The sequence below is a fragment of the Streptomyces sp. bgisy027 genome (assembly GCF_057710365.1).
In genome coordinates this window covers 169602-265072 of the sequence record NZ_JBYIVZ010000008.1, presented here as the reverse complement: position 1 = coordinate 265072, position 95471 = coordinate 169602, and the positions used below count along the sequence as shown (strand labels likewise).

The 95471-nt window shown below is 72.7% G+C and carries 78 protein-coding genes, 2 tRNA genes and 2 pseudogenes (1 of these 82 only partly in view); 45 read left to right on the top strand and 37 right to left on the bottom strand.

Going from position 1 to position 95471, the window contains the following annotated elements:
• From AC3ETA_RS11530 to AC3ETA_RS11485, 10 genes are all read left to right on the top strand, one after another.
• The coding region (locus AC3ETA_RS11530; protein WP_432192741.1) for an acyl carrier protein at positions 1-325 on the top strand (325 nt) is incomplete at its 5' end.
• Positions 322-2241 (top strand): aminotransferase class I/II-fold pyridoxal phosphate-dependent enzyme, encoded by a 1920-nt coding sequence (locus AC3ETA_RS11525; protein ID WP_432192740.1) that lies wholly within the window; start codon positions 322-324, stop codon positions 2239-2241. The genes AC3ETA_RS11530 and AC3ETA_RS11525, both read left to right, overlap by 4 nt.
• A gap of 22 nt (positions 2242-2263) precedes the next feature.
• Complete coding sequence (locus tag AC3ETA_RS11520) at positions 2264-3895, top strand: D-alanine--poly(phosphoribitol) ligase (RefSeq protein WP_432192739.1); 1632 nt, start codon at positions 2264-2266, stop codon at positions 3893-3895.
• Positions 3896-3906: 11 nt separating this feature from the next.
• Positions 3907-11784, top strand: coding sequence for an aminotransferase class I/II-fold pyridoxal phosphate-dependent enzyme (locus tag AC3ETA_RS11515; RefSeq protein ID WP_432192738.1), 7878 nt, complete (start codon positions 3907-3909; stop codon positions 11782-11784).
• Between the two features lie 72 nt (positions 11785-11856).
• The gene (locus AC3ETA_RS11510; protein ID WP_432192737.1) at positions 11857-12735 is read left to right on the top strand and encodes a thioesterase II family protein; all 879 of its coding nucleotides are present in this window, start codon (positions 11857-11859) and stop codon (positions 12733-12735) included.
• On the top strand, positions 12723-13814 hold the full coding sequence (locus AC3ETA_RS11505) for an SAM-dependent methyltransferase (RefSeq protein ID WP_432192736.1): 1092 nt from the start codon (positions 12723-12725) through the stop codon (positions 13812-13814). The genes AC3ETA_RS11510 and AC3ETA_RS11505 overlap by 13 nt, the downstream gene beginning before the upstream one ends.
• A gap of 19 nt (positions 13815-13833) precedes the next feature.
• Positions 13834-16545, top strand: a complete 2712-nt coding sequence (gene redH, locus AC3ETA_RS11500) for an undecylprodigiosin ligase RedH (protein WP_432192735.1) — start codon at positions 13834-13836, stop codon at positions 16543-16545.
• A gap of 73 nt (positions 16546-16618) precedes the next feature.
• Positions 16619-17788, top strand: a complete 1170-nt coding sequence (locus tag AC3ETA_RS11495; protein WP_432192734.1) for a Rieske 2Fe-2S domain-containing protein — start codon at positions 16619-16621, stop codon at positions 17786-17788.
• A gap of 33 nt (positions 17789-17821) precedes the next feature.
• A complete protein-coding gene (locus tag AC3ETA_RS11490) occupies positions 17822-18502 on the top strand; it encodes a DUF1295 domain-containing protein (RefSeq protein WP_432192733.1) in 681 nt (226 codons plus the stop codon).
• Between the two features lie 210 nt (positions 18503-18712).
• The gene (locus AC3ETA_RS11485; RefSeq protein ID WP_432192746.1) at positions 18713-19546 is read left to right on the top strand and encodes a lysophospholipid acyltransferase family protein; all 834 of its coding nucleotides are present in this window, start codon (positions 18713-18715) and stop codon (positions 19544-19546) included.
• Here AC3ETA_RS11485 and AC3ETA_RS11480 read toward each other — a convergent pair.
• The 5 genes from AC3ETA_RS11480 to AC3ETA_RS11460 all read right to left on the bottom strand — a co-directional run bounded on the left by AC3ETA_RS11480 (position 19538) and on the right by AC3ETA_RS11460 (position 23117).
• Positions 19538-20044 carry a nitroreductase family deazaflavin-dependent oxidoreductase gene (locus AC3ETA_RS11480; RefSeq protein WP_432192732.1) on the bottom strand — a complete coding sequence of 169 codons (507 nt, stop codon included), beginning with the start codon at positions 20042-20044 and terminating at the stop codon, positions 19538-19540. The two genes, AC3ETA_RS11485 and AC3ETA_RS11480, sit on opposite strands and share 9 nt — an antisense overlap.
• 2 nt (positions 20045-20046) lie before the next feature.
• A complete protein-coding gene (locus AC3ETA_RS11475) occupies positions 20047-20910 on the bottom strand; it encodes a hypothetical protein (RefSeq protein ID WP_432192731.1) in 864 nt (287 codons plus the stop codon).
• Positions 20897-21556, bottom strand: a complete 660-nt coding sequence (locus AC3ETA_RS11470) for an ABC transporter ATP-binding protein (RefSeq protein WP_432192730.1) — start codon at positions 21554-21556, stop codon at positions 20897-20899. The genes AC3ETA_RS11475 and AC3ETA_RS11470 overlap by 14 nt, the downstream gene beginning before the upstream one ends.
• Positions 21557-21565: 9 nt before the next feature.
• The gene (locus tag AC3ETA_RS11465) at positions 21566-22210 is read right to left on the bottom strand and encodes a TetR/AcrR family transcriptional regulator (protein WP_432192729.1); all 645 of its coding nucleotides are present in this window, start codon (positions 22208-22210) and stop codon (positions 21566-21568) included.
• Between the two features lie 88 nt (positions 22211-22298).
• Complete coding sequence (locus AC3ETA_RS11460) at positions 22299-23117, bottom strand: rhomboid family intramembrane serine protease (protein WP_432192728.1); 819 nt, start codon at positions 23115-23117, stop codon at positions 22299-22301.
• Between the two features lie 134 nt (positions 23118-23251).
• On the opposite strand from AC3ETA_RS11460, the gene AC3ETA_RS11455 reads away from it, so the two are divergent.
• A complete protein-coding gene (locus tag AC3ETA_RS11455) occupies positions 23252-23596 on the top strand; it encodes a hypothetical protein (protein ID WP_176575121.1) in 345 nt (114 codons plus the stop codon).
• Between the two features lie 119 nt (positions 23597-23715).
• On the opposite strand, the gene AC3ETA_RS11450 is transcribed toward AC3ETA_RS11455, so the two are convergent.
• Positions 23716-25125 carry an FAD-dependent oxidoreductase gene (locus AC3ETA_RS11450; RefSeq protein WP_432192727.1) on the bottom strand — a complete coding sequence of 470 codons (1410 nt, stop codon included), beginning with the start codon at positions 25123-25125 and terminating at the stop codon, positions 23716-23718.
• A 27-nt stretch (positions 25126-25152) separates the two neighbouring features.
• Positions 25153-26160 (bottom strand): DUF4349 domain-containing protein, encoded by a 1008-nt coding sequence (locus AC3ETA_RS11445; RefSeq protein ID WP_432192726.1) that lies wholly within the window; start codon positions 26158-26160, stop codon positions 25153-25155.
• 206 nt (positions 26161-26366) lie between these two features.
• Here AC3ETA_RS11445 and hemG point away from each other — a divergent pair, with 206 nt between their 5' ends.
• Together hemG and hemQ are read left to right on the top strand one after the other, a co-directional pair.
• The gene (gene hemG, locus AC3ETA_RS11440; RefSeq protein ID WP_432192725.1) at positions 26367-27902 is read left to right on the top strand and encodes a protoporphyrinogen oxidase; all 1536 of its coding nucleotides are present in this window, start codon (positions 26367-26369) and stop codon (positions 27900-27902) included.
• 4 nt (positions 27903-27906) lie between these two features.
• Positions 27907-28638 (top strand): hydrogen peroxide-dependent heme synthase, encoded by a 732-nt coding sequence (gene hemQ / locus AC3ETA_RS11435; RefSeq protein ID WP_432192724.1) that lies wholly within the window; start codon positions 27907-27909, stop codon positions 28636-28638.
• A 69-nt stretch (positions 28639-28707) separates the two neighbouring features.
• On the opposite strand, the gene AC3ETA_RS11430 is transcribed toward hemQ, so the two are convergent.
• From AC3ETA_RS11430 to AC3ETA_RS11410, 5 genes are all read right to left on the bottom strand, one after another.
• On the bottom strand, positions 28708-30354 hold the full coding sequence (locus AC3ETA_RS11430) for an alpha/beta hydrolase (RefSeq protein WP_432192723.1): 1647 nt from the start codon (positions 30352-30354) through the stop codon (positions 28708-28710).
• A gap of 123 nt (positions 30355-30477) precedes the next feature.
• A complete protein-coding gene (locus AC3ETA_RS11425; protein ID WP_432192722.1) occupies positions 30478-31275 on the bottom strand; it encodes a TIGR04222 domain-containing membrane protein in 798 nt (265 codons plus the stop codon).
• 101 nt (positions 31276-31376) lie between these two features.
• Positions 31377-32174: a DUF4142 domain-containing protein gene (locus AC3ETA_RS11420; protein WP_432192721.1), complete on the bottom strand. Its 798-nt coding sequence runs from the start codon at positions 32172-32174 to the stop codon at positions 31377-31379.
• Positions 32175-32446: 272 nt separating this feature from the next.
• Entirely contained in the window at positions 32447-33763 is a 1317-nt protein-coding gene (locus tag AC3ETA_RS11415; RefSeq protein WP_432192720.1) for an MbnB/TglH/ChrH family RiPP precursor modification enzyme, read from the bottom strand.
• Positions 33764-33914: 151 nt separating this feature from the next.
• Positions 33915-34646 (bottom strand): aminoacyl-tRNA hydrolase, encoded by a 732-nt coding sequence (locus AC3ETA_RS11410; RefSeq protein ID WP_432192719.1) that lies wholly within the window; start codon positions 34644-34646, stop codon positions 33915-33917.
• A gap of 108 nt (positions 34647-34754) precedes the next feature.
• Here AC3ETA_RS11410 and AC3ETA_RS11405 point away from each other — a divergent pair, with 108 nt between their 5' ends.
• Both AC3ETA_RS11405 and AC3ETA_RS11400 read left to right on the top strand, forming a co-directional pair.
• The gene (locus tag AC3ETA_RS11405) at positions 34755-35627 is read left to right on the top strand and encodes an ABC transporter ATP-binding protein (protein WP_432192718.1); all 873 of its coding nucleotides are present in this window, start codon (positions 34755-34757) and stop codon (positions 35625-35627) included.
• Positions 35624-36295, top strand: a complete 672-nt coding sequence (locus tag AC3ETA_RS11400; protein ID WP_432192717.1) for an ABC transporter — start codon at positions 35624-35626, stop codon at positions 36293-36295. The genes AC3ETA_RS11405 and AC3ETA_RS11400 overlap by 4 nt, the downstream gene beginning before the upstream one ends.
• 131 nt (positions 36296-36426) lie before the next feature.
• Here the strand turns inward: AC3ETA_RS11400 and AC3ETA_RS11395 are convergent, their stop codons facing one another.
• From AC3ETA_RS11395 to zapE, 8 genes are all read right to left on the bottom strand, one after another.
• Positions 36427-37275, bottom strand: coding sequence for a polysaccharide deacetylase family protein (locus tag AC3ETA_RS11395; RefSeq protein ID WP_432192716.1), 849 nt, complete (start codon positions 37273-37275; stop codon positions 36427-36429).
• 88 nt (positions 37276-37363) lie between these two features.
• Positions 37364-38869 carry a serine/threonine-protein kinase gene (locus AC3ETA_RS11390; protein WP_432192715.1) on the bottom strand — a complete coding sequence of 502 codons (1506 nt, stop codon included), beginning with the start codon at positions 38867-38869 and terminating at the stop codon, positions 37364-37366.
• A gap of 63 nt (positions 38870-38932) precedes the next feature.
• Positions 38933-40336, bottom strand: a complete 1404-nt coding sequence (locus AC3ETA_RS11385) for a PhoX family protein (protein WP_432192714.1) — start codon at positions 40334-40336, stop codon at positions 38933-38935.
• 90 nt (positions 40337-40426) lie between these two features.
• Positions 40427-41362 carry a slipin family protein gene (locus AC3ETA_RS11380; RefSeq protein ID WP_432192713.1) on the bottom strand — a complete coding sequence of 312 codons (936 nt, stop codon included), beginning with the start codon at positions 41360-41362 and terminating at the stop codon, positions 40427-40429.
• A gap of 121 nt (positions 41363-41483) precedes the next feature.
• On the bottom strand, positions 41484-42941 hold the full coding sequence (locus AC3ETA_RS11375; protein ID WP_432192712.1) for a SulP family inorganic anion transporter: 1458 nt from the start codon (positions 42939-42941) through the stop codon (positions 41484-41486).
• A 5-nt stretch (positions 42942-42946) separates the two neighbouring features.
• On the bottom strand, positions 42947-43525 hold the full coding sequence (locus AC3ETA_RS11370; protein ID WP_432192711.1) for a carbonic anhydrase: 579 nt from the start codon (positions 43523-43525) through the stop codon (positions 42947-42949).
• 75 nt (positions 43526-43600) lie between these two features.
• The gene (locus AC3ETA_RS11365) at positions 43601-44005 is read right to left on the bottom strand and encodes a hypothetical protein (protein WP_432192710.1); all 405 of its coding nucleotides are present in this window, start codon (positions 44003-44005) and stop codon (positions 43601-43603) included.
• A 193-nt stretch (positions 44006-44198) separates the two neighbouring features.
• Entirely contained in the window at positions 44199-45308 is a 1110-nt protein-coding gene (gene zapE / locus AC3ETA_RS11360; RefSeq protein WP_432192709.1) for a cell division protein ZapE, read from the bottom strand.
• Between the two features lie 37 nt (positions 45309-45345).
• On the opposite strand from zapE, the gene AC3ETA_RS11355 reads away from it, so the two are divergent.
• The 5 genes from AC3ETA_RS11355 to AC3ETA_RS11335 all read left to right on the top strand — a co-directional run bounded on the left by AC3ETA_RS11355 (position 45346) and on the right by AC3ETA_RS11335 (position 49824).
• Positions 45346-46278 (top strand): pyrimidine reductase family protein, encoded by a 933-nt coding sequence (locus AC3ETA_RS11355; protein ID WP_432192708.1) that lies wholly within the window; start codon positions 45346-45348, stop codon positions 46276-46278.
• A 151-nt stretch (positions 46279-46429) separates the two neighbouring features.
• Entirely contained in the window at positions 46430-46903 is a 474-nt protein-coding gene (locus AC3ETA_RS11350; protein WP_185932892.1) for an indole-3-glycerol phosphate synthase, read from the top strand.
• Between the two features lie 183 nt (positions 46904-47086).
• Complete coding sequence (gene murC / locus AC3ETA_RS11345; protein ID WP_432192707.1) at positions 47087-48475, top strand: UDP-N-acetylmuramate--L-alanine ligase; 1389 nt, start codon at positions 47087-47089, stop codon at positions 48473-48475.
• Positions 48476-48488: 13 nt separating this feature from the next.
• On the top strand, positions 48489-48896 hold the full coding sequence (gene msrB, locus AC3ETA_RS11340; RefSeq protein WP_432192706.1) for a peptide-methionine (R)-S-oxide reductase MsrB: 408 nt from the start codon (positions 48489-48491) through the stop codon (positions 48894-48896).
• Between the two features lie 181 nt (positions 48897-49077).
• Positions 49078-49824, top strand: a complete 747-nt coding sequence (locus AC3ETA_RS11335) for a PP2C family protein-serine/threonine phosphatase (protein WP_432192705.1) — start codon at positions 49078-49080, stop codon at positions 49822-49824.
• 24 nt (positions 49825-49848) lie between these two features.
• Here AC3ETA_RS11335 and AC3ETA_RS11330 read toward each other — a convergent pair whose 3' ends face one another.
• The 4 genes and pseudogenes from AC3ETA_RS11330 to AC3ETA_RS11315 all read right to left on the bottom strand — a co-directional run bounded on the left by AC3ETA_RS11330 (position 49849) and on the right by AC3ETA_RS11315 (position 53660).
• Positions 49849-50925, bottom strand: coding sequence for a lysylphosphatidylglycerol synthase transmembrane domain-containing protein (locus AC3ETA_RS11330; RefSeq protein ID WP_432192704.1), 1077 nt, complete (start codon positions 50923-50925; stop codon positions 49849-49851).
• Positions 50926-51199: 274 nt separating this feature from the next.
• Positions 51200-53510 (bottom strand): annotated as a pseudogene (locus AC3ETA_RS11325) (hypothetical protein).
• 3 nt (positions 53511-53513) lie between these two features.
• A tRNA-Pro gene (locus tag AC3ETA_RS11320) sits at positions 53514-53585 on the bottom strand.
• A gap of 3 nt (positions 53586-53588) precedes the next feature.
• Positions 53589-53660, bottom strand: a tRNA-Trp gene (locus AC3ETA_RS11315).
• Between the two features lie 222 nt (positions 53661-53882).
• Here AC3ETA_RS11315 and AC3ETA_RS11310 point away from each other — a divergent pair.
• Entirely contained in the window at positions 53883-55382 is a 1500-nt protein-coding gene (locus tag AC3ETA_RS11310; protein ID WP_432192703.1) for a glycoside hydrolase family 3 N-terminal domain-containing protein, read from the top strand.
• Positions 55383-55599: 217 nt separating this feature from the next.
• On the opposite strand, the gene AC3ETA_RS11305 is transcribed toward AC3ETA_RS11310, so the two are convergent.
• Positions 55600-56481 (bottom strand): MurR/RpiR family transcriptional regulator, encoded by an 882-nt coding sequence (locus AC3ETA_RS11305; RefSeq protein ID WP_432192702.1) that lies wholly within the window; start codon positions 56479-56481, stop codon positions 55600-55602.
• A 258-nt stretch (positions 56482-56739) separates the two neighbouring features.
• Here AC3ETA_RS11305 and AC3ETA_RS11300 point away from each other — a divergent pair.
• Positions 56740-57159 (top strand): annotated as a pseudogene (locus AC3ETA_RS11300) (sugar isomerase domain-containing protein); the annotation flags it as partial.
• A 162-nt stretch (positions 57160-57321) separates the two neighbouring features.
• Positions 57322-57903, top strand: a complete 582-nt coding sequence (locus tag AC3ETA_RS11295; RefSeq protein ID WP_432192701.1) for an Rv1733c family protein — start codon at positions 57322-57324, stop codon at positions 57901-57903.
• An 88-nt stretch (positions 57904-57991) separates the two neighbouring features.
• Here the strand turns inward: AC3ETA_RS11295 and AC3ETA_RS11290 are convergent, their stop codons facing one another.
• The 5 genes from AC3ETA_RS11290 to ligA form a co-directional block, all read right to left on the bottom strand.
• Positions 57992-58741 (bottom strand): DUF4142 domain-containing protein, encoded by a 750-nt coding sequence (locus AC3ETA_RS11290; protein WP_432192700.1) that lies wholly within the window; start codon positions 58739-58741, stop codon positions 57992-57994.
• Positions 58742-58890: 149 nt separating this feature from the next.
• Positions 58891-59715 (bottom strand): alpha/beta fold hydrolase, encoded by an 825-nt coding sequence (locus tag AC3ETA_RS11285; RefSeq protein WP_432192699.1) that lies wholly within the window; start codon positions 59713-59715, stop codon positions 58891-58893.
• Between the two features lie 30 nt (positions 59716-59745).
• Positions 59746-60588, bottom strand: coding sequence for an alpha/beta hydrolase family protein (locus AC3ETA_RS11280; protein ID WP_432192698.1), 843 nt, complete (start codon positions 60586-60588; stop codon positions 59746-59748).
• A gap of 291 nt (positions 60589-60879) precedes the next feature.
• Positions 60880-61005 (bottom strand): hypothetical protein, encoded by a 126-nt coding sequence (locus AC3ETA_RS11275; RefSeq protein WP_432192697.1) that lies wholly within the window; start codon positions 61003-61005, stop codon positions 60880-60882.
• A gap of 156 nt (positions 61006-61161) precedes the next feature.
• Positions 61162-63258, bottom strand: a complete 2097-nt coding sequence (gene ligA, locus AC3ETA_RS11270; protein WP_432192696.1) for an NAD-dependent DNA ligase LigA — start codon at positions 63256-63258, stop codon at positions 61162-61164.
• Between the two features lie 187 nt (positions 63259-63445).
• On the opposite strand from ligA, the gene AC3ETA_RS11265 reads away from it, so the two are divergent.
• From AC3ETA_RS11265 to AC3ETA_RS11215, 11 genes are all read left to right on the top strand, one after another.
• On the top strand, positions 63446-66409 hold the full coding sequence (locus AC3ETA_RS11265; protein WP_432192695.1) for a SpoIIE family protein phosphatase: 2964 nt from the start codon (positions 63446-63448) through the stop codon (positions 66407-66409).
• Between the two features lie 509 nt (positions 66410-66918).
• Entirely contained in the window at positions 66919-68175 is a 1257-nt protein-coding gene (locus AC3ETA_RS11260; protein WP_432192694.1) for an ATP-grasp domain-containing protein, read from the top strand.
• The gene (locus AC3ETA_RS11255; RefSeq protein WP_432192693.1) at positions 68172-69017 is read left to right on the top strand and encodes a Rossmann-like domain-containing protein; all 846 of its coding nucleotides are present in this window, start codon (positions 68172-68174) and stop codon (positions 69015-69017) included. Before AC3ETA_RS11260 ends, AC3ETA_RS11255 begins: the two co-directional genes overlap by 4 nt.
• Entirely contained in the window at positions 69014-70090 is a 1077-nt protein-coding gene (locus AC3ETA_RS11250; protein ID WP_432192692.1) for a PLP-dependent cysteine synthase family protein, read from the top strand. The genes AC3ETA_RS11255 and AC3ETA_RS11250 overlap by 4 nt, the downstream gene beginning before the upstream one ends.
• A complete protein-coding gene (locus tag AC3ETA_RS11245) occupies positions 70087-71124 on the top strand; it encodes a dipeptide epimerase (RefSeq protein ID WP_432192691.1) in 1038 nt (345 codons plus the stop codon). Before AC3ETA_RS11250 ends, AC3ETA_RS11245 begins: the two co-directional genes overlap by 4 nt.
• A complete protein-coding gene (locus AC3ETA_RS11240) occupies positions 71108-72331 on the top strand; it encodes an MFS transporter (protein ID WP_432192690.1) in 1224 nt (407 codons plus the stop codon). Before AC3ETA_RS11245 ends, AC3ETA_RS11240 begins: the two co-directional genes overlap by 17 nt.
• Complete coding sequence (locus tag AC3ETA_RS11235) at positions 72328-73125, top strand: class I SAM-dependent methyltransferase (RefSeq protein ID WP_432192689.1); 798 nt, start codon at positions 72328-72330, stop codon at positions 73123-73125. The genes AC3ETA_RS11240 and AC3ETA_RS11235 overlap by 4 nt, the downstream gene beginning before the upstream one ends.
• 15 nt (positions 73126-73140) lie before the next feature.
• Positions 73141-74703, top strand: a complete 1563-nt coding sequence (locus tag AC3ETA_RS11230) for an ABC transporter substrate-binding protein (protein ID WP_432192688.1) — start codon at positions 73141-73143, stop codon at positions 74701-74703.
• A 38-nt stretch (positions 74704-74741) separates the two neighbouring features.
• Positions 74742-75734, top strand: coding sequence for an ABC transporter permease (locus AC3ETA_RS11225; RefSeq protein ID WP_432192745.1), 993 nt, complete (start codon positions 74742-74744; stop codon positions 75732-75734).
• Positions 75731-76519 carry an ABC transporter permease gene (locus tag AC3ETA_RS11220; protein ID WP_432192687.1) on the top strand — a complete coding sequence of 263 codons (789 nt, stop codon included), beginning with the start codon at positions 75731-75733 and terminating at the stop codon, positions 76517-76519. Before AC3ETA_RS11225 ends, AC3ETA_RS11220 begins: the two co-directional genes overlap by 4 nt.
• Positions 76516-78117, top strand: coding sequence for an ABC transporter ATP-binding protein (locus AC3ETA_RS11215; RefSeq protein WP_432192686.1), 1602 nt, complete (start codon positions 76516-76518; stop codon positions 78115-78117). The genes AC3ETA_RS11220 and AC3ETA_RS11215 overlap by 4 nt, the downstream gene beginning before the upstream one ends.
• 86 nt (positions 78118-78203) lie before the next feature.
• On the opposite strand, the gene AC3ETA_RS11210 is transcribed toward AC3ETA_RS11215, so the two are convergent.
• A complete protein-coding gene (locus AC3ETA_RS11210; RefSeq protein ID WP_432192685.1) occupies positions 78204-78911 on the bottom strand; it encodes a DUF2470 domain-containing protein in 708 nt (235 codons plus the stop codon).
• Positions 78912-78975: 64 nt separating this feature from the next.
• Complete coding sequence (locus AC3ETA_RS11205; RefSeq protein ID WP_432192684.1) at positions 78976-80352, bottom strand: hypothetical protein; 1377 nt, start codon at positions 80350-80352, stop codon at positions 78976-78978.
• A 114-nt stretch (positions 80353-80466) separates the two neighbouring features.
• Between AC3ETA_RS11205 and AC3ETA_RS11200 the strand changes: the two genes are divergently transcribed.
• From AC3ETA_RS11200 to AC3ETA_RS11185, 4 genes are all read left to right on the top strand, one after another.
• Complete coding sequence (locus AC3ETA_RS11200; protein ID WP_432192683.1) at positions 80467-81693, top strand: molybdopterin-dependent oxidoreductase; 1227 nt, start codon at positions 80467-80469, stop codon at positions 81691-81693.
• Entirely contained in the window at positions 81693-82202 is a 510-nt protein-coding gene (locus AC3ETA_RS11195; RefSeq protein ID WP_432192682.1) for a hypothetical protein, read from the top strand. The genes AC3ETA_RS11200 and AC3ETA_RS11195 overlap by 1 nt, the downstream gene beginning before the upstream one ends.
• Before the next feature lie 109 nt (positions 82203-82311).
• A complete protein-coding gene (locus AC3ETA_RS11190) occupies positions 82312-83163 on the top strand; it encodes a hypothetical protein (protein ID WP_432192681.1) in 852 nt (283 codons plus the stop codon).
• Positions 83164-83168: 5 nt separating this feature from the next.
• Positions 83169-83684, top strand: a complete 516-nt coding sequence (locus AC3ETA_RS11185) for a YcxB family protein (protein WP_432192680.1) — start codon at positions 83169-83171, stop codon at positions 83682-83684.
• Position 83685: 1 nt separating this feature from the next.
• On the opposite strand, the gene AC3ETA_RS11180 is transcribed toward AC3ETA_RS11185, so the two are convergent.
• Genes AC3ETA_RS11180 through AC3ETA_RS11170 form a run of 3 tightly spaced genes read right to left on the bottom strand, consistent with a single transcriptional unit; the run spans position 83686 to position 86226 of the window.
• Complete coding sequence (locus AC3ETA_RS11180) at positions 83686-84438, bottom strand: FAD:protein FMN transferase (RefSeq protein ID WP_432192679.1); 753 nt, start codon at positions 84436-84438, stop codon at positions 83686-83688.
• A gap of 1 nt (position 84439) precedes the next feature.
• Positions 84440-84871, bottom strand: a complete 432-nt coding sequence (locus AC3ETA_RS11175; RefSeq protein ID WP_432192678.1) for an FMN-binding protein — start codon at positions 84869-84871, stop codon at positions 84440-84442.
• A 17-nt stretch (positions 84872-84888) separates the two neighbouring features.
• The gene (locus AC3ETA_RS11170; protein ID WP_432192677.1) at positions 84889-86226 is read right to left on the bottom strand and encodes a ferredoxin reductase family protein; all 1338 of its coding nucleotides are present in this window, start codon (positions 86224-86226) and stop codon (positions 84889-84891) included.
• A gap of 152 nt (positions 86227-86378) precedes the next feature.
• Here AC3ETA_RS11170 and AC3ETA_RS11165 point away from each other — a divergent pair, with 152 nt between their 5' ends.
• Genes AC3ETA_RS11165 through AC3ETA_RS11155 form a run of 3 tightly spaced genes read left to right on the top strand, consistent with a single transcriptional unit; the run spans position 86379 to position 89574 of the window.
• Positions 86379-87068, top strand: coding sequence for a response regulator transcription factor (locus AC3ETA_RS11165; RefSeq protein ID WP_432192676.1), 690 nt, complete (start codon positions 86379-86381; stop codon positions 87066-87068).
• On the top strand, positions 87065-88519 hold the full coding sequence (locus tag AC3ETA_RS11160) for a sensor histidine kinase (RefSeq protein WP_432192675.1): 1455 nt from the start codon (positions 87065-87067) through the stop codon (positions 88517-88519). The genes AC3ETA_RS11165 and AC3ETA_RS11160 overlap by 4 nt, the downstream gene beginning before the upstream one ends.
• 53 nt (positions 88520-88572) lie before the next feature.
• The gene (locus tag AC3ETA_RS11155; protein WP_432192674.1) at positions 88573-89574 is read left to right on the top strand and encodes an NAD-dependent epimerase/dehydratase family protein; all 1002 of its coding nucleotides are present in this window, start codon (positions 88573-88575) and stop codon (positions 89572-89574) included.
• Positions 89575-89601: 27 nt separating this feature from the next.
• Here the strand turns inward: AC3ETA_RS11155 and AC3ETA_RS11150 are convergent, their stop codons facing one another.
• Positions 89602-90714, bottom strand: a complete 1113-nt coding sequence (locus tag AC3ETA_RS11150) for a sensor histidine kinase (RefSeq protein WP_432192673.1) — start codon at positions 90712-90714, stop codon at positions 89602-89604.
• A gap of 2 nt (positions 90715-90716) precedes the next feature.
• Entirely contained in the window at positions 90717-91511 is a 795-nt protein-coding gene (locus tag AC3ETA_RS11145; protein ID WP_432192672.1) for a response regulator transcription factor, read from the bottom strand.
• A 104-nt stretch (positions 91512-91615) separates the two neighbouring features.
• On the opposite strand from AC3ETA_RS11145, the gene AC3ETA_RS11140 reads away from it, so the two are divergent.
• The 4 genes from AC3ETA_RS11140 to AC3ETA_RS11125 all read left to right on the top strand — a co-directional run.
• The gene (locus AC3ETA_RS11140; protein ID WP_432192671.1) at positions 91616-92458 is read left to right on the top strand and encodes a glycosyltransferase family 2 protein; all 843 of its coding nucleotides are present in this window, start codon (positions 91616-91618) and stop codon (positions 92456-92458) included.
• Positions 92455-93066, top strand: a complete 612-nt coding sequence (locus AC3ETA_RS11135; RefSeq protein WP_432192670.1) for a TIGR04282 family arsenosugar biosynthesis glycosyltransferase — start codon at positions 92455-92457, stop codon at positions 93064-93066. Before AC3ETA_RS11140 ends, AC3ETA_RS11135 begins: the two co-directional genes overlap by 4 nt.
• A 464-nt stretch (positions 93067-93530) precedes the next feature.
• Positions 93531-94277, top strand: a complete 747-nt coding sequence (locus AC3ETA_RS11130; RefSeq protein WP_432192669.1) for a class I SAM-dependent methyltransferase — start codon at positions 93531-93533, stop codon at positions 94275-94277.
• Positions 94278-94542: 265 nt separating this feature from the next.
• A protein-coding gene (locus AC3ETA_RS11125) for an ABC transporter ATP-binding protein (protein ID WP_432192668.1) crosses the window boundary here: on the top strand, positions 94543-95471 show its 5' portion. It continues 250 nt past the right edge of the window; only the first 929 of its 1179 coding nucleotides appear in the window; it begins with the start codon at positions 94543-94545; its stop codon lies beyond the right edge, outside the window.

Genomic DNA, 95471 nt, shown 5'->3' with positions numbered 1-95471 from the left:
CAGCGCCGCCGTCCACCCGTGGCAACCCGGCCAAGGGCTGCCGGACACACAGCCGAGGACGACCATGAGCACCCAGCAGTCAATCATCGACCACATCGCCGAGGTCTGGCTCGAAGGCGACGCCGACGGACTCGACGCGCAGGTCCCCCTCGCCGAGCTCAACATCGTCGACTCGGCGGAGATCTTCCATCTCGTGCACTACCTGCAGGACCGCTTCCGGATCACCGTTCCGCTGCGGGAGGTCTCCCCGGCGAACTTCCGGACCGTCGACGCGATCGCGTCCCTCGTCGAACGGCTCCGACGTCAGGGGGAGGGTGTCCGATGACGAACACCGCGGGGGAGACCCGGCACGGGGGAGCCGTCCACCGGCAGATCGTGGACATCGTCGCCTCTCGCACGCTGTACGACGAGTCCTACCTCCTGCCCGACAGCCATTTCGAGGCGGATCTCGGGATCGACTCGGTGATCCTCGAATCCATCCTGGCGTCGGTCAACGAGCACTTCACCCTGAGCCCACCGCTGGCCGCGGGGCCCGCCACGATCCGCGAGCTCGTCGACGCCGTCGAGCAGACGCTGGGCGGCGACGCCGCTCCCGCCGGACGCCGGGCCGACGACGCAGCTCCCGCCGGACGCCGGGCCGGCGCGGGCGAGAACGGCGACGCGGTGCTGCAGACGGTCGTCGCCGCGGCACAACGGCACACCCAGTACCAGCGTCACCAACTGCCCGTCGACGCCGACTTCGAGAGCGAGCTCGGCATCGACTCCGTCGTCCTCGCCTCGATCGTCACCGACGCCGCGCGCGAACTCGGACTCGCCGACGGCTCTTTGGACCCGGCAGGCGTCACGTCGCTGCGCGCACTCGCCGCCGGGCTGCGCTCCGCCCGCGAGAGCGCCCGGTCCGCGGACCGGGCGCCGTCCTTCGCCCCCGCCCCGCTCTCCGTGTCTCAGCAGGGCGACGCACGCACCGAGGCCCCACCCGAGTGGGACGGCCGCTCCATGAAGGACTTCGTGGAGGAGCGCAGCCGGGACCTGTTCGCCAAGGCCCGCAGCTTCGGCACGTACCTGCGGCGGCGCGAGACCGAACAGCTCTACTGGTACGGCATGCCGCTGCGGTCCCGGTGCGGCAACCGGGCCGTCATCTTCGACGAACTCGTGGGCAGGGAACGCGAGTTCCTCATGTTCGCCTCCAACAACTACCTCGGCCTCGCCAACCACCCCAAGGTGATCGAGGCGGTCTGCGACGCCACCCGTACCTACGGAGCGACTCACACGGGCTCCCGCTTCATCGGCGGCACCAACGTTCTCCACAAGGAGCTCGAACGCCGGCTCGCGGCCTTCAAGCAGCGCCCGGCCTGCATCGTCTATCCCGGCGGTTACGCCGCGAACCTGGGCGCGATCTCCGCGCTCGTCAAGAGCTACGACACCCTCGTGGTCGACCGGCTCAACCACATGAGCATCGTCGACGGTGCCCGGCTCTCGGGCGGGATCCGCAAGATCTACCAGCACAACGACATGGCGGACCTGGAGCGGATCCTCAAGCGTGCCGACGACCGGTCCGGGGGCCGGCTGATCGTGGCCGACGGTGTGTTCAGCATGCACGGCGACATCTGCGACCTGCCCGAGATCGTCCGCCTGGCCAAGGAGTACGACGCCCGGATCATGATCGACGACGCCCATGCCACCGGCGTCCTGGGCGAACGGGGCTCCGGTACGACCGAGCACTTCGGCCTCAAGGGTGAGGTCGACCTCGAACTCGGCACGATGAGCAAGACACTGGCCGGCATGGGCGGCTTCGTCGTGGGCGAGGAGGAGGTCGTCGAGTACCTCCGCTTCTACTCGAACTCGTACGTGTTCGCCGCCAACATCCCGGCCGGAGTGGCCGCGGGACTGATCGCGTCGATCGACGTCATCGAGTCGGAGCCCGAGCGGATCACTCGTCTGTGGGCCAACATCCGCCTGTTGCACGGCCAGTTGGCGGACGCCGGCTTCGACCTGGAGAACACCCGCAGCGCCATCCTGCCCATCGTCATCGGCGACGAGCGCAAGGCCATGGAGATGGGGCGCGCGGTACGGGCCCGCGGACTCTACTGCCAGACGGTGGTCTTCCCGGGAGTGCCGCTCGGCGACGCCCGGCTGCGCGTCAGCGTCACCTGCGAGCACACACGGGAGGACCTGGAGAACGCCGCGGGGATCTTCGTCGAGTCGGCCCGCGAGGTCGGAGTGCTGCCCTCGGCGGCATGAGGCAAGGGTGACGGGAGCAGACATGACGCACACGACGAGCGAGTCCGACACGGCGTTGATCCGGTTGCCGCGGTCCCTCGCACCGGAGGAGTCGGCCCGCCCCGCCCTGGTGGGGGAGCGGACCGTGACCTACGGGGAGCTGCAGGCGGGCGTCGCCGCCGTGGTCTCGGGGCTCCTCGGCATCGATGCCGTGGTCGGCGACCGCGTGGCGATCTGGATGGACAAGCAGCCGCGCTACGTCGAGGCGATCCTCGGCGCCCTGCAGGCGGGATGCGCCTACGTTCCCCTCGACGGCGGCCAGCCGGCGGGCCGGGTCCGCACCATCCTCGCCGACTGCGAGCCGGTGGCTCTCTTCACCGACCGCCACCACTGGGAGCTGCTGGCCGGCCTCCGACTGCCGGACTCGATCAGGACGGTCGTCGTGTCGCAGGGCCCGGCCGACGGGCCACCGCGCCCCCTGCCCACGGCGGGCGTCGCCCGCGCCCGCGTGGAGACCTGGGAGGGCTTCGCGGCCGGCGCCGCGCGGCACATCGTCTTCCTGCCCACCGTGGACCGCGACGACCTCGCCTCGATCCTCTACACCTCGGGATCGACAGGCACGCCCAAGGGCGTCCGCATCAGCTACCGCAACCTGGCCAACTTCATCCGGTGGGCGCGTGCCGAGCTGCTCGTGGGCCCGGACGACGTCTTCGCCAACCACGCCTCCTTCAACTTCGACCTGTCCACCTTCGACCTGTTCACGGCGCTGTCCGCCGGTGCTCGCGTCTGGATCGTCGCCGACGACCGGACACGCGACACCGGCGCGCTCGCCGCGGGCATCCGTGAGCACGGCGTCACCGTGTGGTACTCGGTGCCGTCGGTGCTGCACCTGCTCACCGCGTCCGGAGCCCTCACACCCGGGACCGCACGCAGCCTGCGGTACGTCCTGTTCGCCGGAGAGGTCTTCCCGATCCGGCAGCTGCGGGCACTGGCCGAGCTGCTGCCGACCGGAACACAGCTGTACAACCTGTACGGCCCCACGGAGACCAACGTATGCACCTATCACCGTGTCAGCCCCGAGGACCTGACACGCGTCGAACCCGTGCCGATCGGCCGACCGGTCACCGGCGCGCGGGTGTCCGTGGTCGACGAGGACGGGCGAGTGCTCGACGGGCAGGACGTCTTCGGCGAGCTGGTCGTGGAAGGCGACTGTGTCACGGCCGGCTACTGGCGCCGGGAGAGCGAGCCCGCGGCGGCGGACCACCGGAAGGGCTGCCATGCCACCGGTGATCTCGTCAGCTACGAACAGGGCGAACTCGTCTACCGGGGGCGCAAGGACCGCATGGTGAAACTCTCCGGCTACCGCGTCGAACTGGGAGAGATCGAAGCCGCCGTGCTGCGGCACCCGGACATCTCCTCCGCCGCCGTGGTCGTCGACACGCAGAGCGACGACCGGCGAATCGCCCTCTACTACACGCTGTCGACCGCCGGTCAGGGACCGGGCCTCATCGCCATCAAGCGGCACTGCGCGCGGTATCTGCCCCGCTACATGCTCCCGCAGACGGCAACCCGCCTCGAGTCGCTGCCGCGCAACGCCAACGGCAAGACGGACTACCGCCGGCTGTGCGAAACCGCCGGCGCGGCCCGGCCTGCGCGGGCCCTGCCCGGAAAGTGACGGAGACGCTCATGAACCAAGGCCCGAGTGGCACTTCCCGCCGGGGCGAGGAACCGAGGACAGTTGCCGGGCTCCTGCTGCATCACCGCGAGCAGCGCCCGGACGCCCTCGCGTACCGCTTCCTCACCGGCGCCGGCGGCGACGGCGAGTCGCTCACCTACCGCGAACTCGATCTGCGCGTCAGGGCGGTGGCCGTCCTCCTGCAGCGCGAGAACCTGGCCGGCAAGCCCGTTCTGCTGCTCCACCCGCCGGGGCTCGACTACATCGCCGCCTTCCTCGGCTGTCTGTACGCGGGAGCCATCGCCGTTCCGGCGTACCCGCCCGACACCCGGCGGTTCGGTCAGACCATGCCCCGGCTCGCCGCGATCGCCAGGGACGCCAGGGCCACGCACGCGCTGACGACCGGGGAGATCTCCCGCTTCGTGGCCGGCCGGCACGACGAGCTCGCCGCGCTCGGTCTGAGCGGCCTGCGCTGGCTGGTGACCGACGGGCTCGACACCACCGACGCCGACGACTGGCGCGCCCCGGGGCCTTCGGGGCAGGCGACGGCCTTCCTGCAGTACACCTCGGGCTCGACGTCGTCCCCCAAAGGCGTCATGGTCGGCGACGACAACCTGATGCACAACCTCCGCGCGATCCACCGGCGACTGGGCCACGACGCCGACTCGGCCATGGTCTCCTGGCTGCCGCCGTACCACGACATGGGCCTCATCGGCGGCATCCTGACCCCGCTGTACGGAGGGTTCCCCGCGCATCTGATGGCGCCCATGTCCTTCGTACGGCAACCGCTGCTGTGGCTGGAGACACTGTCCCGCACGCGGGCCTCCACCAGCGTCGCGCCCAACTTCGGCTTCGAGCACAGCGTCCGGAGGATCACGGACGAGCAGTGCGAGGGCCTGGACCTGAGCCACTGGCGGCTGGCGCTGAACGGCGCCGAGCCGGTGCGCGCCGACACCCTGCGGCGCTTCACCGACCGCTTCGCGTCCTGCGGCTTCCGGGAGAGTGCCCTGCTGCCCTGCTACGGCCTCGCCGAGGCGACGCTGATGGTGACCGGTGTGCCGGCCGACGTGGCGCCCACCGTCGGAAGCTTCGCGTCCCAGGCCCTGGGCGACGGCACGGTCCGGCCCGTGGCCGGGGCGGACGACGGCCGGGTGACCGAGGTCGTCGGATGCGGCCCGGCCGTCGACGGCGTGGACGTCGCGATCGTCGACCCGAGCACCCGGCGACGCATCACGACGCGGGACCGGATCGGGGAGATCTGGATCGCCGGCGGCAACGTCGCCCACGGCTACTGGCGTCGGCCGGAGGCCACCGACGAGGCGTTCCGGGCCCGTATCGAGGGGGAGGACGACACACCCCGTCTGCGCACCGGCGACCTCGGCTTCCTGCGCGACGGCGACCTGTATGTCGTTGGCCGCACCAAGGACGTCGTCATCGTGCAGGGCCGCAATCACTACCCGCACGACATCGAGCTCACCGCGGAGCAGACCGACGCGTGTCTGCGTACGGGCGGTGGCGCCGTGTTCTCGGTGGAGGTGGACGGCGCCGAGGAGATGGTCGTCGCCTACGAGGTCGAGGGCCGGCGCGTGGCGGACGCGCCCGCGCTGCTGGCGCGGCTGCGCACCGCCATCGCCGAGGCGCACGACGTCACACCCCATGCCGTCCTCCTGCTCAAGCGGTCGACGGTGCGCAAGACGACCAGCGGCAAGATCCAACGCCAGGCGTCCAAGCGGGACTTCCTCGATCTCGCGCTCACGGCGATCGCGGCCAGTGTCACGCGGGACACCGGGACGCCGGCTTGCGGCGGGGCGCTCACCGCGCTGCCCGACGGCCGACGCAGGCGACTGGTGATCGACTCGGTGACCACGGCGCTGACCGGTCTCTCCCCGGCGGACGACGCCCCGGACATCACCGACTGGACGTTCGCCGAGCTGGACCTCGACTACCCGGCGCTGCTGACCACCGTGCGCGATCTGGAGCGGCGGCTCGGCACCGCGATCCCGTTCGGTGAACTGCTCGTGCGGCCACGGGTCGACACGTTGATCGCCCTTCTCCTCGGCGAGCGGCCCGGGGCGGACACCGTGCCGCCCGGCCCCGCGTCCGCCGACGACGCGCGGCGGACCGCGCCGCGCGGGGCCGAGGCGATCGAGGGCTGGCTCATCCAGCGCATCGCGGGTCGTCTGGGACTGCCGGCGGAGGCGATCGACGCCACCAAGCCGCTGGCGTCCCTGGGACTGGATTCGCGGCAGGCCGTGGAGATCGTGGCCGAACTCGGCCAGGTGACGGGGCGTGAGGTCACCACCGGCGCGGTCTTCGACCACCCGTCGGTGCGCGCCGTCGCCCGGCACCTCGGCGCCGGCCCTGTGCCCACGGCGGCACGTGACGCGCACTCCGCGCGGCCTCCGGCAGGGGACGCCTCCCTCGACAAGGTCCGGGAGCCGGTCACACGCGCGGCGGTGGACGGCGGCGCCGCCGAGCCCATCGCCATCGTCGGTGTCGGCTGCCGCTTCCCCGGGGCCCCCGACGCCGACAGTTTCTGGCGTCTCCTCGTGGACGGCCGCGACGCGATCGCCGAGGTGCCCCGGGACCGCTGGGACGCCGGTCGGGTGAACGCGCCGGCCCACGGCGGCTTCCTCGACCGCGTCGACGAGTTCGACGCCCCCTTCTTCGGCATGTCGGCGCGGGAGGCCATCCGCACGGACCCGCAGCAACGGCTGCTCCTCGAAGTCGCCTGGCAGACCCTGGACGACGCCTGCCTCGACCCGGGCCGGCTGGCCGGCAGCGCCACCGGCGTCTTCGTCGGCATCAGCAGCCACGACTACTCCGAACTGCAGATGAGCCGGCCTGACGCCATCGACGTCCACGGCGCCACCGGCAACGCCCACTCCATCGCCGCGAACAGGCTGTCGTACACGCTGGACCTGCACGGGCCGAGCCTCGCCGTCGACACGGCCTGCTCCTCGTCCCTGCTGGCCGTGCACCTCGCCTGCGACAGCCTGCGCCGCGGGGAGTGCACGGCGGCGTTCGCCGGTGGTGTGAACCTCATGGTCGCGCCGGGTCTCTCCGTGGCGTTCGCCGCGGGCGGCATGCTCTCGCCGCAGGGCCGTTGCCGTGCCTTCGACGACTCCGCCGACGGCTATGCGCGCGGCGAGGGCGCGGGCCTCGTCCTGCTGAAGCCCCTGGCCGCCGCGCTGGCCGACGGCGACCGGATCCACGCCGTGATCCGGGGCTCGGCGACGGGACACGGCGGCCGGAGCAACGGTATGACGGCTCCGAAGGGTTCGGCGCAACGAGCGGTGTGTGAACGTGCCTTGGACCAGGCGGGCCTGCCCCCCGGTGAGATCCACTACGTGGAGGCCCACGGCACCGGAACCGCGCTCGGTGACCCCGTCGAGTGGGAGGCACTGGCCGCGGTCTACGGCCGAGGCCGCGCGGCGGGCGGGCCCTGCCTCATCGGCTCCGTCAAGACCAACATCGGTCACCTGGAAGCAGCCGCGGGCATCGCCGGCCTGATCAAGGCGGCCCACGTCGTGCGCCACCGCCAGGTACCACCGACCCTGCACCTGAGCACCCCGAACCGCCATCTGGTGCGCGGCGCGGCGCTCGACGTGCCGACGCGGCTCACGAGCCTTCCCGAAGGGACCCCGGCACGGGCCGCCGTCAGCTCCTTCGGGTTCGGCGGCGCCAACGCGCACCTGATTCTCGAAGCGGCCCCCGAGCCGGCCCGGGACGAGACGCCCGCGCCGAAGCACCCGGTGCACGCGCTGTGCCTCTCGGCCCACACACCGACGGCACTCACCGCGCTGGCCCAGAAGTGGCGCACCCACCTGGCTGCCCGCCCGGACGCGGACATCGCCGACCTGTGCCACACGGCGAACACGGGCCGCCCCCGCCTCGGCCACCGGGCCGTCGTCACCGGCGGCTCCGCCGAGGCACTGGATGCCGCACTCGACGCCCTGGTCCGCGGCGAGGCGTCGACCGCCGTGGTCCGCGACCGGCTCCGTTCCGGCCCGGCGCCGAAGGCGGCCTTCCTCTTCAGCGGTCAGGGCACCCAGTACAGCGGCATGGGCAAGGGGCTCTACGACACCCACGGCGGCTTCGCCCGCACCATCGACCGCGCGGACGGCGTGTTGCGTCCCCACCTCGACGTGCCGCTGCCGGAGCTGCTCTTCGCCGACGGCGGCGAGACCCGGCTGCGCTCCACCCGCTACTGCCAACCCGCCCTGGTGGCACTGGAGGTGGCCCTGGCAAAGGTGTGGATGTCGCTGGGCGTGCGGCCGGCCGCGCTGCTCGGCCACAGCATCGGGGCGTACGGCGCCGCGTGCGTGGCCGGTGTGATGTCGCTGGCGGACGCCCTGACACTGGCGGCCGTACGCGGTCGGCACATGGACGAACAGCCGGGCGAAGGTGCCATGATCGCGTGTGTCGGAGCCGCGGACGTGATCCGCTCGGTGGCCGACGCCTTCGCCTCCGTCTCGGTGGCCGCCGTCAACGCTCCCGGCCACCTGGTCCTCTCCGGGGCCCGGGAGGAGATCGACGAAGCCCGGTCCCTGCTGCGGAACCGGACCGTCGTGGTTCGGCCGCTGGCCGTCTCACACGCCTTCCACTCCGCGCTGATGACCGGTGCGGCGGGACCGCTGCGGGAGGCGGCCCGTGCCATGAGGTTCGCGGAGCCGAACATTCCGTGGATCTTCGACGGCACCGGTGAGCAGATCACCGGACGCATAGGCGCCGACGACCTCGCGGAGCACATGCTCGGCACGGTCCGCTTCGCCGACGGATTCGCCACGTTGCGCCGGCTGGGCTGTGACGCGTTCGTCGAGATCGGCCCGCACCCCACCCTGCTCAATCTGGCGCGCACGACGACATCCCCGGACCGCGAGAACCCGATGCTGTGGCTTCCCTCGCTGCGCAGGGGCGGTCCGGCGGGCAGCTCCGACCGGGAGACCCTCCTGCAGTCGCTCGGCCGCCTGCACTGCGCCGGCGGCGAGGTGGACTGGGCGGCGCTCGACGAGGGTCACCGGCGAGCGCGCGTGCCCGTACCGCACACGGTCTTCGAACGGCAGTCGTACTGGTTCACGTCGCCCGCGCAGGAGGAGCCGGAGATGCGGAATCCCGCGACCGACGCGACCGGCTCGGTCGCGCTCCACGAGCGCCGCGACACCGTCGAAGGCGACCACGAGCCCGCCGCCGCGGCCGCGTACACCCCCGCGCCGGTGGTGGCCGCGCCGGACGGCGACCCCGACACGCGCCGGGTGATCCTCGAACACGTCGCACGGGTGTGCGCCTTCCCTGTCGACCAGATCTCCCTCGACGCGCGCCTGGGCAGGGACCTCGGCTTCGACTCGCTGATGCGCACCGAACTGGAGCGGGGGCTGGCCCGCCAGTACCCCGGATGCCTGGAGCTCCGCGAGACGCTGTCCGAGGACCCCAGCGTCCGGGAGCTGGCGGACCTGCTGGGCCCGGCGGCGGCACCGGCCGTCGCGAACGGTGAACCCTCGCCCGAACCCCGCCTTGAGCCCATGACCGGGCCCACTGCGACGGACCGTCCGGCCCGCGCGGTCCGGCAGGAGCGGGAGTTCGAGGAGTGGCCCGAGTTCGCGGAGCTGCAGGGCAGGCTGCGCCAGGCCAGGTCGAGCGGCGCCAACCCGTACGGCCGTGTCCACGAGGGGCACAACGCGGGGCGCGCCACCGTCGACGGCCGTACCGTGCTGAACTTCGCGTCCTTCAACTACCTCGCGCTGTCCCACCACCCGCGCGTGCGCAAGGCGGCGCAGGAGGCCATCGACCAATACGGCACGTCCAGTTCGGCGACGCCGCTGCTGTTCGGTGAGACGCCGCTGCACCACGAACTGGATGCCGAGATCGCCTCCTTCCTCGGCACGGAGGACGCGATCGTCTTCGCCGGGGGCCATGCCACCAACGTGGCGACGGTCGGTCACATCCTCGGCCCCGAGGACCTGGTTCTGCACGACGAGTGGATCCACGACAGTGCCGTACGCGGCTCCATCCTGTCCGGAGCGCGGCGCAGGCCGTTCCCGCACAACGACTGGCGGGCCCTGGACTCGATGCTGGGTTCACTGCGCGCGCAGCACCGCCGGGCACTGGTGCTCATCGAGGGCGCCTACAGCCAGGACGGCGACATCCCCGACCTGCTCCGCTTCATCGAGGTCAAGCGGCGCCACGGCGCGATGCTGATGATCGACGAGGCCCACTCCATCGGTGTACTGGGCCGCACGGGCCGGGGCATCGGCGAGTACTTCGGCATCGACCGCCGCGACGTCGACCTGTGGATGGGCACGCTCAGCAAGGCCCTCGGCAGCCTCGGCGGCTACATCGCCGCCCGCGGCCCGCTCATCGAGTACCTCAGGTTCACCGCGCCCCTGCACATCTTCAGCACGGGAATCTCGCCGGCGAACACGGCCGCGGCCCTGGAGGCGATCCGGGTCGTCAGGGACGATCCGCAGCGGGTGGCCCGGGTACGGCGCCTGGCCGAGCACTTCCGCGACGAGGCCCGGGCCCGCGGCCTCGACATCGGCGTCTCCCGCGCGTCCGCGGTGATCCCCGTCATCGTCGGCGACTGGGAGAAGACGATGGCGCTGTCCAACACCCTGCTTCAGCGGGGTGTGAACGTGATGCCCATCGGCTACCCCGCCGTCGCCCGCGACGAGTGCCGCCTGCGCTTCTTCATCAATGCCGACCACAGCGAAGAAGACCTGGAACATTCCCTCGACATCCTGGGGCGTGCCATGGCAGACCACGCGACCGAGAAGCCACCCACGGCCGCCGGGGCGGCGGAGCGGACCGCACTCGGTGCGGCCGCGTCCGAAGCCCCGCCGCAGGCCGCTCCGCAACACCCGCATGTCCCTGTGCCCGACTCCGGCGCGGACGTGCTGGTCGCGGGCGCGAGCGGCTTCATCGGAGGACACCTGGCCCGGCGGCTGGCCGAACACGGCCATCGCGTACGGGTGCTGGTCCGCGACGGCAGCGACCGCTCCGCCTTCGACGGCGTCGACGTCGAGATCGCCACCGGTGACCTCGGCGACCCCGACAGCCTGCGCCATGCCACGGCCGGTGTACGGCACGTCTACAACTGCACCGGAATGTCCGCGGACTGGGGCCCCTGGGAGGAGTTCCGGAGCATCAACGTCGACGGCAGCCGCCGCCTCGTCGAGGCGGCGCACCACGCGGGAACCGTCGAACGCTTCCTGCATGTCAGTACCACCGACGTCTACGGCTACCCGGCCAGGCCCTGCGACGAGTCCGCGCAGCCGCGGGACATCGGGCTGCCGTACAACCGCAGCAAGGTGCTCGGCGAGCGCGCCGTGCGGGAGACGGCCGAGCGAGCCGGACTGCCCCTGACCGTCGTGCGGCCGGTCTCGGTCTACGGGCCGCGCAGCAAGGACTTCGTGATCGAGATCGCGACCCTCCTGCTGACCAGGCAGATGGTCTACATCCGCCGGGGTGACGTACCGGCCGGACTCGTCTACGTGGGCAACCTCGTCGACGGCATGATCGCCGCCTGCACCTCCGAGACCGCGGCCGGCCGGGCGTACAACCTGCGCGACCCCGATCTGACGACCTGGCGCGAGTACGTGGAGGCACTGGCCCACGGCCTGGGGGTGCGGCCGCCGGCCTTCAGCCTGCCGACGCCGCTGGCGCGCGGCGTGGCCACGGCGTCCGAGCGGATCTACGGCGCCCTGGGCGTCAGGGCCCGCCCGGTCCTCACCCGGCACGCCGTCCATCTCTTCGACCGGGACCAGTCCTACGCCATCGACCGTGCCCGCGACGACTTCGGCTTCAAGAGCGAGGTCGGCTTCCAGGAGGGCATGGACCTCACCCTGGCCTGGCTGAACTCGCCCGAGGGCCGCAAGCACCTCCCTCGCTGAGAACGACCGCGGCGAGCGCCTGCACCTCCGAAGACCCACGAACAGCGACGACCGAGGACTGCGAGGATCCACGTGCCCATCACCGACCGGCCGCCGGGGCCCGTCACGGCTCCGCGGCCACCCGCCGTCGGCTGGTTCCCGGGGCTCACACCCGTCGGCGCGGCTCAGGCCGCGCCCCTGCGACTGATCTGCTTCCCCTACGCGGGCGGCACCCCCTCCGTGTACCGCGGCTGGGACGCCCGGCTGGGAGCGGGCGTGCAGGTCGTCCCCGTCCTGCTGCCCGGGCGCGGACTGCGGATGCGCGAGCGGCCCTACTCGGCCGTGCGGCCGCTGGTCCACGACCTCGCCGATGCGCTGGTCCAGGCCGGACTCACCCATGACTACGCCCTGTTCGGCCACAGCATGGGCGCGCTTCTCGCCTACGAGGCCGCCTGCGAGCTGCGCGAGCGCGGACACAGCGCCCCCCGGCACCTCTTCGTGTCCGGGAGCAGGGCGCCCCACCTCTACGGTGACCGTGACGACCGGACACTGTCCGACGCGGACCTGCGGCAACTGGTCCGCGCCCTCGGCGGCCTCGGCGACGACCACACCATCGGCAGCGCCTACCTGGACCGGCGCCTGCCGGTGCTGCGCGCCGACCTGACCGTGTGCGAGGAGTACCGCTGGCTTCCGCGGGTCCCGCTGGACTGCCCCATGACGGCGTTCTCCGCGACCCGTGACCCCATCGCGCCGCGACCCTCCGTGGAGGCGTGGCGGTCGTACACCAGCGGCTCCCTCCTCCACCACCACCTGGAGGGCGACCACTTCTTCCTCAACGGCCTCTCGCGGCCGTCACTCCTGCGCGGGATACGGAGCGAACTCGACCGGCTCACCGACGAGCCGGGCCGGCCGGCCCCGGACGCGCCCGACCGACTCCCCACTGCGAAGAGGGAACCCTCATGGACCTGCTGAGCCTGGCCAGGAACGTCAAGCACCGCGTGGAGGAACCGCTCACGGACGCGCTGACCGTGGCGAAGATCGTCACGGACCCGCGCAACCCGGTGCTGCTGACACTGTCGACCGCCCTGGTCAACCCGCTGTACCGGGCGGCGTTCCTGGCCTCCGCCGCGGGCTCGGGCGTCCTGCGGTGCCTGGCCGTACGCCCGTGCGACCTGGAGAGCCTCGCCGAGTACCTGGACATTCCCGACGACGACCGTCCCCGGCTGCGGGCCTGGCTCGAAACCGGCGTCCGGCTCGGCGAGCTGGGCCGGCGCGAGGGCTGCTACAGGATCAAGAGCCCCACGGCCAGGCTCCTGGCCCAGCCCGGGAACGACGCCGTCGCCGCAGCCCTCGAGGAGATCCTGCGCTTCCATGTGCCCGTGCTGCTGGACGCGCCCCGCATGCTCTCCGCCGGCCGCCGCTTCTCCCTTCAGGACCAGGACGGAACCGTCATCGCACGCTCCTCCCTGGCGCTGCGCTCCATGGTCCAGGCGGCCATCGACCGTACGCTCGACCGCGACGGCCCGGTCCGACTGCTGGAGATCGGCTGCGGGACGGGCGCCTACGTGCGCTACGCCGCCGAGTCGAACCCCCGGCTGACCGCCGTCGCCGTCGACCTTCAGGAGGAAGTCGCCGCGCGTGCCGCCGGCAACATGGCCGCATGGGGCCTCACCGAGCGTGTGGAGACCCGCCAGGGGGACCTGCGCACGCTGGACCTGCAGCCCCAGTTCGACCTGGTCACCCTCCACAACAACATCTACTACTTCCCCGAGACCGAACGCGTCGAGGCGCTCGAACGAGCTCGGTCCCTCCTCGCCCCCGGTGGCCGGATCCTGCTGACCACCTCGTGTCAGGGCGGCGGCAACCTCGGCCTCGACGTGCTCAACCTGTGGTTCACGTACGCCGACTTCGGCGGCCCCCTGCCCCGAGCGGACGAGCTGGTCTGCCAGATGGAGAAGGCGGGCTTCACCGGCGTGCGGGCCACGCGGATCGTCCCCGGGCAGCCCTTCCGTGCCTTCGTCGGCACCAACTCTCCCGTCCACGGCGCCTGACAGGCCAGGAGAAATATTCATGGAAACCCGAACCGACAGCACCCCGGCCCCGGCCGCGCAGGCGCCGCACGCGGACCTGGTGATCACCCTCGGTCACACCGGTGCCACCGTCGAGACCGCCGGGGGCAAGGCCACCAGGCTCGGCGAGATGATCGAAGCCGGCCTTCCGGTCCCGCCCGCCTTCTGTCTGAGCACCGGCCTGTTCGACCTCTTCCTGCGCGAGACCGGTCTGGCGGCCGAGGTCCGCGCAGCCGAGGCACGCGGCGCGGACAGCCGGACCATCCGTGAACTGATCGTCGAGCGGGAGATACCCGAGTCCGTCGCCCGGACCGTCCTGGCCGCCTACGAGGAGCTGGGGCGGCCGCGGGTCGCCGTCCGGTCGTCCGCCTGCCGGGAGGACTCCGCCGACCGGTCCTTCGCCGGGCAGCACGACACCGTTCTGGACGTCTCGGGTGACCAGGCGCTGCTGAGGGCGGTCAAGACCTGCTGGGCCTCGCTCTGGTCCGACCGCGCCGCGGCCTACCGGGACAGCGGCTCCGCGGGTTCGATCGCCGTGGTCGTACAGGAGATGATCCATGCCGACGTCAGCGGTGTGCTGTTCACCGTCGATCCGGTCGGCGCACAGCCCAACCGGATCGTCGTGGAGGCCTGTTGCGGTCTGGGGGAGGGCCTGGTGTCCGGGCGGGTCTCCAGCGACTTCTTCGCCGTCGACGACCGCACGCTGGAGTTGGTCGAGGAGCGCGTCCGCTACAAGGTGACCAAGTGCGCCTCCGTGACCCCCGGCACCATCGGCATGACCAAGGTCGATGCCGCCGACCGCGACACCCCCTGCCTCACCCGCGAGCAGCTCACGGCGCTCGCCCGGCTCGCCCTCGATGTCCGGGCCCGCTACGGCACCGAGCAGGACATCGAGTGGGCCCTGCGGGACGGCACGCTGTACCTGCTGCAGACCAGGCCGATCACCACCCGGCCCCGGGAGAACGCGACCGAGGAGAAGCGCAGCCCCTACGTCGCACCGCAGCCGGACGCGGCGCGGCAGGGCACGCTCTGGTCCAGGATGGACATCGGTGAGATCTTCGTCGGCCTGATGTCACCGCTGGGCCTGAGCTTCGCCCGCTACTACCAGCGGCACGTGCACCGCGACTGCGCCGCCGCTCTCGGCGTCCGCGACACCGGTGACGTCGACCTGCACATGGGTTACCTCCAGGGCCATGTCTATCTGAACATCTCCTACACCGCCTATCTGCTGGGCCAGTGCCTGCCCACCCGCGACCAGCGCCACTTCACCAGCCGCTTCGTCAGCGAGGAGGCAGACCTCTCCACCTACGAGAACCCCTTCGGCACGTTCCCCGGCGGCATCGACGACCTCCTGTCCACGCTGCACTGGGTGCAGTCGACGGCCACCGAGATGCTGACCATGAGGCACCGCGCCGAGGAGATGGTCGCCACCCGGCTCTACGAGTTCGACCGCGCACGGCGACTGGACCTCGCCCGGATGAGCCGCCGCGAGCTCAACGCCGAGCTCATCCGCTACCTCGACTTCTTCCACGACGCACACGTGGGCTACATGCCCTACTACATCAACGCGTTCGGCTTCTACGGAGTCCTGACGGAGCTGTGCCGGAAGTGGCTCGGGGCCGAAGGCGACAACCTGCAGAACCGCCTCAAGACCGACATGTCCAGCCTGCGGACCGTGGCGTCCGCCCAGGAGATCTGGAAGGTGGCCCGGGCCGCCAGGGCCCGGCCGCGGGTCATGAAGATCATCGACGAGGCGCCGCTGGAACAGATCGGGCAGCGGCTGCGCGACGACGAGGAGGGCCACGCGTTCTGGAATGCCGAGATGGAACCGTTCCTGCGGGCCAACGGCACCCGCGGCCGACAGGAGATGGAACTCACCCATCCGCGCTGGATCGACGACCCCTCGTACATCTTCCAGATGATCCGCCGCTACGCCGCCGACGGTCTCTCCGCCGACGACCTCATGGGGCGCAGCCGGGCCCGGGCGGAGGGCGACGCCCGGGCGGCGCTGGAGAAGCTGCCGATGCCCCAGCGCAAGACGCTGGAGACGGTCATCGCGATGTACTCCCTGTGCAGCGAGCTGCGCGAGACCACGCGCATGTCGATGATCACGTCGATCTGGCTGGTCCGGAACGTGGTGTACGAGGTCGGGCGCAGGCTGCACACGGAGGGCGTCCTGCACTCCCTGGACGAGGTCGCCCACCTCGACTTCGAGGACGTCCGGACCTACCTGGCCGGTACGGGCACGGCCCGCGAGGCGTTCCCCCGCGCGGAGCTGGAGAAGCGTCGGCGCGCGCACGACTACCACAACCGGCTGCCCGAGCCGCCCCTGACGTTCGTCGGAGAGTACGACCCGACCCGGTCGGTGCGGCCCGCGGCCGACGGGACGCGCCTTGCGGGACTGGGCTCCAGTCCGGGGCGGATCGTCGGACGGGCCCGCATCGTGGAGGACCTGGTCTGGCAGGCGGACGAGTTCCAGCCGGGGGAGATCTTGGTCACCCGTTACACGGACGCCTCCTGGACGCCGCTCTTCGCCATCGCCGGCGGTGTGGTCACCGATATCGGATCGATGCTCTCCCACAGCTCGATCGTGTCGCGGGAGTTCAACGTGCCGTCGGTGGTCAACACCAAGTACGCCACGCAGCGCATCAACACGGGCGACATGGTCATGGTCGACGGCGACACCGGTGTCGTCGAGGTCGTCGAAGGCTGAGCCGGTGCCGCCCATCCGCCAGTACACCGCGCCCGGTTCAGCACGGTGCGGGTGACGAGAGGAAGACAGCCGGATGATCCCCAACCAGTGGTACCCGATCCTGCAGACCGGTGACATCAAGCGCGACAAACCGACCGGGGTGCGCCGGATGGGCGAGGAACTCGTCCTGTGGCGCGACCTCGACGGCAACCTCGTGTGCCAGACGGCGCGCTGTCCCCACAAAGGCGCCAACATCGCCGACGGCCGGCTCAAGGGCAACACCGTCGAGTGCCCCTACCACGGCTTCCGCTTCAGCGCCGAGGGCACCTGCAAGGTGGTGCCCGCCCTCGGCGCCGGGGCGCGCATACCCGCCTCGCTCAAGTTGCGGACCTACCCGGTGCGTGAAGAGCACGGCCTGGTCTGGCTGTGGTGGGGAGAGCAGCGGGAGGAACTTCCGGCGATCGAACTGCCGACCGAACTCGTCAGCAATCCCAGGCCGTACGAGACCATTTCGTGGACCCGGCCCATCCACTACACGCGCTACGTCGAGAGCCTGCTCGAGTTCTACCACGTGACCTTCGTGCACCGGGATCACTGGACGAACAACATCGACTACACCTTCATGTACGGCACCGCGCGCAACCTGTGGATGGACGGCCGCGACCGCTACCTCGCCGCCAACACCATCGTGAATCACAAGGTCGAGGTCGACGGGACCACCATCCGCTCCACCTTCGACCAGTGCGAGGAGGCCAACCCGGAGAACAGCTCCCACTTCAACCTCATCTACCAGGCACCGGGACTGACGCACGTGAAGACCGGGCTCCTGGAGATCACCACCTGGCTCACCCCCATCGACGACGAGAACACCCTGGCGATCATGCGGCTGTACGAGTACCCGAGGCTGCGGACCATGGTGCCGGTCAAGCAGCTGCGGCCGTGGGTGCTGCGAGCATCGCTGCTCATGGAAAGGCTCGTCCAGGACCCGCAGGACGTGGGCATCATGCTCCGTCAGGAGCCCAGGGTGAGCGAACGCGGTGTGAACAAGCTCATCGCGGTCGACGAGATGAACGCCAAGTTCCTCCAGCTGCGCGACCGCCTCAAGGCGGAGGCCGCGGCCCACTCGAACGCCCCGGTCAGCGAGCCGGGCGACCCCCAGGCCGCGGCCGGCGGCAACGGTTCCAAGGCAACGAACGGCGCCCGCGGAAGGCGCACCGCCGAACCGGGCAGCCGCAGCGGCAAGCTGGCCAAGGCCCGGTCGTAGGACCCCCACCCCAACAGAAAGCGAGCGTGAGAGATGTACGGCGGGTACGACACGTCGACCGGTCCGAAGACCCTGGTGACCACGTGCAACACCGCGGCCGTGGTGCTGGCCGCCTGGTTCCTCTTCGGTGGCACGGACACCGTGGCCGACTGGTTCGGCGCTGACTTCGACCACGCCGAGCTGCTCCGTCGCGGACTCCTTCTCGCCCTGTCGGCGATCTACCTGCTCCGGTTCATCGCCACGACCTTCGTCATGCTCAAACGCAGCATGGAGTGGTCCGAGGCCGCGACCGTGGGCGTCTGGGTCGTCATCATCCACGGCACCATGGCCTACCTGGGCGGCACCAACGCCGCCTCCGTGGGAGCACTCGCCTGGCTCGGCGTCGTGCTCTACCTCGTCGGGTCGTACCTCAACACCGGCTCGGAGTACCAGCGCAAGCTGTGGAAGCAGGTGCCGGAGCACAAGGGAAAGCTGTACACGGAGGGCTTGTTCAAGTACTCCATGCACATCAACTACTTCGGTGACGTCGTGCTCTTCACCGGCTTCGCGCTGGTGACGGGCAGTCCGTGGGCCTTCGTCATCCCGGCGATCATGGCGTGCATGTTCGCCTTCGTGAACATCCCCATGCTCGACAAGTACCTGGCCGAGCGATACGGCGACGCCTTCCAGGAGTACTCCGAGAAGACCGCCAAGCTGGTGCCGTTCGTCTACTGAGAGCGCCGGCGGCGCGGTTCCCCGGAGACGGGGGACCGCGCCGCGTGCGCAGCCTTCGCGCTCACGGCGGAACACGCCACCGGCTGTCCGTGACACGCACATCGCAAGCGGGAGGAGAGGCGTATGGACGAGGCAGGCCCAAGAGAGGGTCAGTCTCCGCAGGACCGGGTGAGCCCACGGGAGTTGTTCCTGGAGACGGTCGCCCAGGGCATGCTCGCCCTGGCCCGGGGGCGCGACCTCCTCGACCGCTGTCTCACCGACGAGCAGAGCGTGGACGACTTCGGCTACGATCCCGAACTCACCGACGACGTCCTGCTGGCGCCTCTCCGGCAGCTGTACGGCAAGTACTTCCGCGTCGATGTGGAGGGCCTGGACAACGTACCGGACAAGGGCGGCGCCCTCATCGTGGCCAACCACTCCGGAACCCTGCCGCTGGACGCGCTCATGCTGCAGATCGCCCTGCGCGACCATCATCGCGCGCACCGGGCACTGCGGCTGCTCGCCGCCGACCTGGTCTTCCAGCTGCCGGTACTGCGAACGCTGGCCCGCAGGGCCGGTCACACCGTCGCCTGCATGGACGGCGCACTGCGGCTGTTGGAGCGCGGCGAACTGGTCGGCGTCATGCCCGAGGGCTACAAGGGGCTGGGCAAGCCGTTCGCCGAGAGGTACCGGCTGCGCCGCTTCGGCCGGGGCGGCTTCGCGGCCGTCGCGCTGCGCACCGGGAGCCCCCTCGTGCCCTGCTCCATCGTGGGTGCCGAGGAGATCTACCCGATGATCGCGGACGCCCGCCCGCTGGCCCGGCGCCTCGGCCTCCCCTACTTCCCGATCACGCCCGCGTTCCCCCTGCTCGGCCCGTTGGGCGCCCTCCCCCTGCCGACCAAGTGGACGATCCGGTTCGGCGAACCGGTCCGGACCGACCACTACTCCCCGCAGACGCTGGAGGATCCGATGTTCGTCCACAAGCTCTCGGACGAGGTCCGCGACACCATCCAGGAAACGCTGACCGAGATGGTGCGCGAACGAGGTTCGCTCTGGTCAGGGTGAGGAAGGCACAGGCGTGCCCTTGAGCCGTACGAACGGGGTCGCCTCTCCGATGCGCCGGTAGGCGGCCTCGCCGCCGTCCGTGGGAAAACCCATGAGTGAGGACAGGCGGCGGGCGGCGCGTGGGTGCCGACGGGCGTAGTCGGCCATGACGTCGGCGCCTTCCTCCGGCGACAGGAAGTGAGCCGTGACGCGGAAGCGTCGTCTGCCGAACTGGATGACAGCCTCCGGCCGATGGCGCAGGTTCTGGTACCAGTCGGACTTCGGGCCGAAGCCCGAGGCGACAATCCAGGTGTCCGTCTGCCGGTCGTAGGACACCACCTCCAGTACAACCTGGCGTCGGCGGCCGGACTTGCGACCGGTGTGGTGCAGCAGCAGGAAGCGCTTGCCGAGCAGGGGCCCCAGCCCGGCACGGTACAGGCGGATGGGGAGCCGGAACGCCAGACGCCTCCATCCGGTGGGAGGTTGAGGGCGCTGGGGCGTGCTCTGGTGCGGCGTCATGGTCACCTTCCTGGCGGAGAGTTGTGCGTGGGCTTGAGGTCTGGGGCGGTGCCGCGCGCGGAGTACCGCCCGGCGGGGCGGTTGCGGCTGCGGGTCCTGATGCGGAAGATCACCAGACCCACGGCGCTGAACGAGGCGGCCCACACCAGTCCGAGGGCGAGGTGGCCCCACAGCGCGGACCGGCCGAATGAGCCGCCGGCCGCGAACTGCATGGGGCCGAAGGACGGGAACCACTGCAGGACGGGCTTGTTGGCGAGCGGGTTGCCCAGCGGGTTCTGCAGGAAGGTGTCCATCAGCCCGCCCATGATGATGAGGAAGAAGCCCTCCAGATCGCGCTTGACCAGCACGCCGAGGAGCAGGCCGAGGGCTCCGTAGGTGAGGGCGATGACGGTGTACCCGGCGAGCACGGCGAACCAGCCGCCCACCGCCGGCCGCCAGAACAAGAGGATCGCGAGCGCGGTGTAGAGGGCGATCGCGGCGGCGACCACGGCGATGGCCAGGGTCTTGGCGCCCAGCAGGGTGGACTGCCGGTAGCCGGCGAAGACGAGCCGCCGGTCGAAGGCGAGGGCTTTGCGGACGGCGTCGAAGACGACGAACCCGGCGATCATCGTGACGGAGTTGAGGCCCGCCGAGATCAGGGTGAGGTGGCCGCCGTCGACATGCAGGATCCGGCCGGTCGCGTACAGCTTGAACTCCAGTACCTCGCCGGAGGCCAGGGCGTCCATGAGCAGGTACCAGACGGGCACGAACAGGACGAGCAGCAGTCCGGCGAGCCGGTTGCGGGTCTGGTCGAGCACCGAGAAGCGCAGCGCGGTGGGGAACTGCCCGTACAGGGCTCGCAGTCCGGTCGTGTCAGGCGCCGACATGGTGGTCCTCCTCGGCCGTGGTGCGGGGCGTGACGCGGCCGTCGGCGAGATCGGCGAGCAGGTCGAAGCGGTTCTGTTCGAACACGAGATGGGTGATGATCACGACGGCCTTGCCGCGGGTGCGCAGGTCCTCGACCAGGGTCCAGAAGCGCAGGTAGGTCTCCCAGTCGAAGCCCTGGTAGGGCTCGTCCAGGAGCAGGACGTCCGGGTCGTGCAGGAGGGAGAGGGTGAGGTTCAGCTTCTGCCGGGTGCCGCCGGAGAGCTCCTCTACGGCGGTCTGTGCGTAGCGCTCGTAGCCGAGGAGGCTCACGAGTTCGTGGCCGCGGCGCAGGTCGGGCAGCCGGTGGGCGGCGGCGAAGTAGCGCAGATGCTGCTCGACGGTCAGGGCGGCGTTGAGCACGGGGTTCTGCGGACAGTAGCCGAGCGTCCCGGACAGGGACACCTCGCCGCGGTCCACGGGGAGGGTGCCCGCCAGAATCCTGAGCAGGGTGGACTTTCCGGCGCCGTTCTCCCCGACGACGGCGACGAGTTGCCCGGAGCTGACGGTGAGGTCGGCGCCGCGCAGGACGTGGTGTTTTCCGTAGGACTTGTGGACGTCGTTGGCCTGGAGCACCGGTGAGGGTGCGCTTGTGGATCCGGCCGGCATGGAGGTTTCCTAGCCCTTCTCGAATGCGTCTCCTTGCGGTGATGCGTTCAGCCCGCCCGCGTAGATGCTGAGCATCTCGGGCGCCCAGCGGGCGACGCCGTCGGCCGACAGGGGGTCGGTGCCCAGGACTTCGGCGAGCCGGTCGCGCAGGAGGAAGACGGCCAGGTCGTTGGCGAGCAGGAAGGCCGCGCGGACTGCCGGCTCCCGGCCGGGTGCGGCCAGGCCGGCTGCCGCCAGGCGGTTCAGCGCGGCTTGACCGAGGTCGAACAGGCGCTGGAAGAGCTGCCTGCCGACGTCGGTGTCGGACAGCAGCAGCCGGCGCAGGTAGCCGGGCAGCGGGGAACCGGCGGGGAGGTGGCGGGTGAACGCCTCGCTGAGGGAACTCGCTCCGGTACCGGGGTCGAGGAGCTGAGCCCCGCCCTCGTCGGTCAGTTCGCGCAGCATCGCCTCGAACACGGCCAGGACATGCCTGTCGACCTCCTGGCGCAGACCGTCCTTCGAACCGAAGTGATGCACCACGAGTCCCGCCGACACGCCCGCGGCCTCGGCGATCTGGCGAACCGTCACCGATTCCGGTCCACGGGCGGCGAACAGCCGCAGCGCCTCGTCGCGGATCACCGCCCGAGTGGTCCGGTCATCCAGGGTTGAACGCATGTACAACATGCTAAACACTCGTTCAATGCCGTGTCCAGGGGGCACCGAGTTGCGTCGGCCGGGGTCCGGCCGGGTTTCTTCGCGGTTCTCACCAGCCCGGCCGGGCCCGTCTGCCGAACAGCAGACCCCGCGGCTCCGGCGGCGGCGGTGTCCCCGGCTTGAGCGGCCAGGCGAGCAGCATGCCCGCGAGGAAGCCGACGATGTGGGCCGCGTACGCCACCGTGCCCGCCTCGGAGACGGCCTCGCCGGACGAGTACACGGCCTGGAGCACGAACCAGAACCCGAGCACCAGCCAGGCGGGCAGCCGCAGCGGCAGGAAGATCAGGAACGGCACCAGGACCCACACCCTGGCTCTCGGGTACAGCACGAGATAGGCGCCCAGGACACCCGCGACGGCCCCGGAGGCGCCGATCAGCGGATCGGCCGAGTCGGCGTTGAGGTACGCGAAGCCGTAGCCAGCCGCGTAGCCGCAGACGACGTAGAAAAGGAAGTACCGCACGTGACCCATGCGGTCCTCGATGTTGTTGCCGAAGATCAGCAGGAAGAGCATGTTGCCCAGCAGGTGCAGCCAGCTGCCGTGCAGGAACATCGCGGTGAAGACCGACAGGGCGGGGGACTTGTCGTAGCCCGGCGGGCCGATCACACAGCCGGGACCGTTCGGGCCCGCGGCCACCTCGCCGGTGGGGACGACGCCGGGCAGCTGATCGTGGATCAACTCCCGCGGCACGGCCGCGTAGTGGTCCAGGAACGCGTGCAGCCGGCACATCTGGGCCAGGCTGCTCTCACCGGACACGGAGCCGGCTATGCCGGGCGTGGACAGGAAGACGAGGACGTTCGCGGCGATCAGCGCGTATGTCACCCAAGGGGTGCGGCGCACCGGGTTCACGTCATGGACGGGGATGACCACGACTGGTATCTGCCCGGGATCCGTGCGGCGAATCGGTGTACGGGGTGAACGGGGCCGTGGCCGCTTGCGTATGAACCGGCAACCGCCCGCGGCACGGGGAAGGCGGGTCGCGGGGTCTACGTGAGGAACAGGCGATGAACGACCGAGTTACTCCTCCGATTCACGCGCTGCCCGACGGGGAGGCCGAGATCGCGGTGGTGGTGCGGCTGCCGTGGGAAGACGTGGCGCGGCTGGGTCAGGAGGCCGGCCGGCTCGCGTCGCAGATGCAGCGGCCGGTGACGCTGGACGAGGCCGTGAGCCACCGGCTGCGGTCGGCCCGGCCCGCCGCGGCGCATGCGAAGCCGGCCGGGGAGCAGCCCGCTGCCGCCGCCGCTGCCGCGATGCCGCCGAGTGTGAGTGCGTCGGTTTCCTCGTTGCCGTCCCGGCCGCCGGCCGAGCAGGCCCGGCAGGCCATCGAGAGGATCAACGGGTCCGCCTAGTCGCCCGGGGGCGCGGGTCGTTCGGCGGGTGCGGGTCCGTCGTGGCCGGTCGCGCCCACGCGGCGGAGCCGCAAATCGATACAGCCCCGCGCCCCTTGGGGGGTTGGTGGCGCGGTCTGTCATGAAGGTCTGGCGTTCACTGCCTTCGCTGCCTTTCTGGCCGCTACCAGAACCGGGTCCCAGACCGGGGAGAACGGAGGTGCATAGCCGAGGTCCAGGGCCGTCATCTGTTCCACCGTCATGCCGGCCGTCAGGGCGACCGCCGCGATGTCGACCCTCTTGCCCGCGCCCTCGCGGCCCACGATCTGTACGCCCAGCAGGCGTCCCGTGCGGCGTTCGGCGATCATCTTGACCGTCATGAAGGAGGCACCCGGGAAGTATCCGGCGCGGCTCGTGGACTCGATCGTGGCCGTCACGTACTGCAGGCCCGCCCTGCGCGCGTCCTTCTCGCGCAGGCCCGTGCGGGCGATCTCCAGGTCGCAGACCTTGCTGACGGCCGTGCCGACCACACCGGGGAACGTGGCGTAGCCGCCCGCCGCGTTCGTGCCGATGATCTGGCCGTGCTTGTTGGCGTGGGTGCCGAGGGGGACGTGGCGTTCCCGGCCGGAGACCAGGTCGAGGACCTCGACGCAGTCGCCGCCCGCCCAGATGTTCTCGTGGCCGCGGACCCGCATGGCGAGGTCGGTCAGCAGGCCGCCGTGGTCGCCCAGGGGGAGGCCCGCGGCCCGTGCGAGGGCGGTCTCCGGGCGGACTCCGATGCCGAGGACGACGACGTCCGCGGGGTACTCGGCGTCCTCGGTGGCGACCGCGCGGACGGCGCCGTCGTCGCCGGTGAGGATCTTGGTGACCGCGGCGTCGTCGACCATGGTGATGCCGAGGCCCTCCATCGCCTCGTGCACCAGGCGCCCCATGTCCGGGTCGAGGGTGGACATGGGCTCGCTGCCGCGGTTGACGACCGTGACCTCGTAGCCGCGGTTGATGAGGGCCTCGGCCATCTCGACGCCGATGTAGCCGGCGCCGACCACCACCGCGCGACGGCCACGCGTGCGTGCCAGGCGGTCGATCAGGGCCTGGCCGTCGTCGAGGGTCTGCACGCCGTGCACACCGGGGGCGTCGGCGCCCGGCATGTCGGGGCGGATGGGACGGGCACCGGTCGCGATCACGAGCTTGTCGTACGACGTCCAGGACTCGGCGCCGGAATCGACGTCACGCGCGCGTACCCGGCCGCCGGCCACGTCGATCTCCACGACCTCCGTGCGCATGCGCAGGTCGATGTCCCGCGCCCGGTGCTCCTCGGCCGTACGGGCGATCAGTCGGTCCCGTTCGGGCACCTCGCCGCCCACCCAGTACGGGATGCCGCACGCCGAGAAGGAGGTGAAGTGCCCGCGCTCGAAGGCCACGATCTCCAGCTCCTCGGCGCTCCTCAGGCGGCGCGCCTGCGACGCCGCGGACATCCCCGCGGCGTCGCCGCCGATCACCACCAGCCGCTCCCGCTCGCCCGGCACACCCCTCGCAGCGCTCATGTTCATGCGAACACGCTACGGGGGCAGGGAATTTCAGTCCTGTCCGCCGCTCTGCTCGTCGCCCGCGTGCGTGGGGCGCGGAGCGGGACGGGCCGCCGGCAGCGGGCCCGGCACGGGGCTCGCGGGCACGGTCGCCGGGCGGCGCGGCAGCCGGGGGCGCAGGACCTTCAGCCACAGCAGGAGGAGCAGCGCCGCCACCGCCGCGAACGGCAGCAGCGCGCCGAACGCCACCGCGATCCAGCGCAGCATCGTCACGAACGCGTTCCAGCCACCCGCGAGCGCGTCCAGGAAGCCCGGGTCGTCGTCCTTCGCGGCCTTCTTCACCGGCGTCTCGGAGAGGGTCAGCGAGATCGTCGCGAGGCTCGTGCGGTCCTTCAGCGACGCCTGCTGGGCCAGCAGCGACTCCAGGTCGGCCTGCCGGCGGCTCAGCTCGCCCTCCAGCGTCACCACGTCGCTGAGCTTGGTCGCCTGGTCCATCAGCTCACGGATCCGGGCCACGCTGGCCTGCTGCGACTTGACGCGGCTCTCCACGTCCACGACCTGGTCGGTGACGTCCTGCGCCTTGGCGCTGCGCTCGATCAGCTTGCCCGCGCCCTCCAGGTCCGCGAGGACCTCGGCGTACTTGTCGACGGGCACGCGCAGCACGACCCGGGTGTGCTCGTGGCCCTCCTCGTCGCGGGTGGTGGTCTCGTTGCCGACGTAGCCGCCCGCGTTCTCGGCGGTCGCACGGGCCTCGTCGAGGGCCTTCGGCACCTCCTTGACCTGCACGGTCAGCGAGGCGGTGCGGATGATGTGGCTCGCGGTGACCTTGGCAGGCGCGGTGGCCCGGCCGGCGTCGGAGCCGGCGCCGGGCGCGCCCTCCTTGGCGCCTGCGTCGGAATTCGCGCCTGCGTCGGAGTCCGCCCGGGCGGCCTCGCCGGCGGCGGCCTTGCTGTCGCCGCCCGAGTCGTTCGCGGCGCTGCAGCCGGTGAGCGCGAGGGCGGTGGCCAGCAGGAGGCCGGCCAGGGCATGAACAGGTCGTGCGGAACGTCGTGTGCGCATGTGGGCGTACCCCCGAGGGTCGTCGTGACGACTGACGCTCCTTCGACGCGGGGACCCCTCGGAACGTTGGCCGGAAACGGTCCCGATGCGGTCACGGTCGGGACTCGGGGCGGGCACACGCGGCGGACGACCCGGGGCCGGGCGGCGGCGCGACGGGGCCGTACGGCCCTGGCAGTCGTGTCAGTGGCGTTTGAGAGAGTGGGATCATGCGCGAGCACAGCGAGGACACACGCACGGGCGACGACCCCGTACGGCCCGGTCATGTCGTGGTCGTCGGCGGCGGGATCGCCGGACTGGCAGCCGCCCACCGGCTGCTGGACCGCGGCAGACGCGTGACCGTCCTGGAGGCCTCGGACCGGGTCGGCGGCAAGCTGCTGCCCGGCGAGATCGCGGGCGTGCGCGTGGACCTCGGCGCCGAGTCGATGCTGGCCCGCCGCCCCGAGGCGATCGCCCTCGCGCGGGAGGCGGGCCTCGCCGAGCGGCTTCAGCCGCCGGCCAGTGCGAGCGCAGCGATCTGGACCCGTGGCGCCCTGCGCCCCATGCCCAAGGGGCATGTGATGGGCATCCCCGGCACCGCCGGCGCCCTCGCCGGAGTCCTGTCCGACGAAGGGCTCGCCCGTATCGAGCGCGACGCCGACCTGCCGCGCACCGAGGTCGGCGACGACGTGGCGGTCGGCGCGTACGTGGCGGCACGCCTGGGCCGCGAGGTCGTCGACCGCCTCGTCGAACCGCTGCTGGGCGGTGTCTACGCCGGCGACGCGTACCGCATCTCGCTGCGCTCCGCGGTCCCGCAGCTCTACCAGGCCGCACTGACCCACGACTCGCTCACCGAGGCGGTCCGCGAGATCCAGGCCAAGGCCGCGGCGAACCAGCAGACCGGGCCGGTGTTCATGGGGATCGAGGGCGGCGTGGGCCGGCTCCCGCTCGCCGTCGCGGAGTCGGTGCGTGCGCGGGGCGGCGAGATCGTGACCGGGGCGCCGGTGACCGAGCTGCGCCGCGAGGCGTCCGGCGGCTGGCGCGTGGTCGCCGGTGACCGGGTGCTGCGAGCCGACGCGGTCGTCGTCGCCGTGCCCGCCCTGGCCGCCGCCGCCCTGCTGCGCGCCGAGGTGCCCGGGGCCGCCGCCGAGCTGGAGGGCGTCGAGTACGCCTCCATGGCCCTGATCACCCTCGCCTACCGCCGCGCCGACGCCGGGCTCCCGGCGGGCAGCGGCTTCCTCGTGCCGCCGGTCGACGGGCGCACCATCAAGGCGTCGACGTTCGCCTCCCAGAAGTGGGGCTGGATCGCCGACGAGGACCCGGACACGATCGTCCTGCGCACGTCGGTCGGGCGGTACGGCGAGACGGAGATCCTGGGCCGCGAGGACGCCGATCTCGTCGATGTCTCGCGCCGGGACCTGAAGGAGGCCACCGGCCTCGACGCCACCCCGCTTCAGACCCGTGTGACCCGCTGGACCGACGGCCTGCCGCAGTACCCGGTCGGCCACCACGCGCGCGTGGCCCGCGTCCGCGAGCACGTCGCCCGGGTGCCGGGCCTCGCGGTGTGCGGCGCGCAGTACGACGGCGTGGGCATCCCGGCGTGCATCGCGAGCGCGTACGCCGCCGTGGACCGGCTCGACGGCGATCTGGAATCAAAAGGTGCAGCGCGAAGCGCTTCGGCCGAGGGCGGTGGTGCGCGACGGGCGGGCGTGCAGGAGCTCACCGCCGACCCGGTGCAGAGTCTGCACGGCGGAGCGGGAGAATAGGGGCATGAGTGACGACGCCTCCACCACCGAGTCCGGCAGGATCCCGAACAAGGGCAAGCTGGCCAAGGACCTCAACGAGGTCATCCGCTACACCCTCTGGTCGGTCTTCAAGCTGAAGGACGTGCTCCCCGAGGACCGCGCGGGCTACGCCGACGAGGTCCAGGAGCTGTTCGACCAGCTCGCCGCCAAGGACGTGACGATCCGCGGCACCTACGACGTGTCCGGCCTGCGCGCCGACGCCGACGTCATGATCTGGTGGCACGCGGAGACCAGCGACCAGCTCCAGGACGCGTACAACCTCTTCCGCCGCACCAGGCTGGGCCGCGCGCTCGAACCGGTCTGGTCGAACATGGCGCTGCACCGCCCCGCCGAGTTCAACCGCTCGCACATCCCGGCGTTCCTCGCCGACGAGACGCCGCGCAACTACGTCAGCGTCTACCCCTTCGTGCGCTCCTACGACTGGTACCTGCTGCCCGACGAGGACCGCCGCCGCATGCTCGCCGACCACGGCAAGATGGCCCGTGGCTACCCGGACGTCCGCGCCAACACGGTCGCCTCGTTCTCGCTGGGCGACTACGAGTGGATCCTCGCCTTCGAGGCCGACGAGCTCTACCGCATCGTCGACCTCATGCGTCACCTGCGCGCCTCCGAGGCCCGGATGCACGTCCGTGAGGAAGTGCCGTTCTACACCGGCCGCCGCAAGTCCGTGGCCGAACTGGTCGCCGGACTCGCCTAGCCGGTGGCACGGCGAAGCCCCGCACCCCGTCGCTTGGGGTGCGGGGCTTCGCCGCGTGAGCCTTGCCGGCTACGGACGGGCCGCGGTCTCGCGGTGGTCCTTGTGCTGAGCGGCGGGCTTCTTCGCCTTGCGCTCGCCCGCCCGCTCCGGCTTCGGCTCCGGGTGCCCCTCGCACGAGGCGTGCCGCGCCGGCAGACGGCCCTCCAGCAGATACGCGTCGATGTGGCCGTTGACGCAGGCGTTCGGGCCGTACGCGATGCCGTGCGTCCCGGCGTCCCGCTCGGTCACCAGGACCGAGCCCGCGAGCCGCCGGTGCATCTCCAGCGCCCCGTCGTACGGGGTCGCGGCATCCCGCTCGGCGGCCAGGATCAGCGTCGGAGGCAGCTCACCGGGACCGGTCCGCACGTCGACCGGCTGCTGCCGGGGGGCCTTCCAGAAGGCGCACGGCAGGTTCATCCACGCGTTGTCCCAGGTCTCGAACGGCGCCACACGCGCGAGCCGGGTGTTGTCCCGGTCCCAGGTCGCCCAGTCCGTCGGCCAGGGCGCGTCGTTGCACTCCACGGCGGTGTAGACCGCGTTCGTGTTCTCCTCCTCGGCCGCCGCCTCCGGCACCGGCGAGGCCAGCTCCACCAGCGGCTTCGCGTCGCCCTTCAGATACGCCGACAGGGCCTGCGCCCGAGAGGGCCAGTAGTCGTCGTAGTAGCCGGCCTGGAGGAACGCCTCCTGCAGCTGCCCCGGCCCGATCTTCCCCCCGGCCGGCCGCGTCGCGAGCCGGGTGCGCACCTTCTCGTAGTTGGCCAGCACCGCGTCGGCGGTGATGCCGAGCCCGTACACGTCGTCGTGCTCGGCGACCCACTCCCGGAAGTCCGCCCAGCGGCCCTCGAACGCGGCCGACTGCGCGAGGTTGTTGTGGTACCAGATCTGCTTCGGGTCCGGGTTCACCGCGGAGTCGAACACCATCCGCCGCACGTGCTGGGGGAAGAGGTGCGCGTACAGCGCGCCGAAGTAGGTGCCGTACGAGGCGCCGATGAACGTCAGCTTCTCCTCGCCCAACGCGGCGCGCAGGACGTCCAGATCACGGGCGTTGTTGAGCGAGTTGTAGTGCTGCAGGGCGCTGCCGGCGCGCTGGGCGCAGCCGCGCGCGTACGCCTTCGCCCGGGCGACGCGTTCCTTCTTGTACGCCTCCGAGGGGAACGTCGGCGCCTGCGAGGGCACCTTGAAGTACTGCTTGGGGTCCTGGCAGGACAGCGGCGCCGAGGGTCCCACGCCGCGCGGGGCGTAGCCGACCAGGTCGTACGCGGCCGCGAGCCGCTTCCACGCCGGGACGACCCCGATCAGCGGGAACTGGATGCCGGAGGCGCCGGGTCCGCCCGGGTTGTAGACCAGGGCGCCCTTGCCCGGCACCCGGCGCTTGCTGTTGTGCGGGTCCTTGTGCGTGGCCTGCGCACGGCTGACCAGCAGCCGGATCTGCTTGCCGTCGGGGTGTGCGTAGTCCAGCGGGACGGGCACCGTGCCGCACCGCACGGTGCCGGGCAGGCCCTGCTCCTTGGGGCAGCGCCCGAAGGTGATGCCGGCGGCCTCGGCGCGTGCGGCGGCCACCGTCGTGCCGTGCCGCTCGTCCGCTCTGGGAGCCGCCCCGGCGCCTGCGGCCGGGGCCAGGGAGAGAGCGGACAGGAGCATGGCCCCCGCGGCCGAGTAGAGGGCGGCAGCTCGCATGGCGTTTCCCTTCGGTGCACGGCAGCAACAAAAGGGATATTTGGTTCGTCTGTTGATGAAGGCAAGCACCGCCTCGCCGAAGTCGCCGCAATGCCCCCTATGCGTTATCGACTTACGGCGCCGTCAGTCGCGCCGGTGCATCGCCTCGTGGTGCTGCTCGCGGTGCGCGAAGGCGGCGCGCAGGTCCGGCTCCCCGATCGCGCGCACGCCCCGCACGGCCACGGACGTGAGGTAAGTACGGTCGCCGCCGCCCCCGGAGTGCCGCACCAGCGCACTGAGCAGCCGCTGCCCGGCCGGGGAGGCCCAACGCGCGTACGGCTGGATCTCGATGCGGGCGACGGTCAGACAGCTCAGGGTGAGCACGAACGGCAGCGCGAACCACAGCGCGACCAGGTGTGCCGGCATGTCCGACTGGGCGGGCGCCAGCAGGGCGATCGCGCCGAGCGCCGCCACGACCGCGGCGGCGAGCCGCACCTGACGGATCGCGGCGCCTATGTCGTCACGCGCTCCGGCGGGCACGGCGAGCCCTGCGCTGACCAGCCGGTCGCCGAGGCTGCCCACCGCGTCGGCGGCGGCCGCGGCGTCCCGCACCGGCTCGATCAGGGACTGGCCCTCGGGCCCGATGGCCCCTATCACCGAGCGTTCCATCTCGTCCCGGCCGCGCGGATCGACGACGGTCGCCCAGCCCGTGCGCGCGAGCAGCAGCCGCCGCTGGCGCGCCATGGAGACCAGCGTCAGATCGGCGACCCTGCGGGGGCCGCCGGACAGGAACGCGGCCTCGTACAGCGTCAGATCGTGGTCCCGGGCCGCGGTCGCCTCTTTCGTTTCCATGGCCGCGGCGTGCACGGCGGCCAGGCACAGCCGCGTGCACGCCGTGCCGGCGACGGCCCAGGCCAGCAGCAGAAGAAGCACCCAGAACATGCCGCGTTTCTATGCCAAGGCTCTGTGCGGCGCCATGCCTTGTTCACCATGCGGACAGAGAGTTGCCGGGATGTGACGTTCCGGATCGGCCGGGCGAGGCGTCAGGAGTCCCCGGAGCCGCCTTCCGGGCGCGGGCTGCTGGCGGCCGACGGCAGGGTGTACCCCGGCGACGGGGGCGGCGTCATCGGGACGGCCGGAGCGGGATCGGACGTCGGGCCCGGCGGGGCGGGGGACGGGGTCAGCGGCGGGGTGCTGTCGGCGACCATGTCCCGTGCCAGGGCCTCGTAGTCGACGTAGCCGGTGGCCTCCAGGACCGTGATGTGGTCCAGGACGGTGGTGTTGGCGTCGTCGGCGAGCTTGCGCACGAGAGAGTTGCGCGTACCGGCCCGGACCTGGGCGACGACGGAGAACACCTTGCCGTGCGCCAGCCGCAGGATGTTCGCGAACCGGCTGTCGTACTCCACGCCCTGGGCGGCGTTCAGGGTCGCCAGCCACTCCTGCTGCTGCTCGCTCGGCTCGTTGGGCAGCTGGAGGCTCAGCTCGGCCGCGACGTCGCGCACCCGCTCGTCCAGGAAAGCGTGCCCCTCGACGAGATGTTCACCGGCGGTCCGTACGGCCGGGGCGGTGCCCTTCTGCAGGGCCTGCCGGCCGGCGGGCAGTTCCCACAGCCCGGCGAGGCGGACCTTCGTGATGAAGTCGCGGTCGAGGGCGGACAGCGGCCCGTAGCCGGTCGAGACGCTGTCGGCGTTCAGCACGTCGAGGCCGGTCCCGGAGCGGTCGGCGTACGACCAGATCGGGAAGATCATCGCCAGTAGCGTCACCATCAGGCCCGTGATGATGATCCCGGTGCCGCTGAAGATGCCTCGGCCGTTGATCGGGGGTCGCTTGCGGGATCGCATGGTGCCTCCTGTTGCGGCACCGCACGTTAGTGCGCTTCGGGGATGAGGTTGGCATATTACTTCGGCGCCCACGCCAACTTCCGTACAGGAGCGAATGCTTGCAAGCGGGGTGCTTACGGGCGAAAAGGGAGTAGTGGCGAGGGTTTTATGGGGCCATACGCGGACCAAGCGGGCGCGCGGAGTATGGCGCGGGCCCCGGTGTTGACCCCGGCACACTCGCCGGCCGCGACCGTGTCCACCGGCGAGCGGGATTCGGCATGGTCCGCCCCCGCTCACCGACGCAGCAGCACCCGGCGCGTGGCCCGGGCCAGCCGTACCCCCGGACGCCGGGAGCGCGGCGCGGGCCCCGACCGCTCCAGCCACCACTCCCGCAACTCGGCCCGCACCCCCGCGTCCTCGCAGCGGCCGCCGGTCAGCAGATACCCGGCGAAGTCCAGTGCGTCGCGCCGGTAGCCGCCGGTCATCGGGTGCCCGTGCGCGTATCCGAGGAAGTCCCGCCGGTACCCGTCGCCGAGGATCACCGGCAGCTCCGGCGCGACCTTCGCCACGACGTCCGCCCGCTTCCCGGCGAGCGCCCGCGCCTGCACACCGAGCCGCACCCGGTCGAACCCCTCCGGCACGGGCGTCCCGGCGACCAGCGCGGAGAGCAGCGCGGCCTGTGCCAGCCCGAGCCGCTGCCGGACGGGCTCAGGGGCCTCCTGGACCGGGGCCGCCTCTCGTGAGCTCCCGGTCGCCGGGGTCCCGCTCTGAGCGGTCCGCTCGGCGGCACCCTTCTTCAAGGCCCCTCGGATCGCTCCCAACTCCCGCTCCAGCTCGGCCGGTTCGGGGAAGTTCTCGTCGCGCTCCAGCAGCACCCCCGGCGGGGACACCCGGGAGGCGAGGTCGGTGAGGACGTCGAGGACCGGCTGGGGGACGGGGTGCGCGTGGCTGTCGTGCCAGACACCGTCGCGCTCGAAGCCGCCCGCGACATGGACGTACGCGATGGCCTCCAGCGGCAGCTCGGCGAGCGCCCTGGCCGGGTCCTCGCCCCGGTTGACGTGGTTGGTGTGCAGGTTGGCCACGTCGATGAGCAGCCGTACGCCGGTGCGGTCGGCGAGCTCGTACAGGAACTGCCCCTCGGTCATCTCCTCGCCCGGCCAGGAGATCAGCGCGGCGATGTTCTCCACGGCGAGCGGCACCGGCAGCGCGTCCTGCGCGATCCGGACGTTCTCGCACAGCACGTCGAGGGCGTCCCGGGTGCGCGGCACCGGCAGCAGGTGCCCGGCTTCCAGCATCGGGGAGGCGGTCAGCGCGCCGCCCGCCCGTACGAACGCGATGTGCTCGGTGACCAGCGGCGACCCCAGCGCCTCCACCCGTTCGGCGAGCGCGGCCAGCCGCCCTGCGCCCGGCCGCTCGGCGCCGCCGAGGCCCAGCGAGACACCGTGCGGGATCACGGTGACGCCGCGCTCCCGCAGCCGTACCAGGGACTCCGGCAGATGGCCGGGGCAGACGTTCTCGGCGACGGTCTCGACCCAGTCGATGCCCGGCATGCGTTCCACGGCGTCCGCGATCTCCGGACGCCATCCGATTCCCGTACCCAGTCGCTCCATCGTCCCCTCCTCGGCCTGCTCCGTGTCGGATGTGACGGGGGTATGGCCCCTGAGCAGGGAGCCGAACCCCTCGGGGGCCACCTTCAGAGCAACATTTGAGGTTGGGACCGCGCCCCGCCACGGGCTGGTACGGGCGGGACGGCCGGGATGTTCAACCGCGCGGAGTGCGCCGCAGCGCCGGGTGGTCGGCTACGACCGTGCACGAGCCGGGCGCGATCTCCGTGAACCCCGCGTCCCGCACCAACGGCAGCGCACCGCTCGTCAGATCGCCCCAGCGCGCCGGGTCCGCGGTCCGTACCTCCAGCGGGAACCCCGCGTCACGCCAGGTGGCCCGCTCCTCGTCCGACAGCTCCCACCAGGCGAGCTGGGCCGCGTGCCCCGTCTGCGCCATCGCCTTGCCGGCCGACATGTCGAGCTCGGGGTTCAGCCAGAGCACCGGCGCCGAGGGGTCGGCGTCGACGGGCGGCTCAGGATCGTCGAGGTCGGTTCCGGAGACCTGGAGCTTCGCCAGCTCCTTGGGCCAGCCGTCCAGCGGCACCGGCGGGAACACCCGCACCTCGGCCGACTTCCCGGTGACGGTGATCCCCGGCAGCCCTTCCGCCCGTCGCCACTCGGCCCCGCGGGCCCGCCGCACGACCTTGCGGATGCGTGCGTCCTGCCAGTCATGGATCGCCCGGGCCCATTCGCCCTCGCCGAGCGACCGCTCGTCACTGAGGATCGTCAGCACGGCGCGGGCGGAGGTCTCCAGGGCGTCGGTGCGGGCGGGCGGGGCGTCCCGCTCGATCCGTACGACCAGCGGGAGCACGAACTGGGGTGCGGCGTCGCGCGCATCGGGTTCGGACCGGAAGGGGCTGTCGCCGCCGGACGTCGGATCATGGCTCACGTCTGCCAACCTTAAAGGGCGCGGGGCCGTGTCGATTCTGCGGCTCCGCCGCGTGCGCGCGATCAGCTCCCGCTCGGCGGCAGCCGCGCGTACGAGAAGATGCCCCCCATGCAACGCGATCTTCGTCTGGACAACGTGGGCCGCCGTTACGGCCTGCGCGGCCCATGGGTCTTACGCGCCGTCCACCTCACCGTGCTGCCCGGCACCCTCATCCGTATAGAAGGCCCCAACGGCACCGGCAAGTCCACCCTCCTGCGGCTCCTCGCGGGCATGGACGCCCCGACCGAGGGCCGTATCACCGGCCGTCCCCGGACCGCGTACGTCCCCGAGCGCTTCCCCACCGCACTCCCCTTCACCGCCCTCGGCTACCTCACCCACCTCGGCAAGGTCCACGGCCTGTCCCACCTCGCGGCCAAGCGCGCCGCGGGCGACTGGCTCGACCGCCTCGGCGCCGCCCCCTACGCCCGTACCCCCATGGCCCAGTTGTCGAAGGGCAGCAGCCAGAAGGTCGCCGTCGCGCAGGCCCTGCTCGCCGAACCCGAGCTGCTCGTGCTGGACGAGGCCTGGACCGGCCTCGACACCGACGCCCGCGCGGAGCTGGAGCGGGCCGTCGCCGAACGGACCGCGGGCGGCACCGCCGTGGTCTTCGTGGACCACGACCCGCGCCGCCTGGCGGGGGCGCCCGACGCGACGTACACCGTGCGGGACGCGGGGCTGGAGCTCCGCGGGGAACCGGCGTCAGCCGAGCCCGAGGGCCCGCGCGTGATCGTCGTCGTCCAGGGACCGAAAGGCGGGCAGCCTCCCGCCGGCGCGATCCGCACGGCCGCCTCGGCCGAGGAGCTCACCCCCGGCACCCACCGACTCACCGTGCCCGCGTCCCACTCCGACCTCCTTCTGCGCGCCCTGCTCACCGCCCGGCCGCCCTGGCACGTGGTGAGCGTGGCCCCGCAGCCGAACCCCGACCACGAGAGCCGCAGATGACCGCCCTGCTCGGATACCAGGCCGCCCTGCTCGCCCGCTCGCAGCGCTGGCTGCCGCCGCTCATCCTGTACGTCGCGTTCCTCGGCATCGGCGTGCAGAGCGGCCGGCCGATCCTCGATTCGCTCGGCTACACGGCCGCGGCGCTGCTGCCCGTCGCCGCCTGGCTGGTGCGGATCTGCGTCACCAACGAACCGCCCGCCGCCCGCAGTTGTGTCTCCGCGGCGGTCGGCCCCGGGCGGGCGCACCTCGCCGCGCTGCTGGTGGCACTGGCCACCGCCGTGGCCCTGGGGGTGGTCGCGACCGTCGCCGTGACCCTGATCAGCCACTCGGCCGGCGCGGACAGCCGGACGCATCTGTCACGCCTCGCGGCGGGCGCGGCCGGACTGCTCGCCATGCTGGCCTGCGCCCTGCTGGGTACGGCCGTCGGCGCCCTCACCACCTGGCCGGTGCTGCGCTCGACCGGCCGCGCGGTGCCGGCGATGCTGCTCGCGGCCCTGCTGTCCGTCGTGGCGACCGGTTCCCCGGCACAGGCGGCGGTCAGCGGCCTGGTCACGGGCTCCCGCTCGGGCACGGTCCCGATGCCGGTACTGCCGCTGGCGGCCGCGGCCGGGCTCACGGCGGCGGCGATCGCGGCGGCCTGCGCGCTCACGTCCCGCAGATCACCCTGAGCACGCGGTGCGCTGCGCCTCCTGCCTCCCCCAAGTTCACGACTTCGCTCGAACAGGGGGACCCCCATGCACACCGCGCAGAGCGTGATCCCCTTGTACGACTCCGGGTACTCGGTGGGCGCGTAGGACGCTCACCGCCGCCCGTTCGAGGCCCCGATCAGCTCGGACACCTTCACCAGCCGGAAGCCCTTCGCGCGCAGCCGGGGCACGACGCTGCGCACCACCCGCTCGGTCGTGGGAGCGGCGCTGCGCGTGCAGTGCAGGACGACCACGGACCCGGGCCGCACCCCGTCCAGCACCTCCCGGGCGACCGCGGCGGCGTCCGTGGCGAACGCGTCCCCGCTCACCACGTCCCACTGCACGGCCGTGACACCGACAGGGGTCAGCGCCTGAAGGGCCCGCCGGTCGTGGCACCCGCCCGGGAACCGGAAGTACGGCACCGCATCGCGGATCCCCACCTTCCGGAACACCGAGTACGCCCGCTCCACGTCCGCCCGCATCCCCGCCTCGCCGATCGTCGGCAGTCCGTAGCAGTGGTCGGTGAAGGCGTAGTGGCTGTAGGAATGGCTGGCGACCTCGAAGAGGGGGTCCCGGCCGATGGACCGGGCCTGCCGCGGGTACTCCTCGGCCCACCGCCCCGTCATGAACACGGTCGCCGGCACCTTCAACTCCCGCAGCGCCGCGATCAGTCCCGGATTGTCGAACCGCTCGCCCTGCGCCGCCCGCGGCCCCTGGTCGGCGGTCATGTCGGCGTCGAAGGTGAGCGCGACGGTCCGCCCCGCGTCGCGCGGGCCGTGCTCGAAGACGGCCGTCATGCCCGCGGGCCCGGGCGCGAGAGTCGGCGGCTCGGCCCCCGGAGAGGTGGCGCTGGTCGCCGGAAGAGGAGCCCGGGTGGTGTGGTGCGCCCCGCATGCGGCGAGCGTGACGAGGGCCGCCCCCAGGACGCAGGCGGTGGTGACGCTTCGTACGGGAGTGATCACCGAATGAAGATATGATGATCAAACGGCCATTTCGGTATGTCGAAGGGTGCGCCGGGCCCGTGTCACCCGCCCGGCGGGCCCGGGGCCGTCAGCCGTTTCCGTCCTTGCGGGTGCAGGTGCCCGTCGGTGCGGAGGCCGGGGGGCGGCACTGGAGGCCGTAGTCGTTCGGGTTCTTGCTCAGGTAGCGGCCGATGCAGCTGTTCACCGTGGTGCGGTCGTGCTCGGCGCAGAAGGTCAGGGCCGCACGGCCGTTGGGGAAGGGGCCGGGGGCGTAGAACACCCAGTAGCCGGCGCGCAGGGACGCGTAGTCGTCGCTGCGCAGCACCTCGGCCTGCGGGACGGACCGGCGGATCGTGGTGAGTCTGCGGTCCCGGTCGGCGATGCCCGCGGAGACGGGTTCGGAGTGGAGCTGGGCGATCCAGCGGCCGGCCGGGTTCCCGGAGGGCTTGGGCGCGGCGGTCTTCGGGGTGGGTGGCGGCGCGGGGGACGTCTGCCGGTCCGATGGGCCGGGTGTGGCCGCCGTGGCCGACGGATTCGTCGTGGCGCCGGCCTTGTCGCCGCCCGTGTCACCCGCCCTGCCCGGGTCGCCGGTGCGCAGGGTGAGGGCGAGTGCCGTGGCCGTGGCGATCGCCAGCACCGCGGTCGCGGCGACCACCAGGGGTGTGCGGCGCCGGGTGCCGCTCGTGCGCTGCGGGACCGTGGGGCGCGGGGTGTCCAGCCGGGTGGGGGTGGGCGCCGGCAGGTGCGGTGCGGTGGCGGTCATCGTCGGCTGGGCGGCCCAGTACGGCGTCGCCCCCGACTCCACCTGCGCCAGCATCGCGTCCAGCCGCGCGGCGTCCGGCCGGGCCGCCGGGTCCCGGACCAGCAGCGCTTCGAGCACCGGCGTCAGCGGGCCGGAGCGGGACGGCGCAGGCAGTGGGTCGTCGAGTACGGCGGCCAGGGTGGCGAGGGTGGTCGGGCGGCGCAGCGGGCTGATGCCCTCGGCGCAGACGTACAGCACCACGCCCAGCGACCAGAGATCGGCGGAGGGGTCGTCACCGTGACCCCGGATCCGCTCCGGCGCCATGTACTCGGGCGAGCCGACGAGTTCACCGGTGGCCGTGAGCCCCGTCGTGCCCTGGAGGGCGGCGATGCCGAAGTCGGTCAGGACCGCGCTGCCGTCCGGCCGCAGCAGGATGTTGGCGGGCTTGACGTCCCGGTGCTGGATGCCCGCGACGTGCGCGGCCCGCAGCGCGGCGAGCACCTGGCGGCCGAGCCGGGCCGTCCCGGCGGGCGTCAACGGGCCCTCGTCCAGCCGCTGTTGCAGGGAGACGCCCGGCACCAGCTCCATCACGATCCACGGATGCGGTTCGGCATCCACTATCTGATGAACCGTCACTACGTTCGGGTGGCTGAGCCGGGCCAGCGCCCGCGCCTCCCGCATCACACGCTCGCGCACCACACCGACCGTGTCCGCGTCGGACCGCACCGCCTTGAGCGCGACCTCGCGGTCGAGCACCGTGTCGCGAGCCCGCCACACGGTGCCCATACCTCCACTGCCGAGCCGTTCCACGAGCGCGAAGCGGCCGTCGACGAGATCCCCCGGTGCGTTCATGCCGCACAGGTTAGAGGACGCCGCGGAGGGGCGGCTTCCGCAGGGACTCCCGTCAAGGGGCCGTCACTTGCGCCAGGGCCCGGTCACCGCGAACGTCGTGCCCGGTGTGTAGCAGTTGACGTACATCGTCCGGCCGTCCGGCGAGAACGTGACCCCGGCGAACTCACCCCACTCGGGCTCCTCGGGCGTACCCAGGTTCTGCGCGTTGCGCGCCATCGCGTAGATCTCGCCGCGCCGGGTGACGCCGAAGACGTGCTGGGCGCCGTTGCCGTCCTCGCAGACCATCAGGCCGCCGCTGGGCGCGAGACAGATGTTGTCCGGGGACTCGCCCGGCAGCTGCACGTCCGTGTCCGGGCCGAAGACGATCACCAGGGTGAGGCGGCGGGAGGTGGGGTCGTAGCGCCAGATCTGGCCGTAGTGGTCCGCCGCCGAACCCTCCGCGCTGTGCGCGAAGGAGGAGACGAAGTAGACGCTGCGACCGCCCCAGTAGCAGCCCTCCAGCTTCTGCGCGTGCGTGATGCCCTTCGGGCCGAAGTCCTGGAGCCGGATGGGGGTCCGCGTGGCCAGCGGGTCCGGTACGTCGACCCACTCGATGTTCCCGAAGCTCGCTCCCGGCTCCTGGATCGACGACAGGTCGGGCACGCCCGGCACCCGCATCGCCTGCAGCCGGCCACCCGCACGCAGGGTGCCCAGGCCGCCGCGCGGCTGGTTCGGCAGGAAGCGGTAGAAGAGGCCGAAGGGCCTGAGGAAGGCGTCCTCGGTCTCGTAGACGACACCGCGCTTCGGGTCCACCGCGATCGCCTCGTGCTGGAAGCGGCCCATCGCGGTGAGCGGGACCGCGCCGGAGGCGTAGGGGTCCGACGGATCGACCTCGAAGATGAAGCCGTGGTCCTTGGTGTAGCCGTTGGTGCCGGCCTTGTCCTCGGTCTCCTCGCAGGTCAGCCAGGTGCCCCAAGGGGTGGGCCCGCCCGCGCAGTTCACGGCGGTACCGGCGACGGCGACGCGCTCCGACAGGACGTGGCCGTGCCGGTCGAGTGTCAGGGCCGTACAGCCGCCCTTGCCGGCCGGGTCGTAGGTGAGGCCCGTGACCGTGGGCACCGGGACCCTGCCGTCGGCGCGGTTCTCGTGGTTGCGGACCAGGTGGACGCGGCCGCCTCTGCCGGGCAGGGCCGTCATGCCGTCGTGGTTGGACGGTACCGGGCCCTCGCCCGAGCGGAGCCGGTCGCCCTCACGGGAGAGGACTCGGTAGCGGAAACCTTCCGGCAGATCGAGCAGACCGCCGGGGTCGGGGACCAGCGGGCCGTATCCCGTGTGGCCCAGGGTCTGTGCGGCGGCGGTGCCCGCGAAGAGTTCGGTGAGATTTCCGGCGAAGGCGATCGAGACGCCCAACGCCCCGGTGCGGGCGAGAAGCTGACGGCGGGTCGTGGAGCCGGACCCGGACGCCGTGGCGGGCGCGTTCTCGGACATGGGGCAGCCTTCCTGCTGGCGGACAGGGACTGTGACCCCGCTGTGTCTATCACCTGGCGCGGACCTCTGGAACCACGCGCGTAGCACGTGTCACTTCCCCGAGGCGTCCTCGATGATGTCCTCGATGGTCCGCTCGACCTCCCGCTCGGGCGGGGGCCCGATCTCCCGCTCGGCCGGCGGCTCGACGGCCGGCTGCTCGCCCCTGTCGGCGGAACTCTCCACGGCCGGAGCCGCGTAGCGCCGCGAGGGCTGCGCCTCGTCGTGCTCCTCGCCGCCCCGCTCAAGGAAGCGCAGCAGCTCCACCGGGATCGGCAGGACCAGCGTGGAGTTCTTCTCCGCCGCCACCGCCATCACCGTCTGCAGCAGGCGCAGCTGGAGCGCGGAGGGGGTGTCCTCCATCTGATGGGCGGCCTCGGCCAGCTTCCGGGAGGCCTGGAGCTCGGCGTCGGCGTTGATGATGCGGGCCCGCCGCTCGCGGTCCGCCTCGGCCTGCCGGGCCATGGAGCGCTTCATCGACTCCGGCAGCGACACGTCCTTGATCTCGACGCGGTCCACCTGCACGCCCCAGCCGATGGCCGGGCTGTCGATCATCAGTTCAAGGCCCTGGTTGAGCTTCTCACGGTTGGAGAGCAGGTCGTCCAGGTCGCTCTTGCCGATGATCGAACGCAGGGACGTCTGCGCCATCTGCGACACCGCGTACTTGTAGTCCTCGACCTTGATCAGGGCGCTCGCGGGGTCGATCACCTTGAAGTACACGACGGCGTCCACGCGCACGGTCACGTTGTCGCGGGTGATGCCCTCCTGGGCCGGCACCGGCAGCGTGACGATCTGCATGTTGACCTTGTGCAGCCGGTCCACGATCGGAACGATCAACGTGAACCCGGGAGCCCGTACCTCTCCTGCCAGCCGTCCGAGCCGCAGGACGACCCCGCGCTCGTACTGCTTGACGACGCGCGCCGCGGCCGCCACGTACACGGCTCCCGCGGCAGCCACTCCCGCGACGATGCCCAGTACTTCCTCGACCATGACGGCCTCCTCGCCGAGAGGTCCGTTCCGTATGCTCCTGCAACGATATGCCCGGAGTCCGGTCCGGGGCCATAAACGGCCCCGGACCAGCGGTCATGCCTTCACCGGGGGCATACGACGGTCAGGGCGCCGTGACCCGCACCGGTTCCGTGCCGGCCGCGCTGTGGCGCTCGGCCCAGTTCTCCAGGGCCGTACGGCAGGCGTGGTCGAGGTGGTGCAGCCCGGACAGGTCCAGCTCCACCGGCCGGTCCTGCGGCAGGGCCTCCAGGCTGTCGAGGATCTTCGGCAGCCTGAGGAAGGTCGCGTTGCCCGACAGGTACGCCTGGATGGGGCCGGCGCCCTTGTCGATGACCTCCAGCTTCGCGTGCGAGGCCTCCCAGGCGGTCTTGGCGACCGACAGGGCCAGACCGATCAGCACGCCCTCGAACATGTTCACGGCGACGATCGACAGGGCGGTGACGACGAGGATCAGTGCCTCGCCGCGGTGCCCCCGCCACAGCGACACGATCCCGCGGAAGGGGATCAGCTTGAAGCCCGCGTGGACCAGGATGCCGGCCAGCGCGGGGATCGGGATCAGGGCCAGCGTGGCGGGCAGCAGCGCCGCGAACAGCAGCAGCCACACGCCGTGCATGACCCGGGACGCCTTGGTCCTCGCGCCGGCCTGGACGTTGGCGGAGCTGCGCACGATGACCGCGGTCATCGGCAGCGCGCCGAGCACACCGCAGACGGTGTTGCCCGCGCCCTGCGCCATCAGTTCCCTGTCGTACTCGGTGCGCGGCCCGTCGTGCAGCCGGTCCACGGCCGTCGCGCTGAACAGCGACTCGGCGGACGCGATGAGGGTGAAGGCGACGATCGTGGCGAGCACGCCGACGCTCGCGAGCTCGGCGAAGGCGTCGGTGCCGGGCGGCTGGACGGAGCTCAGCAGGCCCTTGACCTCGACGGTGGCGACCGGCAGCGCGAACACCGCGGCGACCGGCGTGGCGAGCCCGACGGCCGCGAGCGGGCCGGGAACGGCACGCACCGGGCGCGGCAGCCGCTTCCACAGCACCAGTACGGCGACGGCGCCGGCGCCCAGTCCGATCGAGGCCAGCGCCTCGTTGCTCCCGGCGGCCCCGGCGAGGGCGCCGGGCAGCCCGGCCATCTTCTCCAGACCCGAGGCGGGCGCCTCGGCGTCCGCGACCGCGTAGAGCTGGCCGGCGATGAGCACCAGGCCGATACCGGCCAGCATGCCCTCGACGACGGAGACCGAGATGGCCCTGAACCAGCGCCCCAGCTTCAGGGCGCCCATGAGGAGCTGGAGCAGGCCCGTGGCGAGCACCAGCACACCGAGGACCGGCAGCCCGAACTCCTGCACGGCCTCGTAGACCAGCACCGTCAGACCGGCGGCGGGCCCGGAGACCTGGAGGCTGCTGCCGCGCATCAGCCCCGTGACGATGCCGCCGACTATGCCGGTGACGAGCCCGAGCTCGGCCGGCACCCCGGAGGCGACGGCCACGCCGACGCACAGCGGCAGCGCGACCAGGAAGACGACCAGCGAGGCAGCGAAGTCCTGCCGTATGTGGGGGAACTTGGTCAGCATGGCGATCACAGCGCCTCGAACGCGTCGGTCTCGGCGCTGTGGGCGCGCACGGCACCCTTGTGCACCTCGTAGTACCAGGCGTGCAGAGCCAGTTGACGCTCCTTCAGCTTCTTCTCGATGAACGGGTACGAGCGCAGCCGCAGCAGCTGCGTCAGCACATGGGCCTGGACGCCCTCGGCGACCTCCGGGTCCTCGGCGGCACCGGTGGGGCGCGGGGTGGCGTTCGCGAGCCAGTCGCGCACGGCCGGCACGGCGTCCAGGTCGTCGCCGCGCACCAGCGCGCCGACGGCCCCGCAGTGGGAGTGGCCGCAGACCACGACGTCGCGGACGCCGAGGACCTCCACGGCGTACTCGATGGTCGCCGCCTCGCTGGTGGGGTGCTCGGAGGCGTAGGGCGGGACGATGTTGCCCGCGGTGCGCAGCTCGAAGAGCTCGCCGGGCCGGGCGCCCGTGATCAGGGCCGGAACGACCCGGGAATCGGAGCAGGTGATGAACAGGACCTGCGGAGACTGCCCTTCGGCGAGCCTGGCGAACTCCTCAGGGCGCTGTCCGAACATGCGGGCGTTGTCGATGAGGGGCTGCATGTGGTGACTCCTCCTGGCGCGCCGCCGTCGGCGCGTCGGGGTTTGCATGACAGAGGTGGGGGGCTGCTCTGCTTCTCAGCAGCGAATGACCTGGAGCGCGGCCGGGGTGTGCGACGCCGAGGGTCTCGACGTGCGGTGCTGCGCGGAGCCGGATATGGCGGGCGCGTACGCGGCGGCGGGGTCCCGCCTGAGCGGCGGCCGGTCGGGCGTCGTGGGCCCGCAGTCGGCGAGGCGTGAACGGTCCCGGGTGCGCAGTGGGCCGGTCGGGTCCCCATCACCCGACGGCGTGCACTCGCGGGACATGAGGGTTTCGTCGCGCAGCGCCTTTCCGGAGAGCTTGATTCCGGAAAGGGCTTTGGCCTCGGCCTGACTGACCGTATGCGCGTGTGCGAAGGAAGGGCCGGGTGCGAAGAACTGGAGGGCGAGCAGGACGGCGGCGAGGGTCGAAATCACGGTCCGGGCCGTCGTACCTCGGAACATGCGCCTCCCTCCAGACGGTCCACACCTCATGCGCGTACCAACGCTTGGTCAATCGTTGGTCAAGAAACACATTAGCCCGGCAAAGTTGTTTGCAGGGTTAACTTAGCGTTTCAACCTGAAGAGAGCCTGAAACGCGCGGGTGGCATGGCCGGAACTCCCCCCTGACCAGGGGAAGTTGACGGATGGTGGGGCGTCAGGTGGTGACGAGGCCCTTGGCGTCGCGCGCGAGCGCGGTGAGTCGCGAGATGGCGCGGAAGTACTTCTTGCGGTAGCCGCCCTTCAGCATCTCCTCGCTGAAGAGCTGGTCGAAGGGCAACCCCGAGGCCAGGACCGGGACTTCACGGTCGTAGAGCCGGTCGGCGAGCACCACGAGCCGCAGGGCGGTGGACTGGTCCCCGATCGGCTCCACGCCGGTGAGGCACACGGCCTTCAGGTCATCGGTCAACGCGCCGTAGCGACTGGGGTGGACGCGGGCGAGGTGCTCCAGCAGGTGCGGGAAGTCATCGAGCGAGGCGCCCTCGGTGGCGTACGCCGCCTTCGTCACCTGTTCGTCGGAGTACGGCGCCGGAGCCTCGGGCAGACCGCGGTGGCGGTAGTCCTCGCCGTCGATGCGCAGGGCGCGGAAGTGGGCCGACAGGCCCTGGATCTCGCGCAGGAAGTCGGCCGCCGCGAAGCGGCCCTCACCCAGCTTGCCGGGCAGCGTGTTGGAGGTGGCGGCGAGCGCCACGCCCGCGTCGACGAGCTTGCCGAGCAGGGTGGAGACGAGGACGGTGTCGCCCGGGTCGTCGAGCTCGAACTCGTCGATGCACAGCAGGCGGTGGCCGGAGAGGGTCTGCACGGTCTGCTGGAAGCCGAGGGCGCCGACGAGGTTGGTCAGCTCGACGAACGTGCCGAACGCCTTCAGGGACGGCTCGGCCGGGGTGGCGTGCCAGAGGGAGGCCAGCAGGTGGGTCTTGCCGACGCCGTAGCCGCCGTCGAGGTAGACGCCGCGAGGGCCCGCCGGGGTCTTGGGGGCCTTGGACCGGCCGAAACCGAGGAATCCGCGCTTGGCCCTGCCCGCGCCGCTCGCGTGGGCTCCGCCGAGCCCGCCGGCGAAGTCCTCAAGGACGCCGACCGCCTCGGTCTGGCTGGGCTGGTTCGGGTCCGGGATGTAGGTGCCGAAGCGGACCGAGTCGAAGCGGGGCGGTGGCACCATCTCGGCGACCAGCCGGTCCGCGGGCACGTGCGGCTCACGGGCGCACAGGGACAGCGGGCTCGCTTCGGCTATCGCGCTCGGCTTGGACGCGGCTGTGGAGGACGACACGGGTCACCATGCTAAGCGCCGTGACACACTCCTTGACATGCGACGCCTGTTCCCTGTGACCGACGAAACAGCAGCGAGGGCCTCCGGCGGTTCGGCCGGGGGAGACGGGGGTGGAGCTGCCGTGGGCGGGCTTGCGACCGGTGAGCCCGGTGAGGTGCCCGGTGGTGGGCCGGGCGGTGTGACCGGGGCCGGCGGCGGTTCGGCCGAAGCCGTCGGTTTTCCCGGCGGTGATCTCGTGGACCGTGAGTGGAGCCTCGCCGAGCTGGCCGTCGCCTATGCGTACCCGGAGCCCGGCCCCGGGGACCCGCAGCCCTGGCTGCGGGCCAACATGGTGTCCACGCTGGACGGGGCGGCCCAGCACGACGGGCGCTCGCAGCCGATCTCCACCGCGGCCGACATGCGGATCTTCGGCACGTTGCGGGCCCTGGCGGACGTCGTGATCGTCGGTGCCGAAACGGTACGGCAGGAGGGGTACCGCCCGGCACGCGCGCGTGCGGAGTTCGCCGAGGCACGGGAAGCGGCCGGGCAGGGGCCCGCGCCCGCCATCGCCGTGATCAGCGCGAGCCTCGACCTGGACTTCGGCCTGCCGCTGTTCACCTCGGCCTCGGTGCCCACGCTGGTCCTGACCGGCGCCGCCGCGGCCCCCGAACGGATGGCGGCGGCGGAGAAGGCCGGTGCCCGGGTGGTGGTCGCCGGTGACGGTGTCGGTGCGGACCCCGTCCGGGTCGTCCGGGCCCTCGCCGAACTCGGGCACACCCGGCTGCTGACGGAGGGCGGGCCGCGGCTGCTCGGCCAGCTGGTGGCCTCCGGAGTGCTCGACGAGCTCTGTCTGACGATCTCCCCGATGCTCACCGCGGGCGACGCCCAGCGCATCGCCGGCGGGCCCTCGGTGGCGGTCCCGAAACGGTTCGAGCTGGTGTCCCTGCTCGAGGAGGAGGGTTTTCTGTTCGGCCGCTACCGGCGGACGTGAGGTCAGGTCGGCTCGGAAATGGGTTCTATGGCTGCCGTGATCCTGAAATCGGCGGAATCCACCGTTCCGTTTAGCTTCCGCCGGGCACACTAAATCTCGCAGTCCCCGTGCCAGCGCGGGGCAGGATGGTTTCCGCAGAAGGGGCGCCCCGGTGTTCACAAGCGTTTTGATGATCGAGAAGGCCCTGACATCCGCCGACGTGGAGTTCGTCACCACCTTGCACGGTGACGAGGAGGTCGCCTTCCATGTGCTGCTCCAGCCGCGCGGTGAGCAGGCCGACAGGTTGCTGCGCGCCATCGACGACATCGCCCTCGGTGAACTGGACGAGGCGGTGCGGGAGGGGGAGACCCCGGAGGGGAAAGAGGCACTGAGCACGGGGGAGCGGGCGCTGGAGGTGTCGCTCACGGCGCTGCGCACGGCCGGGGCGGAGGCCGACGGGCGACTCCTGGAGGACCATCCGCTGGACGCGCTCAGGGCCGTGGTGGACGAGGTCGGCGCGGACGAGGTGATCGTGCTGACCGACCCGCACTATGTGGAGGAGTTCTTCCACCGGGACTGGGCTTCGAGAGCCCGGCACAAGGTCGGCGTGCCGGTGCTGAAGCTGTTCTCCCACAGCAAGGCGTAGCGGCTCACGGGGAGCGCCGTGCAGGGCCGGGGGGAATTGCCGGGTGCCGGTCGCCGGTGGCTGGACGCGCGGTTCCCCGCGCCCCTGGGTGGGCACCGGTGCCGGTGTCCCATGCGCGGGGAGAGCCTCCTCACCCAATAGGCTGGGGCCTCATCGTCGTATCGCAATCCTGGGAGAACACGCATGGCACCCGGCATTCCCACCGCCATGGACCGACCGCACTTCATCGGCATCGGCGGGGCCGGGATGTCGGGGATCGCGAAGATTCTCGCCCAGCGCGGGGCCGCGGTGTCCGGCAGCGACGCCAAGGAGTCGGCGACCGCGGACGCGCTGCGGGCGCTCGGCGCGACCGTGCACATCGGGCACGCGGCGGAGCACCTCGCCGACGACGCCGGCTGTGTCGTGGTGTCGTCGGCGATCCGGCAGGACAACCCCGAGCTGGCCCGCGCCGCCGAGCTGGGCATCCCGGTGGTGCACCGCTCCGACGCGCTCGCCGCGCTGATGGGCGGCCTGCGTCCGATCGCCGTCGCCGGCACCCACGGCAAGACGACCACGACGTCGATGCTGGCGGTCTCCCTGACCGAGCTGGGCCTGAAGCCGTCGTACGCCATCGGCGGCGACCTGGACGCCCCCGGCTCGAACGCCCTGCACGGCGACGGCGACATCTTCGTCGCCGAGGCGGACGAATCGGACCGCAGCTTCCACAAGTACGCGCCCGAGGTCGCCATCGTCCTGAACGTGGAGCTCGACCACCACGCGAACTACGCGTCGATGGACGAGATCTACGAGTCCTTCGTGACGTTCGCGGACCGCATCGTCGAGGGCGGGACGCTGGTGATCTCGGCCGACCAGGACGGGGCGCGCGAGCTGACCCGGCGGGTCGCCGGGACCGTGCGGACGGTGACGTACGGCGAGGCGCAGGACGCCGACGTACGCGTGCTGTCCATCGTGGCGCAGGGCCTGAAGAGCCAGGTCACCGTCCTCCTGGACGGCCGGGAGCTCACCTTCGCGGTCTCCGTCCCGGGCCGCCACTACGCCCTGAACGCGGTCGCCGCCCTCGCGGCGGGCTCGGCCCTCGGCGTCCCGGCCGCCGAACTGGCTCCGGCGCTGGCGGCCTACACCGGCGTGAAGCGGCGCCTGCAGCTGAAGGGCGAGGCCGCGGGCGTCCAGGTCGTCGACTCCTACGCCCACCACCCGACCGAGATGACCGCCGACCTGGAGGCGATGCGGGCCGCCGCCGGCGACGCCCGGATCGTGGTCGTCTACCAGCCCCACCTGTTCTCCCGCACCCAGGAGCTCGGCAAGGAGATGGGCGACGCCCTCGCCCTGGCCGACGCCTCGCTGGTCCTGGACATCTACCCGGCCCGCGAGGACCCGATCCCCGGCATCACCAGCGAGCTGATCATCGAGGCGGCCCGGGCGGCCGGCGCCGAGGTGACGGCGGTGCCGGACCAGGGCGAGGTGCCCTCGCTCGTCGCGGGAATGGCGAAGCCCGGTGATCTCGTTCTCACCATGGGCGCGGGCGATGTCACCGACCTCGGCCCGCTCATCCTGGACCGCCTGTCGAAGTGAGGGGCACACACTCATGTCGTACGACGTCGAAAAGCCGGACGAGCAGTGGCGCACGGAGCTGACTCCGGCCGAGTACGCCGTCCTGCGCCAGGCCGGCACGGAGCCCGCCTTCACCGGTGAGTACACCAACACCAAGGAGAAGGGCGTCTACTCCTGCCGCGCCTGCGGCGCGGAACTCTTCACCTCCACCACCAAGTTCGAGTCGCACTGCGGCTGGCCGTCCTTCTACGACCCGAAGGACTCCGACGCGGTCGAGCTGATCGAGGACCGCTCGCACGGAATGGTCCGCACCGAGGTGCGGTGCGCCCGCTGCGGATCCCACCTCGGACACGTCTTCGAGGGCGAGGGCTACGCCACGCCGACCGACCAGCGTTACTGCATCAACAGCATCTCGCTCCGGATGACCCCGGACGGGGCCTGACCGACGGCCCGCGGCCCCCGGCCGCGAAGTGTCCGGGGCGGCACCGCTCCGGACCTCCGGCCCCTGTCGCGGCCGGGTGCGCTGGCACGGGTGATGCGGGTGTTCCTAGACTCGTAAGTCGGGAGCCGGGCCGGAGGGCCGGTCCGGCGTCGGGAACCGTGCGGGAGGGCGGTGGCGGCCGGTGCCGTACGTCGCTGTGAGTGCGATCAGTCATCCCGGACTGCTGCGCGAGCGCAACGAGGACAGCCTCGTCGTCGGGCCGTGGACGCTGTGCGGCACGGTGACCGAGAATCCGCAGACCCTGGTCTTTCCGCTCCGCACCCCGCTGGTGGTGGCCGTCGCCGACGGGCTCGGTGGGCATCCCGGCGGGGACGTGGCCAGTTCCCTGGTCGCCCGGCAGCTCGCGGCGCTGGGGCCCGCCCTCACCAGCGAGGTCGCCGTCCGTGACGCCGTCAACGCCTGCAATCGCTCCGTGTACCAGGCGGCCGGCGGCGATGAGGAGACCGTGCTCACCGCCATGGGGACGACCGTCGCGGGAGTCGTCGTGCAGGCCGACTCGGTACTGGTGTTCAACGTGGGCGACAGCCAGGTCTTCGCCGCCGGCCTCGACGGGCTGCGCCAGGTGAGCGTCGACGACAATCCGCCGCACCCGCCCGGCCGGACCGTCTCCCTGGTCACCCAGTGCCTGGGCGGCTCGCCGACTTACCGTGCCGTCCAGCCGCACGTCACCTCCGAGACCCCGGCACCCGACGAGCGGTACCTGATCTGCTCGGACGGCCTCACGGACCCGGTGCCCACGGACGTTCTCGACGAGATCCTCGGCGAGCACGACGACGGCCGGGCGGCCTTCGAGCTGTGGAAGGCCGCGATCGAGGCCGGCGGGCCCGACAACATCACGGTGGCCGTGGTGCGGATCGGGCAGGAGTAGCGGCGCGCTCCTCGCCCCCGGCGGTCAGAGGATCTTGCGCTGGACCATGATCGAGAGCACCAGCGCGCCGGGCAGCAGCGGTACCCAGACCGTCAGTACGCGGTATCCGATCACCGTCGCCGCGGCCAGGCCCGTCGGGGCGCCGAAGGTGACCATCGTGAACACCAGGGCCGCGTCCACGGGGCCGATTCCGCCGGGCGCGGGTACGGCGCCGACGGCCGTGCTCGCGAGGAGGAGCGCCAGCGTCACCTGCGTCCAGGACAGCGGCAGGCCCAGCGCGAAGCCGACCGAGGCGATCACGCTCGCCTGGAGCAGCGGGGTGGCCGCCGCGCCGCCCCAGAGCGCGAGGACGCGGCTCGGGCGGGTGTGCAGGATGCGTGCGTCGGTCAGGGCGGTGCGTACGAAGCCGAGGAGGGGGCGGCGCAGCGCTCGGACGGTCGTCATGAGGACGGCCGCCGTGACCAGGGCCGTCACCACGGCCGCGGCCACCAGGACCGACGTCCGCCGGTCCGGAACGAGTTCGCCCAGGTGCAGCAGCTCGGGGAACGCCACGAGGAAGCCGAGCAGCACGACCGTCTTCGCGACCGGCTTGGCCAGCGAGTACAGGGCGAGCGACGCGGTGCCGCGGGCCAGCGATACACCCTGGCTCTGCAGGAAGCGCAGGGTGACGGCGTGGGCGCCGATGGACGCCGGCAGGACCTGGTTGGCGGCGCCGGCCGCGAACTGCGACGCCAGCAGCAGGCCCGGCGGCAGGCGGTCGGGTATCGCCCCTTGGCGGACGACGGCGGCGCACACCCAGCCCGTGCAGGTGAAGAAGAGGCCGGCCAGCAGCCACCACGGATCGGCCGAGGCGAGCCGGGCGGCGCCGTCACGGACGGTGTGCCAGTCGGCCGCCGCCCACGCCCCGATCAGGAGGAGGGGGAGCAGCGTCAGGGCGTGGCGGGCGAGGCGCGCCGGGGCGAAGGGGGAGCCGGCGGAGGCGAGGGGAGAGCGGGCCACGGCGGCGGGGACGGCCGCGACGGCGGAGGCGGTGGCGACGGCGGGGAGCGGGCAGGTGGGCAGCGGTCCGGGGAGATCGCTGAGCGGGAGCGAGGAGGACACGGCGCGGTCGTCCTTCCGCGTCGCACCCGCGCGGACGCGGGCCGACGGCTAGAGGGCGAGGGCAGGAGGGGACGACGGCAACGTGCCCTCCCGGTGTGAAGCGATGGTGTCCGGCAGCCGACGGGGTGTCGGCGGATGAGCGACGTGACCGGGGGCGTCGCGCCGCTGTGTGCGTGGAGAGGGGCGTGGTGCCGGTGGGGAGGGGAGGGCGTTGCGTGGTCCGACCTGCTCAGAGGCGGGGCAGGTCAAGACCTGTATACGTACGTCCCCGCCCTCACCGCATCCAATGCCCCCCGGTGCTCCATCCCAGGAACCGGCGTCCCCCGCCCCGTGCCGCCGTGCCGTCCGCCCGGAAGCTGCCGCCCTCGGCTATGAAGGCAAGGCCCGCCAGGGCCGGTGCCAGCCGGGTCGCGACATGGGGCGCATGGCGGGCGACTTCCTCCTCCAGGGCCGTGATGAAACGCCCCTGCTCCTCGGGCGGGCACAGGGACAGGTGGAACAGCATCTGGCGCCACGCGTACGCCGCGTCCTTGATGGTGGACAGCGGCCGCCGGTTGCCTTCCACGCGAGCCGTCAGCCGGCACACCGTCACGGAGCAGCGGCGCGCCAGGTCGGACCGGCCGGGCCGCGGTGCGATGCCGACGCGGTGGACCAGCGTGGCCAGGTTGTGCGTGGTGAGGATCTGCGCCTGCTCGATCACCTTGCCGTTCGCCGCCACGGACCAGGAGCCCGACGCCGCCCCGGCCCGCTGTGCGCACAACCGCGCGAAACCCGGGGAGGTGCGGGGCACCGGCCGAACGGGCCGGTGCCGTGCCCGCCTCCGCGATCGCGAGGTCGCGGATCGCGGCGTAGTCGATGCCGTAGTAGCGCTCGTACAGCGTGCCGCCGAGCAGTTCACCCGCGATCCGCGCCGCCGTGAGGAACTTCGGGCCGAACGCGCCCATGAAGATGTCCGCGGCCAGCTCCTCCACGAACGGCGCGCCCAGGTCGCAGCTCCGGGCCAGCACACCGAGCTCACGGACGAGCGGGTTGGGCAGGATCGTGCCCGGGAAGGCCTGCACGGCCAGCTCGCCCAGCCGGCGCAGCACGTCGAGCGCGCCGTCCCCGTCGGGCTTGCCCGTCACCGCGGACCGCTGCCCGGACACCGCGAGCACCCACGGCAGTTCCTCGACACGCACCTGCCGCTCCAGGTCGAGCAGGAGCAGGGAGCGGCGGTTGCGGAACGCCCGGTAGTTCGCGGCCATCAGCGCCCGCAGGGCCGCGTCGCCGTACGCCTGCGCGGTCGTGGCGGCGACCAGCTGCGGGACCAGTTCGGCCAGGACCTCGGCGGACGGGACGACCCCGCGCTCCACGAGCGTGCCGATCGGCGCGCTGAGCGCGGCCTCGACCACCTGCCGGATCGCGGGCGGCACGGCCGCTCCGGCGGGCAGCCCGGTCTCCCGGCCCTCCTCCTCGCTCACCGCGCCGACCAGCGGGGCGACCTCGGGGATGCCGGTCTCCTGGGGAAGCACGGCGAGCCGGCGCAGCACCACCTGGGCCAGGGCGTGGTGGGAGGGCAGCGCCGCCTGCTCGGCCTGGCGCCGGCGCAGGGCCGTGTGCGGCACGGAGCCGGGCCGTCCCCGGCGCCGCACCATCGACGCCACCGCGTGCCGCAGCAGACCGAGCCGGCGCGCGTCCAGCGGCCGCCCGGCGACGGTCTCCTCCAGCGCGCCGCGCAGAATGCCCAGGTTCTCCTTGGGGCTCAGATGCTTGGTGCAGAGGGTGTGCCGCGCGGCCAGCGTCCGGTAGCGGTCCAGCAGGGCGGCACCGCGCTCCGGCCAGCCGGCGTCCGGGGCGACTTCGAGCACCCGGCCGTCCGGCCCGTCCCCTGCCGTCTGAAGCCAGTGCACGAGCAGCTCGTCGCCGAACGGCTGCCACACGGCCAGTGCCTCGCGCTGGGTCTCGACGGCCGTGTCGGGGCGCCGCCGCACCAGGGTGTCGACGGTGTCGGAGACGGTGTACCGGTGCACCGCCGTGACGGGGTCCGGCGCGGGACCGTCGGCCGGCCGGGGCAGGAAGCGCAGTCGGCCGGCGAACGGCTCCAGTTCCGCCACGAGATCCAGCGCCGCGTCCGTCGCCCCGTGCCGCACCAGCCAGGCCACGGTGAGCAGCGCCGCCTCCTCGGGCACGCCGACCTCGTAGCGGCCGCTGTCCAGCAGATCCCACAGCCGGCCGAGGCCCGGCTCGGTGAGGCAGTGCGCGAACAGCGCGCCCCGCTCGGCCGGCACCCCGAAACTCCGCGCGGCCTCGCTCTCGTACGGCTGGAGCGGGCCGCCCGCGCTCGCGGTGCCGGTGGCGAAGCCGCCGCGGACCACCTCGGGGGTCACCCAGGCCGGCAGCCCGGCCACCGGGGTGCGCGAGCCGACGGTCAGCCGGCCCGAGGCCATCCCCGCGAGGACCGCGCGCCAGCGCTGCCCGCGCTGCTCGGCCCGGCGCCGGGTGTCGGCGTCCCGGTGGCTCAGCGCGGTCGTGAAGGCCTTGGCGAGCTGCGCCGCCGCGTAGGACGGGGCCGCCGTGAGGGGCTGCTGGTCAGCGTTGTCGTTCATATGCCGACGTGGCAGGTCCCGCCCCTGCGCCCTCCGGGTCCCGAGCCCGGTGCTCTGCTGCTGAGCTACACGTCGAGGCCGGCATGGCAGGTGCTGCCCCTGCGCCCTCCGGGTCTGGAGCCCGGTGCTCTGCTGTTGAGCTACACGCCGGCGGAAGGCCGACGCTAGACGTCGCCGTGGCGGTCGTACAACGGGATTTCCCGGCTGCCCGTCCTGGAACAACTCGCCGAGGCCGTGCGGAAGGCGGAGAAGCTCCCCGAGTGACGGGCCGCCGTGCGGCGGCCGCCCGCCGGACGTCCGCACACCGAGGGGCTGAATCAGTCATCCACCGGAAGGTTGACTTTCGGCTGACCGAGCCAGAGCATTGCGGGGGTGAGCCCCTTCGAGCACACAACCCCCGGGTCGACCGCACTGCCGGTCGATCTGGACGAAGCCGCCCACCGCTGCCTTGTCGCCGGGTTCGACGGCGCCACGACCGTCCCTGACACGCTCAAGGAACTCATCGACCGCGGCCTCGGCGGCGTCATCCTCTTCACTCGCAACATACGCGACGCCGAGCAGGTGCGCCGCCTCACGGACGAGCTGCGCGCGCCACGCCCCGACCTCGTCGTCGCCATCGACAACGAGGGCGGCGGCATCGGCCACCTCGGCACGGCGGGCGCCCCGCAGGTCCCCGGCTCCTACGCCCTCGGCGTCGTCGACGACCCGGACCTCACCGCTCGCTGCGCCGACGCGCTCGCGGCGCACCTGGCGGCTCTCGGCATCACCGCCACCTACGGCCCCGTCGCCGACCTCCAGCACCGGCCGGACAACCCGATCGTGCGCACCCGCTCCTTCGGCGCCGATCCCGAGTCGGCCGCCCGCCATCTGCGCGCCTGGATCACCGCGACGGAGGCCCGCGGCGTGGCGTCCTGCGCCAAGCACTTCCCCGGCCACGGCGGCACCGTCACCGACAGTCACCACGGCGCGGCGGTCGATCCGCGGCCGCACGACGAGCTCCGGGCCGATCTCGAACCGTTCCGCGCGGCCGTCGCCGCGGGCGTGCCGATGCTGATGAGCGCCCATGTCGTCTTCCCGGTCCTCGACCCCGACCGCCCCGCCACGCTCAGCCGGCGCATCCTGGGAGATCTGCTCCGCCGCGACCTCGGCTTCGACGGCGTCCTCGTCGGCGACGCGCTGGAGATGAAGGCCATCGCCGACGGGTACGGCGAGGCGGGCGGCGCGCGCATGGCGCTCGCCGCCGGAGCGGACCAAGTGATCGTCTCCGCAGCTGACCTGGACCTCACCCTGGACTGCCGGGACGCCGTACTGAACGCGCTGCGCACCGGAGCGCTGGCGCCCGAGCGGGTCGAGGAGGCGGCCGGGCGGGTACGACGGCTCGCCGCACGGTACGCGACCCCGCCCACCGCCACGACCGTCCCCGCCTCGGTGTCCGAGGTCGCCGGCGTCGGACTGTACGCCGCGCGCCGGGCCGTACGGAGCCGGGGAGTGCCGCCCGCCGTGCGCGGGGCCCATGTCGTCGACCTGTTCCCACCGCCGCACCCCGTCCTCAACTGGGGTGGCGAGGACCTGCTCACCGAGGTGCGCGCCGTCGACCCCACGGCCACGGGGACGGCGGTGACCGGTGCGTGCGCGGACCCGGACGACCTGGTCGAGGGGATCGTGCGCCGCTGTGGTTCCGCCCCGCTGGTCGTCGCGACCTGCGACGCCGGGCTGCACCCGTGGCAAGAGCGGCTGCGTGACGCCCTGTTGGGCCGGCGCCCGGACGCGGTGCGGGTGGACACGGGACTGCCGGAGGGCGGCGCGCTGCACTCGTACGGACGGGGGCGGGTCAATCTGCGGGCGGTGGCCGAGGTGCTGGCGGGGGTCTGACGGGCAGCGACCGTGGTGGGGCGTGTGGTGGACGCCCGAGCGGGACGGCAGCCGGGGCGCGGTGGCGCCCGCCCGGCTCAGTGTCGAAGGGCCCGGGGCCGCCGTGCCCGGAAGCACGAACGCCCCGCCCCGTTGTGGCACTTGAAGCCGCCCGAGCCGACGGTCACCGCCGGCCGGGGACGGCACGGGTGCTTCCGCAGTGCGGAACCGGCTGCGTTCAGCGCGAACGCCGGGACTTCACCGTGTGCTGCGCGACGATGTGGTCCGTCAGCGCCAGTGAGGCGCTCGCGCGCTGGTAGGAGAGCTGGGCGACCCGGACGTAGAGGCAGTCGATCAGGACCAGGACCGAGTGCCGGCCGCCGATGCCGGTGAGGAAGCCGGTCTCCGAGGCGGTCGAGACGAGCCGGATGTCGGCGGCCTTCGCGAGCGCCGAGCGAGGGTCGGAGGTGATCGCCACGGTCGTGGCGCCGCGCTCCCTTGCCAGCTCCAGCGGCTCGACCGTCTCCCGGGTGGCCCCGGAGTGCGAGATGCCGATGGCCACGTCCGCCGGGGTGAGCAGGGCGGCGGAGGTCGCGGCCGCGTGCACCTCGGTCCAGCCGCGCACCGCGCAGCCGATCCGGAACAGCCGCGTCTCGGTCTCCTGCGCCACGGCCCCGCTGCCGCCGACCCCGTACACATCGATCCGGCGGGCCCGTGCCGCCGCCTGCGCGGCCCGCTCGATCGCGTCCAGGTCGATGCGGTCGACGGTCTGCTGCACCGCACGCAGGTCCGTGCTGCCCACGACCTGCACGACCCGCTCCAGGGAGTCGTCCGGGGAGATCTCCGGGCCGATCTCGGCGGTGCCCCAGTCGGAGACCTGGCCGCGGCCGCGCTCCTGGGCCAGCTCGATCAGCAGATGCTGGTAGGAGTCGAGGCCGATGGCGCGGCAGAAACGGGTCACCGTCGCCTGCGAGGTACCGGTGCGACGGCCCAGCTCGGCGGCCGAACAGCGGGTGACGGCGGCCGGATCCTCCAGGATCAGCTCGCCGACCTTCCGCAGTGAGCCGGCGAGCCTGGGCAGTTCGGTGCGGATCAGGGTCGTGACGTCCGTCGGGGCCATGGAACGAAGGTATCAGCCACCGGATTTCTCACAGCTTGAATACCAGGACCGGCCCGACGGGCTGCTCGCCGGTGGCCTACGGCCCGAGACAAGTCTCATGGCCCGTACCACTTGGCGTGTGGTTCGGTGATTCACCGATGCGGCAACGCGGGGTGGTTTCATCCAGCGGCGGTTGTCCAGCGAGTCATCCCGTGGCGGGGAGTGAGTGACGCGTGTCCGACGCGTCCGTGAGCGCCCGGCGCTTCGCGCGCGGGAGCCGACCTGTTCGTCGTGATCTCCAACTCCGGTGTCGACAACGGCGTCGTGGAAATGGCCTTGCAGGCCAAGGAGCGCGGCCATCGCATCCTGGTGGTCACCTCCCTCGCCCACACCCGAGCGGTCCCCGCCGGCCACCCGAGCGGCCCGAAGCTCGCCGACCTCGCGGACGTGGTCCTCGACAACGCCGCCCCGCGCGGCGACGCGCTGATGGAACTGCCCGGCGGAGGTGCGGTGCGCGCTCTTTCGACCCTGACCGGAGTCCTGCCCGGGCAGATGGCCGTGGCCGAGGCGGCCGCGCTGCTCATCGCCGCCGGGGAGCGTCCGCCCGTGTACGTCTGCGCCAACGTGCCCGGTGGTTTCGAGGGCAGCCTGGAGCTGGAGAAGCGGTACGCCGGCCGGGTCAGGCGCACCGCGAGCTGATCGATCCCGGGTGCCGGCGTGGCCGTCGCGACCCCGGATGAATGAATCCACCCAGAGGTGCTGCGATTGCTGAATGTTTCATTCGGTGCTGTCTCGACCTACGCGAAAGCGCCAACAGGCGCACACTGGAAGGGTGCTGTCGGTGCTCAAGGGGGTGTCGGCATGGCTGTGTCCCGGTGCACGAAGGTGCGGCTCTGGCGGTGGCGGCGCAATCCGCTGCGGCGGCGAAGCGACGTCATCGAGGCCTGGATCGTGCTGTGCGGATGGCTCCTCGCGCTGGTCGGCGCCGTCCTCGGGGGCCTGGTGGCGGCGGACGCGGTCGTGCGCTCGGCGGAGCACCAGCGGGCCCAGAGCCACAAGGTGACGGCCGTCCTCGTGAAGGACGCGGAGGATCCGGGGCCGGCCCGGGTGACCACCGACCATCTGGTGTGGGCCACCGTCCGCTGGACCGACACGAACGGCTCGACGCGCACCGACGAGGCACGGGTGCCGCCCCACATGAAGGCGGGCGGCAAGGTCGAGGTGTGGACCGACCGCACCGGCGTCCTGCCCAAGGAGCCCCTGACGGAGACCGAGATGACGCTGCACGCGGTCGCCGGCGGCATCCTGGCCGGGGCGGGCACCGCGGGTCTCGTGCTCGGGTCCGCCTGGGTGGTCCGGCTCGGGATCGAACGGCGGCGTCTGGACCAGTGGGCCGCCGAATGGGAGCAGCTGGACACGCCCTGGGGGCGGAAGACCGGCTGAGCGGTGCGATCGGGCGCTGCCGGACGCGAGCAGGGCCCCGGAGTGATTCCTCCGGGCCCTGCTCATTCGACAGGCGACCGACCGTCCGTCACTTGACGTCCGCGCTCGGCAGCGCCGTCGGGGACGCGGTGTCGAGGTCCTCCAGGCCCTTGGGGATGGCGAGCGTGAGGACCGGCGAGCCCGGCTGGGGCGCGGGCGGGGTGAGCTGGTCCTTGGGGAGCTTCGGCGGGGTGGTCTGCTGGAAGTTGTTCGCGTCGAAGTTCACCAGGCCGGTCTTCTCCAGGACCGTGATGTGGTCGAGCACGGTGTCGTTGGCCAGGTCGGCCAGCTGACGGACCATCGTGTTCTGGGTGTTGGCCCGGATCTTCGCGATGACCGGGAAGATCTGCCCGTGCGTCACACGCATGATGGCGGTACCGGTGGCGTCGAACTCCTTGCCCGTCTTGGAGTCCACCGTTGCCACGAACTGCTGCTGCTGCGGGCTGGCCTGGTTGGGCAGCGTGATGTTCAGCTCGGACGCGATCTTGCGACAGGCCAGGTCGAGCCGGGCGTGTCCGACGACCAAGTGCTCGCCTGCCTCCTTCATCTCCGGGGTGGTCCCGCGCTGCATCGCCATCATGCCCAGCGGGTGCTCCCACAGCCCGGCGGCGCGGACCTTGACGACGAAGTCCCGGTCGGCCTCGGTGAGCGGACCGTACTGCGTGTTGGCGATGACGCGGTCCTGGTTTGCGGAGGTGGTCTCCACGCCCAGCATGGCCGGGTAGGCGAGCGCGGAGAGGGTGAGGACGAGCGCGCCTCCCACGAAGACGGTTCCTACCATGCGGCGCGAGACGGGCATCGTGCCTCCTGACGTGAGCGGCTTGGTCTCCAGGAAGTACGGATGGAACGCGCGAAACAATCACGGCCGCGGGAAAAAACTTGCGGTTCTCCGTGCGTCGTCCGTCACATTCGCCCGCGAACCGTGCGGGGCGAGCACGCCGTTCGGCCTCACGGCGCCCGGCGGCCCAGGGCGACCAGCGCGGACACCTGACGCACGTACTCGGTGGGGTGGGTGACGTGCGGGATGTGTCCGGCGCCTTCGAAGGTGTACGTCGCCGCCTGCGGGAGCGCGCCGGAGAGCCGGCCGACGATGCCGGCGAACCACGGCGGGCTCTCGCTGCCCTTCGTCAGCACCGCGGGACCCGTGTATCCGGAGAGGCCTGCGAGGTCGAGGTCCGCCCATCCCGGGTCGCCCTGCTCGTCGGCGAAGGTGGCCGCGTTCACGCGGAAGGTCTCCCGCACCCGGTCCGGCATCCGATCCCACTCTCCCGGACCGAGCGCGACCTCCTCCACGAACTGCCGCGCCCCGGCCAGCGATTCACCGGCCCGCAGCCGCTCGACCACGGCGGCCAGGCGCCGTTTGGCCGCTGCGAGCAACGGCCCCGACCCGGGGTCGTCGGCCACGAGGCCCAGCAGCGGCGGCTCGTGCGCGAGGATGCCCCGGAAGAGCTCGGGGCGACGGCCGGCCAGCCCCAACGCGGTCGACGCGCCGAAGGAGTTGCCCGCGACGAACGCGGGGGCGAAGCCGAGGCTCTCCATCAGTGCCGCCAGATCGTCCTCGTCCTCACGGCGTGAGCCCTGCCCCGGCGGGCAGTCGCTCCTGCTGTGCCCGCGGCGGTCGTAGACCAGCACCCGACGGTCCCGGGTGAGGTCCTTCATCACCGGCGCCCAGTTGTAGTGGTCGCCCCAGGACCCATGGACCAGGACCAGCGGATCGCCGCCGCCGGCCACCTCGTAGTAGAGCTCGACGCCGTTCACCGAGACATGTGGCATACGGGTGCTCTCCTGTTCTCGTGCCGTCGGTCACCGCAGGTTCCGGTCGAAGAAGCTCATCGTGACGTCCATCGATTCCGCCCACCGCGGCCCGAACGTGTGCCCCTCGCCCCGGTACGTCCGCAGCTCCACGTCCTTGCCCGCCGCCTCGAACGCGGCGACCGTCGCCCTCGTCCAGGCCGGCGGGCAGGTGTCGTCGGCGGTGCCGTGGTGGATCAGGAGGGGCTCGGTGACCCGGTCGACGTACGTGACCGGCGAGACCTGCCGCCAGAACTCGGGGTTCTCCCGCGGGGTGCCGTGCGCGGCCTCGATCTCCTCGACGAGCGGGTCGCCCTCCGGCCGCTGGAACCGGTCGATGTTCTCCTGCGGACGCGAGCTGACCGGTGCGTACACGGCGGCGGCGTCGACCAGCCCCGGCGCCACGACCAGCGCGTTGTACACGACCCCGCCGCCCATCGACCGCCCCAGCAGCCCGATCCGTCCGTCGTCGACGTTCGGCCGGGACGCGGATCGCAGGGCGTGCACGGCGTTGATGACGTCCTCGGTGTAGCCGAGCCGCAGATTGAGGTCGTTGTCCGGATCGTCGTCGGAGCCCGCGTGGTTGCGGTAGTCGGTGTGCAGGACGACGTACCCGCCCCGCGCGAGGACGTCCTGCTCGCGTGGCATTCCGCGGCCGGTGGTGTAGACGTCCGGGTCGATGTAGCCGTGCGCCAGCACCAACGCCGGGAACGGCCCGTCGCCCCGCGGGACGTTCATGATCCCCGAGATCTTCAGGCCGTTCGACCGATAGGTGACGGCGTACTGCGTGTACGCATCCGTGCGAACCCGTACCCCGCCGAGCCGCAGATCCGACCCCCGCTGCTCGCGCTCCATCAAAGCCGGAAGGGAGACCGGATCGCCGGGACTGGGCGAAACCGAGGCCGAGCCGGATGCCGTGGCCGTCGCCGTCGCGCCTGCGGACCCGCTCCCGCCCCGAGCCGACGCCGTATGCGCACCCGCGGCACCCTGCCCATCACTCCCGGTGCACCCGACGGCAACCACCAGCACCAACCCGGCGGCAACCCCGACGAGGCCCCGTAGCGACCGCATGGGGTCGAGTATGGCGCGGATCGTCCGGGTCGGCTCTGTGGGAGCGGTGGCCGGGTGTCCGGTGGGCGGCGAGCCTCAGGCCGACGGCTCCTTGGCCGGCGTCAGGCCGAACGGGCCCGCTGCTGCCTTGAGGCGCTGCACGGTGGTCAGGCGGATGGCGAAGTACATGGCGGCGAGGATGTGCAGTACGTCGGATGCCATGTACTGCTCCACCCCCTCTTTCGTCTCCACGGGCGAGAAGAGAACAGGCACAGACCCGCGGAACATCGCGTGGCCGAGGCACGGTATGCCGATCCCGTCCACCCCGTCCATGACAAATTCCGCAGGGCGGACCCTGTCCGCCCCGCCCGCCGGCGATCAGCCGAGACAGTCCGCGACGAGGAGTGCGAACTCGTCCGGGGTGGCGAGCCGGACGCCGAGGTCCTCGGCCTTGGCGCGCTTGGACCCGGCGGCCTCCCCGGCGACCACGAGGCTGGTCTTCTTGGACACGCTGGACGAGGAGCGGCCGCCGGCCCGTTCGATGAGTTCGTTCATCTGGTTGCGGCTGAGCTTCTCCAGGGGACCGGTCATGGCGCCGGTGACCACCACGGTCATCCCGGAGAGGGGACCGCCGGCCGGGGCGTCGGTCGTGGCGGCATCGGTGGCGGTCTCGGTGGCGATGGCGTCCATGGGGACGAAGGTGGCGCCCGGCTCGGTCATGTTGACTCCGGCGGCGGCGAGTTTGTCGATCAGACCGGCGAGTTCGGCGAGCTCCGCGACGATCGAAGGTGCCTTCTCGGCTCCGATGCCCTCGACCTGCTGCAACAGCTCGGCATCGGCGGCACGGATGTTCTCCATGGTCGCGAAGTGCCGGGCGATGCGGCGGGACATGGAGCGGCCCGTGCCCCGGACGCCCAGGGCGCACAGGACCCTCGACAGCGGGCGGGCCTTCGCCGTGGCGAGGGCGGCCAGCAGGTTGTCGGTGCTGGTCTCACCCATCCGTTCCAGTCCGAGGAGCTGTTCGCGGGTCAGGGTGAACAGGTCGGCGAGATCGGCGACCAGTCCGGCCTCGACGAGCTGCACGACGCGGGTGGCTCCCAGGCCCTCGATGTCGAGCTGGTCGCGGCCGGCGGCGTAGGAGAGGGAGGCGACCAGGTGGCAGTTGCGTCCCTGTTCGCACCGCCAGCGTTCCTGGCCGGTGTCGATGGCCGAGCCGCAGCGCGGGCACGCCTCGGGGAAGACGATCGGCTTCTCGTCGCCGGTGCGCAGATGGGCGACCGGGGCCTCGATGCGCGGGATGACGTCACCCGCTCGGTGCACCATCACCCGGTCGCCCAGCCGCAGATCGCGCCGGGTGATGTCGGCGGGGTTGTGGAGCGTGGCGTAGGTGATGGTGGAGCCGTCGATCTCGACCGGCTCCAGGACGCCGCGCGGGGCGATGATGCCGGTGCGGCCCACATTCCACTCGACGTCCAGGAGCCGGGTGATCTTCTCCACGGCCGGCAGCTTGTAGGCGATCGCCCAGCGCGGGGCCCGCGATCCGTTTCCGGCGGCCCGCTGGTCGGCGGCGCGATCGGCCTTGATGACGATCCCGTCGATCCCGAACGGCAGCTCGGCGCGCAGCGCGGCTATCTCCCGCACCCGGGTCAGGACGTCGTCCGTGGTGCCGGCGGTGACGCCGGGCACCTCGGTGGTGGCGGTGGTGTGCACGCCCAGCCGCCCGGCCAGCTCCATGAGCTCGCTGTGCGCGAGGCCGTCCAGCCGCGTGGTCAGAGCCTCGTCGGTGTCGGGCAGCGGCAGCAGACCGTAGCCGAAGAACGTCATCGGGACCGTGTAGGCGCGGTCCTTGGCCCGCAGGGTGCCCGCCGCGGCGTTGCGGGGGTTGGCGAACGGCTGCCCGCCGTGCGCGGTGCGCACCTCGTTGGCGTGCTCGAACTGCGTGCCCGTCATGAGGACTTCGCCGCGCACCTCCACGGTGACCGGCTCGGTGAGGGTCTCGGGCAGGCCCTCGATGGTGCTCATCGCGTGCGAGACGTCCTCCCCGGCCGTCCCGTCACCGCGTGTGATCAGCCGCGTCAGCCGCCCCTCGGTGTACCGGGCCGCGATCGCGAGACCGTCGAGCTTCGCCTCGACGCTGTATCTCTCCGCCTCGTGCCCGATCCGGCGGGCCAGCGAGGCCGTCCACGCCGTGAACTGCTCGGCCGAGAACACGTTGTCCAGACTCAGCATCGCGACCGTGTGCGGCACATCGCCCTCGACGGCGCCGCCGGCGACCTTGCCGCTCGGCGAGCCGGGCAGCACAGAGCCGGGATGATCGGCCTCCCACGCGGCGATCCCCCGCATCAGCCGGTCGTAGGTGTCGTCGTCGAGCGGGGACGTGCCGTCCGTGTAATAGGCGGCCGCGGCCTGCACGACGTCCTCGACGGCCCGTGCGTACCCGGCGGCGTCCACGATCTGCGCAACTGGTGTGGTCATGCCTGTCATCCTGCCTGCCATCACTGACAACGCCCTCCGCCGAGCGCCGGCGCCCACCGCCGCCTGCGAGGGCCGGGCGAGCAATTGTGATGCACGTCACGGAAGGGCTAGGGTGATAGCGCTTGGCGAAGCCCCCGGGTCGCGGGCCGAGCAGTGGTGCGCGTCCGGCCCGGCTTCGGGTGAGGAAGTGGTCCCGTTGTCCGTCGCCTGGGACGACATCGGCGGTCTCGTCGATGCCCATGAACGATTCCTCGCCGGCTCCCTGGTCGAGTCGGACGTGCGGGACTCGGTGCTCGACTCCTGGAAACGCTGCCGTTCCGTCGGTCTCGAGCCGCACCGCCTGCTGGTCCGGTACACCGAGGACGTCGCTCTGGACGAACGGTTCCGGCATGCCGCCGACCCCGTCCTGGCCGACCTGACCAGCTCTTTCGCCGATGCCAGCATGACCATCGCGCTGTGCGACGGACAGGGCCGCATGGTCGAGCGGCTCGGCGGCGACCGGCAGCTGCGCGACCGCCTCGACGCGGTGCGGTTCGCCCCCGGCTTCGACGCCTCCGAGTCGGTCGTCGGCACCAACGGCGTCGGCACCGCGCTCGCCGAGCGCGGCCCCGTGTACATCACCGGCCGCGAGCACTTCGCCGACTGCCTCCAGCCCTTCGCCTGCGCGGGCGCCCCGGTGCGCGACCCGCTCAGCGGACGCATCGAGGCCGTCCTCGACATCACCTGTCTGCGCGACCAGGGCGACCCCGCCATGGTGCGGATGGTCCGCGAGGCCGCCCGGAGCATCGAGGCGCGGCTGCTGGAGCAGGCCGACCTGCGCGAGCGGGCGCTCCTCGCCGCGTACCGGCGGGCCGACGGCCGTGCCAGGGACCGGCCCGGACAGCCCGACGGGTTGCGGCCCGACCTGGACGGCGGGGCGCTCGGCCGGATCGACATGGCCGTGCTGCGCGCCAGGGCCGAGGAGCTCATCGCCTCCCCGCATCGCACGCTCGACGAGGTCACGCTGCCCAGCGGCCGCACCGCGACGCTGCTGCGCCGCCAGGTCACGGGCGCGGCGGGGGAGAACGGCGTAGCCGTAGAGGCCCGCGTCCTGGGCGGCCCACGCCTCAGCCATCGCGACGTGGTTCCGGGGGAGACGGGGAGCGCGCCGGCGACGGCAGGGGACGGGCAGCTCGGATCGGCGGTGCGGCGGCCGGCCGGATCGCCCGTGCGCGGTCCCGTCGCGTCGGTGGCACCGGGCCTGGCCGGCCTGGCACCGCAGGGCACGGCCCCGTCGCCTCCACCTGCGGCGCCGACACCAGTGCCCCCTTTCACGCAGGCCGGATCACCCTCGGCCCCGGCCTCTCCGCGCGGACCGCTGAACGTCCCACAGGCCGCACCCGCCACCACCCCGGACGGGCAGGCCGCAGGCGCCGAAGGCTGGTTGCTGCTCGTCGGGGAGCCCGGTGTCGGCCGGCTGGCCATGCTCGCGCGGCGGCGGCTGGAGTTGCTGCACGACGCGAGCGTGCGGATCGGCACCACCCTGGACGTCACCCGCACCGCCGAGGAACTCGCCGAGGTGACCGTCCCCCGGTTCGCCGACTTCGTCGCGGTCGACCTGCCCGACTCGGTGCTGCGCGGCGAGGAACCGGAGGCGCTCGGCGGCCGCACCGCGCTGCGCCGCGTCGCCATCCGCGCCGTACGCAAGCAGCCGCACAATCTGTACGACGTGGGGGACACCGTCGAGTACGTCCCCTCCACGCCGCAGGCCCGCTCCCTGGAAACCCGGCAGTCCGTCATGGAACCGGTCCTGACCGAGGCGGACGGGTGGATCGCGCAGGACCCGGAGCGGCTGACACCGGTATTGGAGGCCGGCATCCACTCCCTGATCACCGTGCCGCTGCGGGCCCGCGGCACGACCCTCGGCGTGGTCAGCTTCTACCGTTCGCTGCAACCCGACTCCTACGAGGACGACGACCTGTCCCTCGCCCAGGAGCTGGTCGGCCGCGCGGCGATCTGCATCGACAACGCCCGCCGCTACACCCGCGAGCACAACACCGCCCTCGCCCTCCAGCGCAGCCTGCTGCCGAGGGGCCGTTCCGAGCAGAGCGCCGTCGAGGTCGCCTACCGCTATCTGCCCGCGCAGGCCGGCGTCGGCGGCGACTGGTTCGACGTCATCCCGCTGTCCGGCGCCCGCGTCGCACTCGTCGTCGGCGACGTGGTCGGGCACGGCCTGCACGCCGCCGCCACGATGGGCCGGCTGCGCACGGCCGTCCACAACTTCTGCTCCCTGGACCTGTCGCCCGACGACCTCCTCACCCACCTCGACGACCTGGTCGGACGGCTCGACCGGGGCGAGGGCTGGGCGGCGGAGAACAGTCCCGACTCCGGCATCGTCGGAGCCACCTGTCTCTACGCCGTCTACGATCCGGTGTCCCGGCGCTGCACCCTCACCCGCGCCGGGCACCCCTTGCCCGCGGTCGTCGCACCCGACGGCAGTGTCGAGTTCGTCGACCTCCCTGCCTGCCCGCCCCTCGGCCTCGGCGGCATGCCCTTCGAGACGGTCGAGCTGGAACTGGCGGAGGGCAGCCGACTGGTGCTGTACACCGACGGTCTGGTCGAGGACCGGCACCGTGACATCGACGCCGGCCTCGACGACCTCCGCGCCGTCCTGGCCGGTGCCGACCGCTCGCCCGAGGACACCTGCGAGGCCGTCCTCGACGCCCTGCTGCCGGCCCGGCCCGGCGACGACGTGGCGCTGCTCGTCGCCCGTACGCACACGCTGGGTGCCGACCGGGTGGCCCAGTGGGACCTGCCCAGCGATCCGGCGGTCGTCTCCCGCTCCCGCGCGGCGGTCACCGCCCAGCTCGCCGAGTGGGGCCTGGAGGAGCTGACCTTCACCACCGAACTGATCGCCAGCGAACTGGTCACCAACGCCATCCGGCACGCCACCGGCCCGGTCCAGCTGCGTCTGCTCCGCGACCGCGCACTGATCTGCGAGGTGTCCGACGGCAGCGGCACCTCGCCCCGGCTGCGCCGCGCCCAGAGCACGGACGAGGGTGGCCGCGGCCTGTTCCTCGTCGCCCGGCTGACCGAGCGCTGGGGTACGCGCTACACGCCCCACGGCAAGGTCATCTGGACGGAGCAGCCCCTGCCCGGGCGCTGCCCCTGAGGGGCGCCGCGATATTCGGGGCACCCGCGATCGCGCGGGCGCATCCCGGGGCCCGCGGCCCCGGCCGCCCCACCCCACCGAACACCGCTCCCCGGCGCCACCCCGTCGACGAGACAGGCCGCCACCGCACCCGGGAGACGGCGATCTCGACGGGCCGGCCCGAGGGGTGGTGCCGGTCGAGCGGGACGGTGAGGTGCCCGCACTCCCCGTGGTCCGGGGCGGGCGGCCTCGGCACGGAAGCGCCCGCACGCGCCGAAGGCCGGGCCGCTCGCCGCGCGGGTGGGGGCGGCCGTGGGGAGCGGGGCTGCGGCGGCCACGAAGGCGCACCGCACGGCGGTGGGGCGGGGCAGGACGGACAAGGTCGCTCCGGGTCTCGGGCGGTCGGGTAAGAACGGGTAGCAAATGAAAATGATTATCGATAGCGTGTGCCCGTCAAGTCCGGCCCCCTCCCGCCGAGGGGTGCCCCGGGCTGCCCTGACGACGGAACCCATGGCACGAAAAGGGGAGTTGTGGCTCATCTGCTGGTGGTCGAGAGCTGGGTCGGATCGATGAGCAGGCTGCTGCCGCGCGCCATCCGCGAGGGCGGGCACGAGTTCACCTTCCTCACCCGTGACCTGCACCACTACCTGCGCTCGGCGCCCGAGGGGACCGCGCACCCGCTGCTCGGCGCCCGCAACGTGCTCACCGCCGACACCAACGACACCGACGCCCTGCTGCCCGAGGTGGGACGGCTGCACTCGGTGCTCGGCTTCGACGGAGTGATCACGTCCTGCGACTACTACCTGCCGGCGGTGGCCCGCATCGCCGGGCACCTCGGGCTGCCCGGCCCCGGACCCGAGGCCGTGGCGAACGCCTGCCGCAAGGACGCCACCCGCCGGATCCTCGCCGAGGCGGGTCTGCCCGGACCGCGCTTCGCCGTGCACGAGGAGTGGGCCGACCTCGCGCGGGCCGCCCGTGAGATCGGCTACCCGCTCGTCGCCAAGCCGGTCGACCTGTGCGCCGGCATGTACGTCCGGCGCATCGAGCACGAGGCCGAACTGGCCGCGCTCTTCCGGACGCTGGCCGCCTTCCCGGTCAATGCCCGGGGTCAGCGACGCACCCCCGCCGTGCTTCTCGAAGAGCTCCTCGACGGCCCCGAGGTGAGTGTCGAGACCGTGTCGTACGCGGGCGCGGTCCACCTGGTCGGCGTCACCGACAAGACCGTCGGCGGGGCGCCCGCCTTCATCGAGACCGGCCACATGTTCCCGGCCGCGCTGCCGCCTGCCGACATCGAGGCCGCCGAGCAGACCACGCTCGGCGCGCTCAAGGCACTCGGGCTGACGGACGCCGTCGTCGCGCACACCGAGATCAAGCTGACCTCCGCCGGGCCGCGTGTCGTCGAGGTCAACCCCCGCCCCGCGGGCAACCGCATCACCGAGCTCGTCCGCCATGTCACCGGCATCGACCTCGCCGCCGCCTGTGTGGACGTCGCCCTCGGCCGCAGGCCCGACCTCAGGCGCACCGACACCGGGCTGCGCAGCGCCGCCATCGGCTTCCTCGTCCCGGACCGCCCCGGCACCCTCGAAGCGCTCGGCCCTCGCCGGCCCGCCGCCGAACCGGACGTGCTGGAGGTGCGGCTCGCCGAGCCCGGCACGGCCGTGAAGGCCGCGGGCAGCAACAACGAGTACCTCGGTCACGTCATGGCGGGCGACTGTGAGGGTCCCGGCGCCCGCGACCGAGTCGAGCGGCTGCTGACGGCCCTGCGCGCCGGGCTGGTGATCCGGTGACCTCCGTCGGCGCACGGCCCGCTGCGCCCGTCAGGACGTACGGCGATCTCGTCGCCGACGTCCGCGCGGGTGCCCTCGGGCCCGACCCGCGCACGCTGCGCATCGCCGTCGCCTTCACCACCCGGCAGGCCGTGCGGCACGACGGGCGCGGCACCGGCTACCGCAACGAGGTGCTCAGCCTGCGGCTCGCCGAGGCCGTCGGCTCGTGCGCGGTCGAACCCGGCGAACTGCCCGACGGAGCGCTGGACGACTGCGTGGGCGCTGACGTGGCGGCCCTCCTCCGGCATCCGCTGCCCGCGGTGCGGGTGGCCGCCCTCGACGCCTACCTGATGCATGTCGCCCCGCACATCCCGCGGCACGGGGCCCACCCCGTCGCCCTGCCCGCCGGTTCGTCGCTCGAGAAGTCCCGGGCGCGGGCGAGGGCCGTCGTCGAGCTGCTGGACCTGCCGGACGGCGGCACAGTGCTCGTCGTCGGGGTCGTCAACTCCCTGCTGGAGGAGCTGCGTTCGCGTGGCCTCGGCTATGTGCCGTGCGACCTCAAGGGCGGGGTCACGGAGTGGGGCGAGCCGGTCGTCACCGACGCGCCCGCCGCTGCCGGGAGCTGCGAGGCTCTGCTGGTCTCGGGGATGACCCTGGGCAACGGCACCTTCGAGCCGCTGCGCGCGCACGCCCTGCGGCACGGCAAGCAGCTGGTGCTGTTCGCGCAGACCGGCAGCGCCGTGCTGCCCCGCTTCCTGGGGCACGGGGTCACCGCGGTGTGCGCGGAGCCGTACCCCTTCTTCTGGCTCGACGGGGGCCCCGGTGTCGTCCACCGGTACCGCTGTTCCGGGGGTGGGCGATGACCGCGACGGTCGTACGTCCCACCGCGCAGCGGGAGTTGCTCGCCCTGCTCGGCCGTACCCCGGTCGTGCGGGTCACGGCCGGACTGCCGAACGCCCACCCCGGGTTCTGGGCCAAGCTCGAAGGGCTCGCCGCGGGCGGCATGAAGGCGCGGGCCGCCGTGTCGATGCTGCTCGGCGCGCGCGAACGCGGCGAACTGCGCCCCGGCGCGCCCGTGGTGGAGTCCACCTCCGGCACCCTCGGCATCGGGCTCGCCTTCGCCGGACAGGCCCTCGGCCACCCCGTCGTCCTGGTCGGCGACAGCGAACTGGAGCTTTCCATGCGGCAGTTGCTGCGTGCGCACGGCGTCCGCCTGGAGCTCGTCGACCGTCCCGCGCCGCAGGGCGGCTGGCAGGCGGCCCGGCTCGGCCGGCTGCGCGAACTGCTCGCGGAACTCCCCGGCGCCTACTGGCCCGACCAGTACAACAACCCCGACAACACCGCCGGCTACGCCTCCCTCGCCGCCGAACTCACCGCCCAGCTCGACCACCTGGACGTCCTCGTGTGCAGCGTCGGCACCGGCGGGCACAGCGCCGGCGTCATCGGCCCGCTGCGCCGGCACTGGCCCGCGCTGCGGCTCGTCGGCGTAGACGCGACCGGCTCGACGATCTTCGGGCAGCCCGCCCGCCCCCGTCTGATGCGCGGCCTCGGCAGCAGCATCCACCCGCGCAACGTCGCCTACGACGCCTTCGACGAAGTCCACTGGATCGGCCCCGCCGAGGCCGTGGACAGCTGCCGGCGGCTCGCCCGGGAATCGTTCGTCAGCGGCGGCTGGAGCACCGGCGCGGTCGCCAGGGTCGCCGCCTGGGCGGCCCGTGTGCACCCCGGCGCGGTCGTCGCGACCGTGTTCCCCGACGGGCCGCACCGCTACCTCGGCACCGTCTACGACGACGACTTCATCGCCGCCCACGGCCTCGACCTGGCCGGCGCCGCCACCCGGCCCGTGGAGATACCGCATCCCTGCGCCGCCGAGGCGAGCGGGTGGGCGCGGTGCGCGCGGGTCGCCGATCCCCTCTCCGCCGGAAGGACACGATGAAGGCCCGCCTGCGCACCGTACGACTCGAACTCGCCGAGCCGCTGCGCATCTCCCGCTCCGTCATGACCGCCCGCGACGCCGTGTGGCTGAGCGTCGAGCACGACGGCGTCACCGGCCACGGCGAGGCCGTCAGCAGCGCGTACTACGGGCTGGACGCCGACACGCTCGTACGGCTGATCACGGCCGTCGGCCTGGAACGCTTCCCCGGCCCCGAGAGCGCCCTGGAGGCCCTGCCCTCCGGCGCCGTACCGCCCGCCGTGACCGCCGCCGTCGAGTCCGCGCTGCTGGACCTCGCCGGCAAGCGGGCCGGTGTGCCCGTCCACCGGCTCCTCGGCACCGAGGCGTCCTTCGGCGTCGCCACCGCACGCACCATCGGCATCACCTCGCTCACGCACGCCGCCGCCACGGCCCGGCACCTGGCCGCGAGCGGATTCGAGGTCCTCAAGGTGAAGGCGGGCTCGCCCGATCCCGAGGACGACGTGGAGCGGGTACGCGTCGTCCGGGACGCGGCACCGCGAGCGCGGCTGCTGCTGGACCCGAACGGGGCCTGGAGCAGGGCGCAGGCCGAGCGGCTGCTGCCCCGCTTCGCCGCGCTCGGCGTCGAGGCCGTCGAACAGCCGCTGCCGCCCGGCGACCCGGACGCGCTGGCCGCCCTCGCCGAGAGGTCGCCGCTGCCCGTCATCGCCGACGAGGACGCCGCGGGCGTCGACGACGTGCGACGGCTCGCCGGGCGCGTCCACGGCGTCAACGTCAAGCTCGCCAAATGCGGAGGAGTCCGGGCGGCCCTGCGCATCGCCGAGCTGATCGAGGGCAGCGGGACGGAGCTGATGCTCGGCTGCCTCACCGCCAGCACGCTCGGCCTGGCACCCGCCGTCCACCTCGCCGACCGCGCCCGCTGGGCCGACCTCGACGGGCATCTGCTGCTCGCCCGCGACCCGTGGCGCGGCATCGGCGGCGCCGACGGCGTCGTACGCCCAAGTGGCCTGCCCGGACTGGGAGTCGAGGAGGTGATCGCGCATGAGGACGTGGCGTGAGATGCGCCGCTTCCCGTTCGCCGTCCAGTTGCTGCTGGCCAACCAGCTCGGCGTCAACACCGGCTTCTACCTCCTCATCCCCTACCTCGCCACCCACCTCGGCGAGAACCTGGGCATGTCGGCGGCGGTCGTCGGGATCGTCCTCGGGGTGCGCAACCTCAGCCAGCAGGGCCTGTTCATCATCGGCGGCTCGGCAGCCGACCGGCTCGGGGCGCGGGGCGTCATCATCGCCGGGTGCGCGCTGCGGACCGTCGGGTTCGCGCTGTTCGCGCTGGGCGACGGGCTGCCGGTGCTGCTCGCCGCGTCCGTGCTCAGCGGGCTCGCGGGGGCGCTGTTCAACCCGGCCGTGCGGGCGTATCTCGCGCAGGAGGCGGGCGAGCGCAGGGCGGAGGCGTTCGCGCTGTTCAACGTGTTCGCCACGACCGGAGCGCTCGTCGGGCCGCTGCTGGGCAGCGTCCTGCTCCTCGTCGACTTCCGCACGTCCGCGCTGACCGCCGCCGGCATCTTCGCCGTGCTCACCGTGGCACAGGCCCTCGTCCTGCCCGCGCGCAAGGTGGAGCCGAGCGGCAGCGGGGTCCTCGGGGACTGGCGCGAGGTGCTCGGCAACCGGGCCTTCCTGGCCTTCTCGCTCGCCATGGTCGGCATGTTCACCCTGGAGAACCAGCTGTACCTGCTGCTGCCGGACGGTGCCCGGGAGGCCACCGGCTGGGACGGGGCCGCGGGCATCGTCCTCCTCGTCGGCACGGTCGCCAACCTGGCGTTCCAGCTGAGGATCACCAGGTCACTCACGTTCCGTGGCGACAGGGCGCGTTGGATCGCCGTGGGGCTCGCGGTGATGGCGTTCGCCTTCCTGCCGCCCGTCCTCGTCCCGGGCGCCGTGCCGGTCCTCGTGAGCGCGCTGCTGCTCCACCTCGGCATCATGATCGCCTCGCCGTTCGTGATGGAGCTGATCCCGCGCTTCGGCCGTCCCGGGCTGACCGGCACGTACTTCGGGATCTTCTACGTCGTCTCGGGTATCGCGGCGGCCGTCGGCAACACCGTCGTCGGGTGGGCCATGGACGCGGGGGAGAGCGCGGGCCGTGCCTGGCTGCCGTGGGTGTGCTGTGCGGTGTCCGGGGCGGCCTCGGCGGGCGGGGTCGCATGGCTGCGTCGCCGTGGCGCGCTCCCGGCGCCCGCGGAACCGGTGCGGGAGAAGGCCGACGCATGACCGACGGCAACCTGCTCACCGACCACCCCGCCCTCTACGAGGCCCGCTTCCCCGACCCCGGCCGGCTCGCCGGACGCTGGGCCGAGGACTGCCTGCGCCGCCACGACGCCGGCCCGCGCGTTCTCGACATGGGCTGCGGCACCGGCCGTGACGCCGCCCGACTGCACCGCGCGGGCCGTACGGTGACCGGCGCCGACCTCTCCGAGGCGATGCTCGCCCACGCCCGCGCGCATCACCCGGGACCGGAGTACGTCCGGGCCGACCTGCGCGGCTTCGATCTGCGGGAGCTGGGAGGGGCCGCCTTCGACGCGGTCGTCTGCCTGGACAGCTCCCTGCTGTACTGCCACACCAACGACCAGCTCGACGGCTTCCTGGACTCCTGCCGCCGCGCCCTCACGCCGGGCGGGCTGCTGGTCGCGGAGATGCGCAACGGGGCGTACTTCCTGGGCAGGACCGATCTTCTCGATGTCCCGTCCGGCAACTCCTTCACCTGGCAGGGCGTCGCCCACCGGTCGACGACCACGCTGACCGTCGACCGCACCGCCCAGCTTCTGCGCCGTACCCGCCTCTGGACCCGCGACGACGGCTCGCCGCCCGTCACCCAGCACTCCGCCTGGCGGCTGCTGTTCCCGCACGAGCTGCGGCACTTCCTCACCGCGCACGGCTTCGAGGTCCTCGAACTGCACGACGGACCCGGACCGCGCACCGAACCGCCGTGGCAGGACGGCAGGTTGCCCGGAGCCGCCACGGACGCGGACCGGCTGCACCTCGTCGCCCGCCTGCACACCCACTGACCCGAAGGACCAGTCATGAACGACGGACGTTTCCCCGGCCTGCACCGACGCGGCTTCCTCGCCGCCACCACCGGCGCCGCCACCGCACTCGCCCTCACCGGATGCGCCGGTTCCGGCGGGACGGCGGCCTCCGACGGCGCCCCGAAGCGCGGCGGCCGACTGCGCGCCGCCTTCGCCGGCGGCGGCGCGAGCGAGACCCTCGATCCCCACCTGGCGAGCCTCTTCGCCGACGCCGCCCGGGCCAAGGCCCTCTTCGACAAGCTCGCCGACTACGGAGCCGACCTCTCCGCCCGGCCCCGGCTCGCGGAGCGCTGGGAGCCCAACAAGACCCTGGACCGCTGGCGGGTGACGCTGCGCAAGGCCGTCTTCCACGACGGCAAGCCGGTCACCGCCGAGGACGTCCTCTACAGCTACCGCCGGATCGCCGACCCGGAGCAGGCGTTCCGCGCGAAGGCGTCCCTGGAGCCCATCGACCTCGACGCCAGCCGCGCCACCGGCGACCGGAACATCGAGTTCGTGCTCAAGCGACCGACGGCCGAATTCCCCAACGTCCTGGCCGCGTTCGGCGCCTACATCGTCCCGAGCGACGCCACCCGCTTCGACGAGCGGCCCATCGGCTCCGGCCCCTTCCGGTTCGTGTCCTTCGCGCCCGGCCGCTCCGCCGTCTTCCGCCGTTTCGACGACCACTGGGACGGCGCCCCGCTCCTCGACGAGATCGAGTTCGTCGTCGCCAACGAGGAGTCCGCCCGCGTGGGCGCCCTCCTCGGCGGCCAGGTCGAGTACGCGCACGAACTCAACCCGACCACCGCCCGCGCCCACGAGGGGGGCGGACGGATCGAGATCGTGCGGCTGCGCAACAGCGCCATGCAGGCGTTCTGCATGAAGACCGACCGGGCACCCTTCGACGACAAGCGGGTGCGCGAGGCGTTCTTCCTCATCGCCGACCGGCAGGAACTCGTCGACGGCGCGCTGTCCGGCGCGGGCGAGGTCGGCAACGACCTGTTCGGCAAGGGCTACGAGTACTACGCCGCCGACCTGCCGCAGCGCACCCAGGACCTCGACCGCGCCCGCGCCCTGCTCAAGCAGGCCGGCGCCGAGAACCTCAAGGTCACCCTGGACACCTCCGCCGTCGCCGCCGGGTTCACCGAGGCCGCCGGCATCTTCCGCGACCAGGCCGCGAAGGCGGGCGTCACGATCGACGTGCGGATGGGCAGCAAGGACTCCTACTGGAGCGACATCCTCGACGGCGGCACCCTGTGCTGCTACCGCTCCGGCGCCATGCCCGTCGAGGCCCACATCTCCCAGCGGCTGCTCACCGACTCCACCACCAACGCCACCAAGTGGCGGCACAAGGACTTCGACGCCCTCTACCGGCAGGCCCAGTCCACCCGCGACAGGACCGAGCGGGCCGCCGTCTACGGGCGCATGCAGCGCCGTCTGCACACCGAGGGCGGCTTCCTCGTGTGGGGCTTCGCCGACTGGATCATCGCAACGGCCAGGTCGGTGAAGGGGATCGAGACGAAGGCCCCCGCCAACACCCTGGACTGGGCCCGTTTCGACAGGGTGTGGCTGGCGTGAGAACGCGGTTGGACAGCGCCCCGAAGGGGCGCGAGGAACTGCGCGGCCAACCCCAACGGCTCCGCAGCCGACCGACGGCCCACCGCGGCACCCCCTTTGTCGCCCGGCGCCTTGCCCTCGGCGCAGCCCAGACCGTGGCCGTCGTCCTCCTGGTCTTCGCCCTCACCGAGGCACTGCCGGGCGACGCGGCGGTCGCCCTCGCCGGTGACCAGCCGGACCCCGCCCGCATCGCGGCGATCCGCGAGGCGATGGACCTGGACCGGCCCGCCCACGAACGCCTCACGGACTGGGCCACGGGCCTGCTGCACGGCGACTTCGGCACCTCCCTGACCTCGGGCCGCCCGGTCGCCCGGTACATCACCGACGGCTTCGGACCGACCCTCACCCTCGCCGCCCTCACCCTGGCGCTGCTGATCCCGCTCGGCCTCGGCCTCGGCGTGCTCGCCGCCCGCCACGAGGGCGGCCCCGTGGACCGGCTGGTCAGCTCGGTGACGCTGGCCGTGTACGCCGTCCCCGAGTTCGCCCTCGGAGTGCTGCTGGTGACGGTCCTCGCCCTGAAACTGGCCTGGCTGCCGCCGACGGCCGTCGGCCACGGCGCCGACCTGCTCGCCCATCCGGCGGTGCTGGTGCTGCCCGTCCTGGTTCTGCTGTCCCGCCCGGTGTGCTCCCTGTCCCGCCTGGTGCGGGCCGGCATGGTCGACGCCCTCGCCTCCCCGTACGTCGCCCACGCCCGCCGCTGCGGCGTCCCCGGCGCCCGCGTCCGCTACGCCCACGCCCTGCCGAACGCCCTCGCCCCGGCCGTCCAGCAACTCGCCCGTACCGTCGACTGGTTGCTGTGCGGAGTGATCGTCGTGGAGGCCCTCTTCGTGATCCCGGGCCTCGGGACCGTCCTGCTCGACGCCGTCGCCGAGCGCGACGTACCGGTGGTGCAGGGGCTGGCCTTGGTGTTCGGCGTGCTGACGGTCCTGCTCAACCTCGGTGCCGACCTGGTGGCCCACCGGCTCACGCCCCGGGCGGGGGTGGCCGCGTGACGCACCGCCGCTTCGCGCTCGGCCTCGGCGTGGTCGCCGTCCCGCTCGTGCTCGCCCTCCTCGGACCGTTCCTCGCGGGCGAGCCGGGGCCGCGCGCGACGTCCTTCGCCCTCGGCGACGGCCACCTGCTCGGCACCGACTTCGTGGGCCGCGACGTCCTGCGGCAGACCCTGCTGGGCGGCCGTACCGTCGTGGTCACCGCCCTCGCCGCGACCGCGCTCGCCCATCTCGTCGCCGTCCCGCTCGCGCTGGCCGGCGCGCTCACCCGGCTGCGGTGGCTGGAGGACCTGCTGATGCGCCCGCTCGACGTGCTGCTCGCCGTGCCGTCGCTGCTGCTGATCCTGCTCGTGGCCGCCGTGCTCGCGCCGGGCCCCGTGGGGCTCGCGCTGCTCGTGGCGCTGGTCAACGTGCCCGACGCGGCCCGGATCGTACGGGCCGCGGCCGGGGAGGCCGCCGCCCGCCCTGCCGTCGAGGCGCTGCGCATGCAGGGCGAGACCTGGTGGCGGATCGCCGTCGGCTACGTCGGCCGCTCGGCGCTGCGCACCCTCGCCGCCGACGCCGGGATCCGGCTGACCGGCGTGCTGTACCTGGTGTCGACGGCCGCGTTCCTCGGCGTCGGTGTCGCGCCGGACGCCGCCGACTGGGCGCTGATGGTCGACCGCAACCGCACCGGTCTGCTGGTGCAGCCCTGGGCCGTCGTGGTGCCCGCACTGCTGATCGTGGCGCTGACGACGGGCACGAACCTGCTCTTCGACGCGGCCCTTGAGAAGAGGGGGCGCCGATGAACACGCGAGAGGGGACGCCGGTGACGACAGCGGACGGGACGCCGGTGAGCCGGGCGGCGACGGATGCCGCCCTCGCCGAGATCCGCGACCTGCGCGTCGAGGTCGACGGCCGGGCGATCGTCGACGGCGTGCATGTGAAGGTGCTGCCGGGCAGGGTGACCGCTCTGGTCGGCGCCTCCGGCAGCGGCAAGACCACCACCGGCCTCGCCCTGCTCGGCGAGTACCCGCCCGGCGCCCGCGTCACGGGCGGGGTACGGCGGACCGGCGACGGCCCGGTGGGCTACGTCCCCCAGCACCCCGCCGCCGTCCTCAACCCGGCCCGCCGGGTCGGCGCCCTGCTCGATGACATCGCCCGGCCCCAGGTCCGCCACCTGCCGCGGGCACAGCGCCGTGAGGCGGCCCGCGCGCTGGTCCAGCGCGCCCTGTCGGAAGCCCAGCTCCCGGCCTCCGAGGCCCTGTTGCGCCGTCATCCGCACCAGCTCTCCGGCGGCCAGCAGCAGCGCGTCGTACTCGCGCAGGCCCTGCTGCTCGGCGCGCGGGTGATCGTCGCGGACGAACCCACCACAGGTCAGGACGCGTTGACCAAGAACCGGATCGTCGAGCAGCTGGCGGCGGTCGCGGCACGCGGCATCGCGGTCGTCCTGCTCAGCCACGACCTCGACGTGGTCCGCGCCCTCGCCGACGAGGTCCTCGTGCTGCGCGGGGGCCGCGTCGTGGAGTCGGGACCGGCGGAGCGGCTGTGGACGGCGCCCCGGCACGAGTGGACCCGCCGCCTGCTCGACGCGCGGCACGACGACCCGCCGGACGGCACAGGCGACGAGACCAGTCGATCGAGGCTGGCGGTACGGGACTTGACGGCCGTGCACGACCGCCGGACCGTCGTGCTGCGCGCCCCGCGCCTCGTCCTGCACCCCGGTGAGTGCCTCGCCGTGGTCGGCCGCTCCGGCAGCGGCAAGACCACGCTCGCCCGCTGCCTCGCGGGCCTGCACAGCGAGCACTCCGGCGAGATCCTGCTCGACGGCACACCGCTGCCGCGCAGCCTGCGCCATCGCAGCCGTGCCCAACTGGGCGCCGTGCAGTACGTGTTCCAGGACTCCCGCGCCGCCTTCGACGAGCACCGGCCGGTGCTGGCGCAGGTGGCCCGCACGGCGGTACGGCTGCGCGGCGCGGACGAACGGGCGGCCACGGACGAGGCATCGGCCACCCTGAACCGCCTCGGCCTGTCGCCGGACCTGACCCGCCGCCGCCCCGGCGAGCTCTCCGGCGGGGAACTCCAGCGCGCCGCCCTGGCCCGCGCCCTGCTCGCCCGTCCCCGCGTGCTGATCTGCGACGAGGTCACCTCCGGCCTGGACACGGTCACCCGACGCGGCATCCTCGACGTCCTCGCGGGGCTGGTCCGGGACGGCGACGGCCTGTCCCTCGTCCTCGTCACGCACGACCTGGACACGGCACGCCTGGCCCACCGCATCGCCGTCCTGGACGCGGGGGAGGTCGTCGAAGAGGGACCGGCGCAACGCGTCCTGACGGCGCCCCGGCACCCGTTCACGATCTCCCTGATGGAGACGACGGAGCGGCTGGAGACGCGGGCCCGTGGCTGAGAGCCGGCCTCCGGTCGCGTTCGCAGGAGGAGACGGGAGCCTCTGCGAGCGGCCCGAAGGCCGGCGGCTGTGGATGAGCGCGGCGCCTACGACCTGGTGGGCAGGCGTCGCCGGCGCGGACGGGCGGTGGCCCGGGCGAGCAGGATGTGGATCTGGCGGACCGCCTCGCCCGGATGGGTGGCCGCGGCGGCGAAGGGCAGGCGGGTGTCGTGGTGGGAGTCCGGCGTCTGCGAGCGGAGCACCAGGCCACGCCGGTCGAGCCGCAACGGCCGTACCGCGCACGCGCCGAGCTGCTGCTTCGCCGGGAGCAGCCGGGTGAGCGGGGCCACGGTGTCGGCGTGCGCCGCGTCCAGCCGGGCCAGCATCTCGGCCTCGTGGGTGGCCAGCGGGTCGGGCGAGGAGTGGGCCAGGTCGTCGAGGCCGATGACGGCGGCCCGGTCGTTCTCGGTGAGTACGGCCCGGGCCGGGTGGAACACCAGCGCCTTCGGGCCGAGGACGGTCAGTCGGCCGCCCAGCGTGAGCCGGGCGCGCACCCGTTCGCGTACGGCGACGGGGGCGATGTCGGTGAACTCCACCAGGGCGGTCAGATCGCCGTGCGGCGCCATGGCCGGCTCGGCCGCGAGGTGACCGTCCGGCAGGTTGTTCACCAGCAGCCGTGCCGCGGCGTCGACGGTGTGCAGGCCGATCAGTTCGACGCGATGGCCGTGCGTGGTGACGGTCAGCGAGCCGGCCGCCGCCAGCACCGAGCGGGCACGCTCGGCCGGCGTCGGCTCGGGGCAGGAGGCGGCAGACATGGGAACCTTTCGAACGCTCCAGCTAGACTTAGGTAAGCCTAACCTTATCCATTCCTGTTCCTGTTCACCAACCCGTCAGCAACAGGTGATTGACGAGCAGCGCGAGCACGGCCTGCGCCGCGAGCCAGGCGCGCGGTCTGGGCAGGAACGCGCACGCGGACAGCAGCCACAGTGTGAACGGCAGCCAGATCCGCTCCGTCTCCGCCTTGCTCATCCCGGACAGGTCCGCGACCAGCATCGCCACCAGGGCCGCGAGCACCAGAACGCCCAGCCGGAACGTGGCCGTCCGGTCCGAGGGTGCCCGGCGCAGCAGCACGGACCCGGTGCGCCGCAACCCCGCCACCGTCGCCAGGCCCACCACCAGCACCTGGCAGGCGAGGTTGGCCCACACCCAGTAGGCCTGCGGCCGGGTGCCGCCGGCGCCCTGGTTGTAGCGGGTCACCAGCAAGTCGTAAGCCTCCCACCAGTAGAAGCCCAACGCCGTGAACACGACGGGCACGACGACGAACCCCGCCAGCGCGAAGGGGAGGGGCCGGGCGCGCCGGGAGCCCAGTACGAGGACGGCGGCGGCGATCACTACGTACAGCGTCAGGCCGTACGACAGATAGACGGTGAGGCCGAACAGCAGCCCTGAGGCGAGGCCGGTCCGGCGCGGCCGGTGTCCCGTCACCGCGAGCGCGAGCAGCGCCACCGCCCAGACCGCGACCGCCGCGAAGTAGCCGTCGGCGGAGGCGCCCACCCACACCGCGGCCGGCGCCAGGACCAGGAACGGCGCGGCGCGGCGGGCGAGTCTCTCGTCGGCGAGGGCGCGGACGGTGACGAGGATGCCCAGTGCGGCGGTCGCCCCGACGAGGATGCACCAGACCCCGGCCCACGCGCCGCCGCCCAGCCCGATCCGGTCCAGGTAGACGAAGGTGAGCGTGGCCGCCGGAGGATGTCCGGCGATGTGTGCGGGCCAGTGCTCCGGCGAGGCGCCGAGCACGATGTGCGAGGTGAAGTCCCGCAGGGTCGCGGGGATGTCCTGGAAGCGGTCGATGACCTGGAGATACTCGTGCCGTGTCGTCAGCCGGCGGGCGATGCCGCGCTGCCAGCCGTCGATGAGCGCGAGTGAGAAGGTCCAGGCCGTGCCCGCTCCCCAGACGGCGAGCAGCAGCCGCCGCCAGGGCAGCCGGGCCGCCAGGGCCGGGCCGTACGCCACGACGGCGACTGCGACGGCGATCGCGGCCGGAGTGCCCGGACCGATGTGCGGTACCCAACGGGCGTACAGTGGCGGCCAGTTGACGAAGAGGGTGCCGTCCCGGTGCTCGATCACGGTGCCGACGACGGCCGCCGTCGCGAAGAGCAGGACGGCGGCCGCGGCGGCGTACAGATCGCGGCGGAGGTCCCGGCGAGCGGTGGTGCGGGTGTCGGCGGGGGCCTCGGGCAGGAGATCGCTGGTCACGACTGCGACGTTACGACGCCCGAGGTCCGCCGGACGCGTGACGGGCGGGGACGTCAGAGATTCGTCATGGTTCTCAGCGGCGTTTTCGGCCCCGGTCCGGCCTACCGTCGGCGCATGGCTCGGTCTCCCTTCTCACCTTCCTTCTGGCGCAGCCCGCTGCGCGGCCCCTGGCTCACCTCGGTGCTCGGCGTCGTCCTGCTCGGCGGGATCACGGTGCTGTTCGTGACGGGCCTCGTGTCCTACGCCGCGTACAACCCGGACCTGTCGCCGGTGAACGACAAGACCCCGGACAAGGGCATCCTCGGCTTCTACCTGTTCTCCTGGCCGACCGACCCGCACTGGCTGTACCGGCTCAACCAGGGCATCCACGTCACGCTCGGCATCGCCCTGATCCCCGTGCTGCTGGCCAAGCTGTGGTCGGTCGTGCCGAGGCTGTTCACGCTGCCGCCGGCGCGCTCGCTCGCGCACGCGCTGGAGCGGCTCTCGCTGCTGCTCCTGGTCGGCGGCGCGCTGTTCGAGTTCGTGACCGGGGTGCTCAACGTCCAGCTGGACTACATCTTCCCCGGCTCCTTCTACACGCTGCACTTCTACGGGGCGTGGGTGTTCATCGCCGCGTTCGTCGCGCACGCGGTGCTGAAGACGCCCATGGCCCTGCGGAATCTGCGTCAGCTCCGCGAGGAGCAGAACGACCTGGTCCCGCCGAGCCCCGCCGAACCGACGGTCTCCCGGCGCGGCGCCCTCTGGTTCGTCGGCGGCGGCTCACTGCTCCTGTTCGGCACGACGGTCGGCCAGAACTTCGACGGCCCCCTGCGCCGCACCGCCCTCCTCGCCCCGCACGGCGGCGCCGAGCCGGGGAGCGGGCCGGGCGGTTTCCAGATCAACAAGACGGCCGCGTACGCCGGGATCCGGGAAGCCGACACGAGCGAGGAGGTGTGGCGGCTGGTGGTCGTCGGCAGGGACGGGCACACGGTCCGCCTCACCCGCGCCGACCTGCTCGCCATGCCGCTGCACAGCGCGGCCCTGCCGATCGCGTGCGTGGAGGGCTGGTCGACGTCCGACCAGTGGTGGCGCGGCGTACGGCTACGGGACCTGGCGAGGCTGGTCGGCCCCGACGAGGACCCGCCCGACGTCCTGGTGGAGTCCCTCCAGCAGCGCGGTGCCTTCCGCCGGGCCGCCCTGCGCGCCAACCAGGTCGCCGACTCCCGCTCCCTGCTCGCCCTCTTCGTCAACGGTGAGGACCTCACCCCCGACCACGGCTACCCGGCGCGCGTCATCGTGCCCGCCGCACCCGGCGTGCTGAACACCAAGTGGGTGGCACGGCTGACCTTCGGAGACCTGTGATGCGACGCCCCGAGCTCCCCGTTCCGATCGGCAGCCCCCTTCAGATCCTCCTCCTCGCCTGCTCGTTCGCGCTCGCCGGATACGCGGGAGTGCGGCTGCTGGACGGAGACCGGTTCGAGATCGCGCTGTGGTTCGCCGGCGCGGCGATCATCCACGACATCGTCCTCGTGCCGCTGTACGGGGCGGCGGACCAGGCACTGCTGCGGACCTTCGAGGCAGCCGACCGCCGGGCCCGGATCAGCTACGTGCGAGTCCCCGCCGTCCTCTCCCTCCTGCTCCTGCTGGTGTGGTTCCCCCTGATCACCGGCCGGGTGACGCACCGCTACACCGGCGCGACGGGCCACCCCCCGGCCGACTTCGCGACCCGCTGGCTATTGCTCACGGCCGCACTGTTCGCCGCTTCGGCGACGGTGTACGCGATCGGCCGGTGGCGGTCCGGGAGCGGGAGGAGGGAACGGTCCACCGACACTCCCGCGACGTGTGACGCTCCTGACGCGGAATCCGCTTGATCCATCGGGGGCCGACGCAGGTCTCCCGGGTGATCGAGTGAACGGGTGGGGATTCCATGAGCCCAGTGGACGGGCGAGGCACGGGTGCCGGCGACGGGAGGGCCGTCGCGTGAGGGGCGCTGTTGCCGCGGCGGCCGTGCTGCTGGCCGCCGTTACGACCGGCTGTGCGGGCGCGGCGGACGAGGGGAAGCCCGTCGCGTCCGCGCAGCCCGGTCCCCGGAGTCCGCAGGCCGCCCCCGCCGATGCCGAGCCCCGCACCGTCGCGGAGTTCCTCGCCCGTGCCGAGGAGGCGATGGCCGGGGAGAAGGGCTGGACGTTCGTGGTGAAGGGCCGTGAGGGGCTGGTTCTGCGGGGCCAGGAGAGCTCCGCGACGTACACCGCCACCGTGCGCCGGTCCACGGGGGAGGCGTGGGCACTGCACTCCACCGGTGCCACCGTCAGCAAGGGCGTCAGCAGGCCCGAGGAGATCTACGTCTCCGACGGGACGGCCCACGTCAAGAAGGGCGCGGCCGGCTGGGAGCACGGGCCCGTCACCGACCCCGAGTTCGCGGACAAGGTCGAGGACCCGATCGCCGCGCTCGACGCGTTGCGGGACTACGGCGACGAGGTCACCCTCGCCAAGCCGGACGGCCGGGTCGAACTGCGCGCCCGTGCGGCGAGCGGCCCGCTGACCGGAGTCCGGGACAAGGCGGTCGTGCAGAAGGCGCTGCGTGAACTCGCCTCGACGCTGCGGCAGCTGCGCGCCGCCGGGGTCGCCGCCCCCGAGAGCGGGATCGCGGTCGAGGGCGTGGCGGAGACGCTCGTCCTCGACCCCTCGACCTACCGGGTCACGGCACATACCTTCACGTGCGCCTTCCTGATCCCGTACGACGGACAACGCATCCGGTACGAGCAGGAGGTGAGCGAGCGGACCTCGGGGACGTACGACGGGGTCGTCGCGGTGCCGGAAGGACTGGAGTGAGGGGCGTGGAGTCGCAGCAGGACGGAACACAGGACACGGTCGGGCTGATCCACCGGCCGACTCGTGCCGACATCCTCGTGGGTGTCCTGGTGCGTGAGCGCCGTCGGCGCCTGCATCTGGTGCGGTGGGGCTTCACGGGGCTGTTCGCAGCCTTCGCGGTGCTGGTGGTGGCCGCACAGCGAAGCTCCTCGCTGTCATGGGTGACCGCCGTCTTCTGCGCCGCCCTGATCTGGTCGATCCCGCATCTCCAGGCCCACCACGCGCTGCGCACCGTCTCCTGGCAGGGCGAGTACCGCACGTCCGTGAGCGGGACGGGCATCACCACCGACACCGTGCACACGACGCTCGTCCAGCGCTGGTCCGTCTTCCGCGGCTACCGCGAGACCCGCGACCACGTGGTTCTGCTCAGCCGCGACCCGAACATCCTGCTCGTGGAGGTGCTGCCCAAGCGAGGGCTGCACACTCCGCAGGACGCGGAGCGGCTACTGGACGTTCTGAGCCGCCATCTGCCCCGCGTCTGACTCAGCCGGTCACGAAGCCCGTCACGCCGCCCGCGCCGGCCACCGGAAAGCCCTCCGTACGGAGGACCCGCCGCTGCGCGTCCACCGCGAACACCTCGCAACCCGCCCGCGACGCGGCCCACTCGACACCCTCCGCGCCCATCGCGAACGCCGCCGTCGCCACCGTGTCCGCGACGGTCAGGGAGGACGCCACGACGCTCAGCGAGAGCAGTCCCGTCGCCGGACGCCCCGTGCGGCCGTCGATGATGTGGTCGCCGCGCTCGTAGCGCGCGGACGTCGCGATCGCCCCGTCCGTCAACTCGGCCACCGTGCACAGCTTGTCGGCCTGCTCGGGGTGCCGTACCCCCACCCGCCACGGCCCGCCGGACGCGACCACGTCACCGCCGGCGTTGAGCACGAACCGCCGCGCACCGGCCGCCCGCAGCAACTCGGCCGCCCGCTGCACGGACCAGCCCTTCACCACCGCGCACGGATCGAGCCCGCGCCCCGGAAGCCGTACGTCGAAGGCGCCGCCGGTGGCGACCCGGTACTCCTCGCACAGCCCCAGCACCTCGCCGAGATCGGCGCTGACGTCGCGGAGCGCGATCTCACCCCGGTCGAGCCGGCGCACCTCGCTGTCCGCCTTGAACGGGCTGAACCGGGCGTCGGCCTCGCGCAGCCACGCGAACACGGCGTCGGCGGACTCCGGCCCCACGTGCGCGTCGTCGACCCGCAGCGAGACCGGGAAGCCCATCACATGCTCGACGCGGTGCACGTCACGCACCCTTCGCGTCGATGGCGGCCTGGAGCGACTCCTTGTAGCCGTCGCTGGTGATCGTGGCGCCGGAGACGGTGTCGATGTCGCTGCTCTGGGCCTTGAGGGTCTCGGCGACGAGCTGCGGGACCGCGGCCGTGGTCTGCGGGTGGTTCGGCTGCTGGAGCATCTTCACGGCCGTGATCCGGTCGCCGTCGAAGGTCACCTGGACCTGCACCGGGCCCTTGTCGGTAGTCACCGTCGAGCCCTTGACCACCGTGTCGGCGGACGAGCCGGCCTCCGACGAGCCGGCCTCCGACGAGCCGGCCTCCTGCGACGGGGTCGAGGCCGGGGAGGCGGTCTGGGTGGTGGCCGTGCCGAGGGACGGCTCGTAGCGCCAGACCGGGATCAGGCCCACCACGCTCAGGACCAGGACAGGTACTGCTCGCTTCATGATCTCTTCCCGTCCTCTCAGCCGGCCAGGCTGAAGCGCTCGAAGTGGACCTGCTCCTTGGGCACGCCCACCTCGCGCAGGCTGCCGATCACCGCGTTCATCATCGGCGGCGGCCCGCACAGGAAGACGTCCCGGTCGGTGATGTCCGGGACCAGCCGCGTCAGCTCGGCCGGCGCCAGCTTGTCCGGCGTGGCCGGACCGGTCACCAGATGCAGCTCGGCGCCCTTGGCGCGGGCGAGTTCGACCAGTTCGCCGTACAGGACCGCGTCCTGGTCCGAGGCGACCCGGTAGATCACCACCGCGTGGCCGTGCAGCTCCTCCAGCAGCGCCCGGATCGGGGTGACGCCGACGCCGCCCGCGATGAGCACGGTCTCCGGCCTGGTGCGGTGCAGCGCGGTGAAGGCGCCGTAGGGGCCTTCCGCGAAGACGCGGGTGCCGACCTTGAGCTGACGCAGGGCCGCGGAGCCGTCGCCGGCCGCCTTGGCGGTGAGACGCAGCCGGTCGCCGTCCGGTGCGGCCGACAGGGAGAACGGGTTCGCCTGCCACCAGCGGTCCTTCGTCAGGAACCGCCACAGGAAGAACTGCCCGGCCCGCGCGGGCAGCCGGTCCAGGTCACGGCCGGTGATGTAGATCGAGACGACGTTGTGGGACTCGGGGACGACGGCCTCGACCCGGAACCGGTGACGCCGGTTCCGCCACAGCGGCAGGACCAGGCGGCCGGTGAACACCGAGGCGAGGGCGACGCCCCACACTCCGTACCAGTACGCCGTGGCGGCGGGCGACGACGTGAAGGACGTACCGACGGCGACCTGGTGCGTGAACGCCAGGACCACCGCGACATAGGTGTAGAGGTGGATGAAGTGCCAGGTCTCGTACGCCAGCCGGCGCCGGGCGAACCGGGCCGACACCGCGCCGACCACGATGATGATCCCCAGCGCGACGACGGCACGCAGCACGCCCTCGACGGTCTCCGCGAGGTCGGTCAGCTGGTTCACCGGGTCCAGCGAGGACGACTCGGCGTAGCCGAAGGTGATGAACACGGCGTGCGCGAGGAGGGCCCACAGGACGCCGAAGCCCGTCCAGCGGTGCCAGGACGTCAGCCGGTCCATGCCGATACGGCGGTCCAGCCACGGCAGGCGGGCCACCAGCAGCAGCTGGAAGGCCATGAGCAGCGCACCGCACAGGCCGGTGAGACGGCCGGTCACGATGAGCGCGTTGGAGGCGAAACCGGCGGCGAAGAAGAAGTAGAGCACCACGGCCACGTTCGCGGCCAGCACGGCGTACAGACCCGTGCGGGCGACGACCCCGGGGCGTATCGCCGTGGGGGGCGCGGGGGGCGATTGGACGGTCGTCACGTGCGACAGCTCCTTGATCTCATCTGTGGATACCGAGCTTGTCCGGCCGGAGCTGTCGAAAAGCTGTCGTACCTCTGTCAGCTGATTATCGATGTGGTCGCGGTCCGCCACCCGGCCCCGAGCACCGGTGCCGGGTACCGCACTATGAACGGGTGGAGAAAGTACGTCTTCTGGTCGTGGACGACGACCCGCCCATCGCCGACCTCGTCGCGACGGTCGCCCGCTACGAGGGCTGGGAGGCGGCCACCGCGAACTCCGGCGAGGAGGCGCTGCGGCTGGCCGCCGAGTTCCACCCGGACATCGTGGTGCTGGATCTGATGCTGCCCGATGTCGACGGCTTCGGCGTCCTGGACCGGCTGCGGGCCGCCGGGACGATGGTGCCCGTGGTGTTCCTCACTGCCCGCGACGGGGTCGCCGACCGGGTGGCCGGACTGACCCGCGGCGGGGACGACTACCTGGTCAAACCGTTCGCGGTGGAGGAGCTGATGGCCCGGCTGCGCACCGTGCTGCGGCGCAGCACGGGTCCCGGCTTCCAGCGTTCCGTCCTTCGGGTGGCCGACCTGACGATGGACGAGGACACCCGCGAGGTCCGCCGCGGCGAGAAGCTGCTCACGCTCACGCCGACGGAGTACGAGGTGCTGCGCTATCTGATGCGCAAGTCGCCGACCGTGCTCACCAAGGCGCAGATCCTCGACCATGTCTGGGAGTACGGCTTCGGCGGCCGCTCGAACGTCGTCGAGCTGGTCGTCAGCAGGCTGCGCCGCAAGCTCGACGACAGCGGCGCCCCGCTGATCCACACCGTGCGCGGCTTCGGGTACGTGATCCGGCAGGCGGCCGAGTGAGCGGGCGGCTGCGGCGGGCGTATCGCGGGATGCGGCTCGGGACCCGGCTGGCGCTGGGGCTCGGCGTGCTGTCGATGGTGGTGTTCGCCGTCGTCGGCACGGCCCTGACGACGTACATGCGCGACTACCTCTCGGCGCAGCTCGACACCCAGCTCGCGCAGGGCCAGGTCGCCCAGTCCAAGTCCATCGCGGACTACGGCACGCTCTCCGGCAAGAAGTACTACAGCTGGTACTACGCCGTGTACGACGTCTCGGACGGCGAGCCCGTGCTGCGCCGGCCGGAGGACCCGGCGGACGTTCCGGCCGACGTCGACGACTTCACCTCCCTGGCCCGCGCGCAGACCGCCGCGAGCACCGAGGTCCTGCGCACCGAGCACCTGAGGGGCAAGGGCGAGTACCGGCTGCGCGCCTGCGAGGTCGAGCCGGGTGTGGTGCTGGTCAGCGCGGCACCGATGGAGGACATCGAGGACACCGTCGGTCAGCTGATCACCATCCAGGCCGTCACCTTCGGCCTCGCGCTGCTCGCGCTCGTGGTGCTCGGACGGGGGATGCTGCGCCGGGGACTGAAGCCGCTGAGCGACATGGCGCACACCGCCCGCGGCATCACCTCGCACGACCTGACCGACTCGGGGCGGCTGCCGGTGCGGCACGACGGGCGCGGCGGCGGGCCCGAGGTGGAGGAGCTGCGCACCGCGTTCAACACCATGCTGGAGCACATCGACGACTCGCTCGCGGTCCGAGCGGAGGCCGAGCAGCGACTGCGCCGCTTCGTCGCGGACGCCTCGCACGAACTGCGCACCCCGCTGATGTCGGTGCGCGGCTACGCCGACCTGTTCCAGTACGCGGCCGCCAACGCCCCCGAGGAACGCGACCGGCACCTTGCCCGGCTGCGCGCGGAGGCCGCCCGGATGGGCTTCCTCCTCGACGACCTGCTGCTGCTCGCCCGTCTCGACGCCGCGGAGGTCGAGACGCCGCTGCGGCTTCAGGAGGCCGATCTGGTGGACCTGGTCGAGCAGGCGGCGGACGCCTTCCGCGTCACCCACGCCGACCACCCGCTGACCGTGGCCCCCGGTCCCGGCAGCCTCTTGCTGCGCCTGGACCCCCAGCGCATCCGCCAGGTCCTGGACAACCTGCTCACCAACGCGGCGATGCACACCCCGGCCGGCACCGAGGTGTCCGTGGCGGTGTCGCTGATCGGCGACGCCGCGCAGGTCCGGATCGCCGACGCCGGCCCCGGCATCCCGCCCGCCGACCGGCAGCGGGTCTTCGACCGCTTCTACCGCGTCGACAAGGCCCGCAGCCGCGACCGCGGCGGCAGCGGCCTGGGCCTCGCGGTCGCCCAGTCACTGGTACGGGCACACGGCGGCCGCGTCGACCTGACGAGCGAGCCGGGGGCGACGGTGTTCACGGTGACCGTCCCGCTGACCGTCGCAGCCCTTACGAAGTCATGACGTGACCGGCGCGCGTGGACCGTCGCCACCGCTCCCGGCCCTAGCGTGACGGCATGCGCGTACTTGTCACCGGCGGTGCCGGGTTCATCGGGTCCCATGTCGTCGAGGCGCTCGCGGCCCGCGGGCACGAGCCCGTCGGGTACGACGTCCGCAGCGACCCCGCGTCGGACGTACGGGACACCGACGCCGTCCGCCGCGCCCTGACCGGCGTCGACGCCGTCTGCCACCAGGCCGCGATGGTCGGCCTCGGCACCGGATTCGCCGACGCCGTGGAGTACGTCTCCCGCAACGACCTCGGCACCGCCGCCCTGCTCACCGCCATGGCCGACACGGGCGTACGGCGGCTGGTGCTGGCCGGTTCGATGGTCGTGTACGGGGAGGGCCGCTACGAGTGCGGGCGGCACGGTGTCGTACGGCCCGGACCGCGTGCCGTCGCCGATCTGGATGCGGGCCGCTTCGAGCCGCCGTGCCCGGTGTGCGGAGCCCAACTCTCGCCCGGGCTGGTCGGCGAGGACGCACCGGCCGACCCCCGCAACGTGTACGCGACGACCAAGCTCGCCCAGGAGCACCTGGCGGCGGCGTGGGCGCGCGCGACGGGCGGCACGGCGGTGTCGCTGCGCTACCACAACGTCTACGGCCCCGGGATGCCCCGCGACACCCCCTACGCCGGGGTCGCCTCCTTCTTCCGCTCGGCACTCGCCCGCGGCGAGGCACCACGCGTCTTCGAGGACGGCCGCCAGCGGCGGGACTTCGTCCACGTACGGGACGTCGCCGCCGCCAACGTGTCGGCGCTGGAGGCGAGCGGGGCGGACGGTGCCCTCACGGTGTACAACACCGGCAGCGGCGACCCGCACACCGTCGGCGAGATGGCCCGCGCGCTCGCGGCGGCCCACGGCGGCCCCGAACCGGTCGTGACGGGGGAGTACCGGCTCGGCGACGTACGGCACATCACCGCGGACTCGGCGCGGCTGCGGGCCGAGTCGGGGTGGAAGGCGGAGGTGGGCTTCGAGGAGGGAATGCGGGAGTTCGCCGAAGCGGGGATGCGCACGGCGTAGCCTGCGGACCGGTGGTGCTGCCCGCGTTCACGAAGCGGCGGCGGGCAGCACCACCTCGAAACGGCAGCCGCCGGGGACGTTCCGTACGGTGGTCCGCCCCTGGTGGGCCTCCACGATGCCCCGCACGATGGCGAGGCCGAGCCCGGCCCCCGCCGGGGGCGTACGGGCGTGCGTGCCGCGCCAGCCGGTGTCGAAGACGCGCGGCAGGTCCTCCTCGGGGATGCCGCCGCAGCCGTCGGTCACGGACAGCACGACACCATCCGGGGAGCGTACGGCCGCGACGGCGACCGTGCCGTCGGCCGGGGTGCGCCGGATGGCGTTGACCAGCAGATTGCCCAGGACGCGGCTCATCTCCCTGCCGTCCACCTCCACCGGCACGCCCTCGACCCCTTCGCCGACCAGCCGGACGCCGTGCTCGCGGGCCAGCGCGTCCGCTCCCGAGAGGGCGTCGCCCACCAGGTCGTACAGGGACATCCGGGCGAGCGAGAGGGTCAGGGTCCCGGCGTGTATCCGGGAGAGCTCGAAGAGGTCGCCGACCATGCCGTTGAGGCGCTCGACCTCCATCCGGATCTGCTTGAGGTAGCGGTCGGGGTCCGCGGCCACCCCGTCCTCCAACGCCTCCGCCATCGCCCGCAGGCCGGCCAGCGGGGTGCGCAGATCGTGGGAGATCCAGGCGACGAGCTCGCGCCGGGAGGTCTCGAGGGCCCGTTCGCGCTCGCGGGACTCGGCCAGTCTCGCGCTGGTCGCCTCCAACTCCCGGCTCACCGCGGCCAGTTCGGCGGTGGCGGGGCCGTCGGGGGAGGTGAAGTCGCCGCCGTCGCCGAAGGAGCGGGCGGCGAGCGCCAGGGCGTGGCTGCGGGCGGCGACCCAGCGGCCGAGCAGCAGGGCGGTGGCCAGGGAGACCACGGCGGCCATGGCGACGACGGTCGTGACGACGCTCAGGTCGTGCCCGGACAGGAACATCGCCTGGGCCACCGCGAGGGTGCCCGCGAGCATCGCGGTGACGCCGACGCCCGCGACCACGGTCAGATGCGCGATCAGCGAGCGGCGCCGGATCAGCAGCAGCACGCACGCGCCGAGCACGCCGGCCGCGGCGGCGCCGAGGAAGGCGAAGAGGGCGATCAGGAGGGTGTCGCGCACGGTCAGGCCTCCGGGGCTTGCGGGCCGGGGGCGTGGGTGGTGCCGGGCACTTCGCCGGCACGGTCCCCGTCGCTCGCGTCGAAGCGGTAGCCCACGCCCCACACGGTCTGGACGAGCCGCGGCCGGGCCGGGTCGTCCTCGACCTTGCCGCGCAGCCGTCGTACATGGACCGTGACGGTCGACAGGTCGCCGAAGTCCCAGCCCCACACCTCACGCATCAGGTCCTCCCGGCTGTAGACCCGCCCGGGGTGCCGCAGGAAGAACGCGAGGAGGTCGAACTCGCGGGTGGTGAGGGCGAGTTCGGTGCCGTCCTTGGTGGCGCGGCGGGCCGCCGGGTCGACCGAGAGCCCGGCCGCGCGCAGCGTGCCCGACGCCTGGACGGGGCCGGTGCGGCGCAGCACCGACTGGACGCGCAGCACGAGTTCGCGGGGGCTGAAGGGCTTGGTGACGTAGTCGTCGGCGCCGACCTCCAGGCCGAGGATGCGGTCGTCCTCGTCGCCGCGCGCGGTGAGCATGATGACCGGCACGGGGCCGCGGCCACGAATGCGGCGGCACACTTCCAGGCCGTCCATGCCGGGCAGCATCAGGTCCAGGACGACGAGGTCGGGCCAGTGCGCGGCGGCCCGGGCGAGGGCGTCGGGCCCGTCGCCGGCGCGGTCCACGACATAGCCGGCGCGATCGAGGTACCCGGTGACGATCTCGGCGACGGTGGGGTCGTCGTCGACGACCAGGACGCGGGCTCCGGCCCCGCCCCCTTCCGCTGCCCCTGCCTGCGAGTACGGCTGTTGCTGCTCCATGCCGCCAAGCCTCGCACTCCGCGCGCGCGAGTGCGGCCGACGGGGCCCGACGTCCTTGTTTCGTAAGGACCAGTAGCCCGAAATGGCCGTTTCGTACTCGTAGAGTGAAAGCCGTGACGACCGCATCCGCAGGACCGAACCCACCCCGCACCCCGTCCGTGGACGTCGTGCTCCCCTGTCTCGACGAGGCCGAGGCGCTGCCCTGGGTCCTGGAGCGCATCCCGCCCGGATGGCGGGCGCTGGTCGTGGACAACGGCTCCACGGACGGCTCGGCCGAGGTCGCGAGGGCGCTCGGGGCGAGGGTCGTCCGGGAGGAGCGGCGCGGGTTCGGTGCCGCCTGCCACGCGGGGCTGACCGTCGCCACGGCCGACATCGTCTGCTTCTGCGACTGCGACGCCACGCTCGACCCGGGCGACCTGGTGCCCTTCGTACGGCGGATCGCGGCGGGCGAGTCCGATCTGGTCCTCGGCCGGCGCCGCCCGGCGGCCCGCGGTGCCTGGCCGTTGCGGGCCCGGGCCGGCAACCTCGCCGTCACCCGCCTCCTCCACCGCCGCACCGGCCTGCGCCTGCACGACCTGGGCCCACTGCGCGCCGCCCGCCGCGAGCACCTGCTCGCCCTCGGCCTGACGGACCGGCGCAGCGGCTACCCGCTCCAGATGGTCGTCCGCGCCGCCGACGCGGGCTGGCGGATCGCGGAGTACGACGTCCCGTACCGCCCGCGCACCGGCGCCTCGAAGGTGACCGGCACCTGGCGGGGGACGTGGCAGGCGGTGCGGGACATGAGCCGGGTACTGGCGGACGGCGAGAGGGCGGGGGAGTCGCTCACGCGGGCGCCGGCGCCCGTGTCCGCCGGCCGTCCTGGCCTCGGCGGCGGGGCCGACACCGCGCCTGCGCCCACCCACCGTCCCGGCCTCGACGCCCCCGCACGGAAGGGAACCCGCCCGTGACCACGCTCCTCGTCATCGCCAAGGAGCCCCGGCCGGGCCGGGTGAAGACCAGGCTGACGCCGCCCTTCACCCCCGAGGAGGCAGCCGCGCTCGCCGAGGCGTCCCTCGCGGACACGCTGGACGCCGTCGCGCGCACGCCCGCGCGACGCCGGGTGCTGGTGCTGGAAGGAACACCGGGCCCCTGGCTGCCGGACGGCTTCGAGGTCGTACCGCAGTGCCCGGGCGGCCTCGACGAACGGCTGGCCGCCGCCTTCGCGGGCTGCGAGGGACCGGCGCTGCTCATCGGCATGGACACCCCGCAGGTGACGCCGGACCTGCTGACGGTGGACTGGTCCGACTGCGACGCCTGCTTCGGCCCCGCCGACGACGGCGGATTCTGGGCACTCGGGCTCGCCGAACCGGACCCGTCCCGCCTGCGCGGCGTCCCGATGTCGACAGCGCACACGGGCGCCGCCCAGCGGGCCCGCCTCGGGGACCTGCGGGTGCGGGACCTGCCGCGGCTGCGGGACGTCGACACGGCGTACGACGCCGAACTGGTCGCCAGGACGGCCCCGACCGGCCGCTTCGCCACCGCACTCGCCCGCCTCGCCCCGGTCGTGCGCCGATGACGGGCCTGCGCCGCCTGACGGCGACATGGATAGCCCGCCAGCCGACCACCCGACCCCCGGGCCCTGCGGCTACCGGCTCGGGCACCGTCTCGGAGCGGTCGGTCCCGGGTTCGGCGGCTACCGGCTCGGGCACCGTCTCGGAGCGGTTGGTTCCGGGTTCGGCGGCTGTCGGCTCGGGGGCGGTGTCGGAGCGGTTGGTTCCGGGTTCGGCGGCTGTCGGTTCGGGGACCGTGTCGGAGCGGTCGGTTCCGGGTTCGGCGGCTGTCGGTTCGGGGACCGTGTCGGAACGGACGGTCCCGGGTTCGGCCGCCGTCAGTTCGGGCACCGTCTCCGAACGGGCGGTCCCGGGTTCGGCCCCCGCCGGCTCGGGCACCGTTACCGGATCCGCGGTCTCCGGTCCGCCGCCCACCAGCGTGGGCACCGTCACCGACGCCGGGCCGCGACCGCATCGAGTCGAGCCGGACATGACCACGACCGACAGGACCGACACCATCGCCCCGGACGTCCGCCTCCCCAGACCGCACCCTGCCCCACCCTCGCCCGCCGACGGCGCCTGGTCCGCCGACCCCTACTCCCTTGCCCTCGGCAGCGGGCGCGGCCCCCTCTTCCTGCGCCGCACCGACGGCTGGCTGCTGCCGTTGGACGTGGAGCGCTGGTGCGCGGAGGCCGACGCGGCGGATCTGGAGGTGCTGCGGCGCTGTGAGGGCGCGGTGCTCGACGTCGGATGCGGACCGGGGCGGCTGGTCGCGGCGCTGAGCCGGCAGGGTCGGCGCGTGCTCGGCATCGACGTCAGCGAGGCCGCCGTGGCGCGCACGCTGCGGCTCGGCGCACCGGCGTTGCGGCGCTCCGTCTTCGAACCCCTGCCCGGCGAGGGCCGCTGGGGCACCGCCCTGCTCATCGACGGCAACATCGGCATCGGCGGCGATCCGGCGGCCCTGCTCGCCCGGACCGGCCGACTCCTCGCCCCCGGCGGCCTGTTGATCGCCGAGACCGTGCCGGACCTCGACCTCGACGAACGCGTCCAGGTGCATGTCACCGACGCCCGCGGAGCGACCGGCACCGCCTTCCCCTGGGCCCGCCTCGGCACGCCCGCCCTGCTGCGATACGCGGAGCGCGCCGGTTGGCACACCGTCGCCCGGTGGACGGCGGGGGGCCGTTCCTTCGCCGCCCTGCGCAGCGACCGGCGGACCTCGGCGTCGTCGAGCCGGTGATCGCCGCGAGAGGCCGCCTCAGGTCAGGCCCCTTGACTCGTCAGTGACACTCGTACGTCGGAACCGCTGGACGGCGTATGCCGGCGGCTCCGTGTGCGCGCGCTGGTCACCGTCCGGCGCGCCCACCTGCGCGGCATCCGACGGGGCCGGTGCGGCCGTTCGAATTTCTGCAACACGAGCGGTCTAGACTCGACCAGCGACGGCCTGCGTGAATGGCCGGAACGGAACGGTCAGTCTCCGCCAATTCCGAAGGACATTCGGCGTTTTGATACGGATAGATTCAGTCACCAAGCGCTACCCGGACGGCACGGTGGCGGTCGACCGGCTCTCGCTGGAGATACCCGACCGCTCGATCACCGTTCTCGTCGGGCCCTCGGGCTGCGGCAAGACGACCACCCTGAGGATGATCAACCGGATGGTCGAGCCCAGCGAGGGCACCATCCTCATCGACGGCGTGGACAGCCGCCAGCAGCCGGTCAACACCCTGCGCCGGTCCATGGGTTACGTCATCCAGAACGCCGGACTCTTCCAGCACCGCACGATCCTCGACAACATCGCCACCGTGCCCCGCATGCTCGGCTGGGGCAAGGAGAGGGCCCGCTCCCGGGCCCGCGAGCTGATGGAGCGGGTGGGCCTCGACGGCGCCCTCGCCAAGCGGTACCCGTACCAGCTCTCCGGCGGCCAGCAGCAGCGCGTCGGCGTGGCACGGGCCCTCGCGGCCGATCCGCCGGTGCTGCTCATGGACGAGCCGTTCTCGGCCGTGGACCCCGTGGTGCGCAAGGGACTCCAGGACGAACTGCTGCGCATCCAGGAGGAGCTCGGCAAGACCATCGTCTTCGTCACCCACGACATCGACGAGGCCGTCAAGCTCGGCACGATGGTCGCCGTGCTGCGCACCGGCGGCAGACTCGCCCAGTTCGCCCCGCCCGCCGAACTGCTCTCCCACCCCGCCGACGCGTTCGTCGAGGACTTCCTCGGCGCCGACCGCGGCATCCGGCGGCTGTCCTTCTTCCCCGCCGCCGGCCTCGACCTGCTGACCGGGCCCGTCGTGGCCGTCGACGCCACCGCCGAGCGGATCGCCGCGCACGACACGACCGAGGCGCCCTACCTCCTGGTCACGGACACCGACGGCAAGCCGCTCGGCTGGAGCGAGCCGGGGGACCTGACCGCGGGGTCCGTCAAGGCGGAGCGACT

Bases quoted from the DNA above. Each gene is read 5' to 3' on its own strand.
- AC3ETA_RS11525 (WP_432192740.1), top strand. From the start codon at position 322: ATGACGAACACCGCGGGGGAGACCCGGCACGGGGGAGCCGTCCACCGG.
- AC3ETA_RS11520 (WP_432192739.1), top strand. From the start codon at position 2,264: ATGACGCACACGACGAGCGAGTCCGACACGGCGTTGATCCGGTTGCCG.
- AC3ETA_RS11515 (WP_432192738.1), top strand. From the start codon at position 3,907: ATGAACCAAGGCCCGAGTGGCACTTCCCGCCGGGGCGAGGAACCGAGG.
- AC3ETA_RS11505 (WP_432192736.1), top strand. From the start codon at position 12,723: ATGGACCTGCTGAGCCTGGCCAGGAACGTCAAGCACCGCGTGGAGGAA.
- redH (WP_432192735.1), top strand. From the start codon at position 13,834: ATGGAAACCCGAACCGACAGCACCCCGGCCCCGGCCGCGCAGGCGCCG.
- AC3ETA_RS11495 (WP_432192734.1), top strand. From the start codon at position 16,619: ATGATCCCCAACCAGTGGTACCCGATCCTGCAGACCGGTGACATCAAG.
- AC3ETA_RS11490 (WP_432192733.1), top strand. From the start codon at position 17,822: ATGTACGGCGGGTACGACACGTCGACCGGTCCGAAGACCCTGGTGACC.
- AC3ETA_RS11485 (WP_432192746.1), top strand. From the start codon at position 18,713: ATGCTCGCCCTGGCCCGGGGGCGCGACCTCCTCGACCGCTGTCTCACC.
- AC3ETA_RS11480 (WP_432192732.1), bottom strand. From the start codon at position 20,044: ATGACGCCGCACCAGAGCACGCCCCAGCGCCCTCAACCTCCCACCGGA.
- AC3ETA_RS11475 (WP_432192731.1), bottom strand. From the start codon at position 20,910: ATGTCGGCGCCTGACACGACCGGACTGCGAGCCCTGTACGGGCAGTTC.
- AC3ETA_RS11470 (WP_432192730.1), bottom strand. From the start codon at position 21,556: ATGCCGGCCGGATCCACAAGCGCACCCTCACCGGTGCTCCAGGCCAAC.
- AC3ETA_RS11465 (WP_432192729.1), bottom strand. From the start codon at position 22,210: ATGCGTTCAACCCTGGATGACCGGACCACTCGGGCGGTGATCCGCGAC.
- AC3ETA_RS11455 (WP_176575121.1), top strand. From the start codon at position 23,252: ATGAACGACCGAGTTACTCCTCCGATTCACGCGCTGCCCGACGGGGAG.
- AC3ETA_RS11450 (WP_432192727.1), bottom strand. From the start codon at position 25,125: ATGAACATGAGCGCTGCGAGGGGTGTGCCGGGCGAGCGGGAGCGGCTG.
- AC3ETA_RS11445 (WP_432192726.1), bottom strand. From the start codon at position 26,160: ATGCGCACACGACGTTCCGCACGACCTGTTCATGCCCTGGCCGGCCTC.
- hemG (WP_432192725.1), top strand. From the start codon at position 26,367: ATGCGCGAGCACAGCGAGGACACACGCACGGGCGACGACCCCGTACGG.
- hemQ (WP_432192724.1), top strand. From the start codon at position 27,907: ATGAGTGACGACGCCTCCACCACCGAGTCCGGCAGGATCCCGAACAAG.
- AC3ETA_RS11430 (WP_432192723.1), bottom strand. From the start codon at position 30,354: ATGCGAGCTGCCGCCCTCTACTCGGCCGCGGGGGCCATGCTCCTGTCC.
- AC3ETA_RS11425 (WP_432192722.1), bottom strand. From the start codon at position 31,275: ATGTTCTGGGTGCTTCTTCTGCTGCTGGCCTGGGCCGTCGCCGGCACG.
- AC3ETA_RS11420 (WP_432192721.1), bottom strand. From the start codon at position 32,174: ATGCGATCCCGCAAGCGACCCCCGATCAACGGCCGAGGCATCTTCAGC.
- AC3ETA_RS11415 (WP_432192720.1), bottom strand. From the start codon at position 33,763: ATGGAGCGACTGGGTACGGGAATCGGATGGCGTCCGGAGATCGCGGAC.
- AC3ETA_RS11405 (WP_432192718.1), top strand. From the start codon at position 34,755: ATGCAACGCGATCTTCGTCTGGACAACGTGGGCCGCCGTTACGGCCTG.
- AC3ETA_RS11400 (WP_432192717.1), top strand. From the start codon at position 35,624: ATGACCGCCCTGCTCGGATACCAGGCCGCCCTGCTCGCCCGCTCGCAG.
- AC3ETA_RS11390 (WP_432192715.1), bottom strand. From the start codon at position 38,869: ATGAACGCACCGGGGGATCTCGTCGACGGCCGCTTCGCGCTCGTGGAA.
- AC3ETA_RS11385 (WP_432192714.1), bottom strand. From the start codon at position 40,336: ATGTCCGAGAACGCGCCCGCCACGGCGTCCGGGTCCGGCTCCACGACC.
- AC3ETA_RS11380 (WP_432192713.1), bottom strand. From the start codon at position 41,362: ATGGTCGAGGAAGTACTGGGCATCGTCGCGGGAGTGGCTGCCGCGGGA.
- AC3ETA_RS11375 (WP_432192712.1), bottom strand. From the start codon at position 42,941: ATGCTGACCAAGTTCCCCCACATACGGCAGGACTTCGCTGCCTCGCTG.
- AC3ETA_RS11370 (WP_432192711.1), bottom strand. From the start codon at position 43,525: ATGCAGCCCCTCATCGACAACGCCCGCATGTTCGGACAGCGCCCTGAG.
- AC3ETA_RS11365 (WP_432192710.1), bottom strand. From the start codon at position 44,005: ATGTTCCGAGGTACGACGGCCCGGACCGTGATTTCGACCCTCGCCGCC.
- AC3ETA_RS11355 (WP_432192708.1), top strand. From the start codon at position 45,346: ATGCGACGCCTGTTCCCTGTGACCGACGAAACAGCAGCGAGGGCCTCC.
- murC (WP_432192707.1), top strand. From the start codon at position 47,087: ATGGCACCCGGCATTCCCACCGCCATGGACCGACCGCACTTCATCGGC.
- msrB (WP_432192706.1), top strand. From the start codon at position 48,489: ATGTCGTACGACGTCGAAAAGCCGGACGAGCAGTGGCGCACGGAGCTG.
- AC3ETA_RS11305 (WP_432192702.1), bottom strand. From the start codon at position 56,481: ATGGCCCCGACGGACGTCACGACCCTGATCCGCACCGAACTGCCCAGG.
- AC3ETA_RS11295 (WP_432192701.1), top strand. From the start codon at position 57,322: ATGGCTGTGTCCCGGTGCACGAAGGTGCGGCTCTGGCGGTGGCGGCGC.
- AC3ETA_RS11290 (WP_432192700.1), bottom strand. From the start codon at position 58,741: ATGCCCGTCTCGCGCCGCATGGTAGGAACCGTCTTCGTGGGAGGCGCG.
- AC3ETA_RS11285 (WP_432192699.1), bottom strand. From the start codon at position 59,715: ATGCCACATGTCTCGGTGAACGGCGTCGAGCTCTACTACGAGGTGGCC.
- AC3ETA_RS11280 (WP_432192698.1), bottom strand. From the start codon at position 60,588: ATGGAGCGCGAGCAGCGGGGGTCGGATCTGCGGCTCGGCGGGGTACGG.
- AC3ETA_RS11275 (WP_432192697.1), bottom strand. From the start codon at position 61,005: ATGGCATCCGACGTACTGCACATCCTCGCCGCCATGTACTTCGCCATC.
- ligA (WP_432192696.1), bottom strand. From the start codon at position 63,258: ATGACCACACCAGTTGCGCAGATCGTGGACGCCGCCGGGTACGCACGG.
- AC3ETA_RS11250 (WP_432192692.1), top strand. From the start codon at position 69,014: ATGACCGCGACGGTCGTACGTCCCACCGCGCAGCGGGAGTTGCTCGCC.
- AC3ETA_RS11245 (WP_432192691.1), top strand. From the start codon at position 70,087: ATGAAGGCCCGCCTGCGCACCGTACGACTCGAACTCGCCGAGCCGCTG.
- AC3ETA_RS11240 (WP_432192690.1), top strand. From the start codon at position 71,108: ATGAGGACGTGGCGTGAGATGCGCCGCTTCCCGTTCGCCGTCCAGTTG.
- AC3ETA_RS11235 (WP_432192689.1), top strand. From the start codon at position 72,328: ATGACCGACGGCAACCTGCTCACCGACCACCCCGCCCTCTACGAGGCC.
- AC3ETA_RS11230 (WP_432192688.1), top strand. From the start codon at position 73,141: ATGAACGACGGACGTTTCCCCGGCCTGCACCGACGCGGCTTCCTCGCC.
- AC3ETA_RS11215 (WP_432192686.1), top strand. From the start codon at position 76,516: ATGAACACGCGAGAGGGGACGCCGGTGACGACAGCGGACGGGACGCCG.
- AC3ETA_RS11210 (WP_432192685.1), bottom strand. From the start codon at position 78,911: ATGTCTGCCGCCTCCTGCCCCGAGCCGACGCCGGCCGAGCGTGCCCGC.
- AC3ETA_RS11200 (WP_432192683.1), top strand. From the start codon at position 80,467: ATGGCTCGGTCTCCCTTCTCACCTTCCTTCTGGCGCAGCCCGCTGCGC.
- AC3ETA_RS11195 (WP_432192682.1), top strand. From the start codon at position 81,693: ATGCGACGCCCCGAGCTCCCCGTTCCGATCGGCAGCCCCCTTCAGATC.
- AC3ETA_RS11175 (WP_432192678.1), bottom strand. From the start codon at position 84,871: ATGAAGCGAGCAGTACCTGTCCTGGTCCTGAGCGTGGTGGGCCTGATC.
- AC3ETA_RS11155 (WP_432192674.1), top strand. From the start codon at position 88,573: ATGCGCGTACTTGTCACCGGCGGTGCCGGGTTCATCGGGTCCCATGTC.
- AC3ETA_RS11145 (WP_432192672.1), bottom strand. From the start codon at position 91,511: ATGGAGCAGCAACAGCCGTACTCGCAGGCAGGGGCAGCGGAAGGGGGC.
- AC3ETA_RS11130 (WP_432192669.1), top strand. From the start codon at position 93,531: ATGACCACGACCGACAGGACCGACACCATCGCCCCGGACGTCCGCCTC.